103 protein-coding genes (2 of these 103 running past the window's edge) are annotated in these 115343 nt (G+C 34.6%); 59 read left to right on the forward strand and 44 right to left on the reverse strand.

Annotation, left to right across the window (positions count from 1 at the left end; genetic code table 11):
- Positions 1-712, reverse strand: partial view of an agmatine deiminase family protein gene (locus tag CDH49_RS10865; protein ID WP_157805303.1) — the 5' portion only. The gene continues 602 nt to the left of window position 1, outside the view; only the first 712 of its 1314 coding nucleotides appear in the window; its start codon is at positions 710-712; its stop codon lies beyond the left edge, outside the window.
- A 229-nt stretch (positions 713-941) separates the two neighbouring features.
- On the opposite strand from CDH49_RS10865, the gene CDH49_RS10870 reads away from it, so the two are divergent.
- The 3 genes from CDH49_RS10870 to CDH49_RS10880 all read left to right on the forward strand — a co-directional run bounded on the left by CDH49_RS10870 (position 942) and on the right by CDH49_RS10880 (position 5438).
- Positions 942-2582 (forward strand): CTP synthase, encoded by a 1641-nt coding sequence (locus CDH49_RS10870; RefSeq protein ID WP_100615538.1) that lies wholly within the window; start codon positions 942-944, stop codon positions 2580-2582.
- A 77-nt stretch (positions 2583-2659) separates the two neighbouring features.
- A complete protein-coding gene (gene yidC, locus CDH49_RS10875) occupies positions 2660-4555 on the forward strand; it encodes a membrane protein insertase YidC (RefSeq protein ID WP_100615539.1) in 1896 nt (631 codons plus the stop codon).
- A 193-nt stretch (positions 4556-4748) separates the two neighbouring features.
- Positions 4749-5438 carry a toxin-antitoxin system YwqK family antitoxin gene (locus CDH49_RS10880; protein ID WP_100615540.1) on the forward strand — a complete coding sequence of 230 codons (690 nt, stop codon included), beginning with the start codon at positions 4749-4751 and terminating at the stop codon, positions 5436-5438.
- A gap of 100 nt (positions 5439-5538) precedes the next feature.
- Here the strand turns inward: CDH49_RS10880 and CDH49_RS10885 are convergent, their stop codons facing one another.
- Positions 5539-6504 carry a fasciclin domain-containing protein gene (locus CDH49_RS10885; protein WP_100615541.1) on the reverse strand — a complete coding sequence of 322 codons (966 nt, stop codon included), beginning with the start codon at positions 6502-6504 and terminating at the stop codon, positions 5539-5541.
- A gap of 271 nt (positions 6505-6775) precedes the next feature.
- Between CDH49_RS10885 and mnmA the strand changes: the two genes are divergently transcribed.
- Genes mnmA through CDH49_RS10900 form a run of 3 tightly spaced genes read left to right on the forward strand, consistent with a single transcriptional unit; the run spans position 6776 to position 10541 of the window.
- Positions 6776-7963 (forward strand): tRNA 2-thiouridine(34) synthase MnmA, encoded by a 1188-nt coding sequence (gene mnmA / locus CDH49_RS10890; protein WP_100615542.1) that lies wholly within the window; start codon positions 6776-6778, stop codon positions 7961-7963.
- A gap of 26 nt (positions 7964-7989) precedes the next feature.
- A complete protein-coding gene (locus tag CDH49_RS10895) occupies positions 7990-9597 on the forward strand; it encodes a S8 family serine peptidase (protein WP_100615543.1) in 1608 nt (535 codons plus the stop codon).
- Positions 9597-10541: an NAD(P)H-dependent flavin oxidoreductase gene (locus CDH49_RS10900; RefSeq protein ID WP_100615544.1), complete on the forward strand. Its 945-nt coding sequence runs from the start codon at positions 9597-9599 to the stop codon at positions 10539-10541. The genes CDH49_RS10895 and CDH49_RS10900 overlap by 1 nt, the downstream gene beginning before the upstream one ends.
- On the opposite strand, the gene CDH49_RS10905 is transcribed toward CDH49_RS10900, so the two are convergent.
- The gene (locus CDH49_RS10905) at positions 10531-11481 is read right to left on the reverse strand and encodes a TolB family protein (protein ID WP_100615545.1); all 951 of its coding nucleotides are present in this window, start codon (positions 11479-11481) and stop codon (positions 10531-10533) included. The genes CDH49_RS10900 and CDH49_RS10905 overlap by 11 nt on opposite strands.
- A gap of 357 nt (positions 11482-11838) precedes the next feature.
- On the opposite strand from CDH49_RS10905, the gene CDH49_RS10910 reads away from it, so the two are divergent.
- The 3 genes from CDH49_RS10910 to CDH49_RS10920 are packed head-to-tail and all read left to right on the forward strand — an operon-like array spanning position 11839 to position 14102.
- On the forward strand, positions 11839-13239 hold the full coding sequence (locus tag CDH49_RS10910; protein WP_100615546.1) for an MATE family efflux transporter: 1401 nt from the start codon (positions 11839-11841) through the stop codon (positions 13237-13239).
- 13 nt (positions 13240-13252) lie between these two features.
- Positions 13253-13480 (forward strand): hypothetical protein, encoded by a 228-nt coding sequence (locus CDH49_RS10915; protein ID WP_100615547.1) that lies wholly within the window; start codon positions 13253-13255, stop codon positions 13478-13480.
- Between the two features lie 31 nt (positions 13481-13511).
- Positions 13512-14102: a phosphatase PAP2 family protein gene (locus CDH49_RS10920; RefSeq protein WP_100615548.1), complete on the forward strand. Its 591-nt coding sequence runs from the start codon at positions 13512-13514 to the stop codon at positions 14100-14102.
- Positions 14103-14166: 64 nt separating this feature from the next.
- Here CDH49_RS10920 and CDH49_RS10925 read toward each other — a convergent pair whose 3' ends face one another.
- The gene (locus tag CDH49_RS10925) at positions 14167-14742 is read right to left on the reverse strand and encodes a DUF2911 domain-containing protein (protein ID WP_100615549.1); all 576 of its coding nucleotides are present in this window, start codon (positions 14740-14742) and stop codon (positions 14167-14169) included.
- A gap of 179 nt (positions 14743-14921) precedes the next feature.
- On the opposite strand from CDH49_RS10925, the gene CDH49_RS10930 reads away from it, so the two are divergent.
- The 4 genes from CDH49_RS10930 to CDH49_RS10945 are packed head-to-tail and all read left to right on the forward strand — an operon-like array spanning position 14922 to position 18197.
- Entirely contained in the window at positions 14922-15473 is a 552-nt protein-coding gene (locus CDH49_RS10930; RefSeq protein ID WP_100615550.1) for an RNA polymerase sigma factor, read from the forward strand.
- The gene (locus CDH49_RS10935; protein ID WP_100615551.1) at positions 15457-16026 is read left to right on the forward strand and encodes a lipase chaperone; all 570 of its coding nucleotides are present in this window, start codon (positions 15457-15459) and stop codon (positions 16024-16026) included. Before CDH49_RS10930 ends, CDH49_RS10935 begins: the two co-directional genes overlap by 17 nt.
- 14 nt (positions 16027-16040) lie before the next feature.
- Positions 16041-17474: a hypothetical protein gene (locus CDH49_RS10940; RefSeq protein ID WP_157805304.1), complete on the forward strand. Its 1434-nt coding sequence runs from the start codon at positions 16041-16043 to the stop codon at positions 17472-17474.
- A 30-nt stretch (positions 17475-17504) separates the two neighbouring features.
- Entirely contained in the window at positions 17505-18197 is a 693-nt protein-coding gene (locus CDH49_RS10945) for a peptidoglycan DD-metalloendopeptidase family protein (RefSeq protein ID WP_100615553.1), read from the forward strand.
- Positions 18198-18324: 127 nt separating this feature from the next.
- Here the strand turns inward: CDH49_RS10945 and CDH49_RS10950 are convergent, their stop codons facing one another.
- The 5 genes from CDH49_RS10950 to CDH49_RS10970 all read right to left on the reverse strand — a co-directional run bounded on the left by CDH49_RS10950 (position 18325) and on the right by CDH49_RS10970 (position 26742).
- Complete coding sequence (locus CDH49_RS10950) at positions 18325-21792, reverse strand: endo-1,4-beta-xylanase (RefSeq protein WP_100615554.1); 3468 nt, start codon at positions 21790-21792, stop codon at positions 18325-18327.
- A gap of 656 nt (positions 21793-22448) precedes the next feature.
- The gene (locus CDH49_RS10955) at positions 22449-22874 is read right to left on the reverse strand and encodes a response regulator (RefSeq protein WP_100615555.1); all 426 of its coding nucleotides are present in this window, start codon (positions 22872-22874) and stop codon (positions 22449-22451) included.
- A 147-nt stretch (positions 22875-23021) separates the two neighbouring features.
- A complete protein-coding gene (locus tag CDH49_RS10960; RefSeq protein WP_100615556.1) occupies positions 23022-24452 on the reverse strand; it encodes a DUF1593 domain-containing protein in 1431 nt (476 codons plus the stop codon).
- A 132-nt stretch (positions 24453-24584) separates the two neighbouring features.
- Complete coding sequence (locus CDH49_RS10965) at positions 24585-25205, reverse strand: tRNA (guanine-N1)-methyltransferase (RefSeq protein WP_100615557.1); 621 nt, start codon at positions 25203-25205, stop codon at positions 24585-24587.
- Positions 25206-25338: 133 nt separating this feature from the next.
- Positions 25339-26742: a trypsin-like peptidase domain-containing protein gene (locus CDH49_RS10970; protein ID WP_100615558.1), complete on the reverse strand. Its 1404-nt coding sequence runs from the start codon at positions 26740-26742 to the stop codon at positions 25339-25341.
- A 125-nt stretch (positions 26743-26867) separates the two neighbouring features.
- Here CDH49_RS10970 and dapF point away from each other — a divergent pair, with 125 nt between their 5' ends.
- From dapF to CDH49_RS10995, 5 genes are all read left to right on the forward strand, one after another.
- Positions 26868-27641, forward strand: coding sequence for a diaminopimelate epimerase (gene dapF, locus CDH49_RS10975; RefSeq protein ID WP_100615559.1), 774 nt, complete (start codon positions 26868-26870; stop codon positions 27639-27641).
- Positions 27638-28162, forward strand: coding sequence for a GNAT family N-acetyltransferase (locus CDH49_RS10980; protein WP_100615560.1), 525 nt, complete (start codon positions 27638-27640; stop codon positions 28160-28162). The genes dapF and CDH49_RS10980 overlap by 4 nt, the downstream gene beginning before the upstream one ends.
- Entirely contained in the window at positions 28163-29206 is a 1044-nt protein-coding gene (mltG, locus tag CDH49_RS10985; protein ID WP_100615561.1) for an endolytic transglycosylase MltG, read from the forward strand.
- The gene (locus tag CDH49_RS10990) at positions 29206-30117 is read left to right on the forward strand and encodes a DUF2279 domain-containing protein (protein ID WP_239970644.1); all 912 of its coding nucleotides are present in this window, start codon (positions 29206-29208) and stop codon (positions 30115-30117) included. The genes mltG and CDH49_RS10990 overlap by 1 nt, the downstream gene beginning before the upstream one ends.
- A gap of 110 nt (positions 30118-30227) precedes the next feature.
- Positions 30228-30893: a peptidoglycan-binding protein LysM gene (locus tag CDH49_RS10995; RefSeq protein WP_100615562.1), complete on the forward strand. Its 666-nt coding sequence runs from the start codon at positions 30228-30230 to the stop codon at positions 30891-30893.
- A gap of 2 nt (positions 30894-30895) precedes the next feature.
- Here CDH49_RS10995 and CDH49_RS11000 read toward each other — a convergent pair whose 3' ends face one another.
- The 3 genes from CDH49_RS11000 to dnaA form a co-directional block, all read right to left on the reverse strand.
- Positions 30896-31612, reverse strand: a complete 717-nt coding sequence (locus CDH49_RS11000; protein ID WP_100615563.1) for an SAM-dependent methyltransferase — start codon at positions 31610-31612, stop codon at positions 30896-30898.
- A 111-nt stretch (positions 31613-31723) separates the two neighbouring features.
- Positions 31724-32176, reverse strand: coding sequence for a low molecular weight protein-tyrosine-phosphatase (locus tag CDH49_RS11005; RefSeq protein ID WP_239970645.1), 453 nt, complete (start codon positions 32174-32176; stop codon positions 31724-31726).
- Positions 32177-32188: 12 nt separating this feature from the next.
- Positions 32189-33616 (reverse strand): chromosomal replication initiator protein DnaA, encoded by a 1428-nt coding sequence (gene dnaA / locus CDH49_RS11010; protein ID WP_100615564.1) that lies wholly within the window; start codon positions 33614-33616, stop codon positions 32189-32191.
- Positions 33617-33806: 190 nt separating this feature from the next.
- Between dnaA and CDH49_RS11015 the strand changes: the two genes are divergently transcribed.
- Positions 33807-34205, forward strand: coding sequence for an acyl-CoA thioesterase (locus CDH49_RS11015; RefSeq protein WP_100615565.1), 399 nt, complete (start codon positions 33807-33809; stop codon positions 34203-34205).
- Here the strand turns inward: CDH49_RS11015 and CDH49_RS11020 are convergent.
- Genes CDH49_RS11020 through ribD form a run of 3 tightly spaced genes read right to left on the reverse strand, consistent with a single transcriptional unit; the run spans position 34202 to position 36435 of the window.
- A complete protein-coding gene (locus CDH49_RS11020) occupies positions 34202-34816 on the reverse strand; it encodes an IMPACT family protein (RefSeq protein WP_100615566.1) in 615 nt (204 codons plus the stop codon). The two genes, CDH49_RS11015 and CDH49_RS11020, sit on opposite strands and share 4 nt — an antisense overlap.
- Positions 34817-34826: 10 nt before the next feature.
- Complete coding sequence (locus CDH49_RS11025) at positions 34827-35438, reverse strand: HAD family hydrolase (RefSeq protein ID WP_100615567.1); 612 nt, start codon at positions 35436-35438, stop codon at positions 34827-34829.
- Entirely contained in the window at positions 35431-36435 is a 1005-nt protein-coding gene (gene ribD / locus CDH49_RS11030) for a bifunctional diaminohydroxyphosphoribosylaminopyrimidine deaminase/5-amino-6-(5-phosphoribosylamino)uracil reductase RibD (protein ID WP_100615568.1), read from the reverse strand. Before ribD ends, CDH49_RS11025 begins: the two co-directional genes overlap by 8 nt.
- A 22-nt stretch (positions 36436-36457) precedes the next feature.
- Here ribD and CDH49_RS11035 point away from each other — a divergent pair, with 22 nt between their 5' ends.
- The 5 genes from CDH49_RS11035 (at position 36458) to CDH49_RS11055 (ending at position 41748) form a co-directional block, all read left to right on the forward strand.
- A complete protein-coding gene (locus CDH49_RS11035; RefSeq protein ID WP_100615569.1) occupies positions 36458-36949 on the forward strand; it encodes a GNAT family N-acetyltransferase in 492 nt (163 codons plus the stop codon).
- Positions 36946-37803, forward strand: a complete 858-nt coding sequence (gene prmC / locus CDH49_RS11040; RefSeq protein WP_100615570.1) for a peptide chain release factor N(5)-glutamine methyltransferase — start codon at positions 36946-36948, stop codon at positions 37801-37803. The genes CDH49_RS11035 and prmC overlap by 4 nt, the downstream gene beginning before the upstream one ends.
- Positions 37803-39800, forward strand: coding sequence for an NAD-dependent DNA ligase LigA (gene ligA, locus CDH49_RS11045; RefSeq protein ID WP_100615571.1), 1998 nt, complete (start codon positions 37803-37805; stop codon positions 39798-39800). Before prmC ends, ligA begins: the two co-directional genes overlap by 1 nt.
- An 87-nt stretch (positions 39801-39887) precedes the next feature.
- Positions 39888-40601 carry a hypothetical protein gene (locus CDH49_RS11050; protein WP_100615572.1) on the forward strand — a complete coding sequence of 238 codons (714 nt, stop codon included), beginning with the start codon at positions 39888-39890 and terminating at the stop codon, positions 40599-40601.
- A 385-nt stretch (positions 40602-40986) separates the two neighbouring features.
- Positions 40987-41748 carry a hypothetical protein gene (locus tag CDH49_RS11055; protein WP_100615573.1) on the forward strand — a complete coding sequence of 254 codons (762 nt, stop codon included), beginning with the start codon at positions 40987-40989 and terminating at the stop codon, positions 41746-41748.
- On the opposite strand, the gene CDH49_RS11060 is transcribed toward CDH49_RS11055, so the two are convergent.
- Together CDH49_RS11060 and CDH49_RS11065 are read right to left on the reverse strand one after the other, a co-directional pair.
- Entirely contained in the window at positions 41745-42662 is a 918-nt protein-coding gene (locus CDH49_RS11060; RefSeq protein WP_100615574.1) for a bifunctional metallophosphatase/5'-nucleotidase, read from the reverse strand. The genes CDH49_RS11055 and CDH49_RS11060 overlap by 4 nt on opposite strands.
- A complete protein-coding gene (locus tag CDH49_RS11065; protein ID WP_317044391.1) occupies positions 42662-43360 on the reverse strand; it encodes a 5'-nucleotidase in 699 nt (232 codons plus the stop codon). The genes CDH49_RS11060 and CDH49_RS11065 overlap by 1 nt, the downstream gene beginning before the upstream one ends.
- A 145-nt stretch (positions 43361-43505) precedes the next feature.
- Between CDH49_RS11065 and CDH49_RS11070 the strand changes: the two genes are divergently transcribed.
- The 13 genes from CDH49_RS11070 to CDH49_RS11130 all read left to right on the forward strand — a co-directional run bounded on the left by CDH49_RS11070 (position 43506) and on the right by CDH49_RS11130 (position 55981).
- Positions 43506-44030, forward strand: a complete 525-nt coding sequence (locus tag CDH49_RS11070; RefSeq protein ID WP_100615575.1) for a DUF6913 domain-containing protein — start codon at positions 43506-43508, stop codon at positions 44028-44030.
- On the forward strand, positions 44027-44905 hold the full coding sequence (gene dapA / locus CDH49_RS11075) for a 4-hydroxy-tetrahydrodipicolinate synthase (protein WP_100615576.1): 879 nt from the start codon (positions 44027-44029) through the stop codon (positions 44903-44905). The genes CDH49_RS11070 and dapA overlap by 4 nt, the downstream gene beginning before the upstream one ends.
- Positions 44906-45110: 205 nt before the next feature.
- Positions 45111-45953, forward strand: a complete 843-nt coding sequence (locus CDH49_RS11080) for an outer membrane protein assembly factor BamD (protein WP_100615577.1) — start codon at positions 45111-45113, stop codon at positions 45951-45953.
- Between the two features lie 12 nt (positions 45954-45965).
- Positions 45966-46295: a DNA-directed RNA polymerase subunit omega gene (locus tag CDH49_RS11085; protein ID WP_100615578.1), complete on the forward strand. Its 330-nt coding sequence runs from the start codon at positions 45966-45968 to the stop codon at positions 46293-46295.
- Positions 46296-46303: 8 nt separating this feature from the next.
- Positions 46304-47515: a bifunctional phosphopantothenoylcysteine decarboxylase/phosphopantothenate--cysteine ligase CoaBC gene (gene coaBC / locus CDH49_RS11090; RefSeq protein WP_100615579.1), complete on the forward strand. Its 1212-nt coding sequence runs from the start codon at positions 46304-46306 to the stop codon at positions 47513-47515.
- Positions 47508-48398, forward strand: coding sequence for a type IX secretion system protein PorD (gene porD, locus CDH49_RS11095; protein WP_100615580.1), 891 nt, complete (start codon positions 47508-47510; stop codon positions 48396-48398). Before coaBC ends, porD begins: the two co-directional genes overlap by 8 nt.
- Positions 48399-48461: 63 nt before the next feature.
- Positions 48462-50114, forward strand: a complete 1653-nt coding sequence (recN, locus tag CDH49_RS11100; protein ID WP_100615581.1) for a DNA repair protein RecN — start codon at positions 48462-48464, stop codon at positions 50112-50114.
- 68 nt (positions 50115-50182) lie between these two features.
- Positions 50183-51001, forward strand: a complete 819-nt coding sequence (locus tag CDH49_RS11105; RefSeq protein WP_100612307.1) for an enoyl-ACP reductase FabI — start codon at positions 50183-50185, stop codon at positions 50999-51001.
- A 72-nt stretch (positions 51002-51073) separates the two neighbouring features.
- Complete coding sequence (locus CDH49_RS11110) at positions 51074-52075, forward strand: glycosyltransferase (RefSeq protein ID WP_100615582.1); 1002 nt, start codon at positions 51074-51076, stop codon at positions 52073-52075.
- Between the two features lie 2 nt (positions 52076-52077).
- On the forward strand, positions 52078-53043 hold the full coding sequence (locus CDH49_RS11115) for a YbbR-like domain-containing protein (RefSeq protein ID WP_239970648.1): 966 nt from the start codon (positions 52078-52080) through the stop codon (positions 53041-53043).
- Positions 53040-53633 carry a dephospho-CoA kinase gene (coaE, locus tag CDH49_RS11120; protein WP_100615583.1) on the forward strand — a complete coding sequence of 198 codons (594 nt, stop codon included), beginning with the start codon at positions 53040-53042 and terminating at the stop codon, positions 53631-53633. The genes CDH49_RS11115 and coaE overlap by 4 nt, the downstream gene beginning before the upstream one ends.
- 105 nt (positions 53634-53738) lie before the next feature.
- Positions 53739-55274, forward strand: coding sequence for a sensor histidine kinase (locus CDH49_RS11125; RefSeq protein ID WP_100615584.1), 1536 nt, complete (start codon positions 53739-53741; stop codon positions 55272-55274).
- Between the two features lie 5 nt (positions 55275-55279).
- Positions 55280-55981 carry a response regulator transcription factor gene (locus tag CDH49_RS11130; RefSeq protein WP_100615585.1) on the forward strand — a complete coding sequence of 234 codons (702 nt, stop codon included), beginning with the start codon at positions 55280-55282 and terminating at the stop codon, positions 55979-55981.
- Between the two features lie 130 nt (positions 55982-56111).
- Here the strand turns inward: CDH49_RS11130 and CDH49_RS11135 are convergent, their stop codons facing one another.
- The 7 genes from CDH49_RS11135 to CDH49_RS11165 all read right to left on the reverse strand — a co-directional run bounded on the left by CDH49_RS11135 (position 56112) and on the right by CDH49_RS11165 (position 64442).
- The gene (locus CDH49_RS11135) at positions 56112-58577 is read right to left on the reverse strand and encodes an N-6 DNA methylase (protein ID WP_100615586.1); all 2466 of its coding nucleotides are present in this window, start codon (positions 58575-58577) and stop codon (positions 56112-56114) included.
- Between the two features lie 2 nt (positions 58578-58579).
- Complete coding sequence (locus CDH49_RS11140; RefSeq protein WP_100615587.1) at positions 58580-58903, reverse strand: helix-turn-helix domain-containing protein; 324 nt, start codon at positions 58901-58903, stop codon at positions 58580-58582.
- A 259-nt stretch (positions 58904-59162) separates the two neighbouring features.
- Positions 59163-59819 (reverse strand): alpha/beta hydrolase, encoded by a 657-nt coding sequence (locus tag CDH49_RS11145; protein ID WP_100615588.1) that lies wholly within the window; start codon positions 59817-59819, stop codon positions 59163-59165.
- 1 nt (position 59820) lies between these two features.
- Positions 59821-60159 (reverse strand): hypothetical protein, encoded by a 339-nt coding sequence (locus CDH49_RS11150; RefSeq protein ID WP_100615589.1) that lies wholly within the window; start codon positions 60157-60159, stop codon positions 59821-59823.
- Between the two features lie 2 nt (positions 60160-60161).
- Positions 60162-61418 carry a dihydroorotase gene (locus tag CDH49_RS11155; protein WP_100615590.1) on the reverse strand — a complete coding sequence of 419 codons (1257 nt, stop codon included), beginning with the start codon at positions 61416-61418 and terminating at the stop codon, positions 60162-60164.
- Complete coding sequence (locus CDH49_RS11160) at positions 61415-63340, reverse strand: vWA domain-containing protein (RefSeq protein ID WP_100615592.1); 1926 nt, start codon at positions 63338-63340, stop codon at positions 61415-61417. The genes CDH49_RS11155 and CDH49_RS11160 overlap by 4 nt, the downstream gene beginning before the upstream one ends.
- Before the next feature lie 94 nt (positions 63341-63434).
- On the reverse strand, positions 63435-64442 hold the full coding sequence (locus CDH49_RS11165) for a glycosyltransferase family 2 protein (RefSeq protein WP_100615594.1): 1008 nt from the start codon (positions 64440-64442) through the stop codon (positions 63435-63437).
- A gap of 85 nt (positions 64443-64527) precedes the next feature.
- Here CDH49_RS11165 and CDH49_RS11170 point away from each other — a divergent pair, with 85 nt between their 5' ends.
- Positions 64528-66423, forward strand: coding sequence for a M61 family metallopeptidase (locus CDH49_RS11170; RefSeq protein ID WP_100615596.1), 1896 nt, complete (start codon positions 64528-64530; stop codon positions 66421-66423).
- An 85-nt stretch (positions 66424-66508) separates the two neighbouring features.
- Here CDH49_RS11170 and CDH49_RS11175 read toward each other — a convergent pair whose 3' ends face one another.
- The gene (locus tag CDH49_RS11175; protein ID WP_100615597.1) at positions 66509-67273 is read right to left on the reverse strand and encodes a TIGR02757 family protein; all 765 of its coding nucleotides are present in this window, start codon (positions 67271-67273) and stop codon (positions 66509-66511) included.
- 195 nt (positions 67274-67468) lie between these two features.
- Here CDH49_RS11175 and CDH49_RS11180 point away from each other — a divergent pair, with 195 nt between their 5' ends.
- On the forward strand, positions 67469-69859 hold the full coding sequence (locus tag CDH49_RS11180; protein WP_100615599.1) for a TonB-dependent receptor: 2391 nt from the start codon (positions 67469-67471) through the stop codon (positions 69857-69859).
- A gap of 54 nt (positions 69860-69913) precedes the next feature.
- On the forward strand, positions 69914-71068 hold the full coding sequence (locus CDH49_RS11185) for a PepSY-associated TM helix domain-containing protein (protein WP_100615601.1): 1155 nt from the start codon (positions 69914-69916) through the stop codon (positions 71066-71068).
- Here the strand turns inward: CDH49_RS11185 and CDH49_RS11190 are convergent.
- Both CDH49_RS11190 and CDH49_RS11195 read right to left on the reverse strand, forming a co-directional pair.
- Positions 71060-71722: an ABC transporter ATP-binding protein gene (locus CDH49_RS11190; protein WP_100615602.1), complete on the reverse strand. Its 663-nt coding sequence runs from the start codon at positions 71720-71722 to the stop codon at positions 71060-71062. The genes CDH49_RS11185 and CDH49_RS11190 overlap by 9 nt on opposite strands.
- A gap of 38 nt (positions 71723-71760) precedes the next feature.
- A complete protein-coding gene (locus CDH49_RS11195; protein ID WP_100615604.1) occupies positions 71761-74202 on the reverse strand; it encodes a DUF5916 domain-containing protein in 2442 nt (813 codons plus the stop codon).
- 180 nt (positions 74203-74382) lie between these two features.
- On the opposite strand from CDH49_RS11195, the gene msrA reads away from it, so the two are divergent.
- The 3 genes from msrA (at position 74383) to CDH49_RS11210 (ending at position 75874) form a co-directional block, all read left to right on the forward strand.
- On the forward strand, positions 74383-74928 hold the full coding sequence (gene msrA / locus CDH49_RS11200; protein ID WP_100615605.1) for a peptide-methionine (S)-S-oxide reductase MsrA: 546 nt from the start codon (positions 74383-74385) through the stop codon (positions 74926-74928).
- Positions 74929-74931: 3 nt separating this feature from the next.
- Positions 74932-75519, forward strand: a complete 588-nt coding sequence (folE, locus tag CDH49_RS11205) for a GTP cyclohydrolase I FolE (RefSeq protein ID WP_100615607.1) — start codon at positions 74932-74934, stop codon at positions 75517-75519.
- Positions 75520-75592: 73 nt separating this feature from the next.
- The gene (locus CDH49_RS11210) at positions 75593-75874 is read left to right on the forward strand and encodes a hypothetical protein (RefSeq protein WP_100615609.1); all 282 of its coding nucleotides are present in this window, start codon (positions 75593-75595) and stop codon (positions 75872-75874) included.
- 53 nt (positions 75875-75927) lie between these two features.
- On the opposite strand, the gene CDH49_RS11215 is transcribed toward CDH49_RS11210, so the two are convergent.
- The 8 genes from CDH49_RS11215 to CDH49_RS11255 all read right to left on the reverse strand — a co-directional run bounded on the left by CDH49_RS11215 (position 75928) and on the right by CDH49_RS11255 (position 84364).
- Positions 75928-76491 carry a type 1 periplasmic binding fold superfamily protein gene (locus tag CDH49_RS11215; RefSeq protein WP_100615611.1) on the reverse strand — a complete coding sequence of 188 codons (564 nt, stop codon included), beginning with the start codon at positions 76489-76491 and terminating at the stop codon, positions 75928-75930.
- A 17-nt stretch (positions 76492-76508) separates the two neighbouring features.
- Entirely contained in the window at positions 76509-78908 is a 2400-nt protein-coding gene (locus CDH49_RS11220; RefSeq protein WP_100615613.1) for a TonB-dependent receptor, read from the reverse strand.
- A gap of 450 nt (positions 78909-79358) precedes the next feature.
- Positions 79359-79661, reverse strand: a complete 303-nt coding sequence (locus tag CDH49_RS11230) for a DUF6787 family protein (protein ID WP_100615616.1) — start codon at positions 79659-79661, stop codon at positions 79359-79361.
- Between the two features lie 34 nt (positions 79662-79695).
- Positions 79696-80133 (reverse strand): DUF6146 family protein, encoded by a 438-nt coding sequence (locus CDH49_RS11235; protein ID WP_100615618.1) that lies wholly within the window; start codon positions 80131-80133, stop codon positions 79696-79698.
- Between the two features lie 221 nt (positions 80134-80354).
- Positions 80355-80996, reverse strand: coding sequence for a DUF937 domain-containing protein (locus CDH49_RS11240; protein WP_100615620.1), 642 nt, complete (start codon positions 80994-80996; stop codon positions 80355-80357).
- Positions 80997-81089: 93 nt separating this feature from the next.
- Complete coding sequence (locus CDH49_RS11245) at positions 81090-82040, reverse strand: D-2-hydroxyacid dehydrogenase (protein ID WP_100615621.1); 951 nt, start codon at positions 82038-82040, stop codon at positions 81090-81092.
- 122 nt (positions 82041-82162) lie between these two features.
- On the reverse strand, positions 82163-83227 hold the full coding sequence (serC, locus tag CDH49_RS11250) for a 3-phosphoserine/phosphohydroxythreonine transaminase (protein WP_100615622.1): 1065 nt from the start codon (positions 83225-83227) through the stop codon (positions 82163-82165).
- Between the two features lie 78 nt (positions 83228-83305).
- Complete coding sequence (locus CDH49_RS11255; RefSeq protein WP_100615699.1) at positions 83306-84364, reverse strand: acyl-CoA reductase; 1059 nt, start codon at positions 84362-84364, stop codon at positions 83306-83308.
- 128 nt (positions 84365-84492) lie between these two features.
- Between CDH49_RS11255 and CDH49_RS11260 the strand changes: the two genes are divergently transcribed.
- From CDH49_RS11260 to CDH49_RS11285, 6 genes are all read left to right on the forward strand, one after another.
- The gene (locus tag CDH49_RS11260; protein ID WP_100615623.1) at positions 84493-84846 is read left to right on the forward strand and encodes a 4Fe-4S dicluster domain-containing protein; all 354 of its coding nucleotides are present in this window, start codon (positions 84493-84495) and stop codon (positions 84844-84846) included.
- A gap of 189 nt (positions 84847-85035) precedes the next feature.
- Positions 85036-87648, forward strand: a complete 2613-nt coding sequence (locus CDH49_RS11265; RefSeq protein ID WP_100615625.1) for a glycoside hydrolase family 31 protein — start codon at positions 85036-85038, stop codon at positions 87646-87648.
- Between the two features lie 344 nt (positions 87649-87992).
- Positions 87993-91523, forward strand: a complete 3531-nt coding sequence (locus CDH49_RS11270; protein ID WP_100615626.1) for a PVC-type heme-binding CxxCH protein — start codon at positions 87993-87995, stop codon at positions 91521-91523.
- Positions 91524-91565: 42 nt separating this feature from the next.
- Positions 91566-93083: an MFS transporter gene (locus CDH49_RS11275; RefSeq protein ID WP_100615628.1), complete on the forward strand. Its 1518-nt coding sequence runs from the start codon at positions 91566-91568 to the stop codon at positions 93081-93083.
- A 15-nt stretch (positions 93084-93098) separates the two neighbouring features.
- Positions 93099-93962, forward strand: coding sequence for a sugar phosphate isomerase/epimerase family protein (locus CDH49_RS11280; RefSeq protein ID WP_100615630.1), 864 nt, complete (start codon positions 93099-93101; stop codon positions 93960-93962).
- A 234-nt stretch (positions 93963-94196) separates the two neighbouring features.
- A complete protein-coding gene (locus CDH49_RS11285; RefSeq protein ID WP_100615631.1) occupies positions 94197-95327 on the forward strand; it encodes a Gfo/Idh/MocA family protein in 1131 nt (376 codons plus the stop codon).
- A 160-nt stretch (positions 95328-95487) separates the two neighbouring features.
- Here CDH49_RS11285 and CDH49_RS11290 read toward each other — a convergent pair whose 3' ends face one another.
- Positions 95488-96105 (reverse strand): TetR/AcrR family transcriptional regulator, encoded by a 618-nt coding sequence (locus CDH49_RS11290; protein ID WP_100615632.1) that lies wholly within the window; start codon positions 96103-96105, stop codon positions 95488-95490.
- Positions 96106-96208: 103 nt separating this feature from the next.
- Here CDH49_RS11290 and CDH49_RS11295 point away from each other — a divergent pair, with 103 nt between their 5' ends.
- Positions 96209-96988, forward strand: a complete 780-nt coding sequence (locus CDH49_RS11295; protein WP_100615700.1) for a sterol desaturase family protein — start codon at positions 96209-96211, stop codon at positions 96986-96988.
- A gap of 210 nt (positions 96989-97198) precedes the next feature.
- On the opposite strand, the gene CDH49_RS11300 is transcribed toward CDH49_RS11295, so the two are convergent.
- Positions 97199-98872 carry a serine hydrolase domain-containing protein gene (locus CDH49_RS11300; protein WP_100615634.1) on the reverse strand — a complete coding sequence of 558 codons (1674 nt, stop codon included), beginning with the start codon at positions 98870-98872 and terminating at the stop codon, positions 97199-97201.
- A gap of 17 nt (positions 98873-98889) precedes the next feature.
- Positions 98890-99426 (reverse strand): helix-turn-helix domain-containing protein, encoded by a 537-nt coding sequence (locus CDH49_RS11305; RefSeq protein ID WP_100615635.1) that lies wholly within the window; start codon positions 99424-99426, stop codon positions 98890-98892.
- Positions 99427-99807: 381 nt separating this feature from the next.
- On the opposite strand from CDH49_RS11305, the gene CDH49_RS11310 reads away from it, so the two are divergent.
- The 3 genes from CDH49_RS11310 (at position 99808) to CDH49_RS11320 (ending at position 102210) form a co-directional block, all read left to right on the forward strand.
- Positions 99808-100437 carry a cation transporter gene (locus tag CDH49_RS11310; RefSeq protein ID WP_100615636.1) on the forward strand — a complete coding sequence of 210 codons (630 nt, stop codon included), beginning with the start codon at positions 99808-99810 and terminating at the stop codon, positions 100435-100437.
- A gap of 45 nt (positions 100438-100482) precedes the next feature.
- Complete coding sequence (locus CDH49_RS11315) at positions 100483-101325, forward strand: sialate O-acetylesterase (protein ID WP_100615637.1); 843 nt, start codon at positions 100483-100485, stop codon at positions 101323-101325.
- 336 nt (positions 101326-101661) lie between these two features.
- Positions 101662-102210: an NADPH-dependent FMN reductase gene (locus CDH49_RS11320; protein ID WP_100615638.1), complete on the forward strand. Its 549-nt coding sequence runs from the start codon at positions 101662-101664 to the stop codon at positions 102208-102210.
- 37 nt (positions 102211-102247) lie between these two features.
- Here CDH49_RS11320 and CDH49_RS11325 read toward each other — a convergent pair whose 3' ends face one another.
- Entirely contained in the window at positions 102248-103726 is a 1479-nt protein-coding gene (locus tag CDH49_RS11325; protein WP_100615639.1) for a carboxypeptidase-like regulatory domain-containing protein, read from the reverse strand.
- 207 nt (positions 103727-103933) lie between these two features.
- Between CDH49_RS11325 and ychF the strand changes: the two genes are divergently transcribed.
- From ychF to CDH49_RS11350, 6 genes are all read left to right on the forward strand, one after another.
- Positions 103934-105028 (forward strand): redox-regulated ATPase YchF, encoded by a 1095-nt coding sequence (ychF, locus tag CDH49_RS11330; protein ID WP_100615640.1) that lies wholly within the window; start codon positions 103934-103936, stop codon positions 105026-105028.
- A 117-nt stretch (positions 105029-105145) separates the two neighbouring features.
- A complete protein-coding gene (locus CDH49_RS11335) occupies positions 105146-105598 on the forward strand; it encodes an SRPBCC family protein (RefSeq protein WP_100615641.1) in 453 nt (150 codons plus the stop codon).
- A 72-nt stretch (positions 105599-105670) separates the two neighbouring features.
- A complete protein-coding gene (locus CDH49_RS11340; RefSeq protein WP_100615642.1) occupies positions 105671-106579 on the forward strand; it encodes a DMT family transporter in 909 nt (302 codons plus the stop codon).
- A 239-nt stretch (positions 106580-106818) separates the two neighbouring features.
- Positions 106819-108669, forward strand: coding sequence for a DNA topoisomerase IV subunit B (locus CDH49_RS11345; RefSeq protein WP_100615643.1), 1851 nt, complete (start codon positions 106819-106821; stop codon positions 108667-108669).
- Positions 108670-108834: 165 nt separating this feature from the next.
- The gene (locus CDH49_RS15880; protein ID WP_262496632.1) at positions 108835-108969 is read left to right on the forward strand and encodes a hypothetical protein; all 135 of its coding nucleotides are present in this window, start codon (positions 108835-108837) and stop codon (positions 108967-108969) included.
- 9 nt (positions 108970-108978) lie between these two features.
- A complete protein-coding gene (locus CDH49_RS11350; protein WP_100615644.1) occupies positions 108979-111630 on the forward strand; it encodes a DNA gyrase/topoisomerase IV subunit A in 2652 nt (883 codons plus the stop codon).
- Positions 111631-111635: 5 nt separating this feature from the next.
- Here CDH49_RS11350 and CDH49_RS11355 read toward each other — a convergent pair whose 3' ends face one another.
- The 5 genes in view from CDH49_RS11355 to CDH49_RS11375 are tightly spaced (at most 15 nt apart) and all read right to left on the reverse strand, a layout consistent with a single transcriptional unit that may run on beyond the window.
- Complete coding sequence (locus CDH49_RS11355; RefSeq protein WP_100615645.1) at positions 111636-112124, reverse strand: DUF192 domain-containing protein; 489 nt, start codon at positions 112122-112124, stop codon at positions 111636-111638.
- Between the two features lie 15 nt (positions 112125-112139).
- Positions 112140-113063: a prolipoprotein diacylglyceryl transferase gene (gene lgt, locus CDH49_RS11360; protein ID WP_100615646.1), complete on the reverse strand. Its 924-nt coding sequence runs from the start codon at positions 113061-113063 to the stop codon at positions 112140-112142.
- Positions 113064-113069: 6 nt separating this feature from the next.
- Positions 113070-114194, reverse strand: coding sequence for a peptidylprolyl isomerase (locus CDH49_RS11365; RefSeq protein WP_100615647.1), 1125 nt, complete (start codon positions 114192-114194; stop codon positions 113070-113072).
- Between the two features lie 3 nt (positions 114195-114197).
- A complete protein-coding gene (gene gldI / locus CDH49_RS11370; protein WP_100615648.1) occupies positions 114198-114743 on the reverse strand; it encodes a gliding motility-associated peptidyl-prolyl isomerase GldI in 546 nt (181 codons plus the stop codon).
- On the reverse strand, positions 114736-115343 hold the 3' portion of the coding sequence (locus CDH49_RS11375) for a DHH family phosphoesterase (protein ID WP_100615649.1). 412 nt of this gene lie beyond the right edge of the window; 608 of the gene's 1020 nt are visible here — the last part of the coding sequence; the start codon falls outside the window, past its right edge; the stop codon is at positions 114736-114738. The genes gldI and CDH49_RS11375 overlap by 8 nt, the downstream gene beginning before the upstream one ends.

Here is a 115343-nt window from a genome sequence, read left to right on the forward strand (position 1 = left end):
TGGTGTCATCTGCCGTTCCGTTTTTTAACCAGATCACTTTTTTTATATTCATGACCCTCAGGTATTCTTGCTCTATTTCTTCTTTGGTCCAATCTGGATTGCGCTGCAAAGTAACCTGTTCAGATTGTATTAATACACCTTTGCCATTGGTTTCCAGCGAGCCTCCTTCCATTACCAATTCAGATTTTATGCGTCTTGCTCTCATGATGCTAGCCATTTCTTTATCGGTATCGCTATACAGATTTTCTTGAGAATTCATTTTCAGGGCCGCAAAATAAAGCGCTAACTGGGGTCTGGTGCTAAGCAGCCAATCATAATAACCATAATTGCTCCAATTAAAATCTACAGTGGCTAAATCTTTTTCATCATTTACTAAAAATTGTGCACCATTATCCCGAATCCAAAGTCTTGATCCTGGCAATATATGAAATTGAATAATGCTTACATCTAAGCCCATTTTATACAGCGTTTCTCTAGCGGATTTTTGAATTTGAGCCGTAGAAGTGGCAATTTTTATGGGAACCTTCCCTAGAAGACCTTCAACAATTTTGCTAATCGTTGTTTGAATTGCAGTATTTTCATTTTCCCAACTAAGCCATAGAGCCTGTTGCTGTTCAAATTCTGCTGGAAAACGAAAGTGGTTCCCTTTGTTTTGCGAAAATATATTATTTGTAAAGAGCGCTAAAAGCAAAATGAAAACAAGTCTAATCAAAGACTTTTGTGCAAAAATAAATCTAATTATAGGCATAAAAATGAGTCCTATGGATTTGGTTTATAAGAATTTTCACTAAAATAATTAAAAATTTTGCTATGAAAAATCATTTAACAATACTTTATCTTAAATCTATTTATTGTTAATAACAACCGTTTTAAATAACTAAAAAACTATTCGGTAATAACTGTTTTAATTTTGTAAATTTGCCTGCGTTTATAAGCGCAACATGACAACTAAAGCAAAATACATATTTGTAACCGGTGGGGTTACCTCTTCTCTAGGTAAAGGCATTATAGCCGCATCTTTGGCTAAATTACTTCAGGCTCAAGGCTATAGAGTAACAATACAAAAGTTAGATCCCTATATAAATGTAGATCCAGGAACATTAAACCCTTATGAACATGGTGAGTGCTATGTTACGGAAGATGGTGCTGAAACCGACTTAGACTTAGGGCATTACGAACGATTTTTAAATGTACCAACCAGTCAAGCTAATAATGTGACCACAGGACGTATATATCAAAGCGTCATTGAAAAAGAACGTCGTGGCGAGTTTTTAGGTAAAACGGTTCAGGTAGTTCCCCATATTACAGATGAAATTAAACACCGTATTCAAATTCTTGGTAAGTCTGGCGATTTTGATATTATCATCACAGAAATAGGTGGAACCGTTGGTGATATTGAATCGTTACCATACATAGAGGCTGTCCGTCAACTTCGATGGGACTTAGGTGAAAATAACGGTATTGTGATTCATTTAACCTTAGTGCCTTATTTATCGGCAGCGGGGGAACTGAAAACCAAACCAACACAGCACAGTGTTAAAACATTGATGGAAAGCGGTGTGATGGCCGATATTTTGGTTTGTAGAACAGAGCATCATCTACCAAATGAATTACGTAAAAAGCTGGCATTATTTTGTAATGTTAGGGAAGAAGCGGTAATCCAATCTATTGATGCATCCACTATTTACGATGTGCCTAATTTAATGCTGAAAGAAGGACTTGATAAAGTGGTTTTGAAAAAATTGGATTTAAAATCCAGTGTTCCAGACATCACCAAATGGAATCAGTTTTTATTCAAACATAAAAATCCTAAAACAGAAATTACTATTGGTCTGATTGGTAAATATGTAGAATTGCAAGATTCATACAAATCCATATTGGAATCCTTTATTCATGCGGGTGCAGAAAATGAAGTGAAGGTGAATATTGAATCCATTCATTCCGAATATTTGAATGACGATAATATCAAATTAAAGTTATGTCATTTAGATGGTGTTTTGGTTGCTCCAGGTTTTGGAGAGCGTGGTATTGAAGGAAAAATTACCGCGGTAAAATATGTCCGCGAAAACAACGTGCCATTTTTGGGCGTATGTTTAGGAATGCAAATGGCAGTTATTGAATTTGCAAGAAACGTTGTGGGTATAACAAACGCAAATTCGACAGAAATGGATCCTAATACCCCAAACCCCATTATAGATTTAATGGAAGACCAAAAAACAATCACTCGAAAAGGTGGTACCATGCGATTGGGGGCATGGGATTGTGAATTGAAGAGCAATAGCTTGGCAAGCAAAATTTATAAAACAGACATCATAAGGGAACGTCACAGACATAGATATGAGTTCAATAGTGCTTACAAAGCACAAATGGAAACTGCAGGTATGCTTGCTACCGGGTTTAATCCAGATACAAAATTGGTTGAAATTGTCGAGATTCCAAGTCACCCGTGGTTTGTTGGCGTTCAATACCATCCCGAATATAAAAGTACAGTGGCCAGTCCACATCCACTTTTCGTGGCGTTCGTAAAAGCATCATTAACGCATAAAAAAAGTAAAAAAGATGCCAAGGTGTCACAACAATAATTTTGGATAACTTATTGCTTAGCTATATATCATTCCGTTAGAAACGGACATTTTTTAAGAGATACTATTAAGACTACATGGAAGAAAAAAAATTAGATATTAATTCGATATTAGGTTTTGTCCTGATTTTCGGAATATTAATGTACATGCTTTGGCAGAATCAACCAACGCCAGAAGAACTTGAAGCTCAAGAAAAAGCCAAGCAAGAACAGGTTGAAGCAGAAAGGAAAGCTAAAAATCAAGAGCAAACCAAGGTAACAACTGCGGAGGATTTTTCAACTGAAGGTGCTGCAGATTCGCTTAAACTAGTGGCATTAAAAAATAAATTTGGAGCTTTTGCTTATTCAGTAACGCAACCCAGCGCAGAAGAAACGGTAGTAGAAAGTGATTTGTTAGCCTTAAAATTCAGTAATAAGGGCGGTTATCTTTCAGAGGTAAAACTTAAAAATTATGTTGATTTTAAAGGGAATCCAATCTATATAATCAAAGATAATAATGCTTCTTTCAATATTAATTTTGGAACCACTGATAGTAGAATTCTTAATACTAAAGATTTAAACTTTCATCCCACAGTCACCAAAGATGGTGGTAACACTGTTGTTTCCATGAAACTTAAAGTGTCCGAAAGTAAATTTCTGGAATATCGTTACGAGTTGAAAGAAGGTGATTATATGATGGATTTTACCCTTCGTTCGCAAGGCTTAAACGATGTTATTAATGGCTCTCAGCCCATTAATTTAGACTGGGATTTAAAAACATATCGTCATGCTAAAAGTGTATCCTACGAAAACAGATATACAGAGGTGGTTTTTGAATATGAAGATGGAAAAGATGATTATCTAGGACAGCAAGAAGAAACAGATGATGTTGCAGAAGACCTAACCTATGTAGCTTTTAAACAGCACTTTTTCACGTCTATTTTGTTATCTGATGCTCCTTTTAAGACATCAAAATTAGTATCCAAAAATCTGGTACAGGATGAGACCATTGATACCTTATTTACCAAAGCCTTTGCTGTTACTTTGCCTTTAGAACTTAGTGGCGGTGAGATAAACAAGTCAATGGATTGGTATTACGGACCAAGTGACTTTAAAATTTTAAATAAATACGATAGAAATTTAGATGAAATTGTACCATTAGGGTGGGGTATTTTCGGTTGGATTAATAAGTATCTGTTCATTCCGTTTTTTACATTTTTGGGAGGCTTTTTGCCTTACGGAATTGCCATTATTGTAATGACCATTGCCATCAAGTTATTAATGTCTTTTGTACAGTATAAGCAGTTTTTATCTCAAGCAAAGATGAAAATTCTTAAACCTGAACTGGATGCGATCCGCGAGAAGCACAAAGACAATAAAATGAAAGCGCAACAAGAAACGTTGGCATTACAAACCAAGGCAGGGGCTAGCCCAATGGCGGGTTGTTTGCCAGCTTTAATACAATTGCCAGTGTTTTATGCACTGTTTCAGTTTTTCCCTTCTGCATTCGATTTACGTCAAAAAAGTTTCCTTTGGGTAGAGGATTTATCGTCTTATGATACCATTGCTAATTTACCGTTCAACATCCCGTTTTATGGTGATCATGTTAGTTTGTTCCCCATTTTGGCATCTGTTGCGATTTTCTTCTATATGAAATTGACCACCGGTGACCAAATGATGTCGCAGCCAACGCAAGAAGGCATGCCAGATATGGCAAAAATGATGAAGTACATGATGTATCTCTCGCCAGTTATGATGTTGTTTTTCTTTAACAACTATGCATCAGGGTTGAGTTTGTATTATTTTATTTCAAATGTTATTAGTATAGGTATCATATTAGTTATTAAAAATTATATTCTTGATGAGGATAAAATCCATGCTCAAATCCAAGAAAATAAAAAGAAGCCCAAAAAAGAAAATCGTTTTCAGAAGAAAATGGCTGAAATGATGGAGCAGGCTGAAAAGCAAAAACAACTGCAACAAAAGAAAAAGTAATTTATATAAACTATTAAATTAATAATAAGCTGTCAAAATATTTTGGCAGCTTATTTGTTATATATAGTTAGACATTACTTTTGTTATTATTCATTTATCATAATATGTAACACCCATGAAAAAAAGCTTCAAAAACCCGAGCATAATTCTACAGGGTGTCCATATGACCAAATTAAAACAATAAAGTAAGCATATGAAATATTTTATTACCTATATATTACTAGTATTGGTTTTTTCAGTTTCCGCACAAACCATCAACCAACTGGATGAAAACGGCAAACAACATGGCATTTGGAAAAAGAATTTTGATGGCACGAGTATCCTAAGATTTGAAGGCGAATTTTATCATGGAAAAGAAATAGGGCTGTTCAAGTTTTATCAAAATATTAATAATAAGGCTGTTTTAGCGGCAACGAGGGAATTTTTGGAGCCTGGAACAAAAGCCAATGTGAAGTTTTATGCTTCTACCGGAAAATTGATTAGTGAAGGACAAATGAATGGTAAGACATATGTTGGTGAGTGGAGATATTATCAAAAGGATTCAGAAAAATTACTGACTTTAGAACATTTTGATGATACAGGGAGTTTAACAGGAGAACGTTTTATTTATTACATCAACGGACAAGTGTCCCAGAAGGAAAACTACAAAAAAGGAAAGCTTAATGGGGTGTCGGTTTGGTATTCTGAAGATAATGTAATAATTAAAGAGTATACATATGTTGATGGACTGTTGCACGGACTTTCAAAATTTTATGATCCTAAAGGACAATTGGTAACAGAAGGTTTTTATAAAAATGATCAAAAGTCAGGTACTTGGAAGTACTATGAAGCTGGTAAACTTACAGAAGAAAAGAACTTCGCATCTACTACAGGTAATAACTAGAAAAAAAAGATTCCTTAATTTCTTAAGGAACCCTTCTCTTTCATAAACAATTTTTAACTAAACTGTTTAAAATCAACAAACCAAACTATTAATAATTATTTTATAATGGAGGTAAAATAACTTTATTGATTACATGTACAACTCCATTAGAAGCCTGTACATTTGTAAATATTATGTTGCTAACTCTTTCATTCGCATCTGTTAAAGTTGCCCCACCTGTAACATTCGCTCTTATATTTCCACCTAAAGTAGCTACAGTCATATTATCAGACAAACCAGATGCTTGTACATTAGCACCGCCCACAACATGCATTGCTAGAGTAGCAGCAAGAGTATCTGTAGGCACATCAGCTAAACTTGATAAGCTTAACTCGGCTAATAAATCAACAAAAGCATTATTTGTTGGAGCAAAAACTGTGAAAGGAGCGGGATTAGTTCCATTTGCGGTTGACAAAGTATTAACGAATGTAAAAGACGATTCTCTTGTCAATGCTGCCACTAAAATCTCGAACGTTGGATCTGCTAAAGCAAAAGTAACTACTGTTGGTAAGCCTATCACTGCATCGACTATGTGAACAACACCATTTGTTGCATCTATATCAGCAGTCACCACATTTGAAACACCATTTAATTCAACCCCAGCAGCTGTGTTTACGAACATACTTAAGTTTAATTCTGTATTACCAAAAGTCGCTAATGTATTTACATAGCCTGTAGATAGACTTGTTGACACATTATCTCCTAAAACCACATGGTTTAACAATACTTGAGTTAATACGTTTACTGGAACATCATTCAATGTTGCAAAGTTGTTTTCGGACAGAAAAGCCTGAAATGCTTCGTTGGTAGGCGCAAATACAGTGAATTGGCCTGGGCCATCTAAGGTTTCAACTAGTCCAGCTCTATCTAAAGCAGCAACTAGATTACTTAAGGCTGGTGTGGCTGAAGCTATTTCTGCAATAGTTTCTGGAGCATATACAGCATCATCGTCATTATTACAAGATGATAAAGTAGTAACAACTAGAAATAATAATAGTGACAATTTAAGATTTAATAAATTTTTCATAGTGTTTGTATTTTTTTTGTTTAACAAATATAGTAAAATATTAAACAAAAATACAAGTATTGTTTAATTAATTTAACAAAACTTTAAACAAAGTAAATGGATTTATGATTGAATTCGGGTTTAAATAATCAAATTTCTTTAAATAAATGTATCTTTGTAGCCTAAATTTGGCCGTTTGAAATAACCTCAAGCAACAAGTTATTTCGAAAAATCACCTATAAAATATGGAGATACCCAAATGACTTTTTAAAAAACAATAGATATATTAGATATGAAACGCGTGATAGTTGGACTTTCTGGAGGTGTAGATTCTAGTGTGGCTGCTTATTTATTGAAAGAGCAAGGTTATGAGGTTATTGGCTTGTTTATGAAAAACTGGCACGATGACTCCGTTACCATCTCTAATGAATGTCCTTGGCTTGATGATAGCAACGATGCGATGTTGGTGGCTGATAAATTAGGGATTCCTTTCCAAACCATCGATTTAAGTGAGCAATACAAAGAACGTATTGTTGATTATATGTTTAATGAGTATGAAAAAGGAAGAACACCAAATCCAGATGTGCTATGTAATAGGGAAATTAAGTTTGATGTTTTCATGAAAATAGCCGTAGAATTGGGAGCCGATTATGTGGCTACTGGACATTATTGTAGAAAAGGGATTCTTCATAAAGATGGCAAAGATATTTATCAATTGTTAAAAGGCGTTGATGACAATAAAGACCAATCCTATTTTTTATGTCAATTATCGCAAGAGCAATTAGCAAAATCCTTATTTCCAATAGGCGAATTAACAAAACCACAAGTAAGAGAGATTGCTACTAAATTAGATTTGGTAACAGCTGAGAAAAAAGATTCTCAGGGACTTTGTTTTATAGGTAAAGTGAAGTTGCCTGATTTTTTACAACAACAGCTCAAGCCAAAAGAAGGTATTATTGTTGAAGTTCCTAAAGAAAATATCATTTATAATAAAAACATACCAACGTTTGATTCTAAACAAGAGGAACTTCGATATTTAACCCAGAAAATAGATTATCATCTTGAAGATGGAGCCATAGTTGGAAAACACCAAGGTGCGCATTATTTTACTAAAGGACAACGCAAAGGATTAGCCGTTGGTGGTACGGCAGAACCATTATTTGTTATTGAAACCAATGTAGATGCAAACGTAATTTACACAGGGCAGGGTAAAGAACATCCAGGATTGTATAAAAAAGCCCTATTTGTAACTAACGACGAGTTGCATTGGATTCGTGAGGATTTAGCGCTTAACATAGATGAGACTATGCAAGTGATGGCTAGAATCCGTTATCGTCAGCCTTTACAAAAAGCAACTTTATATAAAGTGGATAGCGGATTGTATGTGGAGTTCGATCAACCACAATCTGCCATCACAGAGGGACAGTTTGTTGCTTGGTATTTAGATGATGAGTTAGTAGGTTCTGGAGTAATTTCGTAAATTGCTATCACTTAAATCGATAAGCGATGAAAAAAGGCCTACTGTTTTTGATATTGCTGTTTTTTCAGATGCATGTTTATACCCAGGAAGATGCTTGGGTTTATTTGAACGATAAAGAAAATGTAGTCACTTCCATTGCAAATCCCATTACTATCCTTACACAAAAAGCAATTGATAGAAAAAATATACATGGTGTATCTATTGATGAACGTGATGTGCCTGTAAACGAAAGTTACATCACCCAGCTAAAGAATATTTCAGGAATAAAGGTTATGGCAAAATCCAAATGGTTTAATGCGGTACATGTTAGGGGGAGTCAAAGTGACATTGAAGCACTTACAAGCTTAGGCTTTGTTACGTCAATAGAGTTTGCAAATAAAAGTTTAAACACAGCAAAACCAAGTGCAGAAAAGCAAGTTTCTAAACTTGAAAGTACATTAACAACATTCAATTATGGGAATGCTCTCAATCAAATAGACATGATTAACGGCAACGAGTTACACCTTTTGGATTATACAGGAACGGGTATGACGGTGGCCGTTTTAGATGCCGGTTTTCCAAACGTTAACACCATGACTGCATTCCAAAGATTAAGAAATGCTAACAATATTATAGATGGCTATGATTTTGTTAATAGAAATGCAAATGTGTATGCCAATACCACGAGCAGTCATGGTACTTGGGTGTTAAGCACCATGGCTGGGTTTATTCAAGATCAATATGTGGGAACAGCTCCAGATGCGTCCTATTATTTATTTATAACCGAAGATGATTTAAGTGAAAATCCAGTGGAAGAGAGCTATTGGGTAGAAGCAGTTGAGCGTGCCGATAGTTTGGGAGTGGATGTGATCAACACCTCGTTAGGATATAAAACCTATGATAATCCTAATTATAGCCATACAAATGCTAATTTAAATGGCTATACCACGTTTATAACCAAAGGCGCAAATATCGCTTTTGAAAAGGGTTTGTTATTAATTAATTCCGCTGGAAACGACGGTAATGGGGGTGTTAATGCGCCTGCCGATTCTCCAAATGTATTGTCAGTTGGCGCTGTAACCGCTGCTGGGAACTATGCATCTTTTAGTTCGGTTGGAAGTGCCATTCAACCCACGCAAAAACCAGACGTTGTGGCTCAGGGACAAGCAAGTTATGTTGTAGGAACCAATGATGTGATAGGTACACTTAATGGAACTTCGTTTAGTTCACCCATTTTGGCAGGAGGTATTGTGTGCTTATGGGAAGCTTTACCTGATAAAACAAATGATGAAATTATGCAGTTAGTGCGAGAATCGGCATCACAATATAACAGTCCCGATTATTTCTTAGGATATGGTATTCCAAATTTGTTGGCAGCATTAGATGCAGAACTTTCAATTGATAATGGTGGAGACAATCCCGAAGATATTTTGTTGTTTCCAAATCCGAGTTCGGGAGATGTATACTTAAAGTTGCCTTCGGAAGAACCCTTTTGGACCTTTAGTCTTTATGATATTTTAGGAAGACAAATTAATGGTTTTCTGATTTTAGATGCCAACGCTCCCATTGATATTTCTACGCTTGTGCCGGGCATGTACATGGTTAAAGTTGAAGCGCCAAAAATTTCAAAAACATTTAAACTTATTAAAAAGTAATGGTTAATAATAGGATTACCGAATTGTTCAATATTAAATATCCTATCGTCCAAGCTGGTATGGTTTGGAATAGCGGTTGGCGACTAGCTTCGGCATCAAGCAATTCAGGTGTTTTAGGGCTTATTGGGGCAGGCTCAATGTACCCAGAAGTGTTACGCGAGCATATTCAAAAATGTAAAAAAGCGACCAACAAGCCTTTCGGGGTGAATGTCCCCATGCTATATCCAAACATCGAAGAGATTATGGATATTATTGTTGAGGAAGGCGTGAAAATTGTATTCACTTCTGCAGGAAATCCTAAAACGTGGACATCTTGGTTAAAAGAGCGTGGGGTAACTGTGGTGCATGTGGTAAGTAGTGTCAAGTTTGCCCTTAAAGCACAAGAAGCGGGTGTAGATGCGTTGGTGGCTGAAGGGTTTGAAGCAGGCGGCCATAACGGAAGGGATGAAACGACCACGTTAACATTAATTCCTATGGTTAAGGAACACATACAAATTCCGTTGATTGCCGCAGGTGGCATTGCAACAGGAAAAGCCATGTTGGCTGTTATGGTTTTAGGTGCCGATGGCGTGCAGGTGGGGAGCAGGTTTGCAGCTAGTGAAGAAAGTTCAGCCCATATAAATTTTAAAAGATTAATTACTAATATTAAAGAAGGTGACACCCAACTAACGTTAAAAGAATTAGCTCCGGTAAGATTGATAAAAAATAAGTTTTATAATGATGTTCAAGAACTCTACAAAAAGTCGCCAACCATTGAAGAGCTTAAAACTTTATTAGGTAGAGCGCGAGCAAAAAAAGGAATGTTTGAAGGCGATTTGGAAGAAGGGGAACTAGAAATTGGCCAGGTTGCTGGATTGATACACGATATTAAACCAGTTGCCAACATTATTGAAGACATAATGCATGAGTTTGATGAGGCCAAACGGCAAGTTTCTAGTTTGTAATTTTGTTTTTAAGTATTGTTTCTATAGATATACTATATAATCTACTCAATCCATTATCATACTTATTTAATTCCTCTAATAATTCATTAATTGTCAAAGGTCTTTCAAATTTAGTAATAGTGTTGTCCAATCTGCTTGTAAAATATAACGTATTCGTTTTTATATCTACATAAGGACAATAATCCATCTTATCAGAATTAATATGTCCTCCTAAGTTTTTAGCTGAAGTCCAACCCGTTTCAGTATGGAAGCTGATAAACAAATCGCCACTACCAAAACCACCGTCTCTGTTATAACAACCATAAATTAAAAAAGACTCATCTGGAGCAATAAAGGCATTATACTCATAACCATCGGAATTTATGGCATTTGGTAACACTACAGGTTCCTTATATTCGGAATTTTTAAATTCGCTAAAATAAATATCATCCTTACTTTTTAGTGAGGTATTATCCCTTGTAAAATATAAATTTCCATTAGATGCAATGGAAGGATAAAACTCATCATATTGAGTATTTATGGGGCTTCCTAAGTTTTTTGGCTCCAACCAATCTTTATTTACAGTATCATATTCCAAATACCAGATATCAAAATCTTTGATACTGGTTGAAGCATTATCAATAGGTCTATTTGAAGCAAAATAAATTTTTAGGCCATCAGGCGAAAAAAAAGGTTCTAAATCAAAATACTGTCCAGAAAAAGAAGCAATTTGAGGGTTGTTCCACAATCCGTTTTCTTTTTTAATGCTTATAATGGTTGATATAGTTCCCATGATGCTTTGAGCAGAAAATAAAATCTCATTACCATCAGGAGAGATGGCAATGTCCCTTATGTTAGGAAATTGTTTTATAATATCTGGAATGAAAGCTTTCTTGGATTCTTGGGAAAACCCTATAAGTGTATTAATAAAATAAAGAGCAGTAATTAAACGTTTCATCATCAAATAATTTAAGTTAACAAACCATAAATAGCTACTTAATTTAGTAAATATAACTTAATATGTTATAAACAAAAAAAGGGGAATTTATTCCCCTTTTAAACAAAAACCTCTAAAGAGTTTTTTGACCCCTAAAATAAATAAAAAAAATACTTAGATAAAATATTAGTAAATCCTTATGTAAGGATTTGCTTTAAAAGCTATGCGAATTTATATAAAAAAACTTACTTAAAAACATAAATGTGGTAAAATTATTAATCATTCTATGGTTTTTTTTAAATTTTCCAAAATGTGTTTTAAAATACTGAAAAAGTCAAGATGAGTTCATCATAAGCAAAGTTTAAGAGTTACTTTTGCAGCATGCAAATAACACAATATACCAAAGAATTTAAATACAATTGGAGACTAGCAGCACCAGTTATGTTAGGAATGCTGGGGCATACTTTTGTTGGGTTTGTGGATAATGTTATGGTCGGTCAATTGGGAACGGCCGAACTTGCTGCCGTATCATTAGGTAATAGTTTTATGTTTATTGCCATGTCTTTAGGAATTGGTTTTTCAACCGCCATAACACCCCTTATTGCCGAAGCAGATGCTGAAGGCTATTTTGCCAAAGGAAAATCATCATTTAAACATGGTTTGTTTTTATGTACGGTTTTGGGTGTTTTACTTTTTTTAATGGTCTTTTTTGCAAAGCCATTGATGTATTTAATGAAACAACCAGAGGAAGTTGTTAAGTTGGCAATTCCTTATCTGGATTTAGTAGCATTTTCATTGATACCATTAATTATTTTTCAAGGGTTTAAGCAATTTAGTGATGGTTTGTCAATGACACGTTACCCCATGTATGCGGCGCTTTTGGCAAACATTTTAAATGTTATTTTTAATTATTTGCTCATTTTTGGGAAATTCGGATTTCCAGAATTAGGCATCGTTGGAGCAGCATACGGCACATTAATTTCTAGAATCATTATGGTTTGGTTTTTATGGTGGATTTTAAAGAATAAAGAAAAATCGAAACCTTTTGTAACCCATATTAAGTTTTTTGTGTTGGAAAAACCCATGCTGAAAAGAATCATAAATCTTGGTGCTCCGAGTGCCATGCAAATGTTTTTTGAAGTAGCCATTTTTACGGCAGCCATTTGGTTGAGCGGTTTGTTAGGAAAAAATCCACAAGCGGCAAACCAAATTGCATTAAACTTATCATCCATGACATTTATGGTTGCCATGGGTTTAAGCGTCGCATCCATGATTCGTGTTGGCAACCAAAAAGGATTAAAAAATTATGTAGAGTTAAGACGCATCGCTTTTTCTATATTTTTATTGGGCCTTATTTTGGCTTTTGGTTTTGCTATTTTATTTTTTAGCTTAAATGAGTTTTTGCCTAAATTATATGTGGATTATAATGATGCCGAAAATTTAATGGATAATATGGAAGTGGTAAGCATTGCCTCTACATTATTGATTGTAGCGGCTATTTTTCAAATAAGTGACAGCGTCCAGGTGATTTTTTTAGGAGCATTAAGAGGACTCCAAGATGTTAAAATACCAACGGTTATAACCTTTATTTCGTATTGGCTTATCGGGTTTCCCATAAGTTGGTTTTTAGGCAAAGAAGATGCTTACGGGAGTATTGGTATTTGGTTAGGTTTATTGGCAGGACTTTCAACTGCCGCTATTTTATTGTATATTCGATTTAATTATTTGACAAAAAAGTTAATTTTGTCCAACAACTATCAACCAATAACCATCAACGAATAACCAATAACTATACATGAGTCTTCCAAAATTTATTCTCGGTGATAACACCAATTATCCAAATGCTATTTATGTGATCCATACCGAATTCCCGAGGTTTATAATCAATCTAGAAGACGATGAGGTAGAATGGTTTGAAGATTTTGATGAAGAAGATGCCAAGGAACTGGAGATGGAAACGGAGAACATGATTAAACTCGCCACCGAATTTTACGACAGTGAAATAGCAAAATATGAAGAGTAATGTGTTTTATGATAATTTCTAAACCATATAGATGATTGACAAAATTATAGAATACGACAAGCAACTGTTCTTGTTTTTAAACAATTTAGGCTCACCAAATTGGGATTTTTTATGGTTGGTTATTACAGACGAACTTACTTTTGTGCCGTTGTATGCCATCTTATTGTTTTTATTATATAAAAAGTTCGGAGTAAAAGCATTACTTCTTTTTATTGTCATTGTAGCGGTCATGATCACTTTTACCGATCAAATGACCAATGTTTTTAAACGTGGTTTTGAACGTCCCAGGCCCTGTAGAGCAGAAGGTGTTATGGAGTACACACGTTTTATAGCTCAACGTTGTGGACTTTATGGGTTTTTCTCTGGACATGCATCTAATTCTATGGCAGCCGCGGTATTTGCTGGCTTGTTATTAAAGCCCTATTATAAAAACCTGCTGATTGTTTTATTATTATGGAGTCTTATAGTGGCTTACAGTCGAATTTATGTTGGTGTACATTATCCACTAGACATTGTGTGCGGATTAACATTTGGCGCTATAACAGGATTCGTATTTTATAAGGTGAGTGTGTATGTAATTCGACGTTATGTAGGAGACGTTAGATTAGATTCAGAGAATTAGGGGCTACATTAAATCTATAAGATTTTAATGTAACCTATCTTTTATCTAACAAAAGTAATAAGATTTACTCCTGTTTTTCAGGAACTTCTTCTATAGGAACAGCAACTTTTACATCATCCCATGCCATCGTTAAAGATAAATCGCCCGTGGTGTTGTCAAAACCGATTGTAAATTGTTCAACGGTTTTATCAAGTTTATGCACAGGTACTTCAACATCTAAAACATCATAATTAGGATCCCACATCGGTTTCATTTCGGTATCCACACCCCAAGAATATTGTTTGGAATTAAAAATAACGGTCCAAACCGTGTCCTTTGGTACCGACCATAAGGTATATTTTCCAATTGGCAACGGCATGCCGTTTATTTTAAGAGGCTTGTTGGTTTCAAAGGTTGTTGCTTCATTAGCTCCAGTACGCCAAACTTCGTTTAATGGCACTAAAGCTCCAAATATATCACGGCCTTTTTTAGAGGGTCTGTTATAAAAAACCTCTAATTTCAAATCGTTAAACTTATACGCAACAGTATCTTTCGGACTTAATCGAGATGCGAAAATGTTTTCAACAAAGACGCAATATGAAAATAATCCTAAGACTATTATAGATAAAAAAATCAAAAGCCATTTCAAAAAGGTATTCATATACAATATTTTATTTTAATGAGATAAAGATACTTTAAAAAGTATTGAATTATAAAATGCAAACGCAGATTTCTTAGCTTTGATATACCAACGCTAAAAAAAAATATGTTTTTTGCAACACTGCCATTTTTTTATCGTCTATTAAAACGAACTAACTTAAAACCAAAAGTAAGGCGAGCATGTTTCAAGTTGACATTATAGAACAATGTAAACAAAACAATCGGAAGGCACAATTGCAGGTATACAACCAGTACTGCAACGGGATGTATATTGTTGCCAAACGATTTTTGAATGATGCTGCCGATGCCGAAGATGTTGTACAAGAAGCGTTTATTAAAGCGTTTTCTAAACTCGATCAATATAAAGCGGAAGTTACTTTTGGTGCTTGGTTAAAACGTATTGTTATCAATAAAAGTATCGATTTTTTAAAATCCAAAAAGCAACATTTGGTTGCATTGGATGAGGTGCACCTGAAAATTGTTGATGCTACAAACGATGACAAATGGTTAGTGGACGATGCAATTACTATAAACGATGTGAAAGAAGCGATAGAAAAATTACCTGAAACCTATCAATATGTGTTGATGCTTTATTTAATTGAAGGCTACGACCACCAAGAAATTTCAGAAATTTTAAATATTACAGAAGTCGCTTCCCGTACACAATTATCTAGAGGGAGGGTAAAATTACAAGAACTGTTAAAATTGAAAAAGAATGGCACAAGATATTAGGGACTTATTTAAAGAGGAGGGGATACAACATGAAACCATGTCTAAAAACCATCAAGAGAAATTTCTTGAAAAATTAGATAAGGCTTTGCCCATTTCAAACAAACGTCACTTTAATTGGCTGCAAGTCGCCGCCAGTATTGTGGTGCTTTTAGGACTGTCTTTTGGAGCTTTTAATTATTTTAAAACAATGCCATCATCTACAAATACGACGGTTGCGGAAACCCAGCCTATGGTTGTTAAAACGTTGGGCGATGTATCTCCCGGACTTAAAAAAGTGGAAGATTATTATTTAGCAAGTATCAATTTAGAATTATCTAAAATGGCATACACACCGGAAACCAAAGATATGTTTGATGGGTATTTAGAACAGTTGGAAGGACTTGATAAAGAATACCAACGCTTGTCCGTAGAATTAACAGAATTGGGCCCAAACGAGTTAACCGTAAACGCCCTGATAGATAATTTAAAACTTCGTTTAAATCTTTTGTACCGATTAAGATCGCAATTACAAGACTTACCTGATGATGTTGAAGACACATCAAAATCAATCTAAAAAAATCAAAAAAAATGAACAGTAAAATAATAAAACAATCCTTATTCGTGCTTAGCTTTTTTATAGTGGGGAGCATTGTGGCGCAACAAAAATTAACCAAATTGTCCCAATCCATTAAAGTGGACAACGGTGTTATTTTAAACTTAAATACCAGCAATTGCAATATCGAGTTTGACACTTGGAACAAAAACGTTGTGGAAATTGAAGCCTATATTGAAGGTGAAAAACTTTCAAAAGAAGAATTGGAAAAAGCCCTAAAAGCTTGGGGCGTTAGTGTAGATGCCACATCAAAAGAGATTTCCATAAGCACGAAAGGTAATGCACCAGCTGCTTGGATTCAAAGAAACGATGGTAATCATGTTGATGTGAACGCCATCCTAGATGAGTTAAAATATAATTTGGCATATGCACCAGAAATACCTGAGTTACCAGAATTGGCAGGATTACCAGACATGCCAGCACTGCCAGAATTACCAGAAGGCATCAATAATATCCAATTTGATTATGAAGCTTATAAAAAAGATGGGGAAAAATATATAGAGCAGTGGTCTAAAAATTTTGAATCCAAATTTGGTGATGATTATGCAAAAAAAATGGAAGCCTGGGGTGAAAAATTCGGTAAAGAATGGGGTGAAAAGTATGGTAAACAAATGGAGGCTTGGGGTGAACGTTTTGCAGCTCAAATGGAAGCCCGTGCAGAGCGTATGGAACATTTAGCGGAACAACGAGAGGAGCAAAAAAAGCAAATCATAATTATTAGGGAACAACGCGAAAAAGAGCGTGAAAAAATAGCTGAGGAACGTGAAAAATTAGCTGACGAACGACGCATGGTTGTGGAGAAAATAATCAATACAGGATCTAACTCAAACGTTAAAAAAACAATTAAGATTAGATTGCCAAAAGATGCTAAAATTAAGGTGGACGTGAAACACGGCGAACTTAAATTTGCATCCAATGTGGATAATCTTAAGGCTAATTTATCGTACACCAAGTTTATTGCAAATAGCATTAATGGAAGCAAAACTTCCATTAATGCCTCTTATTCGCCAGTAAACGTAGCGTATTGGAATGTAGGCGAACTCAACCTTAATTTTGTAAAGGCTGCTGAACTAAAAAACGTCAAACGTTTGGTATTGACTTCTAATTCCTCCAATGTAAAAATTGAAAACGTCACAGATAATGCGGTTATTAATGGTAGTATTGGCAATTTAAAAATCTTAAATGTGGGTGATACTTTTAACAATTTAAATGTCACCCTTCAAAATAGTGATGCCGTAATTTCGCTTCCAAAAGTGGATTCTAATTTCCAGTACAAAGGCACGCGCTCTCGCTTAAAACACCCCAAAAAAACATCCAATGATAATGTCTCTACCTTCTCAACAAACAATTCAAATACCAATAAGGCCATTGTGGTAAATGCGAAGTACAGCAACGTGGTTATGCAATAGTTTCTTATTTTTGAGGAAACACGTCTTTCTATGTCCTCAACCCATTTTCAGGATTTTTTAAAAAACAGTACTTCCAAGCCACTTCGGGTGCTTAATCCTGCAATTCCAAACTCAAAATACATTCCCATAGACCTGTCGGTAGATAATTTGCAACTCAAACATATTGATGTGAGTAAGGTTGAAGCATTACAAAACTATATACAAAACCACGTCAACCAACACAACGGACTGGTTGGGTATGGTGGTTATAATGAAGTCAGGAATATTTATAAACGCAGTCACCATTTTAACGAGAACAATGCTACCGAACGCAACATCCATTTGGGCGTGGATTTATGGATTGCTGCCGAAACACCCATTTATTGCCCTTTTGATGCTACCGTGCACAGTTTTAAAAACAACACCAATTTTGGCGATTATGGCCCAACCATTATTTTAAAGCACACTATAAATGAAGTTGAATTTCATACTTTGTATGGGCATTTAAGTTTGGCTTCTTTAGAAAATTTAGAAGAAGGTGAACACATAAAGCAAGGCGAACCGTTTGCCACCTTGGGCGATGCCACCATAAATGGGAATTACCCGCCACATTTACATTTTCAAATTATAAAAGACTTGCAAGGTTTTAGGGGTGATTACCCAGGTGTTTGCAATAAAAAGGATTTGGAATTTTATTTAAATAATTGTCCAAACCCAGAGTGGCTGTTGAAGTTGGGATTTTAACTGAAAATTTTTATAAAGCCAAAGGCAAGTAAGTATTCGCTAAAATATTAGTAAAATTTAGTAAAAAAAACCGCCTTATATAAATTATATGACGGTTTTTTATTAGTTAAAGATTAAAGATAATTTATTACTTTTTAATAATAAATTTTGAGGTTTTAATGTTTCCTTGCTCAATAATTAAAAAATACAATCCTGATTGAAAATTTAGTCCAAAAGTATAGTTTTTATCAGCATTTCCGCTTGTTGAATACACCGTAGCACCAGTAAAATAATTTATAACCTTAAGATTTACATTACTATTATTTTTAAAGCCGCTTAAGCTAACATGGAATTCATTGTCTGTAGGATTAGGCCAACTTACAACATCTGCTTTTGGGTTCTTTTTATCTTTAATAACTAAATCAGTTTGGCTAATTACACTGCCTTGGTAATATCCTCCAGCTTCTAGAGTAATTTGATATTGTTTTACTGAATTATCATCTTCGACATTTAGCGGAAAGGTTAGTTCTATTTTACCTTTCGTATTATTATCAAAAGGTAAAATAGCACCATTTAATAAATAACCATTTTCATCTGTTAGGTCTTCAACAACTACTGGTACACCATCTAATAGAAATCGAACTGTACTATTAGTAATGTCTCCAATGGAGCCGCCTGAAAGCTCACCTTCATCTTCTATCATAGCGTTAAGTGTTACTTCAACTTCGCTTGAGGAATGTTTATTATTAAAATGGGTTCCACCTATTATTTTCAATTTCGCATCTTCGGGGGTTACGTTAAATTCGGTTTCAGCATTGGCAACGTGAAGCTCTTCATTGGGTTGGTCAAAAACTGCTGTAACCGTTTTGGTCCCAGGAGCATACAGCCCCAAGTTCTCACCTTCCAATAAGTTAAGGTTTAAGCTGCCTTCTAAATTATTTTCGTTCTCGACCAGTTCTACTTCACCAACCAAAATTCCATTAATATAAATATTGGCAAGTTGTGCAGCTATTCCACATTTACCATTACCTCCTGGTACATTTATTTTAATTGTTATATCGTCGCTGTATTGTTGCGATGAAGGATCAACACTTAGCGTTGCTACCATGTCAATAAATGAATTAGATAATGGTAGGTCATCTTCACTATTTCTAATAACAGTATTTAGATATTGGCTCATTGCTGGTTTTTCAGAACCATCGCAAACATTCATTAAATAAGCTTCTTGAGTAGTACGCCACATACCAGAACGGTAACCCCATAACGTTATTCCAATTACCGATGGATGGTTCCAGTATAATCCAAAAATGCGTTGGTATTCTGATAGTTGAAAAGCGTCCTGTTCTTCTTGGGTTCCATTGTTTGTGCGTACACCATTTGCATCTAAAGAGGCATCACCATCAATATCCATTTCAGTAATCATAATTGGTAATCCAGTATCAGCTATGAGGTTTAAATTATTTGATAAATTATTTGTAGCGTCTTCAAAGCTTCCATTTCCATATCTACGCGTTGAAAAGGAGTGTCCCTGCATGCCTACCACATCAACTAAATTGTCTTTTTTTAGCAACTCTATAATGGAAACATACTCGGCAGCGCTTGTTGGCGTATTTTCAATACCGTATTCGTTAATCATCAATTTGGTTTCACAAGGGAAATATAAACGCGCTAATTTAAAGGCATTTACGACCCAATCATAAGTACTTGGTTCTGTATTTAATTCTGCATTTAATGAACGCAAGGCATTTAAGTAATCACCGCTGCCATTATCTGTTGCATTAGAGCCTTCATTATCTGGTTTGTCATTTAAAATTTCGTTTACTACTTCTATATATTCCAGCGTTTTTCTTGCATCTGAACTATTATCATAATGTCCAGCAACTTCTTGAAACCATCTTTTAATTCTAACCACTTTTTCTTCATCGCTCATTGGTTTTAACCATGTGGGTTGCTGATTTCCCCATACAAGCACATGAAACCTAAAAGGAAAATTATTCTGGGCAGCATAGGCTCGTGCTGCATCCAATTGGCTAAAATCGAAAACACCATCTTCAACTTCAACACTGCCCCATTTTCCAGCATTTTCTGGGGTAATTTGATTGAAATATTTATTTAGGTTGGCGTCATTGGCGTCATAGATTGTTCCTAGGAATTTGTTTTTTCCACTAGCAATGGGAGTTTGAGAGGCTGGAGGGGTATAGAAAGTGAGGCCACATTGAATTTGCATTTGGGCATCATCTAAAAAATACGTATTAGCATTTTTACCCAAATCCAGAGCTATTCTTGTTTGAGATGAATTGGCTATAAAACTCCAGCTTAATAGTGTCCAGTCTGTACCTACATTAAAATCTTGCGAATACAGGGAATTTGGGTTTGTTGAAAAGCGTATGGTAGACCCTTCGGTAAGTGCCTTAGCGTAGACTTGAAATTCATATGTTGCCCCTGTAGTAGTTTCTATGGGATCACTCACCATTTGCACCATATAAGGTTCACCATTAGTAGTAACAGTAGCTTTTAATGCTCTACTTCCAGTTTTTACTTCGTTTGTTTCTAAAGTTTCTGTGAGCGAACTATCTCCATTCCATTGTCCCCAATTTTCAAAAAAATCACCACTGCCTCCTTCAAAACTACCATTTAGCACTAAATTGGGATCATTATTGACGGGAGCAAGCATCTCCATGCTATCTAAGAAATAGGTGTTGGCGTCCGCTCCTAAATCCAAAACAATGCGTGTTTCAGTTGCGTTTGCAGTAAAAGTCCATGATAATAAAGTCCATGTATTTGATACGGTGTAATCTCCTGAATATAGCGCACTTGGACTGGTTGAAAATCTAATAGAAGTGCCAGCAACGGCTCCTTTTACATATATTTTAAAAGTATAGCTTTCGCCAATAGTTGTTGGGATTAAATCACTTGCTATTTGAACACTCCATGCGTTCCCCCCCGTAGAAATTGCCTTAAGGGCTCTATTTCCATCATGTACTTCGGAAGGTTCTGTAGTCTGTACCAGGGCGGTTGCTCCGTTAAACTTAGACCAGTTGGTAAAAGTATCATCACTACCCAATTCAAAACTTGGGTTTGGAACAATATTTTCACCAACACTGGGTGGCGCTAACATTTCCATAGTATCAATAAAATAGGTATTGGCATTAGCTCCCAGATCTAATACAATACGTGTATTCACTTCATTCGCCGTAAAAGTCCAAGAAACCTGTGTCCAAGTTTCAGAAACAATATAATTTCCAGAATAAAGTGCATTAGGATTTGTAGAAAAACGAATTTCAGTTCCTGCTACTTCTCCTTTTACGTAGGCAGTGAATGTGTAACTTTCACCAATAACAGTAGGAATAGGATCGCTAACAAATTGTACACTCCAAGGATTCCCATCGGAAGTAACTACCGCTTTTAGAGCACGACTTCCTTCATTGACTTCAGATTCGACTGAAGTAGCTAATAAGGACGTTGCTCCGTTCCATTTGCTCCAACCATCAAAATTGTCTCCACTTCCCACTTCAAAACTGGGATTGGGTATAATGTTTTGAGCATAGTTAACCTGAAGCGATGCTATCAGGAATAGCATAAGTAAAATCCATCTTTTTTTGTAGTTTTTGTCCATATGGCTTTGTTTTAAATAGTTAGTTGGTTAAAAAATAGTATAGTTGATTATTCAATTTTAAATAAAAAGCAATCTTTTATTTGTTAATTCCTTATGTCTCAAAATCATAGTTTTAGATAATATTGAGATTTTAATAAAAATCACTTGAAATATTTTAGGATATCTTAGTTGTAGCTTAAATATAGGAATTAATGTTCAAATAAAACTAGAGAATTAGACAAATTACAAATTACGAATGTTGAATAGCTATCCTTAATATTTGTTTTTTTGTAAATTATTAATAATAAATGAATGAATTTTGTTTTTAAACTTCAGAATTTACTATGTAACAGCATTCTGAATAATTCGAAAATATTAATTATTTTTAGTCTATTTAAATAGACTAATTAATGATGTAAAATCTAATAAAACTGAAAATTTTTAAGTGTTTTAAAAAAAAATGCAACGCTAATTACAGATTTAGAATTTTTATTTAAATAATTGCCCGAATCCGGAATTGGTTTTGAAGTTGGATTTTTAAGTGTTTTTTAGCGTACAGGCTTTACATACTTCAAGTATGACTAATTCTTATACAGTAAGATAAAGTTTTTTAGAAAGGAAAATGTTCTGGTCAATAAAATCTGGCAATGAAGCTTGTAAGTAGTCTAGTCGTGCTTTTATCCCGTATAATTTGGGGAAACACATACTGTCCAATATTCAATTATGATTTTCATCACAGCCTTAATTTCGTTATAGTTTGATGGCTTTATGAAAAATCCTTGTATGGATTTTGAGTATGCATCAATTACGTTTTTTTGTTCGGCAGTTGTTGTAAAAAATAAATAAGGGATGGATTTTATTTCAAGCTCCTTATTTTCACGAACTTTATCCCTTAATTCCATGCCATTGAGTTTCGGCATATTAATGTCAGAAAAAATAATAAATGGTTTAATTTTCGTTGTAGTTAAATATTCTAATGCTTTTTCAGCTTCAGAAAAAAAAATGATTTCATTTTTATAATCAAGACTTTTAAAAACATCTGCTAAAATATCTTGATCGTCTATATCATCTTCAATAAAAATAATGGGACCTTGCTTATTCATTTTTTAAAGGTACAGTAATTTATTTGATGGGTAGTAAAATGAAGATTCCTGAAAAATTTATAAAAATTAATATTGTTGATGTTTAGGTAAAAAAATCCGTAACGCGAATCACAGATTTTAAATTTATTTAAACAATAGCCACTGTGCTTATTTAGTTTTAATAGTTACTATCACCCTTTTATATCTTGATAGCCGTGGTTCGCCTTTATCAGTCACCTTTAGAATAAAATGTGCCGTTTCTTCTTTATCTATTTGAGGGGCGGTAAAGTTTGCCTTATATATATTTTCCGCACCATTGGTCTTAATCGTTTTTTTATAAGTACCAGCTTCTGGATAGTGAAACCAGAGAAAACTAACATTATCACCGTTGGGATCATAACTCTGGAAAGCGTCCAAAGTAAAACCTTCGCCAGATGTAACTGTTATCTGTTCGGGGTGCGATAAAACAGGAACTGGTGGATGATTGGCTTCCTCAAACGACATCAAGCACCAATCCATTCGGGCTGCAAAATCATTTTGAAAATCATCCCTCCAACGCCAAAGCGTCACTTTAGAATCCGTAAAGGTGATGGTGTCTTGTTTTACCGACCTGCCAAATTCATTTGGGATATAAGGTGTATAACTATCAACGGCATTCGTCCAAATAGCTCTTGTTTCAGGAGCAATGGGAACACTTGAAACGCCTTTTTTTACTTTAGAAAAATCGGGTTTATAAAGTTCGTAGCGACCTCCCCAGCCGCCCCATTCAGGATGTTCGGCATTGTTTAATCCATTCGGAATTAGCGACAGAAACGCAGGGGTATCACCTTCCATTCCATAAGCCACATCGGGATACATAGCTCCTAAAGGTCCATGGTTTTGTTGCATATTATGGGCAATCCAACGATTACTAATAGTGGTTTGGTCAATCCCTTTGATGTCGTTGGTCATAATCCCAGACCATGTGGCGTTTCCATAATCATCACCCGGAGTTACAATATAAAACAAGTCGGGAAACGTATTCCGTATCCAAATACCACTATCATCTTGGTCTGAAATGGTGTAAACCCGAAGTTTCGCTATTAACCGTTTCGCTTCATTTTTGCTTTTTGTTTTTTCTATTTTGTATAAAGCCTGTGCAAGTGTGTTAGCGCCTCCCCATGTTGAAATCCATAACGGACGCTCATCCTTATTTTCTAGTATTTTTATGATCCAATCAGAGCCTTCAGAATCCATGCCTTCGCCAACACCTTTCATACCATATATTGGCAAACCCTTTTTTACTAACGGATATAATACCTTTGCTTCTGGGAAGTCGGGTTGATGCTTTTTCAAGTTTGAATGAACCTTTTCGTAAGCCTGAATCACTTTTGTAATCGATTCTGGATGGACAGCATTAGGCATCCAACATGAGGTCGTAGCAACAATGCCTTCGATATCAATTTCATTGGAATATAAAAGCAATCGAACTAAGGATTGTGTATCATCAGGTTCATTTTCTATATCGGTTAAGATGATGGTTCTGTTTTTTTGGAAGGCTTGTCCTTGAACAAAATTAAGACTGAGGGAAAATAGGATTGCAAACAAGAATGTTTTCATGCTTAAATAGTTTGTGGTGAAATAGTTGGCAAATATGCTGAAAATTTCACAAAATAATCCATTTAAAGATTAACAAAAAAAATCCGTAACGCTAATTACAGATTTTAAAAGATTGTATAAATAGTTTAAGGCCTATTTACTGCCTTTAGTCGTTTTTTGTTTGTTTATTTCGTCTTGCAGCTGGCGTCTTACTTTTTGCTCGCGTTCAACAGCTGTTTTGCGGTGCTCTTCAAATTCTTCTTCAATATCAGCTAAATTCTTTTTTGCTTGCCTAGTAACATCATTACTGTTTTTAAACTTGTAGATAAATAAGCCTAATAGCACTAGTAAACAGGCTATAATAACCCACATAATAGCTTTGTAACTGCCTTTGCCCATTTGTATTCCAAATAAGCTGATATTATCTTTTTCGCTTCGAGTATTTTCTAAATTTGTTTGGGTGCTTTCTAAACTTGACTTTAAATCGGAAATCTCTTTGGCTTGTGTGTCAACAAGTATTTTGGTGTCAGCTAAATCTTTATGAACGGCTTTTAAGGAATCTATGGTATGGGCTTTTAGTTTGTAAAGCCAATCTTTTTTAACGACCTTAAAATCTTGGTAGTTATTAGAACGTCTTATCACATATTCAAATTGATTATCTATGGAGCCTTCATCTAACGATAGTTTATCATCGTCTGTTTCATTTTGCGAAAATGTTGTAAAAGAACAAGTTAAAAGAACGGCTGTAACTAGTAGGTATTTAATGCATTTCATCTAGGTGATTTTAAAATGGTTATGTTTGGTTTACGAAGTTAAAAAAATTATGCTTTAATGTGGATATATTTATAAAAAAAGCCTCATTTGATTGAGGCTTCTATATATACGAATAGAAATTTTTATTGGATGTTTACCTGAAATAATAACGTTCCTTTTCTCCATTAGTGTTTACAAGCTCAATTTTTAATGGTTCGTAACGTGATAAATTCTTTATAATGTTTTGTGCATCATCAACTGAATTTACTTTTTGATCGTTTATTGCGGTGATTATTGCACCTTCTTTGACACCATATTTTTCCCAATATTCTGCGTATTTTTTACTAAACTCAGTAATTTTTATACCATGCGAAGTTTTGTATTTTTTTAATTCCTCTGGTTTGGCATTTTTCACTTGTCCCACAGTAGGAATAATAATGGTCTCATTTTTGGTTAACGTAACGTATACGGTCTTTAATTCGCCATCGCTGTAAATTTTAAGAAGCACCTTATCGTTTACGCGTTTAGCATTGATATGTCCTGTTAAATCGGCAAACTTAGATACTTTAATATTATCAATTTCTTTAATGATGTCACCTTTTTTAATGCCAGCTTTTTCAGCTCCAGAGGCTTCTATAACACTATCTACATAGATACCTTCGGTATCCCTTACACCAAATTCTTTAGACAATGCGCTATTTAAAGCCGTGCCATTAATACCAAGAATACCATTTTGTACATTGCCGTATTCCATAATATCTTCAATAACTCTTCTTGCGATATTGCTTGGTACGGCAAACGAATAGCCTACATACGATCCTGTTTGCGATGAAATAGCTGTATTAATACCAATAAGTTCTCCTCTAGTATTAACCAATGCACCACCAGAATTACCTGGATTTACAGCGGCATCTGTTTGAATAAAGGATTGTGAACTATTTCCAGATAAATCCCTGGATTTGGCACTAATGATACCTGCAGTAACGGTAGATGTTAAGTTGAATGGGTTTCCAACCGCCAATACCCATTCACCAACTTTAACCTCATCTGAATCGGCAAACGTTACAAATGGCAAATCCTCATCAGCATCAATTTTTAAAAGGGCAATATCTGTTTTGGGATCGGAACCAACAATTTCTGCCTTATAGGTTTTATTATTGTTTAATGTTACCGATAGTTCGTTGGCATTATTTATGACGTGATTATTGGTAATAATATACCCATCGGCATTTACAATAACACCCGAACCTGTACCCATTTGAGCACGTGGTGTGCTTCTTCCCATAAATAAATCCTGCAAGGTCATTTGCCCGGAACTGATCGACACGTTTTTTACGTGTACCACCGCATTTAAGGTGTTTTCGGCAGCTAAGGCAAAATCTGGAGCTTCGCTAACAGTTGAATATGCATTCATGTTACTAGTCGGTATAAATGCAGGATTCGCTGGAGCTGAAGTTACTAAAGGGTCATTTTCTGGTTCTAAAAATAATTTATAGGCACCAAGTGTTAACATGCCACCTAATGCTGAAACCAATACTAAGGATAAAATCTTCTTCATAATTTTCAGTTTTATTTTTATAGATTAACGATTAAAATTAAAAATTTATTGAATGGAAAATTCAACTTTAACGACTATTTAACAACGGAAAAAACGTTTTAATATTCATATATTTGCCATGTATTATGCAACAGATTTTTTATAAATATCAAGGAACAGGAAACGATTTTGTGATGATAGATAATCGTCACCAAACGTTCAACAAAAAAAATGCCAAACATATCGCATTGTTATGTGACAGACGATTTGGCATAGGTGCTGACGGTCTTATTTTGTTGGAGACTCATCCAGATTTAGATTTCAGAATGGTGTATTATAATGCCGATGGGAATGAAAGTAGTATGTGTGGCAACGGCGGACGTTGTTTGGTGGCATTTGCAAAACATTTGGGTGTTATTAATGAACATGCGGTTTTTGAAGCCATTGATGGCTTGCACCATGCTACTATACATGGCGATATGGTTAGATTGCAAATGCAAGATGTTCATAGCATTGAAAAACATTCAGAACATGTTTTTTTAAATACTGGCTCACCGCACCACGTGCAATTTGAAGAGCAGATAGAAAATTTTGACATTAAAACAAAAGGCGCTACCATTAGATATGGAGAGCCTTATAATGAAGCAGGCAGTAACGTTAATTTTGTTAAAAAAATAAGCGATCAAATTTTTGCGGTAAGAACCTACGAACGTGGTGTAGAAGATGAAACACTGTCTTGCGGGACAGGCGTTACAGCTGTCGCTTTGGCGATGCATGCCCTCAACGAAACCGATAAAAACCTGATAACTTTACAAGTTCAAGGTGGCGAATTACAAGTGAGTTTTGAATTTGAGAATGGGGTTTACAAAAACGTATGGCTCATAGGGCCTGCCACGTTTGTTTACAAAGGGAGTATATGATAACATTAAAAGGAAGTGAGATTTATTTACGGGCCTTAGAGCCGGAAGATTTAGAATTTGTATATGCCATTGAAAATGATGAATCTGTTTGGGAGATCAGCAACACGCAAACACCCTATTCAAAATTTCTCATAAAGCAATATCTTGAGAATGCCCATAAAGATATTTTTGAAGTGAAACAATTACGATTGGTGGTTTCGAGTTATGGTAATGAACCAGTTGGTTTGATTGATATTTTCGATTTCGATTTTAAAAATAAAAGGGCAGGAATTGGTATCTTAATTAAAGATGCGAAAGATAGAGATAAAGGTTATGGCAGGGAAGCTTTACAATTATTGATAAATTATAGTTTTTCGCATTTGGGGTTGCATCAGTTATATTGTAACATTTCAGAAGAGAATAAAGCTAGTATAAAACTTTTTACCAATCAAGGTTTTGTAAATGTTGGTCTAAAAAAGGATTGGAACCATGTTAATGGTTCTTATAAAAACGAATATCTGTTTCAGCTTATAAATAATTAAATGTATATAAAGAAGATACTTTTAACCATCGTATTTATCGGTTTAGCCGTAGCAGCTTATTTTGCTTACTATGTTTATAATGCCATGTTTGTGTCCAATACAAACTTTAATAACGATATCGCCTATGTATATGTTCCAACAAATGGTACCTATGCCGATGTAAGGGAACAACTGATACCACTTTTAAAGAATATTGATTCGTTTGACGCTTTGGCTAAACAAAAAAAGTACGTTACTAACATCAAAGCGGGACGTTATGCTATTAAAAAAGGCATGAACAATAATGATATTATTAACTCCATACGCAGTAATAATCTACCATTTAATATATCTTTTAATAATCAAGAATCCCTTGAAAAGCTTGCAGGACGTATCAGTGCTCAAATAGAAGCGGATAGCTTATCCTTATTAAATGCCATGACGGATACGTCATTTCTGCAAAAAAACGATTTTAATCGAGCCACCAGTTTGGGGATGTATATTCCAAATAGTTACGAATTTTTTTGGAATACGTCTGCTGAACAATTTAGGGACAGAATGTTGAAGGAATACAATAGATTTTGGAACGAGACGCGGAAAGCTAAAGCACAAGCCCTGAATTTAACACCAAACCAAGTGATTACTTTGGCGTCCATTGTTCATGAAGAATCTAAAGCCATTGATGAACAACCAAGAATTGCTGGGGTGTATTTAAATAGATTGCGCATAAAGATGCCTTTGCAGGCAGACCCAACATTAAAATTTGCAGCTTACCAATTACCTCAATACAAAAATACCATTATAAAACGGGTATTAAATGTTCACAAAGAAATTGATTCACCTTATAATACCTATAAAAACCTAGGTCTTACGCCTGGGCTTATTGCCATGCCAGACGTGTCTGCCATTGATGCCGTATTAAACTACGAAAAGCATGATTATTTGTATTTTGTTGCCGATGCGAAACGTTTGGGGTATCATAAATTCGCAAAAACCTTGGGGCAACATAATGCTTATGCTAGGGAATATCATATGTATTTATCATCTCAAGGCATTAATAAATAGTGGGGTATTTCAAACTTAAATATATTATCCTTCTTTTTTTTATAACCTATTTTTCTTTTTCTCAATCTAAACTAGACTCTTTTTTAACGCCAAGCGATACGTTACATAAACCCAGACGAAATGCCATCGTGATTGGCGAAGCGTCTGTAGTAGGCGTATCTTTAATCGGTTTGAATCAACTTTGGTATGCAGACTATCCAAAGTCTAAATTCCATACCATTGATGATAGTGGGGAATGGCTTCAAATGGATAAAATGGGCCATGTGTTTTCTTCCTATCAAATGGGAAGGATAGGTGCACAGGCGCTTCATTGGGCTGGAGTAAGCAAAAAAGATCAATTAATATATGGGGCCACTTTAGGTTTCGGATTTTTAACTGCTGTAGAAGTTTTTGATGGCTATTCTCAAGAATGGGGCTTTTCATGGACAGATGTTTTAGCCAATGCAGTGGGCACGGGGTTTTACGTCGGACAAGAATTATTATGGGATGAACAACGCATCATGTTGAAATTTTCATTTCATCAAACACAATATGCGTCACAGCGTCCGGATAAGCTTGGAGACGGTTTTTTAGAGCAGGTTTTGAAAGACTATAACGGACAAACTTATTGGCTAAATATAAATTTGCATTCTTTTTTCAAAGAAAGCAACATCCCTAAATGGCTTGATTTATCAATAGGCTATGGGGCTGAGGGGATGTTATCGGGATTGAAAGATGTTGACAATCAGTTGTTAACAAATAATGAGAGGTACAGGCAGTTCTATTTAAGTTTTGATTTAAATTTGAATAAGATAGAAACAAAGTCACGGGTATTGAGATCCGTATTGGATGTTTTTAACGTAATTAAGATGCCGTTTCCAGCCATTGAATTTAGTAAAAATGGACGTGTATTTCATCTATTGTACTATTAAAAAGGGCACATAAACGAGTAATTTTGAATTAATGATTATAATGTCTAATTTTGCACCCTCAAATTTTCAAGTATATTTTTAATTAAATATGCTGAAGAAATTTAAAAATTATGAAGAAAAGTATTGCAAGTTATCTGATTTTATCACTTACAATATGTGTTCTATTGTATGTTTCGTTGTCTTCGAAAGACACGATCGATTTAAGTAAATATTCAACGAAGGGCTTAGAGTTGAATTATACAGTAAGCCCAGAGCCAAATACCCACGAGAGCGATTTGGCATTCAACGAAGGAAACAGATTGTTTTCACCTTATCTAGGAAAATCTTTTGTAGGTTTTAAAGAGGCTTTAGCCTTTAAAGAGTCCAGAGGAGATTATTCTTCGGTTAACACCCTTGGTTACTTAGGAAAATACCAATTTGGAACGGAAACCTTAAAGCTGATTGGAATTTACAATCCTGCACATTTTTTGAGCAATCCTGCACTTCAAGAAAAGGCATTTATTGCAAATGCCGAGCGTAACAAATGGATTTTAAGACGCGACATTAAAAATTTTGTTGGTAAAAAAATCAATGGCGTTGTTATTACAGAGTCTGGAATTTTGGCGGCAGCGCATTTAGCAGGTCCAGGAAGTGTTAAGCATTATTTAAGAAGCTATGGTGTTCAAGACCATGAAGATAGTTATGGAACTTCCGTACAGTATTATATCAAAAAGTTTTCTGGATATGATACGTCTTTTTTAAAGCCGAATAAAAAAGCCAAAGCAACGTCCATTTAAAATTAAAATTTGTGGATAATGAATATGGTAGGCCTTTTATGAAGGTCTACTTTTTTTTTGCTCCATTCGTTAACGGAAAGTGTTTTAATAAACTCGGTTGGCAAGGTAATATCACAAGCCACACAAATACTGGTATTTTTTTCTAAAATGCTGCAAATGTCTTCCAGCATTTTATTATTTCTATAAGGTGTTTCAATAAAAATTTGAGATTGGTTCAGCTCAAAAGATAGGCGTTCCAATCGCTTAATTTCTTTTTTTCTTTCGTCTTTGTCTATGGGTAAATACCCATTAAAGGTAAAGCTTTGTCCGTTCATTCCAGAACCCATCATAGCCATTAAAATGGATGATGGACCAACCAACGGCACGACTTTAATATCCAGTTGGTGTGCCAATTTTACAACATCGGCACCAGGATCGGCTATGCCTGGGCAGCCCGCTTCAGAGAGTAAACCAACATCAATACCCTTGGTACAGGATTCCAAAAACTTTGGCAATTCGTTATCCTCTGTAAATTTATTTAGAAGATGTATTTTTAAAGTGGCTTGTAATTTATCGGGTGTTATTCTTTTTATAAAATGCCGGGCTGTCTTTTCATTTTCAACAATAAATGTATTTGTTTGTTCAATGATGTTTTTTACGGTCATGGGTAATACATCTAAAGGGTCATTATCTCCTAGGGTTGTTGGTATAAGATATAGTATTCCTTTAGCAGTATTCATCTGTCTATATTATTTTAAGTTTTGGTCAGATGCAACACCCTGTATAATCATCCTCGTTTGTATGAATATGATTCTCATGGGTGCTTCATTTTGTAGATTTATTTATAACTATTAAATCAATGATTTAGCAATTTTTGTACAAGCTTCGTCTAGCATTTTGTAAACGTTTTCAAATCCGTCTTCGCCTCCATAATAAGGGTCGGGCACATCATAATTTTGATTCGGATATATTTCATTTAATATGAATCTAACCTTGTCTTTGTCATTTTCATTTCTTGCAAGCGCTATTACATTGTTGTAATTGGATTCGTCCATCACATAAATATAATCGAATGTATCAAAATCAGCAACATTAAATTGTCTTCCCGATAAACTAGAAATGTCCAATCCGTATTTTCTAGCGACGGTTACAGAGCGTTTGTCGGGTGGACTCCCTACATGATAATTTGCGGTTCCAGCAGAATCTACTATGAATTTATTATTTGGAAGTTTGGATTTCAAAATGCCTTCGGCTAATGGCGATCGGCAAATATTACCTAAGCATACCATTAAAATTTTAATCATGGAAAGGGAAATTTAAATAGAGAGCTTTTTGGTGATGTCCTCAACGTATTTTTTGAATTGCTTGTCTGTAGCAGATAAGTTATCCACAGTCTTACAAGCGTGAAGCACTGTAGCATGATCCCTTTTTCCTATTTGGGAACCAATGCTTGCCAAAGATGCTTTGGTGAATTTTTTAGCAAAGAACATGGCTAATTGTCTCGCTTGTACAATATGGCGTTTTCTGGTTTTAGATTGCAATGTGTCTATATCCATTTGAAAATAATCGGATACAATTTTTTGTATATAATCTATGGAAACCTCACGTTTGGTATTCTTAACAAATTTTTCTACTATTTGTTTAGCCAAATCAATAGTGATCTCTTTTTTATTGAAAGAAGACTGAGCGATTAACGATATAATAGCACCTTCCAACTCTCTGACGTTCGTTTTAATGTTTTTGGCAACATACTCAATAATATCATCAGGCATTTCAACACCATCACGATATAATTTATTTTTCAAGATAGAAACACGGGTTTCAAAATCTGGATTTTGTAATTCAGCTGAAAGTCCCCATTTAAAACGAGACAATAAACGTTGCTCAATATCTTGCATGTCAACCGGTGCTTTGTCACTTGTTAAAATAACCTGTTTGCCATTTTGATGCAAGTGATTAAATATATGGAAGAACACATCTTGAGTTCCAGATTTCCCTGATAAAAATTGAACATCATCAATGATTAATACATCAATAATTTGATAAAAATGAATAAAGTCATTTCTATTGTTCTTTTTTACGGAGTCGATATATTGTTGTGTAAATTTTTCAGCAGAAATGTATAAAACAGTTTTTTCTGGATATTTGTCTTTAATATCAACACCAATGGCATGCGCTAAATGGGTTTTTCCTAACCCAACGCCACCAAATATAAGTAACGGATTGAACGAGGTTCCGCCTGGTTTTGATGCAACTGCTAAACCAGCGCTTCTTGCCAAACGATTGGAATCGCCTTCAAGAAAATTTTCAAAACTATAATTTGGGTTTAGTTGCGATTCAATCTTTACATTTCTAATGCCAGGAATTACAAACGGATTGCGTAATTCTGGATTTTTATTTTGAAGCGGAATATCAACCTCTTGGGATTTCATGCCGCTTCTATTGGAACTAGGAATTTTTTCGGTGAAAGGATGTTTGTTGCCATATGTGTTTTCCATTTTTATAATGTAAACCAATTTGGCTTTTTCACCAAGCTCTTTTGTTAGTGATACTTTTAAGATTTTTACATAGTGCTCCTCTAGCCATTCATAAAAGAATTTACTTGGCACTTGAATGCTTAATGCATTGTCTGAAAGCTTTACGGGAATAATAGGTTCAAACCAAGTTTTATACGCTTGCGGTTGTATATTATCTTTTATGAATTCAAGACAGTTATTCCATACCGATTGCGCAGTTACACTCATTATTGTATTTATGGTTTGTTTGTTAGTTAGTTAACGTAAAGAAGAATATTTCTTTTTTCCCCCTATTAATTGCTAGGCAAATATGTGAACAAAATTCTTAAAAAAAAAATGAATTAGTATTGAATTTTCAGAATTTTTTCATCATGTTTAACCTCTAGCCGAAACTACAAAAAATTATTTAATAAACCTTATGAAATTCGACAAAATACAAATAAGAGTGAGATATGGGGAAACCGACCAAATGGGAGTGGTATATCACGGAAACTACGCATTATATCTTGAAATGGGGCGTATTGAGTGGTTGCGAAAATTAGGGATTTCTTATAAAAATATGGAGCGAAATGGCCTTATGCTACCCGTAGTTTCTCTTTGTATAAATTATAAAAAATCAGCTGGTTATGATGATGTAATTAATGTAAAAACACAACTAAAAAATAAGCCCACAGCGAAGATTGAATTTGACTATGAAATCACCAATGAAGCAGGGGAAATTTTAACAACAGCTAGCACTATTTTAGTGTTTATTGACATGAAAACGAACCGGCCAGTGAAAGCCCCACAATATATTTTGGACGCCATAGGAGATTAATTTTTTATTTCCGTAATTTTTACTTCAAAAAGGGTGTCAAAGATGTCAAAAATGGATTGGGCATCTTTTTTTCTTACTGAAATATAGATATTACAATCCAATGCCAATCTTTGATTGCTAATGGTAATGTTGTTCTCCTTGATTACGCGCATCACTTTATTCATGTTTTTATAATCAAATGTGATACAGAATTCCTTGTTGATGGTTTTTTCAATGATCTTAGAGGCTTCTAACGTTAATTGTGCCGTGGTTTTGTAAGCATTGATTAAACCGCCAACACCCAATTTAACACCACCAAAATAGCGAACAACAACAATTAAAATATTTGTGACCTCAAAAGATTGTATCTGTCCGTAAATGGGCATGCCGGCGGAATTGTTTGGTTCGCCGTCATCATTCGCCCTAAATGATATCGTTTCAGTTCCAAATTGGTAAGCATAGCACCAATGTCTAGCGGCATGGTGTTTCTTTTTCAAATCTTCTATATATTGTTTTGCCTCGATTTCACTTTTTATTGGATATGCATATCCATGAAATTTACTGTTTTTATCTTTGAACAAAACAGTTTCAGTTACGGTTTCAATGGTTTTGTATGTGTCTTTTTCAGTCAAAAAAAGAGAATTAAAACAAATGGCTTTTTAATTTGAAAAGTGTTGTAACATCTTCTGTCTCGGGGTTGATGTACCAGGTGGCAATACCTAAAGCATTTGCTGTTTTAATGTTGTCCTTATTATCATCAATAAACAAGCAGTCTTTAGCTATTAAATTGTTTTCCTTCAAAACAAATTCAAAAATATCCCGATTTGGTTTTCTTAAATGAATCTCATGTGACAAGTAAAACGCATCAAAGCAATTTTTGAATTCCTCATAAAATGGCACGTTTTTTTTAATCCAATCCATATGAAGTTCGTTGGTATTACTCAATAGAATCAATTTATATTTTGAAGATATCTTTAACTCTTTTAAAAAATCCAATCGATGTTTCGGAAAATCTTTTAGCATGAAATTCCAAATATCAATAAGACCTTCTTCAGTAAGTTTAGGGAAGTTTTCAGTATAAAATTCCAAAAATTCATCTGTTGAAATTAAGCCCTGTTCATAAAAGCTATTGAACGCTATCATTTCTTCCGAAAATGCATCAATTTTAAAATGTTTGAACGCATTTTGTGTAAATCCCTCAATATCCAAATTTATGAACACATTGCCAAAATCAAAAATAATCGCTTTAATCATTTCTATATGTTTTAAGAATATCGTCCTTAATGTTTTCTTCAGAAATTAATTTACCATGTAAATGGGGTGCTTTAAGTCCTTTGTTGAATTGAACATCACCTGTAAAAATTCTGGCTTCATCCCAGAGATTTTCATCAATAAAAGTTTGTAAAGTATGTTTTCCGCCTTCAATAATTACAGAGTTTATATCCTTCTGAAATAGTAAGTCACAGATTTGTATTGCGACATCTTTTGAGAAATCTATATTATTTTTTGAGATGACCATTGTTTGAGCTTCATCATTAAAAACAGCTTGATTTTTAGGGAGTTTTAAATTCTTATCCAAAACAATCCGAATGGGATTTTGCCCCGTCCAATCCCTTACCGTTAAACTCGGATTATCCTGTAAAACCGTATTGGTGCCAACTAAAATGGCTTGTTCCTCGGCACGCCATTTATGGGTTAATTGTCTGGAATACTCGTTACTAATCCACACAGGTTTTTGCTCTTTTTTTGTTTCAGGAGCTATAAAACCATCTTTGGTTTCTGCCCATTTCAAAATAATATATGGACGTTTTTTGTTGTGAAATGTGAAGAAACGCTTATGGTGTTTCTTACATTCATCTTCTAAAACACCAACAGTTACTTGGCAACCAGCATTTTTAAGTTTTTCAACACCTTTTCCAGCAACTTTAATGTTGTCATCGATACATCCAATAACCACGTTTGGTATGTTATATTTAATAATGAGGTCGCTACACGGTGGCGTTTTACCAAAATGGGAACAAGGTTCTAAAGTCACATATTGTGTTGCATCCTTTAAAAGATTTTTATCAACAACGGAATTTATAGCGTTTACTTCGGCGTGGTTGCCACCATAAGTACTGGTGAAACCTTCACCAATAATTATGCTATTGTGAACAATCACACAGCCTACCATGGGGTTGGGACGTGTGCTTCCCAAACCATTTTTGGCAATTTCAATACAACGTTTTATGTATTTTTCATGTATATTCACGCCACAAAAATAAGGCTAAATAATGGGTATAAACAATATCATTATTAGAGAAATTCAACCAGAGGATAATCGGCAAATTGAGCAGGTCATTCGAGCGTGTTTTCACGAATTTAAAATTCCTTTGGAAGGCACTGCTTATTCGGATATTGAAACAGCAAAGATGTTTGAATCCTATCAAAATGCTAATGAGGTTTATTTTGTAATTGATGTCAATGGGAAAGTCCTTGGCGGCGGCGGCGTGAAACCATTAAAGGATTTCGAAACCGAGATTTGCGAAATTCAGAAAATGTATTTTTCGCCAGAAGTAAGAGGTAAAGGGTTTGGTAAACAATTATTCGAAAGGTGTTTAAAATCTGCAAAAGATTTAGGTTATAAACAATGCTATATAGAGTCTGCATCACAGCTTAAGGCAGCTATACATATTTATGAATCTTATGGTTTTAAGCATATACCAGGCGCATTAGGAAATACAGGACACTATTCTTGTGGGGTTTGGATGATAAAGGATTTATGAAGTTAAAAGATATTCAACATATTTTCCATCAAGGATTAGATGCCATTTATGATAAAAATGAAGTTGATAGTTTCTTTTTCATCTTACTGGAATCCTTTTACAATATCACCAGAATTCAATTAGCTATGAATCATGAGTTAATTATTGATGATAATGAAAGACTTTTCAATGCATTAGAACGTTTAAAAAAAGAAGAACCTATTCAATATATACTAGGGGATACCGAGTTTTTCGGATTGCCTTTTAAAGTAAATCAAGATGTGTTGATTCCACGACCAGAAACGGAAGAACTCGTTTCACTCGTAGTTAAAAGTTTAAAGTTAAAAGTTGAAAGTTCACAATCAATAAACATTTTAGATATAGGGACAGGTAGTGGTTGCATTGCTATTTCATTAGCTGCAAATTTGAAAAACGCTAAAGTTTATGCTCTAGATGTTAGTAAGGAAGCGTTGAACATCGCTAGACAAAATGCTGAATTAAATCATGTTGAAGTCACGTTTATTGAAGCTGATATTTTAAAGACGGAAGGTGTTTCGGATTTGAAATTTGATATCATTGTTTCAAATCCACCGTACGTTCGTGAACTAGAAAAAGGACAAATGAAGCCCAATGTTTTAAATAATGAACCGCATTTGGCGTTGTTTGTTGAAGATGAAAATCCGTTGCAGTTTTATAAAGCCATCACTAAGTTTGCTGTTAATAATTTGAAGGACAACGGTATGCTTTTTTTTGAAATTAATGAATATCTTGGTAACGAAATGATTCAGTTATTGAAAGACCATAACTTTGGAAATATTGAATTGAAACAAGATATCTTTAAAAAAGACAGAATGATTAAAGGTCAAATAGGATAATGAATAGCATTGAAGAACACATATTAAAGCTTCGTAACGAACTAAACGAGCATAATTATAATTATTACGTATTGGATAACCCTAGCATATCTGACTTGGAATTCGATTTAAAGCTGAAGGAATTAGAAGCTCTAGAACATCAACATCCAGAGTTTTTTGATATTAATTCTCCAACGCAACGTGTAGGAGGGGAAATCACTAAAAACTTTGAAACTGTTCCGCATGAGCATCGCATGTATTCTTTGGATAATTCCTATTCAAAAGAAGATTTATTAGATTGGGAGAATCGAATAAAAAAGATGATTGATGGCGAGATTCAATATGTGTGCGAATTAAAATATGATGGAGCTTCCATTAGTTTGACTTATGAAAATGGGGTTTTAACAAAAGCTGTTACTAGGGGTGATGGTTTTCAAGGGGATAACATCACGGCAAATGTAAAAACGATTAAATCGGTCCCATTGAAATTAAAGGGTGATTATCCAGCAAAATTTGATATTCGAGGTGAAATTGTTTTACCTATTGACGGATTTAATAAAATGAACGAAGAACGCATTGAGATTGGTGAAGAACCTTATAGAAATCCAAGGAATACCGCTTCAGGAAGCTTGAAATTGCAAGATAGCGCCGAAGTTGCAAAACGTCCTTTAGATTGTTTGCTTTATAATTTAAAAGGGAATCATTTAGGAATTCATTCACATTTTGAAGGTTTAAATAAAGCAAGGGAGTGGGGGTTTAAAGTACCTAGTGCTTCAAAATTAGTCTATTCTATAGAAGAGGTATTGGAGTTTATAGCTTACTGGGATGTGCATCGACATGATTTGCCTTATGAAACAGATGGGGTTGTTATCAAGGTTAATAGTTTAGACCAACAAGAAGAATTGGGTTACACTGCTAAATCGCCACGTTGGGCGATAGCGTATAAATTTAAAGCAGAACGCGTTTCCACAAAGTTAAACAGTATTTCCTATCAAGTGGGCCGCACGGGTGCCATCACACCTGTTGCCAATTTACAGCCTGTCGAATTGGCTGGAACTATTGTGAAAAGAGCATCGTTACATAATGCCGATCAAATAGAAAAATTGGATATTAGGGTAGGCGATGAGGTGTATGTTGAAAAAGGTGGAGAAATCATTCCGAAGATTATTGCAGTAGATTTAAGTCAGCGACCACCAAATTCAACTCCAACTGAATATATTACAGATTGTCCAGAATGTGGAACATCATTAGTTAGGCAAGAAGGTGAAGCACAACATTATTGCCCTAATTATAATGGTTGTAAACCTCAAATCATTGGCAGGATTCAACATTATATATCGCGTAAAGCCATGGATATTGAAGGCTTGGGTGGTGAAACTGTAGCCCTTCTTGTCAATCATGGTTTGATTGATAATTATTCAGATTTATACGAATTGACTAAAGAGCAAATTATTCCTTTGGAAAGAATGGCCGAAAAAAGTGCCGATAATTTAATTTCAGGTATTAAACAATCAAAAAGTATACCTTTTGAAAGGGTTATGTATGCTTTGGGCATTCGTTATGTGGGAGAAACGGTTGCTAAAAAATTGGCAAAACATTATAAATCTATTGATGCCATTGCTATGGCTTCTGTCGATGATCTAGTAAATGTTGATGAAATAGGGATAAAGATAGCACAAAGTGTGGTTGAGTTTTTTATTTCAGAAAAGAATATTTATATTGTAGGGCGTTTAAAACAGTTTGGTGTTCAGTTGAAAATCTCTGCGGAACAACTTATAGGTCAGACAAACAAACTCGAAGGCCAGAGTATAGTCATCTCTGGTGTTTTTGAAACTTTATCCAGAGATGAGCTTAAAAAACTTATAGAAGATAATGGTGGAAAAGTAAGCAGTTCAATTTCTTCTAAAACTAGTTTTATTGTTGCGGGCGATAATATGGGGCCCAGTAAAAAGAAAAAAGTAGAAGACTTGAATATTTTGTTAATTAGTGAGTATGAATTCTTACAAAAAATTAAATAAAATATTATTTCATCGATAAAATGTTAATTTTTATCGTTTAATAGTGCGAATGTTTTATATTTGTCAGGTAAAAATTTGATGTCTCTCATGAATAAATCTATATTCTTGGTTGGTTTGGTTTTATTAATTTATGCACTTTTTGTTGTTTTCCAATTTAGTGGTCATGACTTATTAGCTTTCAACTTTAGATCTTTGATATTTCCAGCGGTTGCCCTAACTTATTTTATATGCGTTAAGGAAAAATCTGTTTTTTTTATTTTGTTTTTAATTTTTTACTCTTTATCTGAGCTATTAGCTTTAATTTCAGATAAATTAAGCTACAGTGTTGATTATTTATTAGGAAACATACTTTATATTCTGGCGTATTTAATGTTATTCATTAAAATTTGTAAATCCATTAGTTTAGCTCACGTACTTAAAAATTTCAAAATACATATACTAGTATTGACTGCTTTAAATATTTATATTGTATATGTTTTACAAGTTATTATAGGACCTCATGTAGAATTGAACCATGAATATTTTGTTGAGCTAGTTTATAATATTGTTATGCTTTTATTGTTGTCTAGTTCTCTTTTAAATTATTTTTATAGAGATAATAAAAAGTCTTTATATTTATTTATAGGATCTCTTTGTATTGTGTTTTCTGAAGTAATAAGCGTTGCCTATTTATATGTGGCAGAACAAGATTTACTCAGTTTTACGGCTGTGTCATTAGCATTAATTGCGTTTTATTTCTTCTATCAGCAGTCTAAACTAGAAAATGAGGAATCAATAAATAATAATATGCTAATTGATTAGCTTCTATTCATAAGGGATGATTTTTCTTTATAAATAGAATAAATAGCTGCAAGAATAAAAATGCTAGCTATAATTAAATTCCAATACTAATTTCTTCTATTGGTTCTTGCTTATTTTTTTCAAAAAAACAAACACTACTGAAAAGCGGTAAGTCCACACCATATATGTTAATTAAAAGCGCGTAGAATTATTCTAATTACATACGATATGCTTTTTTTCAAATTGCATCATTCACTTGAATGTTAAACATAGCTTTTGCATTTTTTAGTGCGATTTTTAATATTATTAATTGATTTCAAACTAAAATTTAACAATATAATCGATGAAATGTCATTTTTTTTCGATGTAATTAATTATATTTGTAGCCCTACTTATATAATCTACTATGAAAAAAATATTCACGATTGGCTATGAGGCCATATTTTTTTTCGCTTTATTGTTATTGATAACTTTAAATATTTTTGCGGCTTACGTCGAAAATCCTTTGCTTTTGAATGCTTCTAAAGCTCTATTTATACCCTTTTTTTTAATAGCTTTCTGCATTAAGAACAGAATTATAAATTTGGTGTTTATTGCTTTTTTAGTATTCTCATTTTTAGGTGACGCATCTGGGCTGTTTTTAGTGAATGATTCTGGAACAGCTAGCTCAAACGCCATGTATTTGTTTAGTTATATAGGTTTAATTGTGATTGGTGCTTCCAAATTCAAGCTTGTGGATATTGATAAGGTAGTTGGTTTTTATTTACTGGGTATTTTATTAATTAACGGTTATTTTTTATACTCATTATGCAGTATGCTGAGCGCTTTGATAGTAGACGGTACGGAAATGATTTTGTTTGGAACAAAAAGTATGGCATTAATTCTGTTGGTGTTTATCTCTTTTGCAGTATACCTTGGTAAACAGACAAAAGCATCCATTCTTTTTTTAATGATGGCCATATGTTTTGCCTTTTCTGATGTTCTAGATTATGTAGTACATTATTATGTTTATAATTGGAGTATTTTAATGATAGATAGACTTTTACATATTGCAGCTTTGTTTTTTGCCTTTCAATACATTATTGAAACCAATAAAGTATCTAAAGGTCTGTATGTGGAGAAAGATGTGCTAGAAAAAACATTTTCTAGAGGTAAGGTATTGGCTTAAACGGTAATAGATGTTCCATGGGCGCTTTTATTTTTTTCAGAGTCAAAATAAAAATCGATGCGTCCTAAATTTATACCATAACAACCCACTTGGTTTACAAGCATATTTTTGCCTTCTATATTTTTTACTATAGTCGGTTTTGATAAAAAGGTATGAGTATGACCGCCAATTATTAAGTCGATGTTTTTTGTGGCCGCTGCCAATTTTAAATCACTTATTTTATTTGGATTTTCTTTGAAATCATATCCTAAATGAGATAAACATATAATCAAATCACAAGCTTCGTCATCTTTTAAAATTCGAGTCATTTCCTGTGCCGTTTCTATTGGGTCTAAATATTTGGTTTCTTTGTACATGTTTTTATCAACCAAGCCCTCTAATTCAATGCCTAATCCAAAAACACCTATCTTAATATTATCTTTTTTAAATACTCTATAGGGTTTTGAATGTGTGTCCATAATCGTGTTTGAAAAATCATAATTTGAACAGATAAAATCAAATTTAGCATGCGGCAATTGGGCATATAGACCATCTATACCATTATCGAAATCATGATTGCCAATGGTTGATGCGTCATATTTTAACATGCTCATTAACTTAAATTCCAATTCGCCTCCATAATAATTAAAGTATGGCGTACCTTGAAAAATATCACCGGCATCCAATAAAAGCGTATTAGGGTTTTCTCTTCTAATGGATTCAATCAAACTGGCTCTACGGGCAACACCACCTTTATTAGCATTTCGCCCGTCTTCTGGACCAAACACATCGATATGACTGTGCACATCATTGGTATGCAAAATGGTTATTTGCGATGTTTTAACTGGGATTGAGAACGATTGTAACCCAAAACCGCTTAATGTTAAGGCTCCAGTAGCTACGGATGTTTTTTGTAAAAAATCTCTACGTTTCATTAGTTATTCTTCGTTGTTTTTTGAATAAACCTATCGTCTCTAACCGGACTTATAGTGTCCACTTTTTTAAAATGATCAATCAAAGCATTTCTGATTTTGTAATTTAAATCATGAACACTATTATTTGGTTTAAAGAAAGTCATATTATCCCCGCCGTTGAATAAATAATCATTGGTGGCGACATAATAGGTGTTATTATCTTCAATGTTCTTACCATTTATGGTGGCTTCAACAACATTAAAATTGGTATCAATAATCAGTTTTAATTTGGAAATGGGATGTGCTTTTTTGGACTTGCTTAAATAAGCAATCAAGCTATCCATTTGGGTTCCTTTCATTTCAACTACCAATAGGGTGTTTTCAAAAGGCATCAATTCAAAAGCTGTTCTCGTAGTAACATTTCCTTTAGACATTATGGAGCGAATACCGCCATGATTTAATAAAACCATATCTATATTTTTTCCGGTTCGCTTTTTAAAAATCGGGTTGGCTTCATCAAAAACAGCATCCGCCATAAAGTTACCTATGGCGGTGTTAAAATCGCCATCACTTTTAGTATAAGTGCCTGCCGAATAAGCCAACACGCTATCCAAATCTTTCTGAATATGGCTTCTATAAGGTTTTATAAATGCCTCAATCTCATTATTTGTGGATAAACTATCTGAAATTGAAATTTGTTTTCCTTCAATTTTCGTCAAGTATAAATGTGGTTCTTTGCAACCGAAAAAGAATACTAAAAGCAAACCGAAAAAAAAAGGTTTAAAAGCCATATATAGATACTTGTGAAATTTTGCTAATATTTTGAATCTACTTTTGCTACCTTTGCGCAAAGTATAAAGGTAAATGTTTTTAAGGGCTTTTAAAGAGAATTCAAATAAAAAGTATTTGAACAAAATATTATCAAATCGTTATGTAAACGTTGAAGATAGTAAGGTTGAAAGCTTGGGAATTATCTTTAATATGAGTGAAAATGAAGATTTCGGACTGTTTAAAAATTTAGCAGAAAAAATAAAAATAAACCCCAATAACTTTAAGGTTATAGGTTTTTCCAAAGACAAAAAAGCCGATTTGAATACTTGGGATTTATGTTTTAATCCAGAAGATTTTGGTTGGAATGGCGAGATAAAGCATGTAGAATTAAAATCTTTTCTAGATAAAAAATTCGATGTTTTAATCAGTTATTATTTGGCGGAGGATTTGGAATTGAAATTACTAACGGCCACATCAAAAGCCCAATTTAAAGTAGGTATTTTGCAGAGTGAGCCCAGATTGAACGATTTAATAATTAATACCAATTTAAAAGAATTTGATGTATTTGAAAATGAGGTTTTTAAATACTTAACTATATTAAATAAAATTAAAAAATGAACAGTAAGTTTCTAGGAACTGGAGTTGCTTTAGTTACACCATTTAAAACGGATTTAAGCATAGATCATGAGGCGTTAACAAAGATCGTTAACTTCAATATAGATAATGGAACAGATTATCTTGTAATTTGTGGTACAACAGCAGAAAGCGTAACCATTACAAAGCAGGAAAAACAAGATATTATTGAAACAATTTCTAAAGCCAATAATGGGCGTGTGCCTTTAGTGTTAGGTATAGGTGGAAGCAATACCATGCAAGTTATTGAAGAAATAAAAACGACTGATTTAAACGGTATGGATGCCATTTTATCAGTATCACCATATTATACAAAGCCAACTCAAGAAGGCATTTACCAGCACTTTAAAGCCATATCTGAGGTATCACCTGTGCCAGTAATTTTATATAATGTCCCAGGTCGTACATCCAAAAATATGGAGCCAGAAACTACTTTGAGATTGGCAAACGATTTTGATAATATTATTGGTATTAAAGAAGCATGTAACAATGTGGCGCAGTATTTAAAATTATTGAAAGATAAACCAGAAGATTTCTTGATTATTTCAGGGGATGATGACTTAGCGCTTGGTGTTGTTTTAGCTGGTGGCGCGGGTGTTATATCTGTTATAGGTCAGGCGTTTCCAGAAGATTTTTCTAAAATGATACGTTTAGGCTTGGAGGGGCATGCTAAAGAAGCCTACAAACTTCATTTTAAATTAATGGATGTGATTGGTTATATATTTGAAGAGAATAATCCTGCTGGTATAAAAGCCGTTTTCGAAGCTTTAAATCTATGTCAAGACACCGTAAGATTACCATTGGTTCCTGCTTCAAAAGGTTTGAAAGCTAAAATAGTTGATTATGTAAATCAATATTAGTGTGTTAAATATAACTTAAACCTTATTTACACTGTATTTTAGAGGCTATTTTCGTGTGAAATTATATTTTTAAAATCCATTAAAATAACTTAATTTTGCCTCTTGTTTGAAATTTATGAAATGAACGGCGTTAAGGTTTTAGTCATAAGGCTTTATTTAATATAGCAAATTACATCTCTCAGATAAAAGCAAAGCATACAAACAGATGAAACATTTTCTTTACATATTAATTTTACTTTCAGTTTTAAGCTCTTGTAGCGAATATCAAAAGGCCTTAAAATCTGAAGATATTGCTGAAAAGTTTAAATTGGGAGATTCTCTTTATAGCCAAGGGAAATACGAAAAAGCAAACAAGCTTTTTGCACAAATCGTTCCAAGTTACAGAGGAAAGCCTCAAGCCGAAAAATTGATGTACTTGTATTCCAATACATTTTACAAAATGAAAGATTATTATACAGCTGCCTATCAATTTGAACGTTTTGCTTCTAGCTATCCCGCAAGTGAGAAAGTAGAAGAAACTACTTTTTTAAGTGCAAAAAGTTATTACATGTTATCTCCGGAATATGCTAAAGATCAAACCGAGACTAAAGATGCAATTGAGAAGTTGCAAAATTTCCTTAACCTATATCCAGAATCGGAATATGCAGTAGAAGCAAATCAGCTTTTTAAGGAACTGGATTTTAAATTAGAGAAAAAAGCATATGAAATTGCTAAACAATACGCATTGATAGCTCCCGGATTCACAAAGGATTTTAATGCAGCTATAAAATCTTTTGACAATTTTATTTTTGAATTTCCAGGTTCTGTATTAAGGGAAGATGCCTTGTTCTACAAATTTGATGCGGCTTACCAACAAGCCATGAATAGTGTGGAGAATAAAATTGTTTCAAATATGATTGTTCCTTTAAGGAAGAACCGTTTGGCACAAGCAAAAGAGTATTATACAACGTTTAAAAAAAGCTATGGAAATTCAAAATATATAGCTGAAGCCGATAAAATGGCGCTTACAATAGAAGAGGAATTAAAAAATTACAGCAATAAAAGTTAAATAGCAATACCAATGGATTTAAAAAGAACGAATGCTCCAGTTAATACCATAACGTATGATAGAAATCAAATAGATGAGCCAACAGAGAATATCTATGAGTCCATTTCCATCATTGCAAGACGTGCCGAGCAAATTAATACAGAGATTAAAAGAGAACTAATTGATAAGTTGGAAGAATTTGCAACTTACAATGACAGTCTTGAAGAAATCTTTGAAAACAAAGAACAAATTGAGGTATCTAAATTTTATGAAAAATTACCAAAACCTCATGCGTTGGCTGTTCAAGAATGGTTAACAGATAAAATCTATTTTAGAAATACTGAGGAAGATTCTCAGGAATAATTTTTAAAATGTCAATACTAAGCGGCAAAAATATACTACTGGGCATAAGCGCTGGTATTGCCGCTTATAAAACGGCTTCTTTAGTAAGATTGTTTGTTAAAGCTGGTGCTAACGTAAAAGTCGTTATGACACCTGCTTCCAAAGACTTTGTTACCCCTTTAACCTTATCAACACTTTCAAAACATCCTGTTTATTCATCTTTTACAAACGATGAAGATGACAATGCTGTGTGGAATAGTCATGTAGATTTAGGACTATGGGCAAATATATTCATCATTGCTCCAGCTACTGCCAATACCTTATCAAAAATGGCAAATGGCATTTGCGACAACTTATTGTTAGCAACCTATCTATCGGCTAAATGTCCTGTCTATTTTGCGCCTACCATGGACTTAGACATGTATAAGCATGAGAGTACATTACGATCTTTTAGCGTATTAAAAAGTTATGGAAACATCATGATTCCTGCTACAAGTGGCGAATTGGCTAGTGGTTTAGTTGGGGAAGGCAGAATGGCAGAGCCAGAAGACATCGTTCAATTTATTGAAAATGATATTTTAAATAAATTGCCTTTAAAAGGAAAAAAAATACTTATTACGGCTGGCCCAACTTATGAAGCCATAGATCCCGTTCGGTTTATTGGCAATCATTCCAGTGGAAAAATGGGTTTTGAAATTGCCAAAGCATCAGCCAATTTAGGAGCTGAGGTCGTTTTAATTTCGGGGCCAACCCATGAAAACCTCTCGCATAGTTTAATTCATGTTGTGTCTGTTGTTAGCGCGGAAGAGATGTATAACGCCGCACATACTTATTTTAGAGAAACAGATGTTGCTATTCTATCTGCAGCTGTGGCCGATTTTAAACCAAAAGAAGTTGTTATCCAAAAAATAAAAAAGACCACTGATACGTTAACATTAGAGTTGGAAAAAACCAAGGATATTTTAGCATCTTTAGGGGCCATTAAAACCCATCAATTTTTAGTTGGTTTTGCTTTAGAAACCGATAATGAAGTTGAAAACGCAAAAGACAAACTTAAAAGAAAGAATTTAAACTTAATTGTCTTAAATTCGTTAAATGACTCGGGAGCTGGTTTTAAAAGTGATACTAATAAAGTCACTTTTATAAATGATAAAAACCAAATAACCGAGTTTCAATTAAAGTCGAAAGCAGATGTTGCAAAAGACTTATTAAATGAAATTATTAAACAACTGAATGCGTAGTATTACAATCGTTTTGTTTTCAATATTTGCCATTTTTACAGGATTCTCGCAAGAGTTAAACTGTAACGTTGTGGTTAATGCGCGTCAAACGGGAAGTGAAAATTTACAGATTTTTAAAACATTAGAAGGTCAACTTACCGAGTTTGTCAACAATACCACATGGACCAATAGAACATTTTCTGCCCAAGAGCGCATCAATTGCAGTATGAATATTACTATTACTGATTATAGCGGGGAATCTTTTCAAGGTACCATTCAGGTACAGTCTTCTCGCCCAGTGTTCGGGTCCTCTTATACCACACCAATTTATAATTTTAACGATAGGGATTTTTCGTTTAGGTATTTGGAGTTTCAGAATATCATCTTTAATGCTAATCAATACGAATCCAATTTAGTGTCTGTTATTGCTTTTCATGTGTATATGATTTTAGCCTTGGATGCAGATTCGTTTACTAAAGGTGGCGGAGAGACGTATTTTAAGCAAGCCCAAACTATAGCAAATTATTCCAGACAGGAAAATTATAGAGGTTGGAAATTAGAAGATGGTTTACAAAGTAAATTTGCTTTAATAGATAATATATTGTCTTCAACTTTTCAAGAGTTTAGGGATGTGCTTTATACCTATCATAGAGAAGGCTTGGATGTGATGGGTGAAAATCCAAAAGCAGGAAAGGAAAAAATAGCTTCTACCTTAAAGCAGTTTGAAGTCATGAATAGCAGACGACCAAACTCTTTTTTATTGCGGACGTTTTTTGATTCTAAAGCAGACGAAATTGAACAGATTTTCAGTGGTGGTCCCAATGTGAATATTGCCAGCGTTAAAGAAACCTTGCAAAAAGTAGCCCCCATGCACAGTAGCAAATGGCAAAATATTAAGTTTTAAGTTGTATTCAATACAAAACTCACGTATCTTTATTTCCCTTAATTATAAATCGTTTATAAGCTTTTGTTAACATCACTTTCCATAAAAAATTATGCTTTAATTGATAATCTCCAAGTTAGTTTTAACGATGGACTTTCAATAATTACGGGTGAAACGGGTGCTGGAAAGTCTATACTTTTAGGAGGCTTATCGTTGGTTTTAGGGAAGCGCGCCGATTTAAGCAGTTTAAAAAACACCGATGAAAAATGCGTGATTGAAGCCGTTTTTAATATTTCAAACTACCATTTGAAATCGCTTTTTAAGGCAGAGGATTTTGATTATGAAGAGCAAACCATCATCCGCAGGGAAATTTTGCCTTCAGGAAAATCCAGGGCATTTGTAAACGATTCTCCTGTAAATTTAAATAGCTTACAGCTTTTAGGAGAACGTTTGATTGATATACATTCCCAACACCAAACCTTGGAATTAACGAGTAATGATTTCCAGTTTCAAATTATTGATGCGTTGGCAAATAATGATGTTGAACTTCAAAATTATAAATCGGAATTAAAGCTTTACAAATCACTTCAAAAGGAATTGAACGGATTGCTTCACTTTCAAGCGGAAGCTATTAAAGAACATGATTACAATACATTTTTACTGAATGAATTGGTGGAAGCTAATTTGGTTGTCGGCGACATGGAATTGCTTGAAGAAGAGTATGAAACTTTAAATAATGTTGAGTCCATCAAGGAAAAACTGGCGGAATCCTATCAGCTTTTGGGTGAAGAGCAAATTGGTATCATTTCAACATTGACCTTGCTAAAAAACAGTCTTCAAAAATTAACTGGGATGTCTTCAAAATATGAAGATTTATATAATCGAGTAAATAGCAGTTTGATTGATTTAGATGATGTTTTTGGTGAAATTGACGGACTTCAAGAAAATCTAGAAGCAAATCCTGCTAGACTGGAAGCCGTGAATGCTAAATTGCAAAAGCTTCATAACTTAATGCAAAAACATGTTGTGACTGATGTTTCAGAATTAATAATCATAAAGAATAATTTAGAAGAAAAAGTATCCTACACCGAAAATTTAGATGATACCATTCAAAAAAAGCAGATTGAAATTTCTAAGAAAGAAGAAGAACTCAACGCTATTTCAAAAGCCATTCATGATAAACGCTCTGAAGTTATTCCATCATTAGTCGAACAATTACAGACTATTTTAAAAGATTTGGGTATGCCAAATGCCCAATTTAAAATGGAGGTAAGTTTTGGTAATGATTTTTTTGCTAATGGAAAAGATGAATTATCATTTTTATTTTCAGCTAATAAAGGAGGCAGTTTTAATGAATTAAAAAAAGCAGCTTCGGGAGGAGAATTATCAAGGATTATGCTCGCCATAAAATCGGTTTTATCAAAATACATTCAGTTGCCAACCATTATGTTTGATGAAATTGATACGGGTGTTTCTGGTGAAATCTCCAATAAAATGGGTGACATCATGTTGGAAATGAGCAAAACCATGCAAGTATTCTCCATTACACATTTACCACAAATCGCTGCCAAAGGCCATTCGCATTATAAAGTTTTTAAAGAAGATGTGAACGACGTAACACAAACCAATCTTATGAAACTGAATCATGACGAGCGTATTGTTGAAATCGCACAAATGCTGGGAGGTTTGGAAATGTCCTCATCTGCCATTGCACATGCCAAAGAATTATTGAACTAAAAGTTAAAAGTTTTTTACCTTTGTTGACTTTTACAATTAAACAACGAACGAATTAACAACAAATAGATATGTCATACAATTTACTTAAAGGAAAAAGGGGAATTATTTTTGGGGCTCTAGATGCAAACTCTATCGCTTGGAAAACAGCAGAGCGTGTCCATGAAGAAGGCGGCCAATTTGTATTAACCAATGCGCCGGTTGCTATGCGAATGGGACAAATAAATGAGTTAGCTGAAAAAACAGGTTCTCAAATCATTCCTGCTGACGCCACTTCTGTTGAAGATTTACAAAATTTAATTGATAAATCTACTGAGATTCTTGGAGGTAAATTGGATTTTGTGTTGCACTCCATCGGCATGTCTATCAACGTGCGTAAAGGGAAACATTACACCGATCAGAATTATGAATGGACCCAAAAAGGAACAGATGTGTCGGCGATGTCTTTTCATAAATTGATGCAAACTTTATACAAATCGGATGCCATGAACGAGTGGGGAAGTATTGTGGCTTTAACCTATATGGCGGCGCAACGTGTGTTTCCAGATTATAATGATATGGCGGATAATAAGGCGTATTTAGAAAGTATTGCACGTAGTTTTGGGTATTTTTTTGGAAGAGATAAAAAAGTAAGAGTCAATACCATTTCACAGTCTCCCACACCAACAACCGCAGGAAGTGGCGTGAAAGGCTTTGATGGTTTTATTGCGTATGCCGATAAAATGTCGCCACTTGGTAATGCCACGGCTTTGGATTGTGCCAATTATACTGTGACCTTGTTTAGTGATTTAACAAAACGTGTTACGTTACAAAACCTCTACAACGATGGCGGCTTTAGTAATATGGGCGTGAGTGATGCTGTTATGTCAACCTTTATGGGAGAAGAATAATTTATTCAATACAAATAAATGAGCCACCCATAAAACGGTGGCTTTTTTGTATGGATTGGTTACATTTGTGTTATGCATCTACAATTCTCATTCATAATCCCTGTTTATAATCGTCCAGACGAAATACAAGAGCTTTTGCAAAGTTTTGTGGCGTTAAAAACAAATGAAACATTTGAGATTGTGATTGTCGAAGATGGCTCTACAATACCTTCAAAAGATGTCATTGATGTATATAAAGACAAACTAAATATTTCTTATTTTTTTAAAGACAATTCAGGTCCTGGAGACTCTAGAAATTTTGGGATGATACATGCTAAAGGCAATTATTTTATTATTTTAGATAGTGATTGTCTGTTGCCTGAAAATTATTTAGAGACCGTTGTTAAAAGCCTGAATGATAATTACGTGGATTGTTATGGCGGTCCTGATGCAGCACATCACTCGTTTACAAATCTTCAAAAAGCCATTAATTTTTCCATGACATCTTTTATCACCACCGGAGGTATAAGGGGAGGCAATAAAAGCGTGGATAGATTTCAACCTAGAAGTTTCAATATGGGTATTTCTAAAGAAGCCTTTATGAAATCTGGCGGATTTGGGAATATCCATCCTGGTGAAGACCCAGATTTATCGATTAGATTGTGGGACCTAGGTTTTAAAACCAAACTCATTCCAGAAGCATTTGTGTACCATAAACGTAGGATTTCTTGGGAAAAATTTTATAAGCAGGTTTTTAAATTCGGATTAGTGAGACCCATTTTAAATGTATGGCATCCGAAAACAAAAAAAATAACCTATTGGTTTCCCACACTGTTTTGTTTAGGGTTTTTAATGGCCTGTATGCTTTATTTTTTTCAAATAACGTTTTTTATTCAGCTGTATGTGTTTTATTTTATGATGGCATTTATTGTAGCGTTAATAACAACTAAAAGCGTTGTTGTAGCGTTATATTCCATACCAGCGATTGTGATACAGTTTTTTGGCTATGGTTTTGGCTTTTTAAAATCCACCATTGTTGTAGAAGTTTTAAAAAAAGACCCCAAGCGGTTTTTTCCAGAATTATTTTTTAAATAAGCATGATAAGAAAATTAAAAAAGGAAATACTAATCTCTATCAGAAACAGAAAAATAAATGTCTTTTTTTTGTTTCTGTTATTAGCATTTATCATTTTAATTTTTACCAAACTATCCAACGAATTTACCAATACCATAACATTCGATATCAATAAAATAAATGTACCCCAAGAAAATGTGGTTCTTAACGATTCCAATGCAAAATTAAAGGTGACATTAAAAACACATGGGTTTAAATGGCTAGGATATTATCTTTCCAAACCCAAAATCAACATCGATTTTTCTAAAGATGTCATTAAAACAAAATCGACGTTTATTTGGGATAAGTCTAAAGCCTATTTGTATAGTGATGAACAATTTGGAAATAAGGTTGAATTATTAAATATTTCCCCAGATACGTTGGTCTTTAAGTACGATGTTAATCTAGTTAAGAAAGTACCTATCTTACTTAATACAGATGTTGCGTTTGTTTCTGGTTTTGATGTAACGGGAAACTACAAGTTAAATCCCGACTCTATAGTGGTTGTTGGTCCAGAAATCATTGCTTCAAAAGTTAAAAGCGTTCAAACGGAAAAACTGACTTTAGATGACGTGAAATCAAATATATCAAGTATGGTTAAACTTAAGTTGCCAAAAAACAATAAAGATTTAAAGTTCTCTACCAATGAGATACAAGTATCTGCAACGGTAGAAAAATATACGGAGGGTACGCTTAAAATTCCGGTTTCGGTTATAAATGTACCCGCAGATATGACCTTAAATTATTTTCCGAAAGAAGTCATTGTGGCCTATTATACCAGTTTAAAGGATTTTAAAGCTATAAAGGCAGAAGATTTTGTTGTTGAATGCGACTTTAGTGCTATTGAGAATCAACAAGCTTATTTAACACCAAAACTGACCAAAATATCCAAGCTGGTTAAAAGTGCAAAAGTGAATCAACAACGTATTGAGTTTATAATTTTAGAATGAAAATAGTAGGTCTTACAGGTGGTATTGGTAGTGGTAAAACTACGGTTGCCAAAGAGTTTCAGGCTTTGGGAGTCCCTATTTATATTGCCGATGAAGAAGCTAAAAAGCTTATGAATACCTCTAAAGTCTTAAAACGGCAACTCACCAATTTATTTGGCGAACAGGCATATGTTGATAATGAATTGAACCGGCCTTTTATAGCGGATATTATTTTTAAAAATGAATCCTATTTGCAAAAAATGAATGCTATTGTGCACCCAAAAGTGGGGACACATTTTAAAAAATGGGTATCAAAACAGGACAAGGAGTATGTTATTAAAGAAGCGGCAATTCTGTTCGAAAATAACGGTTACAAACAATGCGATTTTGTTATTACGGTAACAGCGCCCAAAGATGTAAGAATAGCACGTTTGTTAAAAAGGGAATCTACCACCAAAGAAAAAATAGAAGCCGTGATGAATAATCAGTGGCCAGATGACGCTAAAGTAAAGTTGTCCCATTTTGTTATAGACAATATAACTATAGAAAACACCAAAGAGCAAGTACTAAAAATCTACCATGAAATCTTAAAACATTGTGGAAAATCTTAAATTTTAACATATTTGTTAATGTAAGGTTAAAAGTAAGAGTGCTAAATGTTAAAATGTTAATTTTGAGTGATGAGCAAAAAGATATTTGTCCTGTTAATTATTTTCATGAGTTTATCTCTAATAGGAATTATTTCATTACAAGCTTATTATATTAAAGGGGCAGAATTAAACCAAAGGGAACGTTTTGAGTCTAACGTTAAGAAAACTTTGGCAAATGTGTCAAATACTATTGAAACAAATGAATTAGATGGTTATTTTGAGAAGTTTCAAAGTTTGGATAGCGAAAAAAGAGTTGATACCGCTGTAGTTTCCCAACTATTTACTTCTTTACAGAATAAAAGTACTAATGAAACTATAAATTATACTCAAATTATATTAGAAGAAAACTATAAGTTGTCTTCGCCGCTCTTTGACATTGGTTTAGATAGTATCGATATAAAAAACATTATAGGAAGTTCTAAAATTGAGGTTTTTAATAATTCCGATCAATCCGATAAAGACATTAGTAGAACCCCTATTTTAAATATTATTAACAGCAGTCGATTAAGCGAAGCGGAAAGGAATTATTTTAATAAACAACTCAAAGCTTATGTAAAAACAATACCTATATATAAGCGTGTTTCAAAAAGACAAATAGATAGTTTACTCTCTAGAAAACTAAAAGAAAATAATGTAGATATTGCTTACGAATTTGCTATTTACAGTAACGACTTATCAACAAAAGTACATACCGATAATTTTGAGAACAACAAATTTGATACTTACAGAGTAAATATTTTTTACGATGAAGAAAATAAAAGTAATTATGTGCTTTTAGTGAATTTCCCGGAAGATAAAAAGTTCATTTTATCATCCATTTCCAGTATGATTACATTGTCCGTTATTTTCACGCTTGTCATTCTGTTAACATATTCTAGTGCCTTGTATCAATTATTAAAACAGCGTAAAATATCTGAGATTAAAACAGATTTCATTAACAATATGACGCATGAGTTTAAAACACCCATTGCCACCATAAATTTAGCTTTGGATGCGATTAAGAATCCTAAAATAATTGATGATAAAGAGAAAGTGCTTCGTTATCTTAATATGATAAAAGAGGAAAATAAACGGATGCACGCCCAAGTTGAAAACGTATTGAGAATATCTAAACTAGAAAAAAACGAACTTAATATAAGTAAAGATAAAGTAGATTTACATGACTTGATAGAAGATGCCCTAGGCCATGTAGAACTTATCGTTGAAGATAGGGAAGGTTATATTAAAACCCATTTAGGGGCTTTAAAATCGACCGTGTTGGCAAACGACACGCATTTTACCAATGTCATAGTTAATGTTTTGGACAATGCTATTAAATATTCTCCAGACGCCCCAAAAATAGATGTTTACACAGAAAATGTGGGAACACATATTTTATTAAAAATTAAAGACCAAGGTAGTGGGATGAGTAAAGCAGCTACCAAACGTGTGTTCGAAAAATTTTATAGAGAACATACAGGAAATATACATAATGTTAAAGGTCACGGTTTAGGTTTGGCCTATGTAAAAAGAATTGTAGAGGACCATCAAGGTCATGTTAGTGTAGAAAGTGAAAAAGACAAAGGAAGTATTTTTACCATAAAACTTCCCTTAATATCATAGAAACTATGGAAGAACAAAAAAAGAAAATTTTATTAGTAGAAGACGATCCCAACTTTGGAACGGTTCTTAAAGATTATTTAATGATGAATGATTATGATGTTGTTCATGCCAAAAATGGTATGGAAGGCTTCGAAAAATTTAAGAAAGGCGATTTCGATTTATGCATCTTAGACGTTATGATGCCTTATAAAGATGGGTTTACCTTGGCGAAAGAAATAAGAGAAAAAAACACCGATATTCCTATTGTATTCTTAACGGCGAAAGCCATGAAGGAAGACGTTTTAAAAGGCTATAAAGTGGGGGCTGACGATTATTTAAATAAGCCATTTGATAGCGAAGTGCTATTAATGAAAATCAAGGCTATTATACAACGTAAAGCCACCGAAACCATTTCTGATAGTAAACAATTTGAGTTTAAAATTGGTGGTTTTGACCTGAATTCTAAATTACGATTTTTACGTTATAAAGGTGGCGACCCTATTAAATTATCGCCAAAAGAAAACGAATTGTTACGCTTATTGGCATTGCACGAAAACGATTTAATGCCTCGTGAATTGGCTCTTACCAAAATATGGAGAGACGACAATTATTTCACCTCTCGCAGCATGGATGTATATATTGCCAAATTACGTAAGTATTTAAAATTGGATGATAAAGTAGAAATACTAAACATACATGGTGAAGGATTTAGATTGGTTGTGAATTAGATTTAAAATATTTTATATAATTGAAAAGCCAGCTATTTAGCTGGCTTTTTATGTGATTTATATTTAGTAAAGGTGACATTTGTTTGTTTACCAAATAATAGACATTGTGAGTTTTAACAGTGTTATAGAATTATAATGAAGAAGAATAAGGCAACGATTTTATAAATTCTTCCATATACTCCCAATTTGGATTACCTTTTTTGTCAACTGGTAATGAAATTTTTTCCTTATTCAATCGGTAATCACTTATTTCTCTAGCAAAATTATATTTAGGTTTAATTGATTCAATGACTGGTTTTAGGAATATTGCTATGTATTCATTTAATTCTATTTTTTCGTCAAGTATTGAAATAACTGTACAATGGTCAGAAGCTACAAAATCATAGTTGTGATAAAACACATACCCAACACTTCCGCTATTGTTAATTGTCATAGCATTATTGTAGACTGTCATATAGTCTGGTGGTGAAATATAATTGTCAATTCCATTATTTTCTTTTGTTGAAGAGATATAAGCTATTCCGCCATCGTTTTGGTCAAGTTTTGTTAACCTTTTACCTCTTTGAAATTTAAAAACGTCATAGAAGTTAAATTCTTTCCAAGTGTCAAATTCAAATTTTAGTGAAGATTTTTGAATTTGTGGTTCTCTTTTAATACTATCATCTAAAAGCTCAAGTAATGTAATTTCATCAATGTCTTTGTTTAAAAGATTCAATTTAAATTTTAAAGAAAAAATCAGATATTGTTTGATACTTTTTATAAATGATTTTTCATTTAAGTGGTGATAATCTGTTTTTGAATGGGCTTGAATTATCCATTCATCATTTGAAGAAATTTTGGTTTGAACTAAGGTTAAGTTATCTTGAAGGGATATTGCATTGTCGATTTTATTTAGTACCTCTTTTTTTATCGGATTCCATTTATTAAGCACATCGGTTCTACCTCTGTTTTTTGAGAGTATAAAACCGTCATCTTCTAAATTATAGAATACAACTTCCTTGTTATTATGCGGTAAATTAGTTTCAAAAACTGCAACAGCAGTATGTGTCGAAGCATTAGGCTGAAACAATTCTCCTGGCATATTAATAACGTATTTTAAGGTATGTTTCGATAATATTCTATTCCGAATGATATCATCCTTAAAATATGTGGAAAGAGGTGCTATAATTACTCCAAATCTACTAACGTTATCTAAAAGAGATTCAAGAAATTGAATCTCTTTTTTAGTTGGATTTGTATTATTATCCTTTCCACCATAAGGCGGATTTATGAAGCCAATAGTAGGTGTAATACCTTCTTTTTTTAAATTTTCAAGTATATCTGAAGCTTTTTGGGAAAAAGCATCAACGTGATAAATTCTTGATTTTCCATCACCTCTGAATAGCATATTTGAAATTGCAAGAGAGTACATTGTACTGCTATTTTCAAAACCTACCAATTGGCTTTGCTTTAAAGTTTCAATTCTTTCTTTTTTATTGGTAAGATTAGAACTTTCAATTTCTTTAACCAACTTATTCATTCCCGATATTAAAAATGCACCTGTTCCACAGCAGGTATCAAATATTACATCATTTGTACGGAAATCTACTAGTTCAGTGAATAATTTTGTAATGTGACTAGGTGTTAAAACAATACCTTTTTTAACATTGGCAACACCTGCGTATCTCAAAAATTCTTCGTAAAATTTTCCAATTATGTCATAGTTGGTTTTTTTGTTAAATAGTGGAATTACATTGTTTTCTAATTCTTTGAGAATATCTTTTAGTATATCAGATGAGTTTAAGTCATTATCTGTTGTAATAAAAGCAAGTTCATTTATTAGAATGTTTATTTTGTCAACATCAATGCTTTCGTTTGTAAGAATATCAAGTATTGTAGTTGGAATGTTTCTAATAATATTCGTTGTTGACCAATTACTGTAACTTCTTTTAAAGTCATTAGCAACATTATCTTTGTCGTAAAGACAAATCATCAAGGCACTTAAAAGAATAGGTCTTTTTTGAGAATCTAATGTTCTAAGAATTCTATTGATTTCACTTGAGGATTTCGAAATATTCTTCGAGATACTTTCAATATCAATATTTTCAAAAAAAGCTAAATAATCTTCTTCATCAAGAATTTCTTTAGTTTCAATGTCCTTTAATTCATTGTCTGAAATTATAAAGGTTGTAACTAAATGATTGTATTCATCATTTATATCTCCTGAAAAAGCAATTCCAATTATTGACCAATCTTTAAAGTGTTTCTTTAAAGAAGAATTGATTTTGTCAAGATTTTCATCAATAAAGAATGAAGTGTAATGGATTACTCCATCTACTGCAAAATCTTTAGGTTTATTTCTGTTTTTCGATTCGTGGTCGCCAATGGAATCTTTGTTCTCAACAAGAATTAATATTTTTTTATTTTCATTTATATAAATTAGGTCAGGTTCTCCTCGAAAACCTGTCCCACCTTTACTAGAAGTATCTAAAACAGTCTGAACATAAGAATTATAAGTTTTTTTAATTTCCCAAGAATTATAATATTTCTTTGTATTTGACAAAAAGTTGAATAGATCGATATCAACTTTAGATTCGTTTTTCCTTTTTTTTGCCATTTTTACAATTCTAATTCACCTTGTTTAACATTTTTATTCTTTATGTATTTTGACTGTGCTTCAGCAATAGAAAATACTTTGTCTGAACATTTATATTTATGTACTTCATCAACTATAATGTCAGCCACATAAAGTGTTTTTAATTCTTCTAAATCTTTTTCAAGAAAATCAGCAAGATTTTTTAAATTAACAAAAGGGAATTTTTTACGACCATTTTCAATTTTACTTATGTCAGTCATTATGATTCCAATTTCTTGTCCAAAATCACTTTGATTTATTCCCTTTTTTCCTCTTTCTTTTTTTAAGAACTCCCCAAATGTTGCCATAAAACAGACTTGCCGATATTAAACTTGCTAAATAATGGCAAATGTAATAAAGTTTTTTTAAAGTGCTAAAATTTTTTAGAGTTAATAGTAAAAAGTAATGTAAGCAAAACTAGTTTTTCTTTTGCGCTTTTGGATTTCATTAGAAAGCGCAACTTTTAAAATATAGATAATTTCAATTATTTACTATTGATGGTTAAAAGGCAAGGTATAAATTTTACCAATCAAGGTTTATTAAATATTTTAGAAAGATGGTCTTTTACTAAACCCGCTTACCCAACCACTCCCTAAAATCACGAAAATTTTGTGGTGCGACACCATGCCCCACAGGAAATTCAGAATAGTTATGTTTTATATGGAGAGCTTTTAAAAAAGGCTCTGTTTGTCTTGCCCAATCTACTGGGATCACTTGATCTACTTTACCATGAGAGCAGTAAAAATCCAATTTGGAAAAGTCCGTTTTATCCAGATTTTGGGGTAAAATAGCTTTATTTATATAGCCACTTAAGGCAATAATATTTTTTACTTTTTCAGGATAGGTCAAGGCCGTGGCGTAACTTAAAATAGCACCTTGGCTAAAGCCTAAAAGTGTGACGTTGTTTTTATCTACAGGATAAGCTTCCACGGCTTCATCAATAAATTTAGCGATTAAATCCCTAGACATTTTGGCTTGTTCGTTATCGCTCCATTTTCCCATATCGGCATCAAAATTAATGGCATACCAAGCATGTCCATACGGTTCTAGGGCATACGGTGCTTGAACGGAAATGATGAAAATATCGTCCTGTAATTCACCTGAAAACGAATATAAATCGGCCTCGTCACTGCCATAACCATGCAACATGATTAACAATGGCGCATTTTCGGTTAACGTGGACTTTCTAATAATGTGATGTAATGATAGGGAAGGATGACTCATTTTAATAGCCTAAATTTTTAAATATTTTTTGATAAAAGTTACCAACTAATGGTACTGCTTGTGCTTTTCTGTTTAGTGCATTGATAAACCCGTAAATAAAAAGGACAGTGAAAAAAACATAAAAACTAGTGGTTACTAACCAGCTATCAAAGCTTCCTATAATATAGCCTAGGGCATAAAATGTTAACCATAAACCTAAGGATTGCCGTATGTGAAAACTTGCAAAAGCACTTTTGTTCTCGTCTTCATTATTCAAATAATAAGCAATAATAACGCCTATAATAGTTAAATAGCTAATGATGGCGTGTTTACGTCCTTTTTCAATATCTTGTTCTGTCATTATTACGAATTTAATACCACTTGATTATTTGAGATGATGCCGTAAACGGTTCCTTTTAGAGTTTCATGCTCAAAAATGCTGTTTTTCGATTTAGAGATGATGTTTTTCGTAGAAAAGGTGTATTTGGTATCTGGATTAAAAAGGGTGATATTTACTTTATTGCCAACATTCAGGGGTGTTTGTTCCAATCCAAACCTGGATTTCCCTTTGGTTAAAAGGTCTATGGTTTTCTTTAAAGTGAATAAGGTTTGCAAAGCGCCAAAAGCACTTTCTAAACCAATAGTACCATTAGCCGCATAATCAAATTCTATTTTTTTATGTTCGATGTCAATCGGGTTGTGGTCGCTGGTCACCATATCTATCGTGCCGTCTTTTAAACCTTCCATAAGGGCCTCAACATCCGTTTGCGTCCGTAGAGGAGGCATCACCTTAAAATGCGTGTTGAAGTCGGTTATAATATCATCTGTAAAGTATAGATTATGAATGGCAACACTACAAGTCACATCCAGTTTTTTCTTTTTTGCTTCGCGAATTAATGCCACCGATGTTGCTGAAGATATGGTTGGGATATGCAATTTTCCACCTGTATATTCCAGTAAAAATAAATCCCTGGCGACTTGAAGTTCTTCAGCTAGGGTCGGATTTCCTTTTAAACCCAGCGAGGTGCTGGTGATGTTTTCATTCATGACACCCAATCCCGCAATTTTATTTTCCTGTGGAAATGAGCATACCAAGCCACCAAAATTCATGGCATATTGAAGCGCAATTTTTAAGAGATTGGGATTACTTACTGGTTTTTGGTAGTCGTAAAAAGCGACCGCCCCAGCTTGTGTCATATCATATAATTCAGCCAAGTCTTCACTTTTGCCCTCTTTTGTTAAAGCCCCCATGGGCAATAAGGTAACGGCATGGTTTTTTGCCTTTGTGTTGACAAATTCAATATCAGAACTAGTGTCTAAAATAGGATGCGTGTTGGCATTCATGGCAACCGCCGTAAATCCAGAAGCTGCTGCCGTTTTTAGGCCGTTGGCAATAGTATCGCGTTCTTCAAAACCTGGTTCACCAAAACACACACTACTATCAAACCATCCTTGTGAGATATGAAGGTTTTCGAATGCGATTTCTTGATAATTCTTCGGATTTTTTAGTTGGTTTCCTATGTTGGTAATAACACCGTTTTCAATTAATACATCTTGAGTTGTGTTATGGAACTCGCTTTTAGAATCAATAATTGTTGCAGACTTTATAAGTATGTTCATTTAAAGTATTTTAAGATGAGCATTTCAATAATCAAGAACACCAGTGCAAAAATAGCAAACCATTTCCACAAGGCGTTAATATTTGTATCACTTTTTATGATGTCAAAACTATCGGTAACAGAATCACTAAGTGTAATGTTGTTTAAGTTTGAAAGATCTTGATAGATTAGGTCGCTATCGGTCCGATTATAATTGTAGCTCACATTTTGTATGTTCTCATTCTTGTTTTTAATGGTATAAATACCAGAAATGGCGGGGTCTTCAAATGTGTTTATAAGCACTTTATTATTGAAATATTGCTGTTTGGGAATGATATTTAAATCGGTATTGACAATTGAAACAATATCATCTTGATTCAGTTGCACATCCACATCAAAACTATTATCCTGTCCGATGGTATAATATATGGAGGGCACTTTAAAACTATTTTTTGCCATGTTATAAAGTGTAGGAACAATTAAAGGCGAATTCTTAAAATTGGAATTGTCATTATTTAAGGCGGCCGTAAATATAAACGCGTTTTTGCTTTGCACTAAAAAGGGTTTATTGTCCTCAAATTGTAAAACAGAACTACCTGCTTGCTTTGACAGATTGTAGAAACTTTGTATTTGCGGATATTGAAAGTTTTTCACCTCATTTTCAAATACGCCATTGCTGTATATGGGATGCGAATAATTAATGGTGGTGATGTGTTTTTCGGAAGCAACAAAATCAGTGAAACGTGTGCCGAAATTTTGTAGCAATTCATTGTAAGATGAGGTAGTTATGTCTTTTGCGGGAATAATGGTTATATAACCACCTTGGTCGGTAAACGTTTTTAAAACCGATACTAAGGTGTTCGGAATGGTTTTTAGTTCGTTTAAAACAATCAAGTTTTGTTTTTCTAAATCGTTAAAGTTTAATTGGTCAACCGTGGCGGATGTGTAATTAAATTCATTTTCCGTAAAAATACGTTTCAAAAAGGAATCGTTTTCCTCATTAATACTCAGTACATTAATTTTATCGACATTATTAATATTGAAAAACAGGTCGTTATCATATTGCAAACCGGTATCATCAATACTTATTTTACCGTTAATAATGGTATTGGTCGGTAAAGAGAATGTTGTTTTGGCATTGTTATTAATGGCAACCGATGTTTTTGCTATTAATTGGTCGTCATTATAAAGCGACACAGGTAAATTCTCAATCGACGTTCCAGTTTGTTTTAATGCCACCGTAATTTCGAAATTTGAAGCCGTTGCGTTGGAAATATAAGCACTATCAATGGAAACATTATTAATGTTTACGGGTTCCAGTTTAACAGCTAATATATTAGTAAGTGAATCTGGAGTTGGATTAAAATGAGTCGCTTGCTGCTGAAAATCTGAAATAAAAACCATGTGTTTTAAAGAACCTTCATCTTTACTGAAAAGTGTTTTAGCTTTTAATAACGCAGCTTCATAAGTAAACGATTTTGCTGAATACTCCATTTGTAGCAAGTCATTTTTAATAGCTTTTATAGAAGTGTTTTTATAAGTGTTATCATTTGTCAATAAAGAGATGGTATTGTTTTCGGGTACATTGCTTATAATGTCTTGAACGGCACGTTTTAAAAGGTCGCCTTGGTCACCTTTGGCCTGCATGCTAAACGAATTATCTAAATAAATAACAGTTTCACTTTTGGTTTTAAAGGCGTTGGTTTTCGCGGTAAATGGTTGGGCAAATGCTAAAATAATACAGGCAAGCAATAGCAATCTGGTTAACAAGGTCAGCCATTTTTTTAATTGCGAACTTTTGCGGGTTTGTAAAGTGACCTCTTTTAAAAACGCGACATTGGTAAAGGCTTCTTTTTGAAACTTTCGGAGTTGAAATAGATGGACTATAATGGGAATGAGCAGTAAAAATAGAGCGTAAAGAAGTTCTGGGTGTTTAAACTGCATTTCTTTTTAGATTTGTCAAAACTACATATTTTTTTTAATTATTGAATATAATGAAAACAATTTCAATTTAAAAATAAATAACTTGAACCTATAATTAACAAAAGAAAACATAGTCCTCTATTGCTTTCATATTTAAGTTGTCTAAATAAGTCTGAATCTCTATTTGGGCTTTTTTATTAGCAACGGTAACGATACTTTGTGGATTTTCAATGGTTTTCAATGCATTAAAAGCTTTTAGTTTTTTGCCGTAAATATCGCGTCCGATTTTCTTTGGATTATCGCAAATCCATTCAAAAGGAATCTTCTTTTCCAGTAGCGTTTGTGCTATTATTTTTCCTTTCGTGCCAGCACCCCAAATAGTCAAGGTTTTATTTTTATTGTAATCAATATCTAAAAAATGATGAATTTTTAAAGATGTAAAATGATTTTGGGCATAATGGATGTGCGTTCTGGAAGTCCGCGTGCTATAATCGCGCCAATAATGTAAAACGTGATTACAAGGAATGCATTTAAAACCATGTTTGTAAAACCTGAAGGCTAAATCGTAATCCTCTGGATATGTGTTCGGATTAAAAGCATCGCAAATCACCAAATCATCCCGATGTATCATCCAACACGGTGATGGAATGACACATTCTTTATAAATTTCAGAATAATTGGTTCCTGTTTTGGTTAAACTATTAAGCCACGTTTCATAATTTCCATAGCCTTCTTTTATTCCTTCATCCGAAAAATACTTTACCAAACCAACCGCCACATGATGCCTTCCGTAAGTCATTAAGTTGGTTGCTAATACGCTCAGTTTGTTAGGATGCATGATGTCATCACTATCCATCCGGGTGATAAAATCGCCTTGGCTGTGCTTAAAAGCTAATTGTAAGGCATCAATAATACCATCTCCGGAGTTTTTAAGAAGTTTTATTCGGTGGTCCTTTAAAGCATATAATTCAACTAAATTGTAACTAGAGTCGGTTGAGCCATCATCAATAATAATAACTTCCCAATTTTTATAGGTCTGAATAATTATAGACTCTAAGCAGTCTGTAAGGTAATTTTCAGTATTTTTGAACGGAATAAGAACGCTTATAAGTGGCTGTTGCATGGTGCTAATTTAACACAACCTTGTGAAAGGAAGGTGTAACATAACCTTAAATTTGGCGTCCATTTAAAGAAATAAAAAAAATTACATGAAAACAAGAATTTTATCCGCCTTGTTTGCGGGAATGCTATTTGTTGGTTGTACTTCGACTCAAACAATTGGTAACGATTTGGCAATTGCTCTGCCTATAGAAACTTCAATAGATTTAACAAAAGTTGAAAATGATAAAGTACCAGTAACCATCAATCCTGGAAGATTCAATATTGATAATGTTACGTACAGATTGCCTAAAGTTGTTCAAGGAACGTACTCGATAAGCAATTTTGGTAAGTATATAGACGATTTTAAAGCCTACGATTATAAAGGCAATGAATTATCTGTTGTAAAAACAGATGACAATACTTGGACGATTGCCAACGCTAAACAATTAGATAAAATCACCTATTGGGTTAACGATACGTTTGATATGGAAACCGAAGGAGGTATTGGCAAAGAGCAACCTTTTTCACCATCGGGGACCAACATAGAACCTGATAATTATGTATTGAATTTACATGGTTTTATAGGCTATTTTGATTCATTAAAAAATAATCAGTATAAAGTGGATGTTACCGCGCCAGCAGATTTTGTACGCTCTTCTGCATTGCAAGAAATAGGAAGTTCCACAAGCGCAGATGGCAAAGCTATTACAACAAACTATATCGCGTCTAGGTATTTTGATGTTACTGATAACCCCATGATGTATGGAAACCTAAGCGTTGAAGAATTTAAAGTGGGTAATATTAAAATTGTGTTGAGTGTGTATTCACCGAATAAAGTACATTCAGCAACATCGTTAAAACCTGCCATGCTTAAAATGATGGAAGCTCAAAAAACATTTTTGGGAGATATTGATAGCACACCACGATACGATATTTTTCTTTATTTATCTGATGGAAGCGAAGGATCACCTAAAGGCTTTGGAGCTTTAGAACACCATAAATCGACGGTGGTTGTGATGCCCGAAGATTATCCTGCCGAAAATTTAGACGAAGGTATGATTGATGTAGTATCCCACGAATTTTTTCATATAGTTACACCTTTAAGTGTTCATTCAGAAGACGTTCATTACTTTGATTATAACAATCCAACATTCTCAAAACATTTGTGGATGTATGAAGGTGTTACGGAATATTTCGCAACCTTGTTCCAAGTAGATCAAGGATTAGTGACCGAAGACAAATTTTATGCTAACATTTATGATAAAATTCAACGTTCATTAGATTTGGATGATACCATGAGTTTTACGGTAATGAGTGAAAATGTTATTGATAAACCATATTCAGATCAATATTTAAATGTTTACCAAAAAGGTGCGTTGATTGGTATGTGTATAGATATTTTAATGAGAGAGGAAAGTAATGGGCAACGAGGTATTTTGTCTTTAATGAAAGAATTGTCAAATAAGTACGGCGTAAACAAACCATTTGAAGATGATAAGCTTATTGAAGAAATTACTGCCATGACTTATCCTTCAATAGGGACGTTTTTAAACACGCATGTGGTGGGTACAACACCTATTAATTATACCGAATTTTTTGATAAGGTTGGATTGGAAATAGTAGAAGATGATAAGGTGGAAACCAATTTTATTTTAAACGGTAGTACATTAATCATTTCAGGAAATCCACAATATGGTACTATTTTCTTTACGGATGCTGTGCAAGAAAACAGCTTTTGGAATGATTTAGGAGTAAAAGCTGGCGATATTATTAAAACCATTGATGGAACCGACTTAACAATGCAAAATGCAAATAACGTTTTACAGCAAGTGTTTATGTGGACTGTTGGGCAAGACGTTAATGTTAAATTGAATAGAGGAGGAGAAGACATCGAAATAAAAACAACAACGGTTCAATCTTACACCAAGGGAGAAGTCCTAAAAGCAAAAGCAGATGCTACAAAGCAACAAGTAGATTTACGTGAAGCGTGGTTAAAAGGCTAGGTAATTTACGAGTTACGAATTAAGATTATAGATTAACGATTGATGGGGTTTCCTGTCAATCGTTTTTTTTTTTTTTTTTTTTGGTTCAGAACTTTTCAAAAACGCCTAGTCCAAATAAGGCAAAATCGTATTTCACTGGGTCGTTTGGATCCAATTTCCTTAATGTGGTATCCAATTCAAATAAGGCTTTGGCATCGTTTTGTTTTCTGTTTAACAATCCTAATTTACGTGCCACATTGCCCGAATGAACATCTAATGGACAGGATAGCTGGCTGGAAGAAAGCGTTTTCCATATACCAAAATCCACACCCGTTTTATCGTCCCTCACCATCCATCGTAAGAACATATTAATACGTTTTGCTGCCGAATTTTTTAAAGGATCACTAATATGTTTTTGGGTTCTTGGTAAATGCTCTATTTCAAAAAAAGTGGTTTTAAATTTTGAAATGGCTATTTGCATGGAATCTTTTTCGGCATGTTTAGCGAAAATGGATTCCAATCCATTGTGAGTTAAATAAATGTGTTTTAACGATTTTATAAACTGGGTACAATCATCTGCATTAAAGGTTCTATGGACAAAAGATTGTAGTTTTTCTAAATCATTTTCAGAATGGTTTATTACAAAATCATACGGTGAATTATCTAATAAATCCATCAAACGTTTGGCATTATTGATAATGCTTTTCCGGTTTCCCCAAGCGATGGAAGCCGTTAAAAAACCAGCTATTTCAATATCTTCTTTGTTGCTGTATTGATGTGGTATTTGAATGGGGTCGCTTTCAATAAAATGTGGATGATTGTATTGTTTGACTTTAGTATCAAGAAAATCTTTTAACTCTGTTTTATTCAATTTTTTTTGTTTTTTAAAATGCAAAAATAAGGTATTTATTATTTGTCATTCTCCCAATTTACCTTGTAAAATAAAGTTATTCAATCACTTGTATATTTTTATTTAGATTTATTCTAAATAATTTGCATAAACCAATTTAGGAATATATTTTTGCATCAAAATCATTATTTATATTAAGTCTAAATAAAATTACAAATGAAAAAACAACTAGCCATCCTTTTTATTTTGGTTATGAATGCCGTAGGTTTTTCGCAAAGCGGAACGGTTAAAGGAACCATTCAAGATTATAACAATTCTAACCTTTTAAGTGTAAATGTTAGTATAAAAAGTACCAATAAAGGATCTCAAACTAACGAAAATGGTTTTTTTGAAATCTCAAACATCACTAGCGGGGATTATATGCTTAGTGTTTCTTATATAGGATTTAAATCAAAAGAAATTCCTTTTAAGATCAGTAATAATGAAACCATCGATTTGGGCATAATCACTTTATATGAAGGTAATGAAATTTTAGATGAAGTGGTTGTCAATGGTGAAAGAACGAATAAGTTTTCAAGAAAGGAAACAGCCTATGTTTCTAAACTTGCTTTAAAAGATATTGAGAATACCCAAGTTTATAGTACCATAACCACGGAATTATTACAATCTCAATTGGTTACCAATTTTGATGATGCGCTTAAAAACGCTGTTGGCGTGGAAAGTTTATGGGCATCTACGGGACGTGGCGGTGATGGTGCTGGCTATTATTCTTTACGTGGGTTTTCAGTGCAGCCACAATTAGTAAATGGTTTACCTGGTTTAACGAACGGCACCATTAATCCAGCAAACATAGAACGTATAGAAGTTGTAAAAGGACCTTCTGCAACATTATTTGGTAATGCCGTAACATCGTATGGTGGATTAATCAATGTGGTGACTAAAAAACCGTATGTTGGTCAAGGTGGTGAAGTGTCTTTTACCTCTGGGTCTTACGGACTTAATCAAATAACAGGTGATTTTAATACGGCATTGGATAAAGAAAACAATATTTATTTTCGATTAAATACATCATATTCAACAGAACAAAGTTTCCAGGATGCTGGGTTCAGAAAGTCGTTTTTTATAGCGCCTTCATTATCATATAAAGTAAACAACAGATTATCATTTTCATTTTATGGGGAAATCACACAAGCAGAACAAACAAATCCTACTTTTTTATTCTTAAACAGAGCGGCACCTTCAGTAGCAACAAATTTGGATGAGTTGGGCTATAATAATAAATTGTCCTTTACTAGTAACGATTTATCCTTAGAAAATCCTACCCAGAATTACAGAATTCAAATGGATTACAACTTGTCCGATACATGGCAATCGCAAACGTTGCTTTCTAAAAGTACCACATCAACAAAAGGCTATTATACCTATTTATACGATTTTGGAGGTAACCCAGATATTACTTTTTCGAGATATTTAAACAAGCAAAATGCCAATACACAAACCACTGATATTCAGCAAAATTTCATTGGTGATTTTAAAATTGCTTCTTTAAGAAACAGAGTGGTTATCGGATTGGATTATTTAAGTGTAACATCTACCGACAATGGTACTGGCTATGCCTATTATGGAAGTGTAACCCCAGATGGAACTCAAGAAGCAGGGTATCCATTGTCAACTGCAGGCGTTGATGCAGCACTTCAATCGGTTGGAGTGAATAATGCAAAATCCCAATATGATATTTATAGCTTGTATGTTTCGGATGTATTGAATATTACTCAAAATTTATCTGCTATGGTTGGACTTCGTTTAGACCGATTTGATAATAAAGGAGATATAACCAATACAGCCGATGATTACGACCAAACCACATTGTCTCCAAAAGTCGGACTGATGTTTCAGCCCCTTTTAAATGAATTATCGCTTTTTGCAAATTATCAAAATGGGTTTACCAATGTAGCACCAGAAATGGTCGGAGATCCAAATGCTGGGCTTCAAACATTAAAAACATTCGACCCAGAACAAGCCAATCAGTTTGAGTTTGGTGTGAAAACAAACTTGTTCAAAAATAAGTTAAATATTACTGCAAGTTATTACGATATTAAAGTAAAAGATAGAGTGATTACAGATCCTGCGTCACCGTTTAATAAAATTCAAGGGGGAGAGGTTGAAAGCAAAGGCTTTGAGATTGAAGTAAATGCCAACCCGATAAAGGGATTGAATATTAGAGCTGGTTTTAGTAATAATGACAGTGAAACCACAAAATCCGATAATACCGAGATTTTAAACAGAAGACCACTGGATGCGGGTCCAAAAACGATATATAACTTTTGGACGACTTATGAGTTTCAAGAAGGTGAACTTGATGGTTTCGGACTTGGTTTTGGGTTTAATGGTGGTAGTGAACGTTTTGCTATTAATTATGCATCTACTGGAGAATTTATTTTGCCAGCTTACACCATTGCCAATGCCACTATTTTTTATGCGGCTGACAAGTATAGTGTTGGTTTGAAATTGAACAATGCGTTTAATAAAGAATATTACAAAGGATGGACTACCATAAATCCGCAAGCACCAAGGGCTTTATTGGCAAATTTTACTTATAAGTTTTAATAATATTGAATTAAAATAAAGGGTCATTTTTTTATGACCCTTTTACACATAAAAATGGGTTACAGAAAAAGCATTCTTTCGCTTCATAAAATTTTAGGATTACTAACAGGTATTGTTGTTTTTATAGTGGCCATAACGGGTTGTTGTTGGGCATTTAAAGACGAAATCGAAAGTTTATATACCGATTATAAAATTGTTGAAAAACAAGATAAACCCATATTAACACCAACTGAGGTTAAAAATATTGGTGCCTCCGTATTTCCAAATAATACCATACATGGAAGCCTTTTCAGTAATAATAATGAAGCGATTGAAGTTATTTTCTATGATGCAGAACCAGAATTTTACCAAAGTGTTTTTGTAAATCCGTATTCAGGGCAAATCATTCATGTAGAAGATCACTTGTCTGGTTTTTTTGCATTTATATTAAAAGGTCATATGCGATTATGGTTGCCAAAAGCCATTGGTGAACAAGTGGTTGGTGCCTCTATTTTGCTGTTTATTTTCATCATCGTTTCCGGATTTATTTTATGGATTCCTAAAAAACGTAAAAATTTAAAACAACGGTTACAATTCATGTGGAAGCCCACCACACGTTGGAAACGCAAAAATTTTGATTTACATACTATTGTTGGGTTCTATATTTGTTCATTGGCGTTGGTACTAGCGTTTACAGGGTCAATCATGTCATATAATTGGCTTAAATACGTGGTTTATAAATCTACTGGAGGTGATAAAGTTGCAGAGTTTATCATTCCAGAAAATATTAGTGGCGAATTTAAGCAAGTTGAGAACACTATACCGATGGACTATTTAATTGCAAAACTTCAAAAGGAATTGCCCAATGCGGAAAGTATTGAGCTACATTATCCGGAATCGGAGGCTTCTAGTATTTATGTTGAGATTTCAAATAGTGAAGGGGTGTATTATGATTCTGATTTCCGATTCTTTGATCAAAATACCTTAGAAGAAATTGAAACGCCAGGGATTTATGGCAAGTACAGTAATGCCGAAGTAGGTGAAAAAATATTACGAATGAACTACGATATCCATATTGGTGCCATTGGTGGTTTAGCAGGTAAAATAATTGCGTTTTTGGTAAGTTTGCTTACTGCAACATTACCGGTAACGGGCATACTTTTATGGTATGGCAGAAAATATAAAAAGGAAAAGGAAACTAAAGTAAATGCGATAGAAGCATCATATTAAAATCTTCCCATCAACCATGGTTAATTTTCTATCAGCTAAATTGGCAAGCTCCTCATTGTGGGTAACAATGACAAAGGTTTGACCAAATTCGTCCCGCAGTTTAAAAAATAGGTTATGTAAATTTTCGGCCGATTCGCTATCTAAATTTCCAGATGGTTCATCCGCAAAAATAAGTCCAGGACTATTTACTAAAGCTCTTGCAACAGCAACACGTTGCTGTTCGCCACCAGAAAGTTCGTTTGGTTTGTGATTGTATCTGTGTGATAAACCCAGGAAATCCAAAAGTTCTTTGGCTTTATTTTCGGCATCCGATTTCTTGGTACCTTTTATAAAAGCAGGTAAGCATACGTTTTCTAAAGCGGTAAATTCGGGTAAAAGTTGATGGAATTGAAAAATAAAACCAATGTGCTCATTTCTGAATTTAGCCAAGGCTTTATCATTCAATGAATTGATATTTGTGTCGTTTATTGTAAGATTAAAATCTTCCTTATTGGATGCTCTGTCTAATGTGCCTAGTATTTGTAGCAGCGTTGTTTTTCCAGCTCCCGATGCACCAACAATAGAAACGATTTCGCCTCTTTTTACGTGAATATCAACGCCTTTTAAAACGTGTAAATCATTGTAGTATTTATGAATATTGTTTGCTTGAATCATGCACACAATTTAGCACTTTAAGTGGTTATTGGCAATACTCACGTATGTTTCTTATTAAAAATGTTTTTTACACTGGAATAATTAATAAAATACTGCAATCTTAAAGAAAAGGTATGTTGTATGGGTTGATTAAAAAGTGTATCTAAGCTTTTACTATAAGTATCATTAGCATTATTATCGTAGTTAAACAACTGATTTCTATATAATGCTGTTAAGAAACTTCCCGGAGCAAATTGCCAAGAGTAACTAAAATCTAAATTCCAAGTATTGAAATTGGCATTGGGATTGGTTTCTAAATCACTTAATTCATAACCGGAATTAGCGTTTAGGCTTCCATTCTCTTCAAGTGTAAAAAAATCATCCTTATAATCTACCGTTGACCAATAATTCCTAAAAGTTAGAGATAAACTATTGAATGAATTGAATGTATAACTTCCAGAAAGTGAATTTACTACGGTCTTTCTATCACGCTCACCAAAAATAATATCGTCACCTACTTTTGTTGCATAACCTCTGTCGTTAAATTCTTTATTATAATTAAATGAATATCTAACCAAAAGTTTGTCATTAAATCTGATTCTGGGTTGAATGCCAAACCAATATTCATTACTGTCTCTAGCATCTTCAAAATATGTAAGTCCTCCAAAATCAACATCATAAGCAAATATCTTGTTATAGTTAGATGAAAACCAAATGCCGGAGTTCACTCTATTTTCATAAATAAAATAACGTCCTGTCGTTCTTGGTTCAAAATAATCAAATTGTTTGCCTGGTTGCATATTAATATTGATACCGAAATCATGGAGAGTTTTTGTTTGTGCATTATAATTAAACCCAAAACTAGTTCCTGTGTAAACGCCCGGGTCTACCAATCGACTATAATTATAATAACCACCAACATAATAATTATTTAGCTTTTTAGTGGGTTCAAAAATTCTATAAGAAAGATCCATACCCATATTGTTATAGTTATTTCTGTAAATCAGACCCAAATCATTGATGTCATATTTTGTATCGGCAAAGCTATGATTGAAACCATATCTCAAGTTACCGTGTGTTTTTCTAGCAGCAAAATAGGTACTGTAACCTGTTTTAGCGCCGTCAATTAAATTAATGTTGCTCATTTTTGTTTCACCTTGCAATTTATAGGTGTTTCTCTTATTGTTAATATCAAAAATAAGCCCTGTAACGTTGGCATCTCTAAATTTACCATCTCGCGTTACATTGGTATTTATAAGGCTAACTGATGAGTTTTTATTGAATTGTTGATCTAAAACCAAAATATTATAATTTGAAATGGGCTCAACAAGTTCTTCACGTATGTTATTGGTTTCAGTATTTTTAATGGAAGCATATGTTTTTTCGGTAATGGCGTTAAAAACACCAATGCCAAGACCATTTTTTGTCCTGCCCGACACTTTTACGGCATTTAAAACATTCACTGTATTTGGATACTTTTCAATAGTCTCATTTTCATTTAATTCAACACTGCCAGTCGGACTATTGCCCACACGTCTTGAAAAGAATAAATTACCCTTACTAAATAAATCCACGCCTTCTGTAAAGAATTGACGTTGTTCAGAAAATGTTTGTTCAAAGGGACCTAAATTTAATTCTAAATTATCGAAACCAGCTTGACTGAAATCTGGGACTAAGGTGGCATCGAGCGTAAAGTTTTCCGTAATGCCATATTTTACATCCAAACCAAACTTTAAATCTGTGTCGGTAGCACCGTCAAAAGAATTAACTAACCCAGAAGTAAATGGATAAAAGCTAAGTCGGATAGGGGATTCAATATTTTCAATACCCCTAAGTTCCCCATGATATAAGCCGAAATTTCCTTTGGTTCTATCTATTGGATTCCACGAATACTGTGTACTAGCTCTTCTAAAATGTCTATGAAATTGAAGTCCCCATGTTTGAACATTTTTATTTGAAAATCTAAGTGCATCATAAGGTATTTTTACTTCTATAATCCAGCCATCGGATACTAAAGTTACTTTGCTTTCCCAAACAGCATTCCATCCAAAATCTTCGCCTATACTGGGGTTCGCAATGGCATCGGCTTGAGTGCCAGAAGGGAAAATAAAAAACTCGGTGTCATTTTGGGCATCATTATTTGGATTGATGATAATACCAAAAAAATCAGTTTGTCCAAAATTGTCTCTAGTGGTAAGCTGACTCATTATTTTGGTGGGGTCGTCGTGCAAATAAGCTCCAAAATAAATGGCATTGTCATCATAAGTGACTTTGACGATGGTTTTGATTCCAACAGTGTCCTGAATACCCATTTCTGGTCTAAACTGAGTGAAGTCTTTTGCTTCTTCTAAATGTTGCCAAATAGTATCATTTAGAATGCCATCAATTACGGGCGGATTGTTAGTTTTTGAAATGTTTAATGATTTTTTTTCGTTTTCTTGTGACAATATTGATGAGATACTGAAAAAGGCAAGAAGAAACAGGGAAGTGGTTAGTTTCATTGGTTTTTGATTGATGATTTATATATCTAAAATAAGACAATAAATTAAATAGTTTGTTACAGGGAATCTTACAAAATTAAGCGAGTGTTAAATAGTTATTCTTAAGTAAAAGTTAAATTATAATGGGCTTGTAAGTTTTTAATACTCTAAGCAACTAAAATTTGATTAACTTTAAGTGCTATGAATAATAATTTACAGGTTGCCACTTTTGCGGGTGGATGCTTTTGGTGTACCGAAGCCGTTTTTTTACGATTACAAGGTGTTGAAAGGGTTATTTCGGGTTATACTGGTGGCCAAATAAAAAATCCGGCATATCGGGAAATTTGTACAGGACGTACAGGGCATGCAGAGGCCATTCAAATTTTTTATGATGAACATAAAATCACTTACCAAGAACTTTTAGAGATTTTCTTTGCTACACACGACCCCACCACATTGAATAGGCAAGGAAATGATGTTGGTACACAATACCGATCATCCATATTTTATAATAATGACATGCAAAGGGAAGCAGCTGAAAGCTTCATAGACTATCTTGAAAAAGAACATGTTTTTGATAATGCTATTGTCACAGAAGTTGTACCTTCAGAAGTGTTTTATAATGCAGAAGACTACCATCAAAATTATTACAACCAAAATAGCGAGCAGGCCTATTGTCAGTTTGTTATAAATCCCAAATTGAAAAAGCTAAAAGCATCCTATTCAAATAAATTAAAGACTATTTAAATCATGCCATATAGAAAAGTTGAAGAGTACAACATCCAGATAACGGACGATGTTAGGGAACGTTATAAAAATATTATTAAGGATTTAGGCGAGGATACAGAAAGGGACGGTTTGTTAAAAACCCCCGAACGTGCTGCCAAAGCCATGCAATTTTTAACCCAAGGCTATCATCAAGACCCTATAAAGGTACTTAAAAGTGCTATGTTTAAAGAGTCTTACAATGAAATGGTCATTGTAAAGGACATTGAGTTATATTCACTTTGTGAGCATCATTTATTACCGTTTTTTGGCAAAGCTCATATAGCCTACATTCCTAATGGGCATATCGTCGGACTTAGTAAATTACCAAGAATTGTTGATATCTTTTCAAGACGATTACAGGTACAAGAACGGTTAACAGAGCAGATTTTAGATTGCATCAATGATACCTTAAAACCACAAGGTGTCGCCGTAGTTATTGAAGCCTCCCACATGTGTATGATGATGCGCGGGGTACAAAAACAAAATTCCATAACAACAACATCAGGTTTTAGAGGCCAGTTTGAAAAAATTGAAACCAGAAATGAATTTTTGAAATTGATTGGTAAATAGATTTTGGTATATTTATTGAGTTAATCATTGCTAATAACATCATTTATTACATTACAACATTATGAATGACTCTATGAGTAAAAACAAAAAGCTCTTGTTGGGGCTTTTATTTGATGGTTGTGGTTACATATCGTATATATTCCCACCGTTTGATTTTGTTTGGGCACCTTTATCAGCCTATTTGATGACGAGACTTTATAAAGGTAGATCGGGTAAAGTGGCGGCTGTTATTTCTTTTATAGAAGAAGCATTGCCTATAGTAGATTTCATTCCATCATTTACACTGATGTGGATTTACACATACGTGTTTGGCAAAACAGAAACCAAAAAGAAAGTTATAGAAATAAAGCAATAAAAAAATCCCTTTCAAACCAATGAAAGGGATTTTTAAAATTAAAAAAATGATGGTTATTGTACTGTAACTTGAAAGGTCGCTGTAATATCGGTCTCACCACCAGCATTTGTAATATCACCATCACTTACGCCTGTAGCAGTTTTGTTTGGTTCATGACGCAATATTATGGTAATACTTCCAGCACCAGTAGTTGTGGTCGTTAACGTAAATTCCAATCCTACAGGATTGTCATTGCCATCAAAATCAACATAATCAAATGTGGCTATGTTATTTGTAGCTTGAAAGAAAAATTGGTGTTCTTCATCTTCTTCAGCTATTTCTTCATTAATAGATTCTGCCGGCGTTACAGTTTCATTCAAAAGTGCTAAACTTCCATTATAAGTGGTGCCAGCAGCTAATGGTCCTGAAACTGTGATAACCGGTGGGTTTGGACCATCTCCATCCAAATCCCGAGTTTGCAAAGTTACAGCAGTTCCACCCCCAACAGGTACTAAAGTAGCTGTTAATGTGGTGATAACCTCTTCCTCATTTACAGGCAACGGGTCATCATCATTCGAACATGCAGTAAATACTAGGGTTGCTAAAAATAATATGGATACTTTTTTGAATATTTTCATTGTGTTTTTTTTATGGGTTAATAATTTAATTTTAATTGTATCATGAAATTTCTTCCTAAATCATCGGCAAAATATCTTAATCTGTTAAGATATTCTCTGTAAGAAGTGTTCAAGATGTTTGTAATGTTCAAACCAATGTTTAGGTTTGTTTTGGCTGATAAATTAAGGGTAATATCACTTTGAAAGTGCAACAAATGATAGGCCGGTGGCGGTGAACTCACATCTACCAACACCATTTCTTCGGTTCTTGGTATAAACACTTCAAAGTTATTGTTCGGAAAATCGTTTTGTCTCAATACCAATTCGCTCTGCAATTCAGAATTAAAACGCAACCATTTTTCATTCGAATAGCCTAAAATATTGACTGTTTTGAATGATGGCATATCAATCAGTGCTTGCTCTAGGCTTAAATCCCTTCCTTTAATTAAAGATGATTTATGGTTAAATGACCATTGCTCATTGAACTTATAATTTGCCATCATATCCATTCCAAATAACGCCGCATTTGTTTGATTATAACCCCAAACAGGAAATGCACCACGAATGGTTTGCTCAGTACCTGTGGGTTCTATAAAAATATAATCGCTAATATGATTATAAAACGCTTCAAGATTTAGTGAAAAAGACTCCTGTTCATATAGATACGTTCCAGAAATCCTATTGGATGTTTCTTGCTTGATGCGTAAATCGCCCAGCTCAATTCTTGCTGCGGAATGGTGTAAACCATCACTAAACAATTCTGACGGATTTGGTGCTCTGTTAGACAATCCATAATTAAAAATTATAGAGTTACGTTCATTCAATTTAAAAGCAATTCCAGTAGAAGCAGACACATTGTGATAGTCAAACACAGGGTTTGTTAGTAATTGTGTTCCTAAATCATCAATCACAATATCTCCAAAATCGACATCATAACCACGTTCTATCCAACGACTAGTGATATAGAATTTTTTGGCATCAATCCGATTGAAATCATAACGAAGTCCAAAATCCAAATGGGTATTATCATTTAATCTGAAACCAGAAACAGCAAAAACCCCAAAATCATACTTGTCATAATCAGGAATCAAACGTCTCACGCCCGTATCAGGATTGGCAAAATTGTTTTGATAACCAACATTCATTCCAAATTCATACGTGGCATTGCTTTTAGAATCCACTTTTAAATTCGTTCGTATGGTATGTGTTTTTAAAGTCAAATCGATGGCTGGTTTATCCCTGTCTGCTCCAACACGAATATCATATTCAAAACGGTGATTGTTTTGAAAATCATACTGCACTTCTAAACGTCCGAAATTTTTAAAGCGTTTGTAAAAATCAGCTTTAATGATTTGGTGTGTCACATCTTGGCGAGGGGCATTGATATCATAACTAAAATCTTCAACCACCAAAGGCTGTTGGCTGTTAATGGCATTGACTAAATCTTCAATATTACCAATATGGGACGACCTCAAAATGGCTATGTCATTATTTAAATAGCTATAATACACATTGAAGCCTTTTTCAAACGTTTTAAAACCACCGTTAATGGAGAATCCTTTTGAGTTCAAACCAGTGTTAGTCAAGCTATAATCTGGCGCTTCAAAATCACCAAAGCGTTTTAGGGATGCTTGTGCACCTACATACCAACCTTGCTGATAGGTTTTGGTTAAAGATGAATTTAAACTATAGCCTCTACCGTTGGTTTGACCACTAATAATAGTCTTTCCGTAAAGCGAATCTTTTAAACTAATATTCGAAGGTTTTAACACGATAACCCCGCCAATGGCATCGCCACCATAGGCCAAGGCGTTGGCACCTTTTATCACATTGATGCTTCCAGCAGTATTCAAATCAATATTAGGAGCGTGTTCAATACCCCATTCTTGATCTTGTAAACGCACACCGTTGGTCATGACTATAATTCTGCTACTATGCAAACCATTAATCACAGGTTTTACAATGGAATTTCCAGTATTTATTGAAGAGACACCGCTAATTTGTTTCAAAGCATCACCAAGGCTCAAAGCACTGAAGCGCTCAATAGCATCGGTTTTTAAAAGTGTTTCCTGTGATGTTTTGGTTAATTTACTAGTTGTCGTTCCATCAACTTGAACTTCATTAAGCTCTTCAATATGATGCTCTAAATTAATGACAGAAAACGTATCACCGCTGATTTGAATATCCAAGCGTTTGGTTTCACATGCCAAATGCGAGACAGTAATGGTTATTTTGCCATCACAAAGGTTTTCAACAGAAAATTTCCCATTGATATCAGAGGTTGTGTACTTGTCAAGAGTTTCAATATAAATGTTTGCGTCAATTATTGGCGTACCATCATGAAAGTCATGAACTTCTCCAAAAAACTTGGAATTGCAATTTTGACTATGGGTTATGTTTATAAAACAACAAGCCACAATCAATACATAGTATTTCATCTGTTTCTATTTATTGTTTTCACCGGTATGATGCGACACCTTTAAACAGCTTGTTTTTAAGAAGCTATTTTTAGGGGTTTTTCATTGTAATGAATCTTAGTTTAAATAATGACTTACTTTAAACTAAAGCAGGAGGGCCTCGAAGGGAAAAAGATAATTGCCGATGATTATGTAAGAAGGTATATAGAGAACTACTTGTTTTATGAATATATATTTCAACAAATAATTCAATATCATTGGAAAAAAAACAATAAGGCGTATTTAGGTTAAATTTGTAGAAATCACAATCGGTATTTATTTCGTGCAAATGCGTGGATTTTTCACCTAAGCATATATCATGTTTGTGGTGAGCAAACATGTGATTGAATTTAACAAACGTAGGAACAAGTAAAAGCACTGCTAATGTAAAAGCAGAAATTTTAAATGTAATATGTAGTTTTTTTAATGGCATCAATTAAAAAAGCGTTTAAATCCCAATCTACTGAGCATTTTTTTTTCAAAATTCCAAAAAAATGAATGTTGACCAAAAAGCCAACCGAAAAAAACCAATAGAAATTGATACATAATGAAAAGTATCAATATTCTTATGGTCCAATACAATACAACATTGAATGTCTCTGGAGTGATATTTAAAAAACCTAAAATAGGCTTCCCTATATAAGATGCTGTAGAGCCAGTAATAGCAAACACAATAAAAATGATGGCTATTTGAAAATTAGATTCTATGCCCCAACGTTCTTTTAACTTATTCACAGTTGCAATTTAATTGCAAAAATAAGGAAAGTAATTAAATTCTAGGTGTAAACGGGCCTAATCTTTGGTTATACGTCAATTGAAAATAAATAAAATAATTGTAGAGCTTATAATTAACTTCATAGCCATAATCTATGCCGTAATGATAATCAATTTGCATTTGGTAGAGGTTACCGTTGAACTGAATAGGATTTGCAGCTCTTCTATTCCATTCATTCACATAAATAATATTCCTGTTTTCCAATAATGTTTGAGAATAAAACCCTTCTGGCCTTGCATTACCTAACAACCAAGCATTAAAACCAGGTTCTATAATAATAATTTGATATTCTAAGGAATCGTTCTCGATTTTAACGGTGTCACTTAATTTAGCATTCGCCAATTTTTCATTGGTTTTTGAAGCAATGGGTTTCGTTGTGTTGCAACCAATTATAAAGCCACAAACCAGTAATATGTATACTATTGTTTTCATCCGTAGATTTTTTTAAATGATTAATAACCCAAAATTATCATCTTATATATTGTTGTGAAAATCATAATGAGTTAACACTGGTTTTCATTGAGTGATGCTCTAAGACCAAATACTTAAAATTACAAAAATCATTCCTTAAATACTTGTTTATGAATGGTTTTTAATAAAAAACACCAAACATGTAGGTGTTTGATGTTTTGAATATATGTTTAAAGTGTTATTTATTTTCTTCCGAAAAGACCTCCTAAAAGGCCACCGAGTCCACCTTTCTTCTGATTACCGCTACCTAAAACCATGCCTGCAACATCATCAATCACGCTGCCATCTCCATCTGCATCTAGAATGGACTCTAAAAAGCTTTGTTCATTTTTATTGGAATTACCACCAAGCATACCGCCAAGTAAACCTTCTAGGCCACTAGGGCTATTTACATGTTGCTTTTTAGCTTGATTACCTAAGACACCCAATAAAATGGGAGCCGCTACTTTTAAAATTTGAGCAACGGAATTAGCATCAATACCAGATTTTTGGCTTATTGCCATTTGTACGTTTTGTTGTTTACCACCCAAAACATGACCTAGTATTTTATTGCCGTCTTCCATAACATCGTTGCCAACGCCACCACTGAATAAACCACCTAAGTTGTCTAAAATACTGCCATCATGTTTACTATTTAATGCACTCATAAGTCCTTCTGCACCTTGAGGTGTCGCGGCATTACGCTTCATGGCGGCCATTAAAACTGGCAAAGCCATAGTTAAAACATCTTGTGTTTTGCTTTGTGGCTGATTGGTTTCGTTGGAAACACCACTAATGATTGTTTTTCCTAAATCGCTGTTTAGTAAATCTAATATTCCAGACATAATTTTATTTTTTAAATACAGACAGGAATATACAAAAAAAACTTCTAACAGCCATGTTAGAAGTTTTAATTAAAAATTATATTAATTTGATTATTAACCTAATATACCAATAATTTGAGCAGCAAGCTCAGTTCCAATTCTATCTTGTGCTTCTTCAGTAGCTGCACCAATATGAGGTGTCAATGATAAACAAGAGTTCATCAATAATGTAATTTCTGGTTTCGGTTCTTTTTCAAAAACATCTAAAGCAGCACCGGCAACTTTTCCGCTTAAAATAGCTTCAACAAGAGCAACTTCATCAATAACACCGCCGCGAGCTGCATTAGCAATATACACACCGTCTTTCATCATATCGAATTCATTTTTGCTAATAACATAACCGTCTTGAGCTGGCACGTGTAACGTAATGAAGTCTGCTTGTTTTAAAACGTCTTCTTTAGAAATTGTTGTAATATCAAAATTTACTTTTTGTCCATCGAAAAAATCCAATTCCAAATTTGCTTTTTCCAAATAAGGATCAAAAGCAACCACTTTCATACCAACACCTAAACCTACCTTAGCTGTCGCTTGACCAATACGTCCGAAACCTATAACGCCTAAGGTTTTTCCCTTTAATTCAACACCTTTAGCATATGCTTTTTTCAATTTACCAAAGCTAACATCACCCTCTAAAGGCATATCTCTGTTGGATTGGTGTAAAAAACGTGCTAAACCATAGAAATGCCCAAATACCAATTCCGCAACAGAATGCGATGATGATGCAGGTGTATTAATAACATGAATGCCTTTTGATTTTGCATAGTCAACATCAATATTATCCATACCTACACCGCCTCGTCCAATTATTTTGATGCCAGGGCAGGTGTCTATTAAATCTTTTCTAACCGTAGTTGCACTGCGTACCAATAGTACATCAATGCTTTTTTCGTTAATGTAATTTGCTAATTGTTCTTGTGCTACAGTAGTGGTAATTACTTCATAACCACCTTTTTCTAAAGCATCTTTACCGCTTTGTGAAATACCGTCGTTTGCTAATACTTTCATTTATCTAAGTTAAAAGTTAAAAGTAAAAAGTTAAAAGTTCAAGAACGATTATACTTTTTACTTCTGATTAATTTTATTTATTAAGTTAGTGTCGCACTGAAAACTGCCACTGAAAACTCATTCTAAGCTTTACTTTCCAATTCACTCATCACTTCCACAAGTGCTTTGATGCTATCTATTGGTAAGGCGTTGTACATAGATGCTCTATAACCACCAACACTTCTGTGTCCATTAAGTCCACTAATACCAGCTTCTTTAAGCATGGTTTCAAAGGTCTCTTTTAAGTTTTCGTTTTCTAAAGTGAATGTAGCATTCATGAATGAGCGATCTTCTTTTGCAGCAAATCCTTTGAATAATGGATTCAAATCAATTTCAGAATACATGAGTCTTGCTTTTTTCTCGTTCAAATCTTCAATAGCTTTTAAGCCACCTATACCTTTTAACCATTCTAATGTCAGCATGCATGTGTAAACCGCAAAAACGGGAGGTGTATTGTACATACTGCCATTCTCAATATGGATTTTATAATCCATAATAGAAGGAATGTTGCGAGATACTTTACCAAGAATGTCTTCTTTTATAACAACCAATGTAGCACCAGCAGGACCCATATTTTTTTGCGCGCCAGCATAGATTAAATCAAATTGTGAATAATCCAACTGACGTGAAAAAATATCGCTACTCATATCACAAACCATTGGAATATCGCATTTTGGGAACGATTTTAACTGGGTTCCAAAAATGGTATTATTTGAAGTGCAATGGAAATAATCGTAATCTGAAGGAATGTCATATCCCTTAGGTATATAATTAAAGTTTGCTTCTTTAGAAGAGGCAACTTCATAAATATCATCTAACTTTTTAGCTTCTTTAATGGCCTTTGAACTCCAGGTACCTGTGTTTAAATAACCAGCTCTTTTTTCCAAAAGATTCATGGCTACCATTAAAAATTGGGTGCTTGCGCCACCTTGTAAAAATAATGCTTTATAACCTTTGCCCTCAAGACCCATTAATTCCAATGCCAAGGACCTCGCTTTTTCCATAACATCAATAAAAGCTTTGCTTCTATGTGATATTTCTAATATAGATAAACCTTCGTTGTTAAAATCAAGAACAGCCTCTGAAGACTTGATGATTACTTCTTGTGGTAAAATACTTGGACCTGCACTAAAGTTATGTTTTTTCATTAGTATGTGTAAATTTTTAAAGATGCAAAGTTGCTAATTAATTGTATATTTTGTGGTATAAAATCAATAATTTTTTTGTTAAATCGATAATAAAAATTCAATGGAATTTACGTTATCGGCATAATCCCAAAGTTCGGGTTTCTGAGTCTTCCCAAAAGGAATTTCGTTTTCCATAAATCCGTTTGAGACAATACATTGTATTTGGTCTTTTTTAGAATCCAAGATGCCTTTTAATACACCCAAAGAATCATAAAATTCGTAAAAAACAGTAGCAATGGGAGAGGAAAAGCTTTCATCTTCCTTAATCATCAAGAAGCCATTTTCAAGCATATCGAACTCACTCATTAAATAGACTGCTTTGTTGTAATCGTAATTATTGGCGTATTTTGCCTTGTCAATAATGGGGTGCCAATGGTAAACCGATTCAAAAAAAGTATTAAAATTATAGCCCCTCGGAACAAATAATTTGGAGACATTTCGGCAACCAAGACCATAATATCTAAAAATATCGTCCGATAGTTTTTTTAGATCTTCAGGCGTTTCCGTTCCAAACAACACAGCCACTGAGTTACGGTTATTTCTTATGATGGATGGTTTACCCTTAAAATAATATTCAAAATATCGGGCGGTATTGTTGCTTCCTGTTGCAATAACGGCATCAAAATGTTCCAGTTTCTCTTCAGTAAAGGTTATCAATCCTTTAAAATTGGGTTCAACATATTCCAAATATTTAGCTAAAAAGGGTAGTAGGTATTTGTCATTGGATGATTGTTTTACAACCACTTGATGTCCCGTAACCAACACGGATAAAAAATCATGGAATCCAACCAGCGGAATGTTTCCCGCCATAATAATGGCTACCTTTTTTTGTTGAATGCTTTCAATATGGTATGGTTGTAACCAAATATTTAAGTTGTTTTCGGTTAGTAAATTGCTCCAACCTTCAAAAGCAAATAGAATGTTCTCTTTTGTAAACCAGCCATTGTGTTCTTCAGCTAATTTTATTTGGTGCTTAAAGCCATCAAAAAATAAACTGTTGTGTTCAACATTATTTTTTATATGAATAGATTCGTTAGAAAATTGACTTAAAAAATCTCCTAATTTTACAAAAGCGTTAATTCTTTGCTGTAAATTCATTCTAAGTTTGGTTATGAATGGTTTTGGCGTTATTTTTGCCATGCAAAGTTAGAAAAATGTAACGAACGACCTTTTTTTAAACTTACTTTTATGATAAGTTTACAAGGAATAATTAAAAAAGAAAAGCTATGGCAATTATTATAACAGACGAATGTATTAACTGTGGTGCTTGCGAACCTGAATGCCCGAATACGGCCATTTATGAAGGAGCCGACGATTGGCGCTACAAAGACGGTACGAGTTTAAAAGGTAAAGTGGTATTGACCAACGGGAAAGAAGTGGATGCCGAAGATGCCCAAGAACCTATAAGTGATGAGATTTACTATATTGTACCAGATAAATGTACGGAGTGTAAAGGTTTTCATGATGAGCCTCAATGTGCAGCGGTATGCCCTGTAGATTGTTGCGTACCAGATGATAACCATGTAGAAACTGAGGAAGAATTGTTAGCTAAACAACGCTTTATGCACCCTGAAGAATAAGTTACGATGTACAATTGATAATTGAATCCTAAGTGAAAGCTTGGGATTTTTTGTTTATGGTATTCTAGTAAGGATTTATGTTTTAATTTAAAAAAGCAATTTATTGTTGATTATCTTTTTACGGAGTTTGAAAACATCCTTCGTAAAGTTTATATAATTATATTTGAAATAATTAAACTAAACTTAAAAATGACACTAAAGAGAACCCTTATTTTTTTACTATTGCCTCTATTTTGCTTAGGGCAATCTGTAAAAAACTACACCAAGCAACCTAATAAAGTGATTGTTTCACTAGATGGTGGAGATATGCACATCAGTCCATTATCCGATGGCGCTGTTAGAATTCAATTTGCAAAAGATTTCAGTAATATAAACCATGAAGAACTGGTTTTTACTTCTTTGGTAGAAGCGCCAAAATTCAACGTATCTGAAACAGATTCGGAGTTAGAAGTTAGTACTTCTAAAATAAAAGTGGCTTTAAACAAACAAACGGGGGCACTAACTTATAAAGATGCTTCTGGTAAGGTGTTTTTAACTGAAAAACCAGGTAGCCGAGTATTTACTCCGAGTATGGTACAAGGACAACCAACCCATATCGTCGAGCAAGCTTTTGAATCTCCAAAAGATGAATATCTATACGGAACAGGCCAATTTCAAGATGGGTATTTAAATATCCGTGCCTTACCAAGACGCTTAACTCAAGTTAATACACAAATCTCCATTCCGTTTATTATGTCCAGCAAAGGTTATGGTCTGCTTTGGCATAACTACGGATTGACCGATTTTAATCCCGCAGATAATGTTGTTGAATTAAAGCCAGCAGGCACGGACGGTGAAGCCATTTCGGTAGATGTAACAACCACAGAAGGTACCAGACGCGAAAGACGACAGGACGGCCTTTTTACAGGAACATTCTCAGTTAAAGAAGCAGGTAAATATGCCCTTTTATTGGATGTTGGTCAAAAAATGGCTAGAAGATGGCAAGTGGCGATTGATGGAAAAAGTATCATGGATTTTAGAAATCCCTGGTTGCCACCTACCACCAGTGAGTTTATTGAACTCGAGGCTGGAGAGCATAAAATTCTTGTAACGGGAGAGCGTAATGACAAACCTGTTATTTACTACAGAAAAGTGGAGGATGAAACGGTGTTTCGTTCGCCAGTTGCCAACGTGTTAGATTATGTGGTGTTTGCTGGCAATGCCGATGCCGTGATTTCCAGTTACCGTAATTTAACGGGGCAAGCACCATTAATGCCCATTTGGTCTTTGGGCTATATCCATTGCCGTGAGCGTTTTAATACCCAAAATGAGTTATTGGAAAACGCACGTGAGTTTAGAGCACGTAAACTGCCCCTCGATATGATTGTTCAAGATTGGCAATATTGGGGCAAATATGGTTGGAATGCTATGAAATTTGATGAAAGCAATTATCCCGATCCCGCTAAAATGGTGCAAGAATTGCACGAAATGGATATGCGATTAATGGTATCTGTATGGTCTAAAATAGATCCAGTTTCAGAGCTTGGAAAAGAGTTTACAGAAAAAGGGTTTTATATTCCAGAAACACAATGGGTTGATTTTTTCGATCAAAAGGCAGCCGATTTTTATTGGCAAAATTTCAGTAATAAACTTTTAAAACTCGGCATTGATGGTTGGTGGCAAGACGCTACAGAACCAGAAAATGATGACCTGCAAGGTAGAATGGTTAATAATGGTACCATGCCAGGTGAATTGGTGCGCAATGTGTACCCCATGTATGTAACAAAAACCATTTATGATGGGGTGCGTAAAGATGCCCCTGATGAACGCGTTTTTATCCTTACCAGAAGTGGATTCTCGGGTCAACAGCGTTATTCCACAGCGGTTTGGAGTGGTGATGTTGGTCATGATTGGGAAACTTTAAAACGACAAATTACAGGCGGATTGAACATGTCCATAACAGGTATGCCTTGGTGGACCTTTGATGCTGGTGGTTTTTTTCGTCCAGGAGGCGGTCAATATGAAAGTGCCGAATATCAAGAGCGTTTTTTAAGATGGTTTCAATTAGCAACATTCGCTCCTTTACAAAGGGTTCATGGCTATCAAACCAACACAGAGTTTTGGCGTTATGGAGAGAAAATGGAAAAAGAGGCCTTAAATTACCTAAACTTACGTTACCGTTTAATGCCCTATATATATTCGCAAGCAGCAGATATCACCTTTAATAACGGCACCATCATGCGCCCGTTGGTCATGGATTTTGCCAATGATGAGATGGCTCTAAAACAGAATTACGAATATATGTTCGGACCCTCATTTTTAGTCGCTCCCGTGACTGATGAAGGCGTTACCGAGTTAGAGGTGTATTTGCCTAAAGATACTAAGTGGATTGATTTTTGGACTGGTAAACAGTTTGATGGCGGACAAACCATGAAGGCAGATGCTATTTCTAAAATACCACTTTTTGTAAAAGCGGGTTCTATAGTTCCAATGGGCGACTTTATGCAAAGTACCGAAGATAAACCATCTGGTGTCACTGAAATAAGAGTTTATGAAGGGGCAGATGGCTCGTTTATGTTATACGAAGATGAAGGCACTAATTATAATTACGAAACCGGTGCTTTTTCTAATATTTCATTTAACTGGAATGATAAAAAACAAACACTAACTATTGGTAAAACCGAAGGAGTGTTTGAAGGCATGCTTAAAAATAGAACCTTTAATATTGTTTTTGTAAAAGAAAACACTGGGACCGGGATTGACAAGTCAGCTAATGTTAAGTCCATATCATATAAAGGAAATAAGGTCGTCGTTAAAAAGTAAAAACTTTTAAATTGCACTTTAATACATAATAATTAATAGATGATAAAAATCCCAAGTGTGTGCTTGGGATTTTCTGTTTGTAAGAGATATTAAACAATTGATATTGAAATTTTTATTAGGTTCAAAAAATCAATTTGTTAAAAAATTTCTAAAAAAATAACTATTAATTAATAAGTGTGAAAAAAACACTATTTTGGTAAGATGGAAAAATATGTTTGAGGTGTTTTTAATTCATAATTTTATGTAAAAATTGTATGAAGGCACCTTAAGAATCAAACCCATAATGATGATTTTTGTTTTATATCGAAGATTTTCAAAACCAATTAAACCAAACTAAACTAATAATGCAAAACAACAAATTTTGGCTTAAGCTAGCCATTGTAATGTCCTTTGGGATTTTAATTAGCTCCTGCAAAAGTAAGTCATCTGAAACAGTAGATGATACGCCTAAACGAATGGAAATTCTTTTTTTAGGTCACAAGAATAACACAAATCACGATTCCCATAAATTAGCAGGTATCTTATCTAGGGAATATTTCAGAAGCGGTATCAATATTTCTTTTACCGACAATCCAGACGATTTAAACAAAGAGAATTTAGATCAGTATGCAGGGTTGATTGTGTATGCCAATCACGATACTATTTCTGATTCTCAGGCAGATGCTCTTCTCAATTATGTTAAAAGTGGCAAAGGCTTAATAGCTTTGCACTCGGCGTCCTTTTGTTTTAGAAATAATGATGAGGTTGTAGAAATGATTGGTGGTCAGTTTAAAAGCCACAAGTTCGATACGATCCAGAATGTGATATTAAAGCCCGATCACGAGGTGATGAAAGGTATTACGGATTTTAAAACCTTGGATGAAACCTATGTACACGATAAACTTTCACCAAACATTGAAGTTTTGGGCGAGCGTGTTGAAGGCGATCATCACGAGCCTTATACATGGGTAAGACCTTATGGTGAAGGACGCGTATTCTACACGGCTTATGGCCATGATATGAGCACATTCACAAACCAAGGATTTTTAGACTTAGTAAAGAATGGTTTAATGTGGGCAGTCGGAGAGAAGGCCAAGGCAAATCTTGAAAAGGTTTTTATTGCACAACCCAAATATGTTGATGGATTAGTACCTAATTACGAAAAGAGAGATCCAGCACCAAGGGTTCAGGAACCTTTAACGCCTGAAGAATCTATGTCTTTAATGCAGGTTCCGGTTGGATTTGAATTGAAATTATTTGCTTCCGAACCCATGATTTTCAATCCTATGTACATGAATTGGGATGAAAAAGGAAGGCTTTGGGTGATTGAAACCGTAGATTATCCGAATGAAGTAAAAGAAGATGAATTGGGAGACGACCGTATCAAAATACTCGAGGATACGGATGGTGATGGCAAAGCGGATAAAGTAACTATTTTTGCTGAAAAGCTAAACATCCCGACCAGTTTTGTGTTTTCTAACGGCGGAATTATTGTGAGTCAGTCACCGTCATTCCTATTCCTAAAAGACACCAATGGCGACGATGTTGCCGATGTAAGGGAAGATATTTTACCTGGTTGGGGTAAAACCGATACACATGCGCAGTCTTCAAACTTACGTTATGGCTTAGATAATGATATATGGGGCATGGTTGGATATTCCCGTTTTAATGGAGTATCACAGCAAGGCGGCACAGATTCCTTGTCTTTTGGTAATGCCATGTATAAATTTGATCCGAATACACGAGATATAGAACATTTAGGTAATGCATCCAATAATACTTGGGGACTTGGTTTCTCAGAGGAATTTGATGTGTTTATTTCCACAGCAAACAATACCCATTCCGCATTTTTCGGATTGCCTAAACGCTATTTTGAAAAAGCTGGTTTGGATGAAAACGGCATACTTAAATTAGATTCCCATTACGATATGCGTTATGCCATTAAAAACCTGCGTCAGGTAGATGTTATGGAGGGTTTTACCGCAGCGGCAGGACACAGTTTATATACCGCAAGGGAATTTCCTAAATCGTATTGGAATAGTGTGGCGTTTGTTACCGAACCAACAGGTAGATTGGTGCATAAAGTGAATTTAAAACAAGAAGGCGCTGGTTTTATTGAAGATGGTGATGGTTGGAATTTATTGACCAGTGGCGATGAATGGGCGAGTCCTATACAAGCAGAAGTAGGGCCGGATGGTGCCGTATGGATAGCTGACTGGTATAACTTCATTATCCAGCATAACCCAACACCATCAGCTGGTTCTGCGGGAGTTGATGCTTATAATGGGTATGGAAATGCGTATGTGAATCCGTTAAGGGACCGTTCACGCGGACGTATCTACAGAGTCATATATAAAGGACATGATAAAAAAAGTACTTTGTCATTAAGTAAGGATGATAAAGCAGGTCTTATTAAAGCCATTTCTAACAATAACATGCTTTGGAGAACCCATGCGCAACGTTTATTGGTGGAGAGTAAAGACACGTCTGTGTTTCCTGAATTGTATAAAATAATACAAAATGAATCGCTTGATGAAATAGGAATTAACGCCCCAGCCATCCATGCATTATGGACACTTCATGGCTTAGGAGCCTTTGGTGATACTCCTAATAATGACGCTGTAAAAGTAGCTATCAAAGCATTATCACATCCTTCCGCGGGTGTTAGAAGAGCGGCTGTACAGGTATTGCCAAAAACAGCAAAATCTTTTGATGCTATTGAAAAAGCAGGTCTTTTTGATGATACCGATTTTAGAGTAAGATTAGCAGCGGTTTTAGCGACGACCGAAATGCCTGAATCTGATGGTATCGGACGTGCGCTTGTAAATATGGCAGAGAAGCAAGAAAATTTTGCCGACATGTGGTTGAAATACGCCTTGACGATTTCAAGTAAACTTAATGAACGAGGCTTTAGAGCAGAGTTTTCAAAAAGAGGATTGAATATGAATCCGTCATTAATGGAAGCTTCACTGTCTCAAAAGCTAGCGTTTGGCTCGCGTTTAAATGTCCTTCCATTGCGTAGAATGTTTAGGCAAGCCGTGCCATTGACGCCAGAAGTTGGTAGTAGTGAATGGATTGTTTCTGGCGATGTGGAATTAAGACAAAGAGACGATGAACCCGCAGGATATGCAGGCGTTATTATGGTTCAAGGGAATCGAAGGGACGGTTACGGACTGTATTTCATGGAGAATAAACTAAATTTTGTAATTAACCAAAATGGTAAAGCCTACAAAGTAGTCACTACAGAACCGTTGCCAAATAAGTTCTCTTTTACGGCAGGTTTACAAGAAGATGGTACCATGAAACTAACCATAAACGGTAAAGAAGCTGGTTCTGCTAAAACAGCTGGTTTATTTAAGAAGAATCTTGATTTAGGTCTTAGAGTTGGTTTTGAAAGAAGCCTTGGTGCTGATAAGGTTGCCAATTATCCAGATAACTATTTCTCAAGATCCACTGCTTTTGAAAATGGGAAGCTTGAAATACTTAACAAATCCGAAGTGACGGAGGTTGTTGAAAACGTAGACCAAGTCATTGTATTGAATACTCTAAAAGATGTGATGAAGTATGATAAGGAATTGATCACTGCTAAGGCAGGGACAACCATACAAATCGTATTGAACAATCCAGATTTCATGCAACATAATTTATTGCTTCTTAAGCCAGGAACTATGGAACTTGTTGGTGCGGCAGCAGATAAGTTGGCGAGTGATCCTAACGGACAGAAAATGAATTATGTACCGGCCATGGCAGAAGTGTTGGCTTCAACGCCATTAATCAATACGGGCGGTAGTTATACCATAACCATTAAACTGCCCAATGCAAAAGGAGATTATCCATATATATGTACATTCCCAGGCCACTGGCGTATCATGAAAGGTATTTTACGAGTTAACTAAACTAAAAACTAAATAAGATTACTAACCAATTTATTTTATTTTATGGATAATCAAACGAATTCTGCGCCTGATAGATTGTTGTTTTTAACCTGCTTCATAGCAATTGTAACAACGGCTTTCGGATTTATCCTTCGGGCAATCGTGTTGCCAGAATGGGGTGTTCAATTTAATCTTACCCAAACACAATTGGGAGAAATCTCGGGTGTTGGTTTATGGCCATTCGCTATTAGTATTGTGCTTTTCAGTTTAGTGGTTGATAAAATAGGCTACAAAACTTCTTTGGGGTTTGCATTTATTTGTCATGTCACTTCGGTTATTTTAACGGTGAGCGCTGACGGCTATAGCACGCTATATCTTGCCACATTTATAGGTGCTATAGGAAATGGCGTTGTAGAAGCTGTTGCAAATCCTGTGGTAGCCACTATGTTCTCAAAAGACAAAACAAAATGGTTAAACATGCTTCATGCAGGTTGGCCTGGCGGCTTGGTACTTGGCGGTATCATTGCCTTGTTAATGGGAACCGATGTACCGTGGGAGTATAAAATAGCGTTGACATTAATACCAACCTTCGTGTATGGTATTATGATGTTGCGTAGAAAATTCCCTTTAAACGAACGCGTACAAGCTGGGGTGTCTTATAAAGAAATGTTACAGGAAGTTGGCGCCATTGGTGCCTTGGTAATTGTTGCCATCATTGTGTTTCAATTAGGTGAGGTGTTTGGATGGGCCATTTGGTTAAACGTGGCAATTATTATGTTAATAACCATTTTATTCGGATTGTATACCAAGAGTTTCGGACAACCATTATTCGTCATTCTGTTGGTGATTATGATACCGCTTGCCGTTACGGAGTTGGGTACGGATAGCTGGATTACGGATTTAATGACGCCGGCTATGACGCAAATCGGACTTCAAGCAGGGTGGATATTAGTTTATACCTCTGCGATTATGTTTGTGTTACGATTATTTGCAGGTTCCATCATCCATAGAGTGTCGCCGCTTGGGCTATTGGCTATTTGTTCCGTAGTTGCAGGAATCGGCTTATTTTTCATGTCCTATGCCGTTGGAGTCATGATATTGGTAGCGGCAACCATTTACGGATTTGGTAAAGCCTTTTTCTGGCCAACAATGCTTGGTGTGGTGGCGGAGCGCTTTCCTAAAGGTGGTGCCCTTACTCTAAATATTATTGGCGGTTTGGGTATGATAGCAGCAGGCGTTATTGGTGCTGGTGTGATAGGATTTGTTCAAGACAGTTCCATTGAAAAAGGTATTAAAGCTTATGATTCAAAACAGAATACCGAGTTAAGTCAAAACTACATTACCGAAGAAAAAACCAGTGTTTTTGGAGACTATAGGGCCTTAGATCAAATAAAATTCGAGAATGCTTCTGAAAAAGAGGTGGCGACCATCACAGAGATTCAGCATCAATCTAAAAAAGAAGCCTTACGCTACATTGTTATATTTCCTGTTTTGATGTTTATAAGTTATATGGCACTCATCTTCTATTTCCGAAGTAAAGGCGGTTATGCTGCGGTAGCATTAACCAAGCAAAACGAATAAAAATAAAAGAAATTAATGGCATTGAATATAAAATATGGCGTGAGTACCTGGTTGTGGGCATCACCGTTTTCAACCGAAACGATACAGGAACTTTTCCCAAAAATAGCCCAATTAGGGTTTGATGTGGTGGAAATAGCTGTGGAAGACCCCGCGCTTATCGATGTAAAAAAAGTAAAGACCGCTTTAAATGACTATGGTTTAGAAACCGCCATTTGTGGGGCATTTGGTAATTCTCGGGATTTAACCAATGAATCTAAACAGGTACAACAAAATGGATTGTCATACATAGAATCCTGTTTAGATATCTGTGCCGAATTGGGGGTGTCCTTTTTTGCAGGACCGATGTATTCCGCAGTCGGGAAGGCACGGATGTTAAAACCCGACCAGCGAAAAGCGGAATGGGATTTAGCCGTAAACAATCTGCAAAAGGTTTGTGATATGGCGGGTTCAAGAGGACTCAACATCGCCTTAGAACCCTTAAACAGATTCGAATCAGATTTAGTAAATACTGCGGATGACGTGATGCGTATGGTAAAAGATATTAATCACCCTTCGGCAAATGTCATATTGGATAGTTTTCACATGAGTATTGAAGAACGTGATGTAGAGCAAGCCATTAAATCGGTCGGTGATAAACTAATTCATTTACAGGTTTCCGAAAATTACAGAGGGGCGCCGGGTAGCGGACAAACTCCTTGGGATGCCTATAAAAGAGGCTTGGAAGCCATTGGATATAAGGGTATTGTATCCATTGAAAGTTTTACAACCGAGAATGTAGAATTGGCAGGAGCCGTTTGTTTTTGGACGCCTAAAGCGGATACGCAAGATGATTTTGCAAAAGACGGCTTGAAGTTTCTAAAAACATGGGCAAGAGAGTAATTAATTTTTGAAGGGTTCTCGATACAATTCGCTTATAGCGAATCACTCGAACTGACAGGCTAACTAAATTAATATTGCAACCCTGAAAGTCACTTCGAGTGGATTTGCGAAGAGCAACGTAGCAAATTTGTATCGAGAAGATATATGTCGCTCGAACTGACATTAAATAGATATGAAAGTTTCAAAAAAAACACAACATAATTAAGCATATATTAAAACTAATAGATTAAAGTTATGAGTAAAAAAATAAACGTAGCCATTGTAGGTCTAGGATTTGGAGCCGAGTTTATCCCCATCTATCAAAAACACCCCAATGCGGTTATGTACGCTATTTGCCAGCGTAACGAAGATAAACTGAAAGAGATAGGTGACGAATTTGGTATAGATGTGCGTTACACAGATTATGACGAATTGTTAAAAGACCCAAACATACATGCGGTACATATCAATACGCCCATTCCTAATCATGGAGAGCAATCCATTAAAGCCTTAAAAGCAGGCAAACATGTGGCTTGTACCGTGCCCATGGCAACAACGGTTGAGGAATGTAAGCAAATCGTAGAGTTGGTTAAGTCCACCGGGTTGATCTATATGATGATGGAAACCGTGGTCTATGCCCGTGAGTTTTTGTTTATGAAGGAGCTATACGATAAAGGCGAATTAGGTAAAATACAATACTTAAAAGCGAGTCACCAACAAGATATGGACGGTTGGCCGAATTACTGGCCAGGATTGCCACCCATGCATTATGCCACCCATTGCGTAGGACCTGTATTGGCATTAACTAGGGCAGAAGCGGAATATGTGTCTTGCTTTGGTTCAGGAACCATTCGAGAAGAACTGATTCCTAAATACAACTCACCTTTTGCGGTTGAAAGTACCCATATCAAGTTTAAAGATTCTGATATCAGTGCCCATGTGTACCGATCGCTTTTTGATGTGGCACGTCAGTATAGAGAAAGTTTTGAGGTGTATGGTTCCAAAAAATCGGTGGAATGGCCGTTAATAGAAGGACATCCATTAGTAGTGCATACCGCTAAAAAGCCTGAGCCAGAGATTCCTCAAGAAGTAGAATCGCCAGATTATGCCAAGTACTTACCTGAGGAAATTCAACGTTTTACCACCAAAGGTGTGTATGACACGGACGATCACCAACATTTATCCTTTACACAAGGCGCTGGACATGGTGGTTCCCACCCGCATTTGGTGCATGAGTTTGTAAATGCATTAGTAAAAGGTACAGAGCCTTACCCAAATGCCAAACAATCTGCCAACATCACGTGTGTGGGTATTTTGGCGCATGAGTCGGCTTTGCAAGGTGGTAAACAAATGAATTTGCCGGACTTTACCCTAAGCGGTAAATAAGGTCGCTTAAATAATTTGAATTAGTCGAAAATCCTGAGTATTATACTCAGGATTTTTTTTGCGTTATTGCGAGTCATCCGTCATTGCGAGGTACGAAGCAGTCCCATTATGTAGAACTAGAATTAAACAGATTGCTTCGTCGTGCCTCCTCGCAATGACGTTATTTTTTAGGAACAAAAAGTATTTGAAGATAGTTTTGTAGGTGTCTTAATTGTTTTGCCGTTAAATCGGGTTCGTTTACGGATTTTGAAAGAATAAATCCGCCTTCAAAAATCACCGTAAACGTATCGGCCAACGAATTAAGATCCTCTTCAATAACCATGTCATATTGTTCAAGGATGTTTTGCATTAATATCTCAATATTATCTCTCCAAGTCAATATCGTTTTCGCAATATCTTTTTTGATTTCCTCATCAAATAAATTTGATTCATTAATAAACGACGCATACAAACAGCCAGGATGTGGTGCTTTTAAACCGGCCAGCACATCTATAAAAATCTGAATAAACTTCAATAACCTGTCTAGGGGTTTATCCTTTAAATCTTGTGTGTTCTTTAAAGCCGCTTCCATAGTAGAGAGGTCTAAGCGTATAAATTCCTCAATGAGTGCTTTTGCTAAATCGTTTTTTGTTTTAAAGTGATAAAAGAATGCGCCTTTGGTTAACGCGGTTTTCTCTAATATGTGGTCGATACTGGTGCCAGCATAGCCATTTTGAAGTATCAACGCTTTAGATTCTTGTAGTATTTTATCTCGTGTAGGTTTTCCATCTCTTGCCATAATCCAAAAATAATAAAAAAATAAACAAACTAGTTGGTATGTTTGAATATATTTTTATATTTGTACCGTCTAGTCTGTATAATTAAAAAAAATAATGACATTTATGGAAACCATTTTTTTAGAGCTACCAGCCCCGATGGCCATTCTTACCGATCCTGTAACCTTTATAGTCTACGCTATTTATGGAAGTTTGTTTTTATGGGAAACTTTTTTCCCCGCCCGTCCGTTACCTAAAATAAAATATTGGAAGGTACGCGGATTTATTTTTTTCCTTGTCTTTGTATTGATGACAACGTATCTGCCCTTAATATGGGATGGCTTTTTTGCATCGTATCAGCTGATTGATTTAAGTGGATTACCTTTGTTTTTACAAATGGTCTTAGGAATCGTTTTAGTGGAATTTGTGCAATATGTATGGCATTTTAGCATGCATAAATCGGATTTCCTCTTCAGGGTGTCCCACCAAATTCACCACAGTTCTGAACGGATAGATACACCTAGCGCTTTTATATTTAGCCTGAGCGATATGGTTGGTTTGGCACTTGTTGGTTCGGTTAGTTTTGCACTCATTATGGGATTGGCTCCCCAAGCCATTACATACATCATCCTTACAACCATGTTTTTGGGTACTTTTCAGCATGCCAATATTAAAACGCCTCAATGGTTAGGTTATATTATTCAACGGCCAGAAAGCCATTCGCTGCATCATGGAGTAGGCATACATAAATATAACTATTCCGATTTACCACTTATAGACATTATATTTGGCACGTTTAAAAATCCGGAATCATTTCAGAAAGAAACGGGATACTATTTAGGCGCCTCCAACAAACTATGGGACATGTTGCGTTTTAAGGATGTTACTTCCATAAAAGGGAATTAAATATATATCCACACCTTATCCAACTTATAAAATCCTGAGCTTAATAACTTGGGATTTTTGTTTATAAGTGGTGTTGTTACATATTGTTTTCAAATATAAGTAATCAATACATGTCCTATCCGCATAAACCAGCAGCGACACCAAAATTTTGGTAAGAGCCAAAGCTAATCCTGTTTTTAATTTCTTTGATATAGAAAAAAAAACCTGCACTTATTTTTTAACAAATTCAATACCGCTTACCCTGTCTGAACTCAAAAGGAAACCATTCGCATCACCATTACTATCCAAACTGAAATCGATGGTAGCTTTTTCAAGGTTTTTGTAATCGAAATAAATGCGGTTGTAGGAGGTGAGTACTTGTACTTCCACTTCAGGATTACTTCCTACTTTAAAGTAAAGGTTTTTGTCTTTACTATAGAATTGATAGGAGGCTTTTTGCTCCTTGCTGTAATAACTTCCTATATAACGACTGTAATCTTTAGGTGATAATACACTTAAACGCTGAGCAGTAGTATTCCCTTGTGTCTGTAATACGGTAAGTTCTTGATATTTCCCATTTCTAAGATTACTAAACTCAACCCTATCATTTGTTACACCAATTTTGAATGTATTGGTGTTATTGTCTGTATAAAGCATCTGGATGGGTTGACCTGTTACCTGACCACTTAGCATACCATCTTCATATCGAATGTGAATTAGAACATTTGGCATTACTTCATAGACTCCGGTAAGAGTCATTGCATTTTCAACGCTCAACGATTTGTTTACCGCTTTATCAATATGGGTTTGAACCAGCGATGTGGAGTTTTTATCGCCAAAGACATAAATATCAGCAATAGCCCGAGTAATGGACTCCGGATTGATGTCTTCAGAATTACCTAGACATATAATTGAAATTTTTCGTTCAGGAAATCGTAAAGTTTCTGAACGAAATCCTAGAAATGCTCCAGGATGTGTTTGAATGGGTTCATTGCGATACGTATCTAATTGTATTCCCATGCCATAGCTCAAAAGGTTACCGTTATTCAATGTCCCTCTTTTTAGGATATGCTGAACAGGAGATGTGCTATCATAAAAAGCCTGATCCCATCGAGCCAGGTCTTCCATGGTGGTATGCATTCCTCCGTCACCATAAGCTTTATACTTATCCTTAAAAGGGAGGTAATTATCACCTGATTTTGAATAACTCTTAGCAATTACTGATTTCTCTTCCGTTTGATATTTTCCAAAACCAGATGAGTTCATGTTGAGGTCTTTCAATAGGTTGCTACAATATGCAGCAAGTGTTCTGCCCGTAACCCGATGAATGATTTCGGCTAAGAGTATGTAGTTGGAATTACTGTACACACAACGGTCTCCGGGATTAAAATTCAATTTGTTTTGTCTTACTATAAGATTCAAGGCATCTTTGTTATCAAAAGTTGCTTCAAAACTTTTTCCAGACAACCACATCAGTACCATATAGTCACGAATGCCACTGGTATGATAGAGTAAATTTTCAATAGTAATACCTTTGCCATAATTAGGAAATTCTGGCAGAAACTTGCCAATAGTATCAGTTAATGATAGCTTCTGCTGCTTAATAAGCGATGTTACGGCAAACGCAGTGAATTGTTTACTGCCAGAGGCTATATTATATAATACTTTCGGGGAATTTACTTCTTTAAATTTGAGATCGGCCATCCCATATCCTTTTTGAAATATAATTTTGCCTTCCTTAATAATTCCAATAGTAGCTCCCGGTGTATTACTGTCATTATGATTTTCCATCATTAAATCAATCGTCTGTTCAAGGGTATTATTCTGATTGGATTGAAAGGCGTTGACAGAATTACATGCAAGCGTACAAAACGCCATAAGGAATATTATATAAGTGTTTTTCATAACATTCTAATTTATATTCAAGCAAGAGGTTCCTGTTTCAGAAACCGGATGCTAAAAGGATATTTATAAGGCTGATGACTTGTGACTTTCAAAGAGTTTATAATGATAACTACCTGACTGAATAAGACTAACACAATCAATATAGGCGGCGCAAAAAAAAGCACAAAGGGAAGGATATAGAGTAACATACTCAGTTGGAAATTGATCACGTCAATGGCATGTTTACGAATATCTTTGACGTCGTCACGTTTCCATATCCAAACCAGAATGGGGGGAAGGATTAAAAGAGGCAAACCACTTAAATGCAGCAGGGGCAACCATTTACTTTGCCCTTCTTTGTTACTTGTATTTAAGTCCTCTTCAATGTTGGCTAAAATTGCAAAATCAACATCCAATGCTGCTGCAATCGATTGAAGCGTATATGCACGTGGGTCTACTTCACCATTTTCAATACGTTGAATGGTTCGCACACTAATGTCTGTTTTTGCGGCTAACTCCTCCTGAGTAATGCCTTTCTTTAGCCTTAGTTCTTTTATTAAGAGTCCTGTTCTCATAAATGATTATTTTTTCAAATATATGAAGATAGCAGAGGACACTGCCACTTCAATTACCCGACATTCACACGACAATGTGGAAAAAATAGCTCTTTTTGGCCTTTTCGCACGCTTATTTAAAACAAGTTTACTTCAAATATCCAAGCATTTAGCACAAAGAGAAGTAGCTATTAATATATTCTGAGTTTAATAACTCGGGATTTTTTTACGCGTCATTGCGAGGAAGTATGACGAAGCAATCTGTTTAAATTTAGTTCTACATCATGAGATTCCTTCGTACCTCGCCATGACGGTGAGATTGCTTCTCACGATAGAAATTTTCATTTCCAGCCTATGGTTTTTACTATGAATTGAGTACCTTGTTTTCAAAAACAATTCAACATGAATCACAGTAAAAAATTATACAAAGTGGCATTTGGGTTGGCTGTTTTTACTATTATCTATAATATAGTTGAAGGCTTGATATCGACCTATTTGGGATTTGAAGATGAAAGCTTGGCCCTTTTTGGTTTTGGTGCCGATAGTTTTATTGAAGTCATTTCTGGATTGGGCATTGCCCACATGATTATAAGGATACAAAACAACCCAGACAGTAAACGGGATGGTTTTGAGCGCACCGCCTTAAGAATAACAGGATTTGCGTTTTATATTTTGGTGGTTGCCCTAGTGATAACCAGTGTATATAATATTTGGATTGGTCATAAACCCATCACCACCTTTTGGGGTGTTGTTATTTCGGGCATTTCCATCGTCGTGATGTGGGTTTTGGTGGCTTGGAAACGCCGTGTAGGCAACCAACTAAACTCAGCACCCATTTTGGCGGATGCCAATTGCACCATGGTTTGTGTGTATATGTCCGTTATTTTATTGGTAAGTAGTGGTATTTATGAGCTGTTTGGCATCCCATATATAGATAGTTTGGGAACATTGGGACTTGCCTATTTTGCTTTTAAGGAAGGCAAGGAATGTTTTGAAAAAGCCAAAAATGATACGCATTGTTGTTGTGATTGAAAATTTAGTTTATATTAAATGTCATTTATTAATAAGTTATAAAAGATGAAATACCTAATACCAATAACGTTTATATTTTTTATTTCAATCGCCTTCAGTCAAGAAAACAGAGAAGCCAATTTTCCATCGATTAGAGAAAAAGTGACTAAGTTGCCAGCCAAGGAAAAGTTATGGGTATTTATCTTGGCAGGACAATCCAACATGGCAGGGAGGGGTTTTGTAGAACCTATGGATACCATCCCTAATAACAGAATAATTGCTTTAAACGAAAATAAAGAGTGGGTTTATGCTAAAGAACCTTTGCATTTCTACGAGCCAAATTTAACAGGTTTAGACTGTGGATTATCATTTGCAAAAAAATTATTGGAATGTGTGCCAGATGATGTTACCATAGCCTTAATACCTTGTGCGGTAGGTGGTTCATCTATCTCACAATGGATTAATGATGAAGTTTATAGGGAAGTGAAATTGTTAACAAATTTTACTGAAATGGTAAAATCAGTAGAAAATAATGTGGTTTTTAAAGGTGTTTTATGGCACCAAGGTGAAAGTGATTCCAATGATAGGAGTATTCCAAAATATAAAGAAAGCACAGAAGCATTGTTCCAAAAGTTTAGAGAAATTACAAATAACAAGTCTTTACCTATTTTGGTTGGGGAATTAGGGGCATTTATTCAACCTGAAGAGGCCCAGAAGAAATACGATTCCATAAATGCTATTATTCATAAAACCGCTATGCTTGATGATAATAGGTTTGTAATTTCTACAAAAGATTTAACGCACAAAGGAGATAACCTGCATTTTGATTCTAAATCACAAAGGGACATGGGTGTTCGATTTGCAAAAGCATTTTTAAATGAAGTTGTTGAAATAAATTGCGAAGATTAGTTTTTTATAAATTTTTTCATTTCCTGCAAAGGCTTTAAAGTTTCATCACTGTCATGCTTTTCGAAGTTTGCAACCTCGCATGTTAATAATTAAAACAGCCGCGAAGTCAGGAGACTTCGCAGAGCTGGTGCGTAAGAGGGCGAAATACGTTTCCGCACTCTTAGACCAAGTATTTACTGAACACTCCTGCTCACTTTGGCACTCTGCAATACATTCTTGTAAAATTCATCTTCCAAACACCAGTTAAAAAATGTGAATACTGTAAATCTTCACAGTAATTACATAACTCATTTATAAGCCTATAAACTATCTTGTAGGTGAATAAAAACTAATGATATGTCTAATAAGAAAATCTCCGTATTGGTTGGCAGTCTGAGAGAGGACTCATTCAATAAAAAGATAGCGACCGAAGTCATGAAATTGGCTTCACCAAATTTAGAATTAGAAATTCTGGAAATTGGTCAATTGATATACTATAATGAGGACTTAGATCAAGGAAATCCACCACAAGAATGGGTGCAATTCAGAAAGAAAATCAAAAATTCGGATGGGTTTTTATTCTTCACACCAGAATACAACCGGGGCATTCCTGCTGTTTTAAAGAACGCTATAGATGTGGCTTCAAGGCCCTATGGCAAAAATAGTTGGGTGGGAAAACCGGGTGCCGTGGTAAGTGTTTCCGTTAGTGCTTTGGGGGCATTTGGAGCCAATCACCTGCTTCGCCAATCGATGGTGTTTGTTGATGTTCCCATGATGCAACAACCTGAAGCCTATATTGGAAATGCACAAAGCTTATTTGATAAAGAAGGACATCTGGTAAAGGACACAAAAACCTTTCTTCAAGACTTTATCAAGGCCTACGAAAGCTGGGTGAATAAATTTTAACGCAACCCATAGAAGCCAATAATCAAAACTTCCAAACTTACTCACTCCCAAACGCCTTCATTTCCTGTAAAGGTTCAAGCGTTTCATCACTGCCCCAAATGGTATTATCAAATTTGGTCAAGGTTTGGTAAGGTGTCTTTTTTTGTTGTTTAATATTGTTGTAATCGTTTAGGGTGGTTGCTTTGGTGGCGGTTATTAATAGTTCTTCTTTAGTGCGGTTGCTGCCTTCTATGGTAAAATCGGTGCTTAATTTAAAACGGTCTTTGCTGTTTTGGATGAGGGTTAAATCTCTGCTGACGTAAAAGTAACTGCCACTTTCATGGTTTATATATTTGGGTTGGTAGGTGCTATCGCTTTGTTTTTGGAACAGCACCAAGCCACTGCTTAGGTTTTCTTCGTATTTAACACCTAACAAAAACTTCAAATTCACTTTACTGCCATGTCTGTTTTCAAAATAGCTATAGGTGACTTTGGTAATGGCATAATCACCATCAGTAACGTATAGTTTACCACTGTATTTTGCCTTGCCCTTTCTGGGTTGGTAGCTTATAACGTAGGTGAGTTGTTGGTTATAAATAGTAATATCGTCTATGGTATATTCATATAGACGAGGGTTCAAGACATTCATTAAAAACGAGTTATCGTAGAATTTGGTAAATCTAAGTAAGCCTTTAGTGGCTCCTTTGAGTTGGTTGGTTTCAAATTCATCTTTTTTAGGTTTCTTTTGCTCTTTATTCATTTCTTCAAACGACAACGAATCTTCAATTTTAAAGAGTCCGGTTTTAACTTTATAAGTTTTGGTGGTATCTAAATAGCGTAACATGATATTTTTGGCTCGTTCTTGAACATTGTCTATCGAGAAATCTTTACTATGGTCCAATAATTGGGTGGCTTTGCTGACGATGAGTTTGGTAGAGTCTTTCGCTTGGGTATACAATGTACCCTTAAAATCTACAAACTGAACGGTATTACTAGTCATAATGGCATTGGTCAATGCTCGTAAATCGGTATTCACTTTATCCAATTGTTGCTTTTTAACTTGCGAGGCTTTGTCGATTTCAAAATTCAAGTTTTCAAAATCCATATAATTTGCCACGCGTCTAAAAATGTCGTATTGCCTTAAGTCCGTATTGTAATTCTTGGGGGCATGGCGTTTTACACGGGCAATAATGGAATCGATGTTTGGTTTTTTATTGCTGAGGTACACCTCGTCTAGTTGGTTTATGGCTGGTTCTAATTCAATGATATAATTTAGGTTTTTTATATCGGCAATGGTCAGCGTTTTACTGCCGTAACCCATGAACGATATTAGGATGTTTGTGTTTTCCAAGGACTTAGGGTTAATGGTAAAATAGCCTTCTTCATTAGAAACAACACCACTGTATTCTCCCGTTTTTATAGTCGCGAAGGGTATGGGAACTTTGGTAGTTTTGTCAATTAATTTGGCAGTGATGTTTTGTGCTAAAAGCGATTGAAAGCCAATGATGATGCAGATGAAAAGTAATCGATGTTTCATAAAATAATGATTCAATATATAAACGATTAATAGGCTAAAATGTTACAGTAACTTCTTGAAAAAATGATGCTTTTGTGTTTATTAAAAGTAATCCTTTGAAAAATAAAAAAATTATAAATTACTGTTAATATAGTCTATATTTGCACTCGCAAAATCAATAACAAAAATAGTGTCCTGCAATAGCGGGAACAACAAAAACATTACGCCATGAAAGCAGGAATCGTAGGATTGCCAAACGTAGGGAAATCAACCTTATTTAATTGTTTGTCCAATGCCAAAGCACAAAGTGCCAATTTTCCATTTTGTACCATCGAACCTAACATAGGTGTTGTCAATGTACCTGATGCTCGATTGGAAAAGCTGACCGAATTGGTTAAACCATTGAGGGTACAGCCAGCAACCGTAGAGATTGTTGATATTGCTGGATTGGTAAAAGGTGCTAGTAAAGGTGAAGGATTAGGTAACCAGTTTTTGGCAAACATTAGGGAAACCGATGCGATTTTGCACGTTTTGAGATGTTTTGATAATGATAATATTGTACACGTTGATGGGAAGGTTAACCCGATTCGGGATAAGGAAACCATCGATATGGAATTACAGTTGAAGGATTTAGAAACTGTTGATAAAAAACTGGAGAAAGTAAAACGTGCTGCTAAAACAGGCAATAAAGAGGCCCAAAAAGAAGAAGCCGTTTTAATGAAAATCAAAGAAAATCTTGAGGCTGGTGTATCCATACGCGCCTTGCAATTTAGCGAAGATGATTATAACGATTTTGTAAAACCAGCACAGTTTATTACTGAGAAACCTGTGATGTATGTTTGTAATGTAGATGAAGGATCAGCAGTTTCTGGCAATGCTTATGTAGACTTGGTTAAGGAAGCCGTAAAAAATGAAAATGCTGAAGTTTTGGTGTTAGCTGTGGCTATTGAAGCGGATATTAATGAATTGGATGATTATGAAGAACGCAAAATGTTCTTGCAAGATATCGGGTTGGATGAAGCAGGTTCGGCTAAATTAATTCGTTCAGCATACAAGTTATTAAACCAACAAACGTATTTTACGGCAGGTGTTAAAGAGGTGAGGGCTTGGACTATTGATATAGGGGCAACGGCGCCGCAAGCTGCTGGCGTAATCCATACCGATTTTGAAAAAGGTTTTATTAGAGCAGAGGTGATCTCTTATAACGACTATGTGACTTATGGTAGTGAGGTAAAAGTAAAAGAAGCAGGAAAAATGCGTGTTGAGGGCAAAAGCTATGTTGTAAATGATGGTGATGTGATGCATTTCTTGTTCAATGTGTAGGCTATTATCAGTGAAGTGCCAATATTGGTTCTCTTTTCATAATTAAATAAAACGAATTGTTAATTTGTAGGTAAATTTTTATTATTAGTACTATCTTAAATCCCTCAACCAGTACTCATGCCGCTAATTGAAATACATACCCTAATTAATGCCGACGCTAAAACCTGTTTTGACTTAGCTAGAAATATAGACATCCATCAAGAATCTTTAAAGCATTCCCAAGAAAAGGCCATCGCAGGAAAAATATCCGGACTCATAGAATTGGGTGAGTGGGTGAGTTGGGAAGCTAAACATTTGGGTTTTGTACAGCACTTGACATCCAGGATTACCGAATTTGATTCTCCACATTATTTTGTGGATGAAATGGTTTATGGGGCTTTTAAATCGTTTAAGCATGAGCATATTTTCAAAGAACGGGACAACCAAACACTTATGGTAGATACATTCGATTTTGAATCTCCTCTGGGTATTTTTGGTCAGTTTGCCAATTGGTTATTTCTTAAAAAATATATGCTTAACCTTTTAAAAACTAGGGGTAATTATATAAAACAAAAGGCCGAATCGCTCTAAATGATTAAATGAGCATCGTAATCTGTCATATTTCTATATTTTATTAAAAAAGCACTGGGCTATCTTCGCCTTATGGTAATAAAAAAACCGACTACTTTTATATATGGTGTCCTAATTGGACTTTTAGGTATTGTCCTTTTTTCATCCAAAGCGGTTATGGTAAAATTGGCTTACCAATACAATGTTGATGCCATAAGTATCTTATTGTTACGCATGTTATTTGCATGTCCCTTTTATATCATTATTGCCCTTTGGAATAGAAAGAAGCAAACAGAACTTGTTTTAGAGACGAAGGATTACTATTGGATTGTGTTCTTTGGTATGATAGGCTATTATTTATCGAGTTATTTCGATTTTGTGGGCTTAACATATATTAAGGCCAGTTTGGAGCGTATTATATTGTTCTTGTACCCAACGATGGTCATCATTTTTAATAAGGTTTTTTTAAAGAATCGGATAACGAAGGTTCAAACAATGGCTATTATTTTAACGTATGTAGGCATTGTAATTGCCTTTGGGGATGAGGTCGCTATTTCCGGAAACGACACGTATGTTGGTGGGTTTTTTATATTATTGAGTGCCATTACGTATGCAGCGTATTTGGTTGGGAGTGGTTGGTTAATTCCGAAGTTTGGCGTGATGAAATTCACATCCTACGCCATGATTGTGTCCTGTATCTGTGTGTTTGTCCATTATTTGATAATTAGGGAAACCAGTATTTTTAGTTATACTTGGGAAGTATATGTTTTAGGATTATTAATCGCCATTTTTGCTACTGTAATCCCTTCATTTCTGGTATCTATATCCATAAAAATGATTGATTCTTCAAATTTTGCCATTATTGCTGGTGCTGGTCCTATTTCAACCATCATTCTTGCGGGCATTTTTTTAGGTGAACAATTAACCTGGTTGCAGTTGTTTGGTGCGTTGGTAGTTATTTTTGGAATTTTATTAGTATCGTTGAAGAAAGTTAAAAGTTAAAAGTTAAAAGTTACTTCAACTAAACAACTAAACAACTAAACAACTAAACAACTAAACAAATCAACAAATCAACATCCACCCAACACCCAAGACCCAGAACCCAAGACCCAATACCTTACACCCAAAACCTATCCCCAACTTATCAAAAAATATTGTTAATTACTTTGTGTCATGGCAGTTTCTTTTTTTAAACTGAAATACTATATTAGCCTACCCTCACAGCACATGCCAAAAGATATATGATTGAACAAACCAACTACACAGAAGACAATATACGCTCGTTAGACTGGAAAGAACATATTCGTATGCGTCCAGGGATGTATATTGGAAAATTGGGTGATGGGTCTTCTCCAGACGATGGTATTTATATCCTACTCAAAGAAGTTTTAGACAATTCCATAGACGAGTATGTCATGGGCGCTGGTAAAACCATTGAAATTTCCATTCAAGGCAATAAAGTGAGTGTACGCGATTATGGTCGTGGGATTCCTTTAGGCAAAGTGGTAGATGTGGTTTCTAAAATGAACACAGGTGGCAAGTACGATTCTAAAGCATTTAAGAAATCCGTTGGATTGAATGGTGTAGGTACGAAAGCCGTTAACGCGTTATCCTCTTTTTTCAGGGTAGAATCTACACGGGATAATAAATCGGCTTCCGCAGAATTTGAACAGGGAAATCTAATCAACCAAGATTTATTGGATGATACCACTAGAAGAAAGGGCACGAAGGTCTCTTTTGTTCCAGATGAAATCATCTTTAAAAAATACAAGTATCGAAATGAATACATCATTAAGATGCTTAAAAACTATGTGTACCTAAATCCAGGGTTGACCATCGTTTATAATGGTGAAAAATATTTTAGTGAAAACGGACTTAAGGATTTATTAAGTGAAAACATTAATGAATCGGATAGAGCTTATTCAATCATCCATTTAAAGGGAGACGATATTGAAGTCGCTATGACACATAGTAAAACTCAGTATAGTGAAGAGTACCATTCGTTTGTAAACGGACAAAACACCACACAAGGTGGTACACATTTAGTGGCCTTTAGAGAGGCATTGGTAAAAACGATTAGGGAGTTTTATGGAAAGAATTACGATCCGTCCGATGTTCGTAAATCCATTGTGTCGGCTATTGCCATTAAGGTCATGGAGCCCGTTTTTGAAAGTCAGACTAAAACAAAGTTAGGTTCGACCGATATGGGTGGTGATCTTCCAACAGTAAGAACCTATATCAATGATTTTTTAAAAACACATCTGGATAATTATTTACACAAAAACCCAGAGGCGGCAGATAAAATTCAACGTAAAATCCTTCAGGCAGAACGCGAACGTAAAGAGTTATCAGGTATTCGGAAATTGGCCAAAGACCGTGCTAAAAAAGCCAGTGTCCACAATAAAAAATTACGTGATTGTCGGGTGCATTTGGGGGACATTAAAAACGATAGAAGTTTAGAATCCACTTTATTTATTACCGAGGGAGATTCGGCTTCTGGAAGTATCACCAAGTCAAGAGACGTGAATACTCAGGCTGTTTTCAGTTTAAAAGGAAAACCATTGAATTGCTATGGTTTGAGCAAAAAAATTGTTTATGAAAATGAAGAATTTAATTTGTTGCAAGCGGCATTGAATATAGAGGAATCCCTAGAAGATTTAAGGTATAATAATGTAGTCATAGCAACCGATGCCGATGTGGATGGGATGCATATTCGGTTATTGCTCATCACCTTTTTTCTTCAGTTTTTTCCAGAAGTCATAAAAGAAGGGCATTTATATATTTTACAGACGCCCTTATTTAGGGTTCGAAATAAAAAGGAAACCATCTATTGTTATTCTGAGGAAGAACGGAGGGACGCGATTGAAAAGTTAAAACCAAAACCAGAAATCACACGATTTAAAGGACTTGGAGAGATTTCGCCTGATGAGTTCAAGCATTTTATTGGGGAAAACATTCGGTTAGATCCTGTGATGTTGGACGATAACATGTCCATTGAAAATTTATTGGAGTTTTATATGGGTAAAAACACCCCTGATAGACAAGAATTTATCATTGATAATTTAAAAGTAGAATTGGATATTATTGAATAAAAGGTATTCAAAATTATCTATTTGTTATTTTAAGATTAAAAAAATGAGAATTCAATTTAAATATTAGTTAAAATGGAATTAAAATATATAAGTTTAGTTGTAAATTTGCACAAAAAAGGCAAATTAACTTAGCCTGATTCAGTCAGGTTTTAAAACTAAATAGATATGTTATATTCAAAAGAAACTAAATTGGTAAGAAGAGAGGTTTATGATTTTGTAACGGCATTTAATAGAAATATAAGCAAAGCCAAAGATAAGCCCTCAGGAAAAACGATGCTTAGCGGGCGACCTAAAAAATAGTAATAATTAATGATTGAAGACGGCAACGATTTAATTAACGAACAAGAAGAACCAAAAGAAACCATTACCCGTGTAACGGGCATGTACAAAGACTGGTTTTTAGATTATGCTTCCTACGTTATATTAGAACGTGCTGTCCCGGCCATTGAAGATGGCTTTAAACCTGTGCAACGCCGCATCATGCATTCCATGAAAGATTTGGATGATGGACGTTACAATAAGGTGGCAAACATTGTGGGTCATACCATGCAATACCACCCACATGGTGATGCTAGTATTGCCGATGCCATGGTTCAAATCGGGCAAAAAGATTTATTAATTGATACCCAAGGAAACTGGGGTAATATTTTAACCGGCGATAGCGCTGCAGCATCCCGTTATATTGAGGCACGTCTGTCAAAGTTTGCTTTAGATGTCGTTTATAATCCGAAGATTACCGAATGGCAGGCATCGTATGATGGTAGACGAAAAGAGCCAGTAAATTTACCTGTTATGTTTCCTTTGCTATTGGCACAAGGCGGCGAAGGGATAGCGGTCGGACTTTCTACAAAAATATTACCACATAATTTTATTGAACTCATTGATGCTTCCATCAAGCATCTAAAAGGGAAAACCTTTACGCTTTTTCCGGATTTTCCAACGGCTGGGATTGCCGATTTTTCAAATTATAATGATGGTTTGCGGGGCGGACGTGTTCGTGTAAGAGCCAGAATATCGCAGCTTGATAAATACACACTAGCTATCACCGAAATTCCTTTTGGAACCAATACCTCTACCTTAATCGATTCCATTTTAAAAGCCAACGATAAAGGCAAAATAAAAATCAAAAAGATTGAAGATAATACGGCTGCCAATGTTGAAATTTTAGTGCATTTACCGCCCGGTATATCACCCGATAAAACCATTGATGCTTTATATGCTTTTACAAGTTGTGAGACACCCGTATCGCCATTAGGTTGTGTTATTGAAGATAATAAACCTTTGTTTGTAGGGGTTTCAGAGATGTTGCGTCGTTCTACCGATAACACGGTACAGCTTTTAAAGAGTGATTTAGAAATAAAATTAGAGGAGCTGGAAGAACAATGGCATTTTGCTTCTTTAGAACGCATTTTCATTGAAAAAAGAATCTATCGTGATATTGAGGAAGAAGAAACGTGGGAAGGTGTTATCAGTGCCATCGATAAAGGATTGCAACCGCATATCAAACATCTGAAACGTGCCATTACGGAAGACGACATTGTACGTTTAACAGAAATTAGGATTAAGCGTATCTCTAAGTTTGATATTGATAAAGCCCAACAAAAAATAGAAGCTCTAGAAGACCAAATTGCTGAAATTAAACATCATTTAGCGCACCTGATAGAATATGCCATTGCCTATTTTACACGACTGAAAAAAGATTATGGTGAAGGGCGCGAGCGTAAAACCGAAATACGCGCTTTTGATGATGTAGATGCCACAAAAGTGGTGATTCGCAACACCAAACTCTACGTTAATCGAGAAGAAGGTTTTGTGGGCATGTCGCTTAAAAAAGATGAATACGTTTGCGATTGCAGCGACATCGACGATATTATTGTATTTACTGGAGAAGGTAAAATGATGGTCACCAAAGTGGATGCCAAAACCTTTGTGGGCAAAGACATTATTCATGTGGCTGTTTTTAATAAAAAAGACAACAGAACCATTTATAACATGATTTATAGGGATGGGAAAAGTGGTCCATCCTACATAAAACGATTTGCGGTAACGGGGATTACCAGAGATAAGGAATACGATTTAACCAACGGAAACAAATTATCAAGTATTTTATATTTTTCGGCAAACCATAATGGGGAAGCAGAGGTAGTTACCATTTTGTTACGTCAGGCTGGAAGTATTAAAAAATTAAAATGGGATATTGATTTTTCAGATATTATTATTAAAGGAAGGGATTCTAAAGGTAATTTGGTTACCAAGTACCCCATTAAAAAAGTAGAACTTAAAGAAAAAGGAATATCTACTTTAAAACCCAGAAAAATTTGGTTTGATGATACCGTGCAACGTTTAAATGTAGATGGTAGAGGCGAACTTATCGGTGAGTTTAGAGGGGAAGACCGTATTTTAATCATCAACCAATCGGGCGTCATTAAAACGATTGTTCCAGAAATTACCGCCCATTTTGATGATGATATGATTGTATTGGAAAAATGGATTCCCAAAAAACCAATTTCAGCTATTTATTATGATGGCGAAAAGGAACGCTATTATGTGAAACGCTTTTTAATTGAAAATGAAAATAGGGAAGATGTTTTTATTTCAGAACATGAAAAATCACAATTAGAAATCGTCTCCACCGATTGGCGACCTATGGCAGAAGTTATTTATGCGAAGCAAAAAGGTAAAGATGCCAAAGAAACACAAATAGTAAATCTAGAGGATTTTATAGCTATAAAAGGCATAAAGGCCATAGGAAATCAATTAACTACGGATAAAATAAAACAAGTTAATTTATTAGACCCTTTGCCTTATGAGGCTCCCGAAGAAATACATGCCGACGAGATAGAGGTAGTTGATGAAGAAACTGTTTTAGATGACGATTCTCAATCCACAGATTCTGATACAAAGAAAGATGATGATGGCAGTTTTCAAATTGATGAAGAAGGGCAGATAACCTTATTTTAAATTAGTTACTGCCAACTTAAACTATCACCTTCCTTAAGTAACCAAGTATCCACCAAACCTGCATTGACCTCTAAAACATATTTTGCAGGAACATTTGATGGCAATGACGTTTCATCAAAGGGTTTGGCGTTTTTTTGATAGCTCACAATTTTTTTATTAGCACCAATATAAATGATATCTAAGGGGATTTGTGTGTTTTTCATAAAGAAATAACGTTCCATAACATCATCAAAAACAAATAACATGCCTTGATTGGTTTCCATAGAGCTTCTATACATCAATCCTGTTTGAATATCGTACTCGGTATCGGCAATTTCAATGTCTAGTTTGATTTCGGTAGAATCGGTGGCGATTTTAAAAATAGTCAGATCGCCTTCCTTGTTAAAAATAACTTCAGTTTGTTTGATGGTCTTTTTTTCTTCCTTACATCCTGCAATGCTAAGAAGTAACATTCCTAAACCTAAAAAAACAACTATATTTTTTTTTAAACACATATTGAACTGATTAATTTACTGGGCTTTTGGTTTATAAATAAACATAAAATAAAGACCGATAATGATAAAAGGAATGCTTAACCATTGTCCGGTATTCAATCCAAACCAATTAATATATTCTTCACCTTGAGGCTCTTTAACAAATTCCACAAAGAAACGAACGGTCCAAAGTAACACTAAAAACAGACCAAATAAGAAGCCGGTTTGATCTCTTTTAGGAGTTTTAGAATACACAAACCATAAAATTAAGAACACAAATATATAGCAGAAAGATTCATATAATTGTGCTGGATGTCTGTAAGGAACAGCTTCTAATAAATCAGCAAACTGTGGATTTTCTACAACAGCATCATATGCTTTTTGAACATCTTTTATACCTGTTAATTGGGTAATTTCATATTTGTTATAGTAATCTTGTATGAAGCGGACACCAAAGTTAGAATCGGTTACTTTTCCAATAATTTCTGAATTAATAAAATTGCCTATTCTAATAAAAACAGCTCCAGAAGCAACCGAGATAACGACTCTATCCAAAATCCAAAGCAATGATTTATAGTTGTACTTTTTTCTATATAAATACATACCAACAATAATACCAATGGCAGCCCCATGACTTGCTAATCCTTGAAATCCAGTGAATTCAATCCCATTTTTAAAACTGAATGGTAAAAAAATGCTGAAAAAATCTTCTGAAATAAGTTCCGATTGATAAAATAGCACATGCCCCAAACGCGCACCAATCATGGTTGCTAAAACAGTGTATATAAAAAGGGGATCCAAATAGTCTAAATCTATTTTTTCCCTAATGAAAATACGTTTCATGATATACCAACCCAGAATGAAAGCGACCACCCACATAAGGCTATAAAAATGAAGATTAAAGTTGCCTACAATGTTAAAGGCTGATATAGGATTCCAATCAAATTTTAATAAATACATAGATTCTTATTTCAAAATTTCTAAAATTTCAACTTCAAATATCAAATTGGTCTTTGGAGGAATATCTCTATTTCCAGTTTCGCCATACGCTAAATGATAAGGGATAAAAAGGGTGGCTTTATCACCAACACTTAATTGTTTCAAACCTTCTTTAAATCCAGGGATCATTCGGGCATCTGGGCCAATTTCAAAAATGATTGGTTCATACCCATTGGCTGCTTTTTGGCGTAGGTTAACAGCATCAAGCGCTTCTGCGGTTTCTAATTTACTGGTTCCAAGAAGTTTTCCATCTTCAAAATAAACTGTATAATTTCCCAATATTTTATGAGTTTCAGTCAGTTTTTCACCCGTGCCTTTTTCGGTAATAATATATTCTAAGCCAGAAGGTAGGGTGGTTGTTTTTTCTTTTTGTGTATTGAATTTTTCTTGGTTAGATTTTAGTAAAGCCGCCTTCTTTTCTGCTTTTTCTTTTTCTAGACGTTCTATTTCCGCAAAATGGTTTTTAAAGATACTCGTAGCATTAAACGATTTCGCGTCTTTACCTTTTCTAATAATGTTTAACTCTTCAATAACAATAGGTTCTAAAGGTTTGTTGGCAGGATCGGTTTTTACATTGGAAATGGAATCCTGGATATCAATTCCCAGAACTAATTCACCAAAAACAGTATGCACGTTGTCTAAGGAAGGCTTCGGTATTTCGGTTATAAAAAACTGACTTCCATTGGTGTTGGGTCCCGAATTAGCCATAGAAAGTATGCCTGGCTTATCGTGTTTTAAATCAGTTTTGAATTCATCATTAAATTTATATCCAGGACTTCCCATCCCATTACCCATAGGGTCACCACCTTGAATCATAAATCCATCCATAACACGATGGAAAATAAGGCCGTTATAAAACTTTTTTCCTTTATAAGTTTCATCAACAAGGGTATTAGTCCCTTCAGCAAGCGATATAAAATTAGCTACCGTTACAGGTGTTTTGTCATAAAATAACCTAGCAACCATAGTACCTTTAGTAGTGACAAATTCGGCATATATACCATCCTCTAAATCTGGGTATTGTGCCTTACAAGACGAAAATCCCATTATAAAAATCAGGGATAAACCTAGAAGCTGTTTAAAAACTCTCATAAATTAATCAGATTGGTTTTCGGTAATTGAATGGACAGTGACTTCGCATATTAGAGGTATGTTAGTTCCAATTTTATTTAGATCGCCATAATAACCGTATGCTTTTTGGGAAGGGAATAAGAAGGTTACCGTTTCGCCGGTTTTCATGAGTTTTAATCCTTCACGAAGCCCCGTAAACAATTCTTCTTTATCCATCACATACGTTTTGTCTTTAATATCGTCCTTGGAATATATTAAAGAACCATTTAAGTCTTTAACCTCATAATCATAGTTAATAATATCACCAAATTCTGGAGTTTCTAAGCTGTCAATGTCTACTTTGGTATTATAATAATACCAAAATCCACTTTTAGAGGCAATGTAATCTTTCTTTTCTCTCTCCATTAATTTTTTAATGGTTGCTTGTTCATTAGCATTTAACTTTTTATTCCTTTCAACAGACGCATCAATGAATGAGCCTGTTTTTGTGGAAATTGGTTTTCTTGCTTCTGGCATTTTACAGCTAGCGAAGGCCAATAATAGTAGGGCTAGGGTTAGTAATTTATTCATTGTTTAGGGCTTTATTATAAGTAGGCAATATACTAATAAATTTTTCAACTGTATCTTTTAAAGATAATAGGCTTTTCCCTCCAGCAGCATTTGTATGGCCGCCTCCTTCAAAATGAGCTCTTGAAAATTCGTTAACCGAAAAGTTTCCCTTAGAGCGCAACGATATTTTAATGATACCCTCTTGTTTGTCTTCAATAAAAATAGCAGCCATAACAATGTTGTTTAATGATAAACCATAATTAACAACACCTTCTGTATCTCCTTTTTTGTAATTATATTTATTTAATTCTTTTTGGGATAAGGTAATGTAAGCTGTTCTAGATTCTGGAACAATCCTTAAGTTTTCAAGTGCACATCCTAAAAGTTGTAACTTTTCGTAAGTGTTAGTATCAAAAACATTGTTATGGATTTGTGAGTTATTGGCTCCTTTTTCAATAAGATTTGCAGCGATACGGTGTGTCTGGCTTGTAGTACATGAAAACCTAAACGACCCCGTATCGGTCATAATACCAACATATAAACAGGTGGCAATATCCGTATCAATTGTATTGGCATCTCCCAGCATATCAATAAAATGATATACCATTTCACACGTAGAAC

The organism is Confluentibacter citreus, from assembly GCF_002807055.1.
Classification (GTDB): domain Bacteria; phylum Bacteroidota; class Bacteroidia; order Flavobacteriales; family Flavobacteriaceae; genus Confluentibacter; species Confluentibacter citreus.

Bases quoted from the DNA above. Each gene is read 5' to 3' on its own strand.
- CDH49_RS10870 (WP_100615538.1), top strand. From the start codon at position 942: ATGACAACTAAAGCAAAATACATATTTGTAACCGGTGGGGTTACCTCT.
- yidC (WP_100615539.1), top strand. From the start codon at position 2,660: ATGGAAGAAAAAAAATTAGATATTAATTCGATATTAGGTTTTGTCCTG.
- CDH49_RS10880 (WP_100615540.1), top strand. From the start codon at position 4,749: ATGAAATATTTTATTACCTATATATTACTAGTATTGGTTTTTTCAGTT.
- CDH49_RS10885 (WP_100615541.1), bottom strand. From the start codon at position 6,504: ATGAAAAATTTATTAAATCTTAAATTGTCACTATTATTATTTCTAGTT.
- mnmA (WP_100615542.1), top strand. From the start codon at position 6,776: ATGAAACGCGTGATAGTTGGACTTTCTGGAGGTGTAGATTCTAGTGTG.
- CDH49_RS10895 (WP_100615543.1), top strand. From the start codon at position 7,990: ATGAAAAAAGGCCTACTGTTTTTGATATTGCTGTTTTTTCAGATGCAT.
- CDH49_RS10900 (WP_100615544.1), top strand. From the start codon at position 9,597: ATGGTTAATAATAGGATTACCGAATTGTTCAATATTAAATATCCTATC.
- CDH49_RS10905 (WP_100615545.1), bottom strand. From the start codon at position 11,481: ATGATGAAACGTTTAATTACTGCTCTTTATTTTATTAATACACTTATA.
- CDH49_RS10910 (WP_100615546.1), top strand. From the start codon at position 11,839: ATGCAAATAACACAATATACCAAAGAATTTAAATACAATTGGAGACTA.
- CDH49_RS10915 (WP_100615547.1), top strand. From the start codon at position 13,253: ATGAGTCTTCCAAAATTTATTCTCGGTGATAACACCAATTATCCAAAT.
- CDH49_RS10920 (WP_100615548.1), top strand. From the start codon at position 13,512: ATGATTGACAAAATTATAGAATACGACAAGCAACTGTTCTTGTTTTTA.
- CDH49_RS10925 (WP_100615549.1), bottom strand. From the start codon at position 14,742: ATGAATACCTTTTTGAAATGGCTTTTGATTTTTTTATCTATAATAGTC.
- CDH49_RS10930 (WP_100615550.1), top strand. From the start codon at position 14,922: ATGTTTCAAGTTGACATTATAGAACAATGTAAACAAAACAATCGGAAG.
- CDH49_RS10935 (WP_100615551.1), top strand. From the start codon at position 15,457: ATGGCACAAGATATTAGGGACTTATTTAAAGAGGAGGGGATACAACAT.
- CDH49_RS10940 (WP_157805304.1), top strand. From the start codon at position 16,041: ATGAACAGTAAAATAATAAAACAATCCTTATTCGTGCTTAGCTTTTTT.
- CDH49_RS10945 (WP_100615553.1), top strand. From the start codon at position 17,505: ATGTCCTCAACCCATTTTCAGGATTTTTTAAAAAACAGTACTTCCAAG.
- CDH49_RS10950 (WP_100615554.1), bottom strand. From the start codon at position 21,792: ATGGACAAAAACTACAAAAAAAGATGGATTTTACTTATGCTATTCCTG.
- CDH49_RS10955 (WP_100615555.1), bottom strand. From the start codon at position 22,874: ATGAATAAGCAAGGTCCCATTATTTTTATTGAAGATGATATAGACGAT.
- CDH49_RS10960 (WP_100615556.1), bottom strand. From the start codon at position 24,452: ATGAAAACATTCTTGTTTGCAATCCTATTTTCCCTCAGTCTTAATTTT.
- CDH49_RS10965 (WP_100615557.1), bottom strand. From the start codon at position 25,205: ATGAAATGCATTAAATACCTACTAGTTACAGCCGTTCTTTTAACTTGT.
- CDH49_RS10970 (WP_100615558.1), bottom strand. From the start codon at position 26,742: ATGAAGAAGATTTTATCCTTAGTATTGGTTTCAGCATTAGGTGGCATG.
- dapF (WP_100615559.1), top strand. From the start codon at position 26,868: ATGCAACAGATTTTTTATAAATATCAAGGAACAGGAAACGATTTTGTG.
- CDH49_RS10980 (WP_100615560.1), top strand. From the start codon at position 27,638: ATGATAACATTAAAAGGAAGTGAGATTTATTTACGGGCCTTAGAGCCG.
- mltG (WP_100615561.1), top strand. From the start codon at position 28,163: ATGTATATAAAGAAGATACTTTTAACCATCGTATTTATCGGTTTAGCC.
- CDH49_RS10995 (WP_100615562.1), top strand. From the start codon at position 30,228: ATGAAGAAAAGTATTGCAAGTTATCTGATTTTATCACTTACAATATGT.
- CDH49_RS11000 (WP_100615563.1), bottom strand. From the start codon at position 31,612: ATGAATACTGCTAAAGGAATACTATATCTTATACCAACAACCCTAGGA.
- CDH49_RS11005 (WP_239970645.1), bottom strand. From the start codon at position 32,176: ATGATTAAAATTTTAATGGTATGCTTAGGTAATATTTGCCGATCGCCA.
- dnaA (WP_100615564.1), bottom strand. From the start codon at position 33,616: ATGAGTGTAACTGCGCAATCGGTATGGAATAACTGTCTTGAATTCATA.
- CDH49_RS11015 (WP_100615565.1), top strand. From the start codon at position 33,807: ATGAAATTCGACAAAATACAAATAAGAGTGAGATATGGGGAAACCGAC.
- CDH49_RS11025 (WP_100615567.1), bottom strand. From the start codon at position 35,438: ATGATTAAAGCGATTATTTTTGATTTTGGCAATGTGTTCATAAATTTG.
- CDH49_RS11035 (WP_100615569.1), top strand. From the start codon at position 36,458: ATGGGTATAAACAATATCATTATTAGAGAAATTCAACCAGAGGATAAT.
- prmC (WP_100615570.1), top strand. From the start codon at position 36,946: ATGAAGTTAAAAGATATTCAACATATTTTCCATCAAGGATTAGATGCC.
- ligA (WP_100615571.1), top strand. From the start codon at position 37,803: ATGAATAGCATTGAAGAACACATATTAAAGCTTCGTAACGAACTAAAC.
- CDH49_RS11050 (WP_100615572.1), top strand. From the start codon at position 39,888: ATGAATAAATCTATATTCTTGGTTGGTTTGGTTTTATTAATTTATGCA.
- CDH49_RS11055 (WP_100615573.1), top strand. From the start codon at position 40,987: ATGAAAAAAATATTCACGATTGGCTATGAGGCCATATTTTTTTTCGCT.
- CDH49_RS11060 (WP_100615574.1), bottom strand. From the start codon at position 42,662: ATGAAACGTAGAGATTTTTTACAAAAAACATCCGTAGCTACTGGAGCC.
- CDH49_RS11070 (WP_100615575.1), top strand. From the start codon at position 43,506: ATGTTTTTAAGGGCTTTTAAAGAGAATTCAAATAAAAAGTATTTGAAC.
- dapA (WP_100615576.1), top strand. From the start codon at position 44,027: ATGAACAGTAAGTTTCTAGGAACTGGAGTTGCTTTAGTTACACCATTT.
- CDH49_RS11080 (WP_100615577.1), top strand. From the start codon at position 45,111: ATGAAACATTTTCTTTACATATTAATTTTACTTTCAGTTTTAAGCTCT.
- CDH49_RS11085 (WP_100615578.1), top strand. From the start codon at position 45,966: ATGGATTTAAAAAGAACGAATGCTCCAGTTAATACCATAACGTATGAT.
- coaBC (WP_100615579.1), top strand. From the start codon at position 46,304: ATGTCAATACTAAGCGGCAAAAATATACTACTGGGCATAAGCGCTGGT.
- porD (WP_100615580.1), top strand. From the start codon at position 47,508: ATGCGTAGTATTACAATCGTTTTGTTTTCAATATTTGCCATTTTTACA.
- CDH49_RS11105 (WP_100612307.1), top strand. From the start codon at position 50,183: ATGTCATACAATTTACTTAAAGGAAAAAGGGGAATTATTTTTGGGGCT.
- CDH49_RS11110 (WP_100615582.1), top strand. From the start codon at position 51,074: ATGCATCTACAATTCTCATTCATAATCCCTGTTTATAATCGTCCAGAC.
- CDH49_RS11115 (WP_239970648.1), top strand. From the start codon at position 52,078: ATGATAAGAAAATTAAAAAAGGAAATACTAATCTCTATCAGAAACAGA.
- coaE (WP_100615583.1), top strand. From the start codon at position 53,040: ATGAAAATAGTAGGTCTTACAGGTGGTATTGGTAGTGGTAAAACTACG.
- CDH49_RS11125 (WP_100615584.1), top strand. From the start codon at position 53,739: ATGAGTTTATCTCTAATAGGAATTATTTCATTACAAGCTTATTATATT.
- CDH49_RS11130 (WP_100615585.1), top strand. From the start codon at position 55,280: ATGGAAGAACAAAAAAAGAAAATTTTATTAGTAGAAGACGATCCCAAC.
- CDH49_RS11135 (WP_100615586.1), bottom strand. From the start codon at position 58,577: ATGGCAAAAAAAAGGAAAAACGAATCTAAAGTTGATATCGATCTATTC.
- CDH49_RS11140 (WP_100615587.1), bottom strand. From the start codon at position 58,903: ATGGCAACATTTGGGGAGTTCTTAAAAAAAGAAAGAGGAAAAAAGGGA.
- CDH49_RS11145 (WP_100615588.1), bottom strand. From the start codon at position 59,819: ATGAGTCATCCTTCCCTATCATTACATCACATTATTAGAAAGTCCACG.
- CDH49_RS11150 (WP_100615589.1), bottom strand. From the start codon at position 60,159: ATGACAGAACAAGATATTGAAAAAGGACGTAAACACGCCATCATTAGC.
- CDH49_RS11155 (WP_100615590.1), bottom strand. From the start codon at position 61,418: ATGAACATACTTATAAAGTCTGCAACAATTATTGATTCTAAAAGCGAG.
- CDH49_RS11160 (WP_100615592.1), bottom strand. From the start codon at position 63,340: ATGCAGTTTAAACACCCAGAACTTCTTTACGCTCTATTTTTACTGCTC.
- CDH49_RS11165 (WP_100615594.1), bottom strand. From the start codon at position 64,442: ATGCAACAGCCACTTATAAGCGTTCTTATTCCGTTCAAAAATACTGAA.
- CDH49_RS11170 (WP_100615596.1), top strand. From the start codon at position 64,528: ATGAAAACAAGAATTTTATCCGCCTTGTTTGCGGGAATGCTATTTGTT.
- CDH49_RS11180 (WP_100615599.1), top strand. From the start codon at position 67,469: ATGAAAAAACAACTAGCCATCCTTTTTATTTTGGTTATGAATGCCGTA.
- CDH49_RS11185 (WP_100615601.1), top strand. From the start codon at position 69,914: ATGGGTTACAGAAAAAGCATTCTTTCGCTTCATAAAATTTTAGGATTA.
- CDH49_RS11190 (WP_100615602.1), bottom strand. From the start codon at position 71,722: ATGATTCAAGCAAACAATATTCATAAATACTACAATGATTTACACGTT.
- CDH49_RS11195 (WP_100615604.1), bottom strand. From the start codon at position 74,202: ATGAAACTAACCACTTCCCTGTTTCTTCTTGCCTTTTTCAGTATCTCA.
- msrA (WP_100615605.1), top strand. From the start codon at position 74,383: ATGAATAATAATTTACAGGTTGCCACTTTTGCGGGTGGATGCTTTTGG.
- folE (WP_100615607.1), top strand. From the start codon at position 74,932: ATGCCATATAGAAAAGTTGAAGAGTACAACATCCAGATAACGGACGAT.
- CDH49_RS11210 (WP_100615609.1), top strand. From the start codon at position 75,593: ATGAGTAAAAACAAAAAGCTCTTGTTGGGGCTTTTATTTGATGGTTGT.
- CDH49_RS11215 (WP_100615611.1), bottom strand. From the start codon at position 76,491: ATGAAAATATTCAAAAAAGTATCCATATTATTTTTAGCAACCCTAGTA.
- CDH49_RS11220 (WP_100615613.1), bottom strand. From the start codon at position 78,908: ATGAAATACTATGTATTGATTGTGGCTTGTTGTTTTATAAACATAACC.
- CDH49_RS11235 (WP_100615618.1), bottom strand. From the start codon at position 80,133: ATGAAAACAATAGTATACATATTACTGGTTTGTGGCTTTATAATTGGT.
- CDH49_RS11240 (WP_100615620.1), bottom strand. From the start codon at position 80,996: ATGTCTGGAATATTAGATTTACTAAACAGCGATTTAGGAAAAACAATC.
- CDH49_RS11245 (WP_100615621.1), bottom strand. From the start codon at position 82,040: ATGAAAGTATTAGCAAACGACGGTATTTCACAAAGCGGTAAAGATGCT.
- serC (WP_100615622.1), bottom strand. From the start codon at position 83,227: ATGAAAAAACATAACTTTAGTGCAGGTCCAAGTATTTTACCACAAGAA.
- CDH49_RS11255 (WP_100615699.1), bottom strand. From the start codon at position 84,364: ATGAATTTACAGCAAAGAATTAACGCTTTTGTAAAATTAGGAGATTTT.
- CDH49_RS11260 (WP_100615623.1), top strand. From the start codon at position 84,493: ATGGCAATTATTATAACAGACGAATGTATTAACTGTGGTGCTTGCGAA.
- CDH49_RS11265 (WP_100615625.1), top strand. From the start codon at position 85,036: ATGACACTAAAGAGAACCCTTATTTTTTTACTATTGCCTCTATTTTGC.
- CDH49_RS11270 (WP_100615626.1), top strand. From the start codon at position 87,993: ATGCAAAACAACAAATTTTGGCTTAAGCTAGCCATTGTAATGTCCTTT.
- CDH49_RS11275 (WP_100615628.1), top strand. From the start codon at position 91,566: ATGGATAATCAAACGAATTCTGCGCCTGATAGATTGTTGTTTTTAACC.
- CDH49_RS11280 (WP_100615630.1), top strand. From the start codon at position 93,099: ATGGCATTGAATATAAAATATGGCGTGAGTACCTGGTTGTGGGCATCA.
- CDH49_RS11285 (WP_100615631.1), top strand. From the start codon at position 94,197: ATGAGTAAAAAAATAAACGTAGCCATTGTAGGTCTAGGATTTGGAGCC.
- CDH49_RS11290 (WP_100615632.1), bottom strand. From the start codon at position 96,105: ATGGCAAGAGATGGAAAACCTACACGAGATAAAATACTACAAGAATCT.
- CDH49_RS11295 (WP_100615700.1), top strand. From the start codon at position 96,209: ATGGAAACCATTTTTTTAGAGCTACCAGCCCCGATGGCCATTCTTACC.
- CDH49_RS11300 (WP_100615634.1), bottom strand. From the start codon at position 98,872: ATGAAAAACACTTATATAATATTCCTTATGGCGTTTTGTACGCTTGCA.
- CDH49_RS11305 (WP_100615635.1), bottom strand. From the start codon at position 99,426: ATGAGAACAGGACTCTTAATAAAAGAACTAAGGCTAAAGAAAGGCATT.
- CDH49_RS11310 (WP_100615636.1), top strand. From the start codon at position 99,808: ATGAATCACAGTAAAAAATTATACAAAGTGGCATTTGGGTTGGCTGTT.
- CDH49_RS11315 (WP_100615637.1), top strand. From the start codon at position 100,483: ATGAAATACCTAATACCAATAACGTTTATATTTTTTATTTCAATCGCC.
- CDH49_RS11320 (WP_100615638.1), top strand. From the start codon at position 101,662: ATGTCTAATAAGAAAATCTCCGTATTGGTTGGCAGTCTGAGAGAGGAC.
- CDH49_RS11325 (WP_100615639.1), bottom strand. From the start codon at position 103,726: ATGAAACATCGATTACTTTTCATCTGCATCATCATTGGCTTTCAATCG.
- ychF (WP_100615640.1), top strand. From the start codon at position 103,934: ATGAAAGCAGGAATCGTAGGATTGCCAAACGTAGGGAAATCAACCTTA.
- CDH49_RS11335 (WP_100615641.1), top strand. From the start codon at position 105,146: ATGCCGCTAATTGAAATACATACCCTAATTAATGCCGACGCTAAAACC.
- CDH49_RS11340 (WP_100615642.1), top strand. From the start codon at position 105,671: ATGGTAATAAAAAAACCGACTACTTTTATATATGGTGTCCTAATTGGA.
- CDH49_RS11345 (WP_100615643.1), top strand. From the start codon at position 106,819: ATGATTGAACAAACCAACTACACAGAAGACAATATACGCTCGTTAGAC.
- CDH49_RS15880 (WP_262496632.1), top strand. From the start codon at position 108,835: ATGTTATATTCAAAAGAAACTAAATTGGTAAGAAGAGAGGTTTATGAT.
- CDH49_RS11350 (WP_100615644.1), top strand. From the start codon at position 108,979: ATGATTGAAGACGGCAACGATTTAATTAACGAACAAGAAGAACCAAAA.
- CDH49_RS11355 (WP_100615645.1), bottom strand. From the start codon at position 112,124: ATGTGTTTAAAAAAAAATATAGTTGTTTTTTTAGGTTTAGGAATGTTA.
- lgt (WP_100615646.1), bottom strand. From the start codon at position 113,063: ATGTATTTATTAAAATTTGATTGGAATCCTATATCAGCCTTTAACATT.
- CDH49_RS11365 (WP_100615647.1), bottom strand. From the start codon at position 114,194: ATGAGAGTTTTTAAACAGCTTCTAGGTTTATCCCTGATTTTTATAATG.
- gldI (WP_100615648.1), bottom strand. From the start codon at position 114,743: ATGAATAAATTACTAACCCTAGCCCTACTATTATTGGCCTTCGCTAGC.